Source organism: Nocardia sp. NPDC052112, assembly GCF_040680135.1.
GTDB lineage: Bacteria > Actinomycetota > Actinomycetes > Mycobacteriales > Mycobacteriaceae > Nocardia.
Genome location: NZ_JBFAWD010000004.1, coordinates 59,439 through 174,781, shown reverse-complemented (window position 1 = coordinate 174,781; position 115,343 = coordinate 59,439). Strand labels below are relative to the sequence as shown.

Sequence of the window (115,343 nt, the reverse complement as noted above, 5' to 3'; positions counted from 1 at the left end):
TGCACGGTTTCCCGTCGGCCTCGCACCAGTTCCGCAGGCTTTTCGATGTGCTCGGCGCGCAGTACCGGCTGCTTGCCCCGGACTACCCGGGCTTCGGAAACACGACCGCACCCGCCGATTTCGACTACACCTTCGACCGATTGGCCGATGTGGTCGAGGGCTTCGTCGAGCGGCTCGAACTGCGCGAATTCGCGATGTACGTTTTCGACTTCGGTGCTCCGGTCGGCTTCCGTCTCGCGCTGCGTCACCCCGAATGGGTCAATGGCCTCATAGTCCAGAACGGCAATGCCTACGAGGCGGGACTGTCGGATCTCGCCCGCCATTTCACCGCACTGCCTCCCGAGCAGGATGGCGCGGAAGACACGATTCGCGGCCTGCTCACGCTGGAAGGCACCCGCAGTCAGTACGAGCAGGGCGTCCCCGACCCGGCCGTGCTCAGCCCCGAATCGTGGATCCTCGATCAGTACTTCCTCGACCTGCCCGGCCGCAAGGAGGCGCAGATAGCGCTCTTCTTCGACTACAAGTCGAATGTCGCCGCCTACCCCGAATGGCAGCAGTGGCTGCGCACGTACACCCCGCCTACCCTCATTGTCTGGGGCTCGAACGACCCGTTCTTTCCCGAGCCCGGCGCGCACGCCTACCTTGTCGATCTCCCCGACGCCGAGCTGCACATCTTCGATACGGGCCACTTCGCGCTGGAGACGCATCTGGCCGAGATCGCGCCGCTGATCGACGATTTCCTGGCGGCGCGCACCGCGCGGCAGTGAGCGCCGCGTCTGGCCTCAGCGCCACTGTCTGCCGCGGAATCGCTGCTCAGACCGGGTGAAACACGAAGGCGCCGCCCGCAATTCGCGGACGGCGCCTCGTACAACCAGCGTCAGCCGTAGATCTTCTCCACTTCGGACGCGTACTGCTTCATCACCACGGCCCGCTTCAGCGACATCTTCGGTGTCAGCTCACCGGTCTCCTGCGTCCAGTCCACGGGCAGGATGCGAATCTTCTTGATCGCCTCGGCATGCGAGACCTTCTTATTGGTCTCGGCCACCGCGGCATTGATCTCCGCGACCAGCGCCGGATTCTCGATGACCTGCTCGATCGGGATGTCGACGGGCAGGTTGTTGCGCTCCTTCCAGCCCGGCAGCGCTTCCGGATCGAGGGTGATCAGCGCGCCGACGAAGGGCTGTCCGTCGCCGACCACCATGACCTGGCTGATCAGCGGGTGGGCCCGCAGCGAATCCTCCATCAGCCCCGGGGAGACGTTCTTACCGCCCGCGGTGACGATGATTTCCTTCTTGCGGCCGGTAATGGTGACGTACCCGTCGCCATCGACCGCGCCCAAATCACCGGTCTTGAACCAGCCGTCTGTGAACGCGTCCTCGGTGGCCTCGGGATTGCCCCAGTAACCGTTGAAGACAACGGATCCGCGCAGCAGCAGTTCGCCGTCTTCGGCGATCTTCACCGCATGGCCCTCGATCGGCTTGCCGACGGTGCCGACGCGAATATTGCCGGGTGTGTTCACCGTGATGGCCGCGGTGGTCTCGGTGAGGCCGTAGCCCTCGTAGATGGTGACGCCGACGCCGCGGAAGAAGTGGCCGAGGCGCGCACCGAGCGGTCCGCCGCCGGAGACCGCGGCCTCACACTGACCGCCGAGCGCGACCCGCAGCTTGCTGTAGACGAGCTTGTCGAACAGCCTGTGCTTGAGCTCGAGCACCAGGCCGGGCCCACCGTTGTCGAGGGCCTGGCTGTAGGCGATGGCGGTCTCGGCGGCCGCATCGAAGATCTTGCCCTTGCCGCCGTCGTGCGCCTTCTGCTTGGCGCTGTTGAACACCTTCTCGAATACTCGGGGCACCGCGAGGATGAAGTGCGGGCGGTAGCTGCCGAACTGCTCGACCAGAGTGGACCAGTCGGCGGTGAAGGCGACGATCACCTTGGCGTCGAATGCGGCCAGCGTGACGGCGCGGGCGAAGACGTGCGCCAGCGGCAGGAACATCAGCGTCTTCTTGCCCTCGGCGACGTACCGGCTCAGCGCGATCCGGTCCGACTTCGACTCCGCGTACAGATTCGCATGCGACAGCATGACGCCCTTGGGCCGGCCGGTGGTGCCCGAGGTGTAGATGAGGGTGGCCGGGGACTTGGCATTGACCTCGGCGCGGCGCGCGTGCACGGTCGCGTCGTCGAGGTCGGCGCCGCGCGCGATCAGAGTGTCGACGGCGCCCTTGTCGATCTGCAGGGTCTCCTCGAGATCCGGCAGCGCGTCCGCCTCGATCTCATCGATGACCTTGCGGTGCTTGTCGCTGTCCAACACCAGCAGCTTGGTTGCGGAGTCCTGCAGGATCCACTTGGCCTGTTCGGCGGCCGAGCTGTCGTAGATGGCGACGGTGCAGCCACCGGCGGCCCAGACGGCGAAGTCGAGCAGCACCCACTCGTAGCGGGTCGGGGCCATGATGGCGACCCGATCGCCGAGCTCGAGACCGGAGGCGATGAGGCCCTTGGCCACATCGGTGACCGCTTTGGCGAATTCCGCGGCCTTGATTTCCCGCCAGCCGCCATCGGTGGTGACGTTGAACAGCACCGCGCCGGGCGACTGCTCGGCGTGCCGGAAGACGTTATCGGAATTGTTCGCATCTTCCGGGATGGTGTAGGAAGCCTGGACTTCGAACTCTCGCATCAGTGCCCTTCCACGTGGGTTTACTCGCCAGTAATCTACGACACCTGTGACCGGGACGTCAGCTCGGCCTGCTCGCAGATCTATCCTATGTTGCGCAGTGAGACCGGTTGGACCGCTTCTCGCAGGAAATCGGCCAGTTCGGACAGTGCCGTCGCGGCTGGGCCGACAAGGGCGGCCTGCAGCTGCGCGACGTGCCATAGCCCTTTGCTCTCAGTAAGCCGTGCGGGGACCCCCGCCGCCCGCAGTGCCGTCACGAATTCGACACATTGCGGATGCAGCAGCTCGCTGACGTCGACCTGTACATACGTCGGCGGCAAACCCCGCAGTTCACCGTGCAGCGGTGCGTAACCGGTGTCCTTGCCGTCCCCGGCGCCGAGGTAGGCCGCGGCGCACGCGCGCGACCACGGTCGGTTGATCACCAGATCGCGGAACGTGTCCGGGACCTGATTCGGATCCACCCACGGCGCGATCAGGCCGAGCGCCGCGGGGGTATGGCCGTGTTCGGCGATCAGCCGCTGTGCGGTGGCGAGCGAAAGTCCGCCACCCGCGGAATCACCCGACAGCGCAATCTGTTCGGGGCGGTAGCCGAGATTTCCGATCAGCTCGAGGAAGGCCGATTCGGCGTCCTCGAGTCCGGCGGGAAACGGGTGCTCCGGTGCCAGTCGGTAGTCGAGAACATAGACGGCACAACCGGTTTCGCGGGCCAGCCGGGCGGCCAACGAGCGATGGGTCGCAAGCGATCCGACCGCGTATCCGCCGCCGTGCAGATAGAGCACGGCGCCAGCGTTCAGGTTCGGTCCGGCCGAGCTCACGGTGATCCGTTCGGCGGGTCGGCCGCCGAGCCGGAGTTGGTGCACGGTCGTGCCCGATGGCAGGAACTGTGCGCGCGAACCGATATCGAGCAGCAGCCGCTGCAACTGCCAGGGCAGCCGCGCATTCAGCGTCACCCGAAAGATCGGACTGAGCAGCGTCCGTGCGATGGGCAGCGGAATATTGATGTCACGCATGGGTTTTCCTCGATTCCCCGCGCCGGGGCTCAGGGTAGGAAGGGGCGGTTCGCCACGGCGGCGATGCGCTGATAGCCGGAGGCGGTGACCCGGACGAACAGGTCGAGCAGCTTGGCCTCCCAACCGATCAGCACGCGGCCGTGTCCCTTGCGGACACCCTCGGTGATGGTTTGCGCGGCCATTTCCGGCGTGTGAATGGCCAGCTTCTTGTCGAACAGCGATGCGGCATTCGCGCTGTCGATGCCCTCGGCGTAGGTGGCATTGCGGGCGACGGCGGTCTTGATACCGCCCGGATGCACACAGGTCACCTTGACCGGATGCTTACCGACGAGCATCTCCTGGCGCAGTGATTCGGTGAACCCGCGCACCGCGAATTTGGCTGCGTTATAAGCGCTCTGGCCGGGCACCGCGATGAGGCCGAACAGACTGGACACGTTGACGACGTGGCCATCGCCGGATTCGATCAGCAGCGGCAGGAAGGCCTTGGTGCCATTGACGACGCCCCAGAAGTCGACGTCCATGATGCGCTCGATGTCCTTGAACTCCGAGCGGATCACCTCGCCGTGGTAGGCGATACCCGCGTTGTTGTAGATCTGGTGCACCGTGCCGAAATGCGCCTTCACGGCATCGGCGTACAGCAGCACCGCTTCGCGCTCGACCACATTCAGCCGGTCGGATTTGATCTCGGCCCCGTACGCCTCGCAGCGGCGCACCGTCTCGGCCAGGCCGTCGGTATCGATATCGGACAGCGCCAGTTTGGCGCCGCGCCTGGCCAGATTCTCGGCGAGGGCGCGGCCGATGCCGGAACCCGCTCCGGTGATCACACAAACCTTGTCCTTGAAGTAAGCATCGTTGCTCACTGTGCCACCACTTTCAGATCATCGTTTCGGGAGGTGTCGACGGTTGTCGTGTCATACGCGGAGACGTCGAACTTCTTGGTCAGCCTGCGGAATTCGAAGGTGAAGTCCGGCCACAGCGTGGTGTTGTTGCCGTGCTTGTCCAGGTACCAGCTGGCGCAGCCGCCGGTATTCCACACGCTCTTCACCAGTTTGCTCTGCAGGTCCTTGTTGTAGGCGTCCTGCACCGCGCGCTTCACCTCGACCGTGCGCAGGCTCGAGCGGTCGACGGTGGCCAGGGCATCGGCGATGTAGTTGATCTGCGATTCGATCATGTACACCATCGAGGTGTGGCCGAGGCCGACATTCGGGCCGAGCAGGAAGAACATATTGGGGAAGTTGGCGACGGCCGAACCCTTGTAGCCCTGCTGGCCGATCTCGTCGAATACCTCGGCCAGGGTGCGACCGTCCTTGCCCGAGATGGCGTTATAGGTCGGTGAATCCGTGACGTGGAAGCCGGTCGCGACGATGAGTGCGTCGATTTCGCGCTCGGTGCCGTCCTCGGTGACGATGGAATTCGGGCGCACCTCGGCGATACCGTCGGTGACCACGTCCACGTTCGGGCGGCTCAGCGCCGGGTAGTAGTCGTTGGAGATCAGCATGCGCTTGCAGCCGATCCGGAAGTTCGGCGTGACCTTCTTACGCAGCTCCGGATCGCGGATCTCCCACTGCAGCTTGGCCTTTGCGATCAGTTCGAAGGCCTGCATCAGCGCCGGAACCTTGGCCAGACCGACGACCTGGGTTTCGCGTGCGGCGTAGATGGCGGCCCGGGATAGTCGCTGGAAGCCCGGGACGCGCCGGAAGGCGAAGCGCTCCGGCAGGGTGTACGGGCGGTCCATGCGGGGCAGGAGCCAGGGCGCGGTGCGCTGGTAGACGTCCAGCTGCGCGACTTGTGGGGCGATCGACGGCACGATCTGGATGGCGGAGGCGCCGGTGCCGATGATGGCGACGCGCTTGCCGGTCAGATCGGCGTCGTGATTCCAGCGGGCGGAGTGGCAGATGTCGCCCTCGAAACCGTTGATGCCCTTGATATCCGGGAGTGCGGGCTCGCAGAGCGCGCCGACCGCGGAGACCACGGTGTCGGCGGTGAAACTGCCCTGGGTCGATTCGATATGCCACCGGTTGGTGGCACTGTTCCAGCGGGCCGCGGTCACGTCGCAGTTGAACAGATGCTTGTCGAGCACGTTGTGCTCGCGCGCGACGCCCTGGATGTAGCGCTGGATCTCGCCCTGCTTGGAGAACGAGCGCGACCAGTTCGGGTTCAGTGCGAACGAATACGAGTACAGATGCGACGGCACATCGCAGGCCGCGCCGGGGTAGGTGTTGTCGCGCCAGGTACCGCCGACATCGCTGCCGCGCTCCAATACGAGGTAGTCGTTGCGGCCCTGTTTGCTCAACCGGATCGCCAGGCCCAGACCGGCGAAACCGCTGCCGATGATGATCGTCTTGGCGTGGCGGGCTGGCCGGTCGTCGACAGCTTTGTCTGTAACCTTGCGACTCATGTAATCCAGACTACGGCGCTATTGAGCGCGGGTCAATAGTATTGACCAGCGTTCAGTAAGATGGCTCCGTGAGTAGTCGAGGCACCGGAGAAACTGTCAAGCGCACCCGGCTCAGCCCGGAAGAACGCCGTCTGCAACTGATCACCCTGGGCGCCAAGATGCTCGGTGACCGCGCCATCGAAGACATCTCGATCACCGAAATCGCCGAGGCGGCCGGGATCTCCCGCGGCCTGCTCTTCCACTACTTCCCGACCAAACAGGACTTTCAACTGGCGATAGTCCGCCACGCCAATGCCGAGCTACTGGAGCGCATCGCACCCGACCGCACCCTCGGGGTGTTGGAGATGCTGCGCGATTCGATCGAGCGCTACATCGAGTATGTCGGCGAAAACCGCAATTCGTACGTATCGCTACTGCGCGGACCGGCCAGTGTGAGCGCCGAGGTGCTCCCGCTCGTCGACCAGACCCGCAACGTCATCATCGACATCATCCTGACCGAAGTGCCCGTCGATATTCCGGACATCGACCGCCCACGCCTCATCCTCGCCATGCGCGGCTGGATCGCGTTCGTCGAGGAAACCACTCTCACCTGGCTCCGCCACGAAATAATCACCCGCGAACAGTTGGTCGACCTTTTGGTCGAATCCCTACTGGCCCTTGCGCTTTCGCTCAATCCCGCGCTGGCTGCCGCGCTGCGTGGGTGATCTGCGGTTTCGAGTACTTCTGGAACATCGCGTAAAAACTGTCGTCGACCGGCCACTGTGCCGAATCGAAGGACTAGGCTTGGAGTCGTATGGGTCTGTCGCGGCGGAAGTTGTTGCGGTTCGGTGCCGCTGGGTCGGTTGCGGTGTTGGTAGGGGCGTCCGCGGCGAGCAGTGGGCGGTTCCGGGCGCCGCGGTGGTTGGGGGATCCGTTCACGTTGGGGGTGGCTTCGGGGGATCCGCTGCCGGATGGGGTGGTGTTGTGGACGCGGTTGGCGCCGGATCCGTTGGCACCGGACGGGCTCGGCGGGATGGCGCAGCATCCGGTGACTGTTGACTACGAGGTTGCGCACGACGAGCAATTTCGGGATGTGGTGGCGCGGGGAAGTGCTGTCGCCACGCGCGAACTCGCACATACGGTCCATCCAGAGGTCGGCGGACTAGAGCCGAATCGTTGGTATTTCTACCGATTTCGCGCGGGCTCGGCGATTTCGCCGGTCGGTCGTACCCGAACGGCACCCGCGTCCGGGCAGCCCACCGCGCGAACGCGATTCGCGTTCGCGTCCTGTCAATCGTGGACCTCTGGCTACTACACCGCCTATGCGCATATGAGCGCCGAAGACCTCGATCTCGTTGTGCACCTCGGGGATTACATCTACGAACGCGGCTGGAACCGTGGTCGCGAGGGCATATCGGTGGAGCCCTATCTGGATGCCGAAGCGGTCGACCTACCTGGCTACCGACTGCGTTACGCCCAAGCCAAGGCCGAACAACCGCTGCGCGCCGCGCATGCGGCGTTTCCGTGGCTGGTCACCATGGACGACCACGAAATCGACAACAACTGGTTCGCCGACCATCCCGGCCTCGGCCTCGACATCTACCGCATCCCCGCCCTGTTCCGCCGCCGCAAAGCCGCAGCCTTCCAAGCGATGTACGAACATCAGCCACTGCGCATCGCGGCCCTGCCGTCCGGCCCGACCATGCGCATCCACCGCCGCTACACCTTCGGCGACCTCGCCGACATCACCATGCTCGACACCCGCCAATACCGCACCGGCGGAGCCTGCGGTAACGGCAATATCGGCGACGACTGCCCCGGCCGACTCTCGCCCGACCGCTCGATACTGGGTGCACCGCAGCGAGCTTGGCTGCTCGACGGCCTCACCCGCTCCACCGCCCGCTGGCAGATCCTCGGTAACCAGGTGGCCATGGCCCAATCCGACTACGACCCCGGCCCCGCCACCGATTTCGGCACCGATGCCTGGGACGGCTACGTAGCCGATCGCAACACCGTCCTCGCCACCGCCGCCGACCGCGATATCCACAACCTCGTCGTCATCACCGGCGACCGCCACCACAACTACGCCGCCGACCTCCGCTCCGACTATGTCACCACCGATTCCCCGGTCGTAGCCGCCGAATTCACCGGCACATCGATTACAACCGGCGGTGACGGCACCGATATCAACCCCACCGGCCGCAACCTCCTCACCGCCAACCCGGACATGAAATTCTTCAACTCCCAACGCGGATACGTCCGAGTCGACCTCGACCATTCCCTGTGGCGCACCGACTTCCGCGTGGTTCCGTACGTCCGCCGCCCCGGCGCCCCGATCCAGACCCGCGCGAGTTTCGTTGTCCAGGATCATGTCCCGGGCGTGGTTGCAGCATGGCGCCCCAGCGACCACACCGACCAGGCCGCCGACCCTGGAACTGCAGGTCCGGCACCGCGGTAGCCGTGCGCTTTCGAGCTGTCGCCGTGGCGCTCGTCGACGTCCGCGACGGCCGAGCAGCATGCCCGCGGATCCTTCGCGGGCGGTGCGGGCAACAGCAACGCCGGGCCGAATCACTCTGGGGGAGAGTGGATTCGGCCCGGCGTTGGGGCGAAAACTACGCGGTCGGCTCGAAGGCCTCGGCGACGATTTCGGCCTGCTCCACGGCATGGACCTTCGACGAACCCGAAGAAGGCGCCGACATGGCGCGGCGGGAAATGCGGCGCAACTTCGTAAACCGCTCCGGGAGGAGTTCCGGGAGGTTCAGGCCGAAGAAGGGCCAGGCGCCCTGGTTGGCCGGTTCCTCCTGAACCCAGGCGATATCCGTCGCATTCGGGTAACCAGCCAGTGCCTCGTTGAGGCGGAACTTGGGCAGCGGGTAGAGCTGCTCGATACGGACGATGGCGACGTCTTCGCGCTTCTGCTTGGCCTTTTCGGCGACCAGCTCGTAGTAGAGCTTGCCGCTGGTGAGCAGGACGCGCTCGACCTTGTTGCGGTCGCCGATGCCCTGTTCGTAGGTGGGCTCGTCGAAGACCGAGCGGAACTTCGATTCGGTGAAGTCCTTCAGGTCCGAGACCACGGCCTTGTTGCGCAGCATCGACTTCGGGGTGAAGACGATCAGCGGGCGGCGGATGCCGTCGAGCGCGTGGCGGCGCAGCAGGTGGAAGTAGTTCGCCGGGGTGGACGGCACGGCGACCGTCATCGAACCCTCGGCGCACAGCTGCAGGAAGCGCTCGATGCGACCGGAGGTGTGGTCCGGACCCTGCCCCTCGTGACCGTGCGGCAGCAGCAGCACGACCTCCGAGAGCTGACCCCACTTGGCCTCACCGGAGGAGATGAACTCGTCGATGATGGACTGCGCACCGTTGACGAAGTCACCGAACTGCGCCTCCCACAGCACGAGTGCGTCCGGGTTGCCCAGCGAGTAGCCGTATTCGAAGCCGACGGCGGCGTATTCACTGAGCGCCGAGTCGTGCACCGCGAACCAACCCGGAGTGGTGCTGCCGATGTTGTGCAGCGGGGTGTACTCCTCGGCCGTCTTGCGGTCGATGATCACCGAATGCCGCTGGGTGAAGGTGCCACGACGCGAGTCCTGGCCGGTCAGGCGAACCGCACGACCCTCGTCTATCAGCGTGCCGAAGGCGAGCAGTTCGGCGAAGGCCCAGTCGACCTTGCCCTCGTAGGCCATTTCACGCCGCTTCTCCAGCACCGGCTTGACGCGCGGGTGCACGCTGAAGCCGTCCGGCACATTGAGGAATGCGTCGCCGATGCGCTGCAGCACCGTCTTATCGACGGCGGTCAGGATGGTGGTGGGCACCTGCTGGTCGTCCTCGACCGATTCGCTCGGCTCCGGGACGTACTTCTCCAGCTCGCGAACCTCGTTGAACACCCGCTCCAGCTGCCCCTGGTAGTCACGCAGCGCGTCCTCGGCCTCTTTGAGCGAGATATCGCCACGGCCGATCAGGCTCTCGGTGTATGCCTTGCGCACCGAGCGCTTGGTGTCGATGACGTCGTACATTTCCGGCTGGGTCATCGACGGGTCGTCGCCCTCGTTGTGGCCGCGACGCCGGTAGCAGACCATGTCGATCACGACGTCCTTGCGGAACTTCTGGCGGAAGTCCACCGCCAGCCGCGCCACCCAGTCGCAGGCCTCCGGATCGTCACCGTTCACGTGGAAGATCGGCGCGCCGATGAATTTCGCGATGTCGGTGGAGTATTCGGTGGAGCGGCTGTTCTCCGGAGCGGTGGTGAAGCCGATCTGGTTGTTCACCACGATGTGGATGGTGCCGCCGACGCGGTAACCGCGCAGCCCCGACAGGTTCAGCGTCTCCGCGACCACACCCTGACCCGCGAACGCGGCGTCACCGTGCAGCATCAGCGGCATGACGGAGAAGCCCTCCGGCCCGTCGCCCTTGTCCAAAAGGTCTTGCTTTGCGCGTACCAGGCCCTCGAGCACCGGGTCGACGGCCTCCAGATGCGAGGGGTTGGCGGTCAGCGAGACCTCGATCTCGTTGTCGCCGAACATCTGCAGGTAGGTGCCGCGCGCGCCGAGGTGGTACTTCACATCGCCGGAGCCATGGGTGGCCGCCGGGTTCATATTGCCCTCGAACTCGGTGAAGATCTTCGAGTACGGTTTGCCGACGATATTGGCGAGCACATTGAGACGACCGCGGTGCGGCATACCGATGACGACCTCGTCGAGCGAATGCTCGGCGCACTGGTCGATGGTGGCGTCCATCATCGGGATGACGGCCTCGGCGCCCTCGAGCGAGAAGCGCTTCTGCCCGACGTACTTGGTCTGCAGGAAGGTTTCGAAGGCCTCGGCCGCATTCAACCGGTTCAGGATGTACTTCTGCTGTGCGACAGTCGGCTTGACGTGCTTCTGCTCGACCCGCTCCTGAATCCACTGCAGCTGCTCGGTTTCCAGGATGTGGGTGTACTCCACACCGACGTGGCGGCAGTAGGCATCGCGCAGCACCGAGAGCACATCGCGCAGCTTCATCCGCTCCTGGCCGTGGAAGCCGGCGACATCGAAGGTGCGGTCCAGGTCCCACAGGGTGAGGCCGTGCTGGGTGACATCGAGGTCCGGGTGGCTGCGGAACTTGTCCTTGACCAGCCGCAGCGGATCGGTGTCCGCCATCAGGTGGCCGCGGTTACGGTAGGCGGCGATCATCTCGAGCACGCGGGTGCTCTTGTCGACGCCGCGTTCCTTGACGTCCTTGCGCCAGCGCACCGGCTCGTAGGGCACGCCGAGGCCGTGGAAGATCTCGTCGTAGAACTCGTCGCTGATCAGCAGGTTGTGGATGGTCCGCAGGAAGTCGCCGGATTCCGCGCCCTGGATGATGCGGTGGTCGTAGGTCGAGGTCAGGGTCATCAGTTTGCCGACGCCGAGTTCGTTGATGCGCTCGTCGCTCATGCCCTGGAATTCGGCCGGGTACTCCATCGCGCCGGCGCCGACGATCGCGCCCTGGCCCGGCATCAGCCGCGGCACCGAGTGCACCGTGCCGATGGTGCCCGGGTTGGTCAGCGAGATGGTGACGCCGGTGAAGTCGTCGATGCCGAGCTTGCCGTCGCGGGCGCGGCGCACGATGTCCTCGTAGGCGGTGTGGAACTGCCCGAAGGTCATCGCCTCGCAGCCCTTGATGGCCGCGACGACCAGCGAGCGGTTGCCGTCCTTACCCTGCAGGTCGATGGCGAGGCCGAGGTTGGTGTGCGCGGGGGTGACCGCGTTGGGCTTGCCATCGATCTCGGCGAAGTGCCGGTTCAGATTCGGGAACGACTTGACCGCCTGCACGATCGCATAGCCGAGCAGGTGGGTGAAGGAGATCTTGCCGCCGCGGGTGCGGGCCAGGTGGTTGTTGATGACCAGGCGGTTGTCGATCATCAACTTCGCCGGAATGGCGCGCACGCTGGTCGCGGTCGGGATGGCCAGCGACGCGGACATGTTCTTGACCACGGCGGCAGCCGGGCCACGCAGGACCTTCGCCTCGTCGGTCGCGGTATCGGCGGGCTTCGGCGCGCCGGAGGTGGGCGCGGCATTCGAGGTCGGCGCGGGAGTCGTCTGTGGTGCGCGGGTGGTGGGCTTCGCGGGCGCGGGAGGCGTGGGCGCGGCGGGCGCGGGCGCCGCCGGGGCGGGGGCCGCTGCGGCCGGGGCCGCGTTCACCGGCGCGGGGGCCGGAGCCGGGTTGGCCACCTGCGCGGGCGCGGCGCTGTTACCAGAATCACCCGCGACTTCGGGCGTGTAATCGGCGAGGAACTCGTGCCAACTTTCATCGACGGAAGATGGATCCTGTTTGTACTTTTGATACATCTCATCGACTAGCCACTGGTTCTGTCCGAACTGGGAAGTTGAGCTGCTCACAGCAGGTGTTCGCCTCATTTCGTTCTTCGCGCTGCGACGTTTGTGACGTGCCCGGCACGGGGATCAGCGGATGCGCGCCGATGCGCCCTCTCTGAGGATAGGCCCAGCAGCAAATCAGTGGACCGACTGACCACCGGACAACCCCGATCCCAAAGATGACGACCCGTCCTCACTCGAGAATATTCCCCCGCTTTCGCTGGCCGCCGCCCAGAGCTGGGCATAGCGGCCATCGGCGGCCAGCAGTGCGTCGTGCGATCCGATTTCGGCGATTCGTCCGCGTTCCACGACGGCGATTCGATCGGCTCGCGCGGCGGTGCCCAGCCGGTGCGCGACGACGACGGTGGTCCGGCCGCGAGTCAGCGACCTGCTTGCGACCAGCACCGATGCCTCGGTCTCCGGATCGAGGGTGGCGGTGGCCTCGTCGAGCAGCAAGAGATCCGGGCAAACGAGCTCGGCTCTGGCGAGTGCGATCAGTTGGCGTTGGCCCGCCGAGAGGCCGCGCCCGCGCTCACCGATCGGATGACGCATGCCCCGCGGTAGCGCGGCGATCATATCGGCGGCACCCACCGCGTCGGCGGCCGCCGCGATCTCGGCTTCGGTGGCCGAAGGTTTCCCGAATGCAATGTTGCTGGCGACATCGCCGGTGAAGAGGTGAGCTTCCTGGGGGACGATGCCGAGCCGGGCGCGGTAGTCGGTGAGGCGGTAATCACGGATGTCGATGCCGTCGACCGCGATCGCGCCCGGATCGTCGGTATCACGGGGCAGGTCGTAGAGGCGGGCCAGCAACTTGACGATGGTCGACTTGCCCGCGCCCGTCGGGCCGACCAAGGCCAACGTGGATCCGGCCGGGATCCGCAGCGATACGCCGTCGAGGGCGGGCTGCTCGGTGCCCGGATAGTGGAATCGGATGTCGTCGAGGACGACCTCGCCGCGCAATCCGTGCCCGATCGCGATCGCGTCCGGTGGATCGGCGGCAATCGAGGACGGGGTGCGCAGCAGATCACCGATGCGGCGCAAGCCGACGCGTGCCTGCTGGTAGCCGTCGAAAACCTGGGACAACTGCAGGATCGGGCCGAAGAGCAGTTGCAGGTAGAGCACGAAGGCGATGAGTGTGCCCGCGGTCGTCGTATCGTGGGCGACCTCGCGCGCGCCGAAGTACACGACCGCGGCCAGTGCCAGATCGGCCCATGCGATGACGAAGGCAAAGTACATGGCGATCGCGCGCTGGGCACGCATCCGGCTGGCACGGTAGCGATCGGAGTATTCGGCGAAACGGCGGGCGGCGACCGGCTCGTTCCGGTTGGCTTGAACGGCGCGCAGTCCGGCGACATTCTCCTGGAAATCGGCATTGACGGTCGAGACGTGTTCGCGCGAGACGGTGTACGCGGTCGACGAGACGCGACGGAACAGCGCCGTCCCCACCAGCAGCGGCGGCAATGCGATCAGCACTACCGCGGCCAGCGAGGCATCGATGACCAGCAGTGCCACTGCGATGCCGACCAGGGTGAGTGCGCCGATCAGCGTGGTCGCGACACCGGTTTGCAGGAAGGTCGAGAGGGCGTCCACGTCGGTGGTCATGCGGGTCATGATGCGACCGGACAGTTCGCGCTCGTAGTAGTCCAGGCCGAGCCGTTGCAAATGGGCGTAGCTACGCACGCGCAGCCCGTAGAGGACGCGTTCGCCGGTGCGGGCGGTGAGTACGGTGGTCGCCGCGCCGATCGCGAGCCCGAGCACCACCAAGACCGCACCGAGCCCGCCAGCCCTGGCGAGTGCGGTCGAGTCGTGGTCGCTCACACCGGAATCGATGGCGTAGCGCACGATCGGTGGGAAGGCGACACCGGTGAGGGTGTCCAGCGCGAGCAGGGTGATGACGGTCAGTACCAACCAGCGCACCGGGCGGAGGAGGCGAGTGAGTCGGAATTCGGGATCCGGTTGGCGCAGTTGTTCGTCGTCCAGGCCGGGTTGTTCGGTGGCCGGTGGTAGATGTTCGATGGTGCGGCGCAATTCGGGAGTTTCGCTGAGATCGGCTGCCGCGCCGGAGAATCCGCCCGGGCCGCTGGTGGGGGTTGTGGTGCGGCCGTAACTGGTGGTGGTGCGTCCGAGGCCGCTAGCGGCGGTAAGCACGTGATCGGTGGTGGTGCGCCTTGCGCCGCCAGCGGTGTTGCCACCGCGATTGGTAGTGGGCTTGGGATTGGCAGCGGTGGTGTGTCCGGGGTCGGTGGTGTGTCCGTCACTGCTGGCGGTGGTCTGTGCGAGGTCGTCGGTGTGTCCGGGGCTGGCTGACCGTGGGGTGTCGGCGCTCGGGGTGTCGGCGGTGCCATACGAAACCGGGCCGGGGAGCCGGACCACCCGATCCGCGTGGGCCAGTGTGGATTCCCGATGCGCAAGGATCAGTGTGGTGCGTCCGCCCGCATCGGGCAGTTTGTCGAAGATCGCGGCCTCGGTCACCGCATCGACCGCGGACGTCGCGTCATCGAGTACGAGAATCCGTGGCCGCGCCAATAGCGCTCTGGCCAGAGCGATTCGCTGCCGCTGCCCGCCGGACAGCGTCAATCCGCGTTCGCCGACCACCGTGTCGTACCCGTCCGAGAGTTCGGTGATGAACTCGTCGGCCGCGGCAAGCTTTGCCGCGTAGCGGATTTCCGCATCGGTGGCCTCGGGTCGGCCGAGCGCGATATTCGCGGCAATGGTGGCGCTGAACAGGAACGGGTCGTCGAACACCACCCCGACCGCGCTGCGCAGATCGGATGCGCGCAGGTCGGCGATATCCACGACCTCGTCGGCGGACTCCGCAGTGCCGGATCCGAACAGGCGGATGGTGCCGGAGTCCGGGGCGTAGAAGCGGGGGAGCAGCAGTGACAGTGTCGACTTCCCGGAGCCTGCGGGGCCGATGATGGCGACGGTCTCGCCCGGCCGCACGGTCAGGTCGAGGTTGCGCAGAATGGGCTGAGACGGGTCGAATCCAAAGGTCAGGGCATCGATTTCGATGCCCAAAGGCCCGTCGGGCAGATCGACCGGAGTGGGCGGGTCGGCGATTTCCGGTGCGGCGTCGATGACCTGGTAGACGCGCTCGGCGGCGGCTCTGGTCAACTGGGCCATGATTACCACCGAGGACATGGTGCGGGTGGTGACGGTCATGGTGGTGACGTAGGCGGAGAAGGCGAGAAAGGTGCCGATACCGATCACGCCGTGCAAGGCGAGCAGTCCGCCGACAACGATCACCGCGACCAGCCCGGCTTGCGGAATCGTGGTCACCGCGGGTGCGAAGCGCGCATTGATCGCGGCGGCGCGCATGCGCTCGGCGTAGAGGACGCGTCCGTGCTGCTCGAGCACGCGCACCATCCGGGCTTCCTGCCCGAAGCCCTTGACCACCCGCACACCGGTGACCGTCTCTTCGACATGCTGGGCGACCTCGGCGGCGCGCTGCTGCGCCGACCACGTTGCCGCGTACAGGCGCGGTCGCATCCGGTACACCAGCATTGCGATGGCCGGGACCACCAGCAGTGCCACGACGGCCAGTGGCGGCGACAGCCATACCATGACCGCGGCGGCCAGCAGGAACTCCAGCAATGCCAATCCGGACAGCGGGGTCATCGCCAAGAGGCCCTGCACCAACTGCAGATCCGTGATCGACCGCGACACCACCTGTCCGGTGCGCAGCGCGTCCTGCCCGACACCGTCCAGTCGTTGCAGCGAGGCGAGCAGGCTGACACGCAGCGAGTGCTGCACATCGAGGGAAAGCCGTCCGGCCAGCATGCGGCGTCCGAAGGCCGCCGAGAAACGGCCGAATGCGACGAGGGCGAGCAGGGCGGCGATAGTACCGATGACGGACGTATCGCCGACTCCGGCCGCGTCGACTGCCCGCTTGGTCAGCAGTGGCGCCGAGATCTCGACCACTGCTCCGGCCGCCAACGCGATCGCGATGCCCGTGACCGTTCCCCGGTGGCTCCAGCACTCGGTCCACAGTCTGCGCATCCAACCCATATCGCGCTCGGTCACGTCCGCTGCTCACCCGTCCTGTCGTGCTGATACCGACGGTAATGACGCGCGCCGCACCGGTGTTTGTTCCCTGCGGACGGGACCGGATCAGATATCGCGGGTACGGAGCAACCACCAGGCCCCGCCCGCGGCGGCGGTAGTCCAGAGGATGAGGACCACCAGGGCGGCGGGGGTGGGGGCCAGGAAGTCGCTGTCCTTGAAGGAACCGACGGCGACGGTGCTGACGGTGGCGGAGCCGGGGAGGACGGTGACCATCCCGGCCAAGCCAACGGCCTTGGCGACGACCCAGATCAAGGGTTCGATGATCACCAGCCAGCCGAGCATCGCCACGACCGCGGTGGTGGAGGTGCGCAGCAACAATCCCAGACCGGCGCCGATCAGGGACCAGCAGACCGCGGCGAGCAGGCCGCCGCCGAGAACGGCCAGTAAGCGCAGTCCGAAGTCGAATTTGCCGCGGCCGAACCCGAGCAGGCAGGCGAAGGCGATCAGTTCGACAACGAAGGTTGTCGCCAGCGCGAAGCCCGCGGTGACGAGGAACTTCGCGGCGGCGAGCCGGTCCCGGTCCGAGGTGAACAGGGCGGTGGATGGCATTGTCGCGTAACGGTATTCGGCACCGGCACCGGCCGCGCCGAAGGCACCGGCCACCACGATCGCGGCCGCGAGACCGATATACAGCCCGATGGTCGCCGCGCCCGTGGCCGGATTGGATTTCGGATCGGCGGGTCCGGCGAGCAGTGCGGTCACCGTGCTCGCGACGAGTGCGATCGCGGGTATCAGGGCGGCGAGGATGCGGCTGGCGCGCAGTGTGCTGACCTTGCGGACCTCGGAGTTGACGGCCGGAACGAGGTCCGGTGGCAGAACGGTGATCATCGTGGAATCCCGTTGGGGGTCGGTTGGTGCGGTGCGATCCCGGCGTAGGGGGCGGGCTGTGGCGGGCGGGCCGGTTTGACCAATGCGGCGAGCACTCGGTCGGGGTGGATCTGGTCGGCGGTGATGGTGTCCACGCGCACACCGGCCGCCGTCGCCGCCGCGCGGATCTGCGCTTCGGTCGCCTCGGCGATGGCGAGGCGTCCGTCGGGGCGGATCACCGCATCGGTGAAACCCTGGGCGGCCAACATTGTCGCGAGTGCGATAGGGGTGGATGCGGCGACGACCAGCCGATCGGGATGGCCGCGCCGAAGTCGGGCTGGTGTGCCCTGATACACCACCGAACCCTCGCTCACGACAATGATGCTGTCCGCCATCGCAATTACATTCGCCAGGCTTTCGCTGGACAGCAGGGCCGACCCACCGCGGCGGGCGTGCCGTCGCAGGAAGTCCGCCAGCCACGCGCGTTCGGCGGCGTCGAGATCGGCCAACGGCTCATCCAGAATCAGCAGCTGCGGGTCGCCGAGCAGTGCGGTCGCCAGGGCCAGCCGGGTCTGTGATCCGGCCGACAGCTCGCCCGCCCGCATCCTCGCCGATTCGCCGAGGCCGACCAACTGGATCACCTCGTCGACCCGCGTGTCCTCGACACCCGCGGCCGCCGCATAGACCAGCAGGTGATCACGTGCGCTGCGCGCCGGATGGAACCCACGCGGCTGCAACATACCGCCGACGACAACCGCGGATCCGTTGCGCCGCCGGGAGCCCGGTCCGCCGACGGCGGCGGTTCCGGAGGTCGGCTGGAGCAGTCCGAGCAGGATTCGCAGAATCGTTGTCTTACCCGCGCCCGCCGGACCCACCAGGGCGGCGGTGGTCCCGGACGGCACGGTGAAGCTCACGTTTTCGACCGCGGTCACCAGGTTGTAGCGCTTGGTCAGGCCGCGGACGGCGAAGGCGAGTGGTCGGCCCGCGCTCATCGTGGCGTGGTCGGGGGTTGCGGCTTGGCCGGATCCAGGGCGGGCAGCGGATCGGCGTCGATGACGAGCTGCCGATCGGCGGGCCAGGTCACCGGCGCGGGGCCGAATGCCTTGTGCGCGTTGTTGATCGTGGTCTTACCGAGCGCCCGGTTGCCGACACCGCCGATCACCGCGCCGATACCGGCCGGCACCACCTTGCCCGCCATCAATGCGGCCCGCTTGGTGATGAAGCGGATGATGAATCGCTTGAGCAGCGAATCGTTCATGCTCGACAGGCCCGGAATCTTATTGGCGAACAGCGTGCCCCAGTTCTTCGCCGAATGACCGACCGTCTTCTCGACGATCTCCATCCCGCTCTCACCGAGCACGACCGCAAGCACCAGCGCCCGCCGCGTCTCCTTGTCCTCGGGGGAGATGCCGTGCACGGCCGCGACGGCCAGCGTGAACACCGCGGACGCCTCCATGAAGAAGGTGGTCTCGGCACTGACCGCCGCGAGCGCCGCGATGGTGCCGACGCCCGGCACCGCGGCCGTCGCGCCGACCGCACCGCCGCTGCCGGTGACCGCGAGTAGGTACTGGTGCTCCAGCCGCTCGATGATCTGCGCGGGAGTCTCCGACGGATGCGAACGCCGCAGCCGGTCCACGTACTTGGCGACCGCGGGCGCCTGCAGGCGCGACCCGGTATCGAGTAGCTGGACCACCGTCTTCTCGAACGTGCCTTTGAACACGGCGATATCCTCCTCTTCCGCCCGTACGCAATGACCTTATTGCACCGACCGCCATCAACTCGTCATGACAACGATGTACCCGGTCGGCCTGGTTCCCGATGGGGGATGGCAGCCGGCGGGGTGGGTGTACCCAGTGTCGGTTCGGTCACGCCGGTTCGCGCAGCGCAGGCACTCGTTCGGTGAGCGGCGGCGGTGGCGGCGCAGTACCGTCGCCGAATGGCCTGCCGCCCAGCGCTTCTCGGCCGTGCGGGGTCAGCCAGTCGGTCAGATCCGGCCCCTTGGGCACGATCTGCGTCGGGTTGATATCGGCGTGCACCACGTAGTAGTGCTCTTTGATCTGGCCGAAATCGACGGTGTCGCCGAATCCCGGTGTCTGGTACAGATCGCGTGCATAGGCCCAGAGCACCGGCATTTCGGTCAGCTTGGAGCGGTTGGTCTTGAAATGGCCGTGATAGACCGGATCGAAGCGGACCAGCGTGGTGAACAGCCGCACGTCGGCCTCGGTAATGGTGTCGCCCACCAGGTAGCGCTGGGTGGTGAGGTGTTCGGACAGCAGGTCCAACCGTGCGAAGAGCCGATCGTAGGCCGCCTCGTAGGCGTCCTGCGTTCCGGCGAAGCCACACCGGTAGACGCCGTTGTTGACATCCCGGAAGACCGCCGTGTTCACCTCGTCGATCTCGGCCCGCAACTCCGGCGGATACAGCTGCGGCGCGCCGGGGCGATGGAATGCGGTCCACTCGGTGGCGAAGTCGAGTGTGATCTGCGCGTAGTCATTGGTCACCACCTGCCCGGTGGGGACATCCACGACCGCGGGCACCGTGATGCCGCGCGGATAGTCCGGGAATCGCGCGAGGTAGGCGTCCCGCAACCGGGCAATGTCGAGCACCGGGTCCACCCCACGGGGATCCAGATCGAAGGTCCAGCTGTGCCTGTCGTGCGTCGGTCCGCACAACCCGAGCGAGATGACATCTTCCAGCCCCAGTAGCCTGCGCACGATCAGCGTGCGGTTGGCCCACGGACAGGCCCGCGCCGCGACCAGCCGATAGCGGCCGGGCTCGACCGGATACCCGTCGCGGCCGTCGGCGGTAATGCGTGTGGTGATGTAATTCGTATCTCGCTTGAACTCACCGGCTTCGACGTAGGAGCCATTTTCCGATACCGACTTGGTCACGCGCCTAGTCTGGCAGATCCACGCCTGAGCGATGGCCGTCGGCGGAGCCGGCGGGTGGGTAGGCCCTACTCTTGCCGAATGAGTGATACGAAGGCCACCAGGCTGATCCGGGAAACCACCGACGGTGGCGCCGAGGTCGCGACCCTCAGCCTGGCCAATCCGCCACTGAATCTCTTCGACCGGTCGATGCTCGATGCGCTCATCGAGGATCTCGCCGAACTGTCGGCGAACCCGCCGCGCGCGGTGCTGTTGCGGGCCGAGGGCAAGCTGGTCTCCGGCGGCGTCGACGTGCATGTCTTCGATGGGCTCATCTCACCCACCTCGCCGACTCCGTCGGCTGCCGTCCCCTCAGCCGTCGAGCAGGGCGCCGAACTGTGGCGCACCCTGTTCGCGCAGATCATTCATCCGCTGGAGGCGCTGCCGTGCCCGGTGGTCTTCGCCGCGCACGGTCTCACGCTGACCGCCGCCTTCGAAATGGCCCTGGCCTGCGACATCATCCTGGCCGCGCCGAAGGCGAAATTCGGTCTGGTGGAGACGGTTGTCGGCCTGACACCGTCGATGGGCGGTCCGCAGCGACTGGCCGAGCGCGCCGGTTCGGGCCGTGCCCGCGAATTCGTGATGACCGGTGACCTCTACGACGCCGCGACCATGGCGGAATGGGGCGTGGTCAACGCCATTCACGACGATGTCGAAGCCGCCGCAAGGGAATTGACCAATCGCCTGGCCCAGGGCCCGACCCGGGCGCATGCCGCGACCAAACAGATCATCGAGGCATGGCGCTCCGGCGGTGTGGCGCACGCGGACTCGGTGACACCGGAGGTGTCGGGCGCGCTGTTCGACACCGCGGATCTGCGCGGCGCGGTGCGCAGCTTCCTGGAGGTCGGACCCGGGAAGGCGACTTACGCCGGCCGGTGACAGCCAGGACACGTTCCTCGCCTATGCCAGCGAAAGTGTGACTCGCGTCATATAGTCGCAAGAGCCTGCAGGCTCCAGGCGTGTGCGGAGGACCCATGTCGCAGTTTCTGGTCGAATATCCACTCAACCGTCCGCATGCTTGCGATGCTCCGCTGGCGCGCGGCGCCGATGGGGTGCTGCGCTACGGCAACCTCACCCCGGCGCTCACCGAACTTTTGGATCTGCAGGTGCACGCCTTCTCGACCAGGGAGGCGGTGGTGGAGATCGGCGGCCCCCGGCTGAGTTACCGGGAGCTGTGGCACTCCGCCTCCCGCATCGCGGGCGGCCTGCAGGAACACGGCATCGGCTACGGTGACCGGGTCGCCATCCACATGCCGACGGGCGCGCGCTGGGTACAGGCCTTCCTCGGAGCATTGCTCAGCGGCGCGGTCCCGGTGCTGGTCCACGATGGACTGCCCGCTGCGGTGGCCGAGCGGGTGATCGCCGACAGCAGTACCGATTTCGTGCTCGGCGGCGGTAGCGACGAACTGCCCGACGGCGCCGCCTTCATCGATGACGGTGCGGCCCTGAACGATCTGGCACTGCTCTGCTACACCAGTGGCACCGGGCCCTGCGCGGCCAATGCCACCGTCGCACCCAAGGGCGTCGAGCTGACCAACGAAAATCTGCTCTCGGCAATCCGTTCCGTCGTCGCGGCGCTCGATCTGCCGACCGATGGGCTGCGCAATCTGGTGCTGTTACCGCTGGCGCATGCGAGCGGTTGTGTGGACCAGTTGCTGCCGACCTTCGCGGTCGGCGGCACCGTCGTCCTCGCGCCGGATAGTCGCAGTCTCGCGGAAACCGTTGTCTCCGAACGGATCGATATGGTTTCCGCGACACCGCGCATCTTCGCCCGCCTGCTGCCCGAACTCGCGGCGCTGCGCACCGATGGACTGCGTACCGAGGGCATAGTCCGGCTCAGCAATGCGGGTCATCGGGCCGAACGTGCCGCCGACCCCACCGATCCCGCGGATCTGGCCGCCACCCTGCGGGATATGTTCCCGGCCGCCCGGCAGTGGTCGGTCTGGGGTGCGACCGAAACCAGCGGCATCGGCCTGGTCGTCGACGACGACACCGATACCGCACCCGGTGCGGATCCGGTGCTCGGATTCCCCTTCGGCGGTACCGAATTGGCGCTGTGGGGACCACGCGCGCAGACCGGCCACGGCGAATTGCTGTGTCGCGGACCGAATGTCACCCACCGCTACTGGAACGATCCGGAGACCACCGCGGACCGCTTCACCGGAAATTGGTTCCATACCGGCGATCAGGTCAGCATCGATGCCGATGGTCTGGTGCGACGCGAGCGCGCGCAGGCGGGGTGACTCACTCGAGCAGGCGATCGCGCAGTCGCACGCGCAGGTCCGCGCTGAATCCGATGGCGGTCAGGTAGGTCTCGAAATCGCCGTGGCCTTCGTGCACCGCATCCGTCGCGATGCGCAGGTAGTCCTCGCGGACGCCGAGGATATCGATGGAAAGCTCGTCGCCCGCAGTGAGTTTCGGCGCCATCATGGCGCGCAGGGCGGGAACGGCATCGTTGCTGGCCAGGAAGTCGGCGAGCACATCGGCCTCACCGACCGCGACCGCGCGCAGCAGGGTCGCGATCGCCCAGCCGGTGCGGTCCTTACCGGCCGCGCAGTGCACCAGTACCGCGCCGTCGCCATCGGCGATCGTCTCGGCGATGGCGATGATCGCGGCATTGGCCTCGGGCAGAGCCGGGAAGTAGCGGTAGACCTCGAGCATGTGCGTGAACGCGGAGTTGGTCTGCGCATCGTGCGGCGGCGCCTCGGCCATCCGGGAGTCGAACGGTGTGACATTCAGTCGGACGCCCTCGGGCAGATTGTCGTGGCCGATGTGCTCGATCTCGTGCCGCCCGCGCAGGTCGAAAACATCGGTGACGCCGAGTTCGCGCAGGATCGTGTGTCCGGGCAGATCGAGGCCGCTCAGTTGGGCCGAGCGCAACAGCACGCCAGGGCGGATCCGCGCGCCGTCGACGGTGCGCAGCCCACCGAGATCGCGGAAGTTGAAGGTGCCGGTCAGATAGAACTGGTCGGCGGAGGGCGAGAGAGTCACCGGTCCAGGCTAGCTACGTAGGGGTGTCGGCACGGTGTCGATCGTGGATCGAACACGGAACCGTCGGCTGTCCGGTTTGTGAGGGTGTCGGTGTGTGATCCGCCACAGTATGCCCGGGTGGAGGGTGCTCGGGCCGTAGCCTGGTCAATGGTCTTCTTGCGTGGGGCAAGCGCGAGAGTGGCACCCAGGGAGGCGATTCCGGTGCGCACCGATCGATCGCAGCGTCATTCCGTTTGGGTAACAAAACATTCTTCCAGTCTGGAAATACCCACAGAAGCCGTTCTTAAACCCTGGAAACCCTCTACCATTGATGAATGTTGGACTGGGCATCCAGGAAATTCCCTAGCGGGGGATTCGTGAGAGCCGCCTGTCGTGTTCAGCGAGCCGCGCCGACGAAGGTGCGCGAGTTCTTTCCTCGAGGGAGTCGTCGTTGAGCGTACGTGGAGAAATAGCGGCGGTTCGGCTGCGGCCGACCATCTGCGAGGCCGTCGAGAAGGCGGCCGCCTCGCTCGATTTCACCGGAGTGCGAGCACTTCGGGTGCTCCTGCATGCCGGGGTGAGCGCGTACTGGCCGCTGGTCAAGGCGGCTCCGGCTCGGCAGGCTCGCAGGTACGAGGCGACCGCGCATCAGCTGGCCGAACGGTGGGAAGGACAGACCGAATGCGTCGCCGATCCGAAGGCCACGGCCCTGTTCCGTGAGATGGACTCCGAGGTCGCGACCTTCCTGGACCTCTGCGCAGACCGGTCGGGGTCGCAGTGGTTGGAGCCGGTGGACGCCATCGCGGCCTATGCGGTCTCGGTGCTGCAGGGCACGGTCCTGCGCTGGCTCGCGGATTGCAATGACGAAACAATGCTCGTGGTGCTCGACGACCTGGTTAGCAGCCTGGCCACTCGGGCCGTCGAAGTCTGATCCCCGCAGTACTGGACGTTTGACCAGTTTGGTGGTTGAGTGGGTCGGGTGACCCACACGTCGCCGATTGCCGCACTGCATGCGGCCACGGCCGAGCTGGACCCGCCGCTGGCCGCCCTCGACCTGACCGCGCTGCGTGCCAACGCCGCTGACCTGGTCCGTCGCTCGGGTGGGGTGCCCATCCGGGTGGCGAGTAAATCGGTGCGCTGTCGTGCGGTACTCGAGGAAGTGCTCGGCACCGGGCTCACCGCATCCGGCGGCTTCGCGGGCATCATGTCTTATTCGTTGGCGGAGGCCATCTGGCTGGTCCGCCGCGGTGCCCGGGATGTGCTGCTCGGCTATCCGACCGTCGATCGCGCGGCGCTCGCCGAACTGGCCACCGATGACACCCTGTGCCAATCCATCACGTTGATGGTCGACGATAACGCGCAGCTGGACCTGATCCGCGCCGCGGTCGGCACCGAGTTGGTGCGGCCGCGGATCTGCCTCGATGTGGATGCCTCGCTGCGAATAGGGCCGCTGCACCTCGGGGTTCGGCGCTCGCCGGTGCGCACCCCCGAACAAGCCGCAGTGCTCGCGCGCGAGGCGGTGCACCGTGGGTTCGACGTGGTCGGCGTGATGACCTATGAGGCGCAGATTGCTGGGCTGCCCGACGCCAATATCGCGGTGCGCCTGGTCAAGCGGGCCTCGGCGGCCGAAATCGGCAAGCGGCGCGGGCGAGTTCTGGATGCGGTGCGCTCGGTGGTCGGCAAGTTGGCGATCGTCAATAGCGGTGGTTCCGGATCCGTCGAGGTCAGCGTCACCGATTCGGAGGTCACCGAGGTGACCGCGGGCTCCGGGCTGTATGTGCCGACGCTCTTCGATCACTACCGCGCCTTCACTCCGCGCCCCGCACTGTTCTTCGCCACATCGGTGCTGCGCAAGCCGACCCCGTCCATCGCAACGGTTTTCGCGGGCGGTTACATCGCCTCCGGTCCGACCGGGGCGTCGCGGGTACCGAAACCGATGTGGCCCACCGGATTGAAACTGCTCGGCACCGAGGGGGCGGGTGAGGTGCAGACGCCTCTTTCCGGCGCCACCGAACTGCGGATCGGCGATCGGGTGTGGTTCCGACATGCCAAGGCGGGGGAGCTGTGCGAGCGGTTCGACCACGTCCACGTGGTCGATGGCGACGGCGCCCGGACGACAGTGCCCACTTATCGCGGTGAGGGTAACTGCTTCGGCTGAGTCGCTGTCAATTGCGAATTGCGCAAGAGCGCAAAGCTGATTTACAAGATCGAATTCCAATAAAAGAACCAACCGGTTCGGACTGAATATTTTGGTCACGAACCGATCAAATTCTGAAAGAAATATTCAGCCGAGTCGTAGGAATGTCGCCAGATCCGACAGCTCGTCCGGCGTGCTCGGCAGATATTCGGTGAGCAGTGGGGACCGAATGATTACGGCCTTCCACATGGCCCGGCACAGCGTCGCCTGAACCAGGCTGCGCGACAGCAGGAATCGCATACCGTAGGGTGCGTCGGCGGGGCTGGAGGTGGTCATCGACATGAGCACCACCGCCGCCTCCCGGCTGTGGAAGCGCTCGGCGGTGCCGACCAGCACATCCTCGATCTTGGCCCGCGCCAGCAGCGTTCGGATCAGTCCGACCTGAGCGCTGTAGGGCGCGACCACGAGGATGTCGTGCGGATGGAGCCGCCGCGTCATCGCGCCGGTCGTCCAGGAGACCCCGAGCAGCGCGCGCACCCGGCGGACCACCTCGCGCGCCTCGGCCACCGATTCGGTCGAATCGCCGCTGTGCGCCACCAGCACCGTCTCCACCCCGGGTTCGATGCCCTCCAGCTGCCGTGCGAGCGTGACGGTCTCATTCGAGCGCAACCGGTTGTCGTAGTACAAGCGGGAAATCGGATCACAGACGCGAGGGTGCATCCGCCAGGTGCGGTCCAGGAAGTAGCCGCGGTCGGCGGGCAGGGTGTGGCGGCCCTCGGTGAGCCAGCCCAGCACCGATTCGTCGACCGGTTCCGGATGCGCGCTGCGCGCCGCGGACGGCGCCGGATCGCCGAGCAGCAGCAGATTGCGCGCACTCACCGCGACGGCGACGGTATCGGCGAGCGGAAAGCGGCCCGCATCGGCGATCACCAGCAGCTCGAGGCTGTCACCGTGGACCACCTCGTCATCGGCGAAATCGGCCGGCAAGCCCCCGATCACGCAGCCGTTGACCGCATTGTCCAGGAACCGCGGATAGCGCGTGCCGTCGATCACCGACCACTCCGGCGCCACCGCCTCGGCATCCTTCTTGGCCACCAGTTCCGGTAGCACCCCCATCGCGACGATCATGTCGAGCAGGCTCTCCACCGTCGAATGCGTCTGCGCGACAACACCGATGCGCCACTTGTGCCGCGTGACCAGGCGCTCGATCGCCCTGGCGATGGTGGAGGTCTTGCCGCTGCCCGACGGTCCCTGCACCGCGAGGTAGGAATTGTCGAGATCACGCAGCGCGGCCGTGATGGCCGCCGCATGGTCACCGTGCACATCCGGTAGCCGTTCGGTCCGCCGTAGGCGCGGGGGGCGGTGGGCGAGGATATCGAAGACCGCGCCCACCGGGATCTCCGGTAGTGCCATCAGCAGTTGCTGGGCGGCGAATTCGACCGCGGTCTCGATATTCTCGTCCCAGCCGGGCAGGCCCGGCGCGATCGCGGTGGGCAGCTCGTCGTAGGGTTCGCAGCCGTCCGGCAGCAACTCCTCGAGCCGCACAGTGTCGTCGAAGTTCGCGTCGACCGAGCAGCCGAGCACGGTCGCGGTCGCGGTCGCGCGTCGGCCGACGGCGGTGATCATCCCGGCGGCGACCGGCTGATCGTAAAAGGTGTACACGGTGGTGCCCGGTGTCAGCGCGGTGCCGTTCGGGGCGCCGCCGGCGGTACCGCTACCGCCCCAGCCGATACCGATCCGTCCGGTCAGCGTGAGGTACCTGCGCATGGTCGGCTGATGCGGGCTGCGATGCCATTTGGTGTCCACCGTGCCCCAATCGGCGACCAATACGCCTGGCGCGTCCGCCCATTCGTCGACCGGATGACTGAGCCGATCGGCATGTGCCAACCACAGCGGCTGGTGTTCGCGCCGGTGATAACCCAGTGCGGCCGCCATCAATGCCGCCGGATGGCGTGGCTCGCCCTGTGCCGCCGCGAATTCCGCGAGTGCCGCCTCGATCGATGACGGCCGCGACGGCGGCAGCGGATCCGGCTCCTCCGGGTTCGGCACCAGGCACCACGAGCTGGCCTGATCCAGGAGTACCACATCGGCGGCCGCGCGCCGCTCGGCCACCCGATCCTGCAGCCAGTCGCGCAGCCGCAGTACGGTGACGCAATCTCGTTCTCGGCCCGCGGCATTCGGCAGCAGCCGCCGCAGTCGGCTCAGCCGATAGGAGCGTTCCCCGATCAGCAGGGCAGTGCGCACAATTGGATACAGGTCGACGAGCACACCGGCATGCAGCAGATCCTCGACGGTCTCCGCACCCACCCCGTACCAACCCGTCCACCGCAGCAGCGCCGAGCGCACGCCTGAGGTGTAGTGGTACACGCGCATATCCGGATACATCCGGAGCCGTTGTGCCACGAAGTCGAGCACCTCGCCCAACGCGCGCCGCTGTCCGGCTTCCTCGTCGGCGATGTCGGTTATCGCCCGATACGGTGCGGGAGCCGCACCGAAGGGGGCACGGAAGGCCAACAGGACCGTGCCGTTGCCGCCCACCTCGATGCCGAGCAGTCGACCCGACGGCCCCTCCTCGACAGTGAGTCCGAGATCGCCCGGTGACGGCGGCGGCAGCGCGCCCAATGCGATCGCGTCGACGAGCGTGTGGGTCGGCTGTCCGGAATCCTCGCTGCGCAGCTGGATTTCGGCTTGGCGACGCAATGCGCCGAAGGTGCGCTGCGGCAGGCCGGGCACGGTGGCGGTGCTGCTCGCCAGCCGGTCGATGGTGCTCACTCCGGCCTCACGCAACCTGGCCCGCGCCGTGCGCGGCATACCGGCCACCAGCAGCAGGTCGCGGGCCGCCGAGATCGCGCTGGTGCAGGTGGGGCAGTGACCGCAGGCGAGATAGCGCGGATCGCCCCACTGCACGGGCAGCAGTTCGCTCAGTTTGTCTTCCAGGATCCGCTCCACCCGGCCGCGTCGAGCCAGATACACCGGCAGCAGATCGGTGAGCGCGAAGGTCTCGCTGTCCTTCTCGAGGTACAACCGGACCAGGGGAGCGGGGAGTGCGCCGCTGCTGTCCAAAGCCTCGGCACAGGCAGCGAGTTCGAGTGCCGCGTCGATCCGGTCCGGCGGACCCGCCGCGGTGCCATGCACGGTGTAGCGGACCCGATGTCCGGCCCGCACCAGGAAATCGCTGGTACAGACGAACTTCCCGTCGAAGAAGGTGGCACCGTGGATTACGTGCGCACCGGCCCGCAGCGCAGCGCCGGTCTCGGCATCGGCGGCCTGCAGCGCGGCGATATATCCCTCGGGATCGGCCGCCGGATCGTGTGCGGCGCAATGGATCTCCACCATTCGACTGCCGAACCGAGCACGGAAATCCGTGAGCCTGCGTGTGCGCGCATCGTCGAATCCGCTGCGCGCCGCATGATCCGGCACCCCGTCCGCCGTGCCCGCGATGGTGCCCAGTTCGGTGTCGAGGGCACGCAGCAACTGGAATTCACAGTGCGCCGCGCGCACGAGGTCGACGGCGGAGCAGACGACACGATCACCGAACACGATCAAACGCGGCCTCCTGTGTCTTCGCCGGACACGGACGGCAACACTGTAGCTAAACCGCTTTGACCTTGGTTGACCCTGCCCGGTTCAGGAACGCGGCTTACGTCGTTCCGGTCGCTTGCCGCCGTCCCGATCGCGACGCGGTCCGGCGCGGAACGGGCGTCCGCTCGGCGGGCCGGAATCGAGTTGCAGCTGAATGAGCTGACCGCTGATCCTGGTGCGCCGCAACGCTTCCAGTGTCTCCGAAGACAGGTCGGCGGGTAGTTCGACCAGGCTGTGGTCCGGCCGGATGCTGATATGGCCGAAATCGCTGCGGCGCAGTCCACCCTCATTGGCGATGGCACCGACGATCGCGCCGGGCACCACCCGGTGTCGTTTGCCGACGCTGATCCGGTAGGTCGCCAATTCGGCGCCGGTGGCGCGGTGATGCGATGGACCACGGTCCTCGCCCTCGAACCGGCGGGCGGGCCGATCCCCGCGCGGCATGCGTTCGCGCTGCGGGCGTTCCACCGGCTCCGGCTCGGGCTCCATGAAGAAGTTGTCGCCGTCGTAGCCGCTGACCGCCAACGCCGCCGCGATATCCACCAGCGGAATGTTGTGCTCGCGCTCGTAATCCTCGATGAGCTTGCGGAACAGCGCCAGATTCGTCGAGCTGAGATTCTCGGTGATCGAATCACCGAACTTGGCGACGCGCTGGGTGTTCACATCGTCGACGCTGGGCAACTGCATCTCGGTCAGCGGATGCCGGGTAGCGCGCTCGATCGACTTGAGCAGATGACGTTCGCGCGGTGCAACGAACAGCAGCGCTTGGCCGCTGCGCCCGGCCCGGCCGGTACGGCCGATGCGGTGCACATAGGACTCGGTGTCGTGCGGAATGTCGTAGTTGACCACATGCGAGATGCGATCCACATCGAGTCCGCGCGCTGCGACATCGGTGGCGACCAGAATGTCGAGCGCACCGGACTTCAGCTGGCCGATGGTGCGCTCACGCTGGTTCTGCGCGATATCACCGTTGATGGCCGCGGCGGAGAAACCGCGCGAGCGCAGCTTTTCGGCCAGCTCCTCGGTGGCCTGCTTGGTGCGCACGAAGATGATCATCGCCTCGAACGACTCGACCTCGAGGATTCGGGTGAGTGCGTCGAGCTTGCGCTGATGGGAGACCTGCACCCAGCGCTGGGTGATATTGGTATTGGTCGAGGTCTTCGACTTGACCGTGATCTCGACCGGTTCGCGCAGATACTTCTTGGAGATGCTGCGGATCGCCGAGGGCATGGTCGCGGAGAACAGCGCGACCTGCTTTTCCCGCGGGGTGTCGGCGAGGATGCGCTCGACATCCTCCTGGAACCCCATCTTGAGCATTTCGTCGGCCTCGTCGAGCACCAGATACTGCAGCTGCGACAGGTCGAGCGTGCCCTTCTCCAGATGGTCGATGACCCGGCCCGGCGTGCCGACCACGACGTGCGCGCCGCGGCGCAGGCCGGAGAGTTGGACGCCGTAGGCCTGGCCGCCGTAGATCGGCAGCACATGCAGTCCGGGAATGTGGGTGGCATAGCGGCCGAATGCCTCGGCGACCTGGATCGCGAGTTCGCGCGTCGGTGCCAGCACGAGGGCGCGCGGGAGTTTGCCGGTCGCCTCGATACCCATGAGGATCGGGATGGCGAATGCCGCGGTTTTGCCGGTGCCGGTCTGGGCCAGCCCGACCACATCGGCGCCTTCGAGCAGCGGCGGAATGGTCGCCGCCTGGATGGGCGACGGCGACTCGTAGCCCACATCGGCGATGGCCGCGAGGACGCGGTCATCGATGCCGAGATCGGCGAAGGTCGGGCCGTCGTTGTCCCTGTCGTTGTCGCCAGGAACGCTGTCGACCTGATTGGTACTCATTGACCAGGAGTTTACTGCCTAGCGGTGGTCGCTCTGGCCACCGGGCCAATACGGTGAGACGTATGCAACCCGAAAGCGTGTCCACGCATCACGACCCGCAGTCGTCGGCAGTGGCCGTGGCGGTGGTCCAATTCGCGGCGGGAACCGATCCATCGGCGAATCTCCAAGCGCTGCGCGAGCACGTTCGCGCCGCGTCCGGGCGGGGTGCGAAGGTGGTGGTCGCGCCCGAATACTCGATGTTTGCCGTGACCCGGCTCGATGAGCGGGTCGTGGCCGTCGCCGAACCGCTGACCGGGCCGTTCGTCACCGGCCTCGGTGAAATCGCACGTGAGTTCGGGGTGTACCTGGTCGCCGGAATCGTCGAGCAGGTGGCGCCGGAGTCGGGTCGGATCCGCAATACCCTCGTGGTGCTCGGACCCGACGCGAAACTGGTGACGAAGTACCGCAAGGTGCACCTCTACGACGCGTTCGGATATATCGAATCCGATGTCGTCGAGGCGGGCGCGGTCGAAGCCCCCGCCACTTTCACGGTCGGCGCTGTGATCTTCGGCATGCAGACCTGTTTCGATCTGCGCTTCCCGGAAGGCTGCCGTCGCGTCGCGGCCGCCGGAGCACAGGTGCTGGTGCTGCCCGCGCAGTGGATTCCCGGCCCGGCGAAGGTGGACCAGTGGACGACGCTGCTGCGCGCGCGTGCCATCGAGAACACCGTGTACGTGGCCGCCGCCGATCAATGCGCGCCGCGCGGTGCGGGCGCCTCGATGATCGTCGATCCGACCGGTGTCGTGCTGGCCGAACTCGGCGACGAACCCGGCGTACTCACCGCGGCCGTCGACCTCGATCGTTTGGACGAGGTGCGCACATCTAATCCGAGTTTGATCCTGCGTCGGTTCGCGATCACCGAGCGCCCATCGGATTGACATCCATGCCCGACTGGGGAGCCGGGCACTCCTACCGGCGGCTCGCACTGCCCTCGGTGGGTTCTTGCTTCACAGCCGATCGCTAGAACGGACCCGAGTCTTACATCAGCTCCACCAGCGCTCAGCCTCTCCGCCTGCCCAGCGGCGAGAATAGAACCTGCGTAGTCCAAGTTGCGGTGACCCGGGACACAATGCGGTAGCGTTAATTCGGATGATCTACTCCGATCGGACAGCGGCCGGTCGCGCGCTGGGTTTGGAACTCGGCCACCTGCGTGCGATGCAACCGCTGGTGCTCGGACTACCCCGCGGCGGGGTTCCAGTGGCGGCCGCGGTGTGCGGGGTCATCGGGGGCGATCTCGACATTCTGTTGGTCCGCAAGCTCGGTGTGCCGTGGCAGCCGGAGTTGGCGATGGGTGCGATCGGCGAGGAAGGTATCCGGGTCCTCAATCAGGATGTGTTGTCGCACACCGGGATAACACAGCGGCAGCTCGCCGAGATCGAGGAGGTGGAACGCGCCGAACTCGAGCGCCGCCGCGAGATGTGGCGCGGTGATGCCAAGCCGATCCCGATCTCCGGCCGCACGACGGTGATCGTGGACGACGGCATGGCGACCGGCGCGACGGTGGCCGTCGCCTGCCGGGTCGCTCAGCTGCACCAGCCGACGCGGATCGTGGTCGCGGTGCCGGTGTCGTCCACCGAGGCATTGCGCAGGGTGGCCGCCGAGGCGGATGAGGTGGTCTGCCCATGGGTTCCGCGCGCACTCGGCGGCGTCGGAATGGCATACCGCGACTTCCACCAATTGGAAGACGACGAGGTAACCGCGCTCCTTGTATGAGATGCCCCGTCATCTCGAGATGTTCGGTGCCGCGAAGGGCGCACGAGGTCAGGGGTGGACTTCGATGATCCCCTTGCGGTGGCGCTGGCCGAGTTCGGTGTAGAAGCTCGGATTGAGTTTGACCCAGCCTTCGGCCGGGGTGCCTTCGATGGACTTCTTGACCTCGGCGGGGGCACCGGCCGCGAGTACGCCCGCGGGGATCCTGGCGTGCGGCGGGACCATGGAGTGCGCGGCGATCATTGTGCCCGCCCCGATTTCGGCCAGATCTAGGACCGTGCTGCCATTGCCGACAATGGCCTCCGCGCCGACCGACGCACCGTGGAAGACCACGCTGTGGGCGATGGTCGCGCCGGGGCCGATTTCCATCGGCACATCCGGCGGCACATGCAGGACCGCATTGTCCTGGACATTGGCACGTTCCCGGATGGTGATCGGCGCCAGGTCCGCGCGCAGCACCGCGCCGTACCAGATGGACGCGCCCGCCTCGACGCGCACATCACCGATCAAGGTCGCGGTCGGCGCGATGAACGCCGTCGGATCAACCGTGGGGCGTTTGCCTTCGAATTCGTAGAGTGGCACGGGTTCACGGTATTCGATTGGCCGCGCCTGCGGCGCGAACGTCGCTCGTAAGACTCGCTCGGCTGGGGTAATCCGTGCTTGAACGGCTACTGCTACCAACGCTCGGCCGAGGCGAGGGTGCGTTCGGCCGCGGTGACCATCGGCCGCAGTTGTGCGGTGAACCGCTGCGCGGTGACCGGCACGATATCGACATCGGCCCCGGTGCGCACCGAGTATCTGCCGTCGTCTATCACATCGATCCAGCACAGCGCCCCGAACGGATGCAGCTCGCCGTCGGCTCGTCGCACCGACACCACGATCTGGCCGATACCGTCGCGGGCTTGCCGGAGCAGCTTGCGAATTCGGGTCGGCGTGGTGGGGCCGGCCACCGGCACCGTCACCAGATCCCGACTGTCCTCGTTGACGCGGGCCAGCGGTGCGGTCAATTGCGGTGTGGTGCCGGGCGTATTCTCCGGCAGCACCGAAACCACCCGTGCGGAAAGGTTTTTCACCCGGTCTACGAACAGCCGGATATCGCCGCCGCGATCCGCGCTCGCGCCGGTGCGTTGCGCCGCCACCACCGCGATATCCCCGGCGATCGCACCGAGTACCCGCACCGGACGCGATGCCACGGCGATGCCCGGCTGCGCCGTAACGGGACGGGTCTGCTCGACCAGACCCGTCGTCTCCACCGTGCCGTCGTGCCCATCGTCGACTCCGGTCGACAGCGCTGCCGTTCCGCGCTCCCCGAAGACCTCGATGCGTACGGTGGGGCGGGCCAGTACCCGCAGTGCCCCTTCCAGATCGGCGTCGAGAGTCTGCTCGCACCAACGATTCAGGTCGGGCAGTTGGGCGGTGCGCTCGGCCGTATCGCGAGCCGAGAGGCGGACGGCGAGCGGATACGGGATGCGGTCGCCATCGGTGCGGGCCCAGGCCATGGCGAACTGGTCCGCGGTCAGCGTCCAGTTCACTCCAGTTCGGTCCATTCGCCGACGACCGGCGGTGTCGTCGGATCCATATCGCCGATGAGCTCACCACCGTCATCGGCCGGTTCCAGGAAGGTCAGATCGTCGTCGAAGAAGTGGTAGTCGTCGTACTCGTCCTCGTCGCGGGCCTGAGCACGGGCGGCGGCCGCACTGGTGCTCATGCCGGAGCGGGGGCTGTCACCCGCGACCATGGCACCGCCCATGAGACCGCCCACCGCGCCCGCGCCGACACCGTTGATCGCGTCGCCGCTCGCGTCACGTTTGCGCTCGTCGCGTTTGCGCTCGTCGTCGGTGGTGGAAGTACCGGGGACCGTCGGGGTGACAACCGAGGTGGACGCGGCGGTGGTCACCGGTGCGGCGGCGGTGCCCGGTCGCACCGTCCGATCCGGTGTGGTCGTCGCTGCGGCCGGGGTTGTCGAAGCGGAGGAATCCGCCGTAGGCGCCACGGGTTCGACGGCGGCAGACGTGGTGTCGGCGACAGTGCTCACCGGAGTGACGGTGGTCGGCGCGGTCGCCGGTTGGGTCGTCGCTGCGGCGGGCTCGACGGTGGTGGGTGGTGTGGTCGGTAGCGGCGTGCTCGCCGAAACCGTTGGGGTGGTGACGGTTTGCGCACCGATATCGAGGATGGGTGTCGTGGATATCGGCGCGACAGGTGCGCTGTCGGACGGCTGCGGCACCTCGGCGCCGACCGCATAGGGAAGTGCCGCATCCGGGAAGGCGGGCACACCGGATCCGGTCGAGATGAACGCATTCGTGTAGATGCTGTCCATCGCCTGCACCACATCCAAGCGGGTGCCGTCCGCGGCTTTCTGGGTGGCGGCATTCTCGGTCGCCTTGGTCGGATCCAGCAGTGCACCGGCCAGATCCGTTGTCTCGCCGGATGGTTCGACCACCGCCGCGCGCAGTGCCTCGGCGGCATCACCCGCCTGGCCGAGCCGCTGACCGACCGCGGCCATCACATCCGCGAGTTGCTGTCCGTGCCGCTCGAATTCGCGCACCGCATCGGCGGCGGAATCGGCCGCGGCACCGCGCCAACCATCGGCCATCGCGGCCCGAATCTCGCTGTGCGCCTGCTCGACGGCGGTCGCGAGCCCGGTCGAACTGCCCTGCCACGCCTGCTGTCCGGCTGCCAGGACAACCGGATTCATCAGCTGCACGCCGTCGTGAATTTCCCGATGCGACAGGTTGTCGAAGATTTCGACGGTCTGCGCGTAGTTGGGATCGGTGTAGTTGGGGTCGGCGTACCGGATGGGGGTCTTCTCTCCGGTGTGTGGCATCTTACGCACGTGCGGCTCCCGCCACTTCGACCTGACCGACCGCGGCTGCCAGATCCGTATCGGCCCGGGTGTATGCCGCGGCGGCCGCGCGGAAGGTCTGCGCGAGCGCCCGCGCGGCGTCGGCATATGCGCGCAATCGGGTGATCGCGCCGTCGGCCTTGTCCTCGAAGCCGCGCCGCAGTGCCGCACCGGAATCGAAGCCGCCGAAGCCGGGCAGTGTTGTGGCCCCGCTCAATACGGCGATCTGGGCTTCGACCTCGGCGGCGAGTTGTTCATAACGCTTGGCGCACTGCTCATGTGCCCCCTCGGCGACCACTACCCCATCGATCCAGAGCTGGCCATCGTCGATCGCCTGATTCAGCGCCGTCACATCCGACATCTCGCCGCCCCCTTCCTCGTCGTGCTGCGCGCGCAGCCGTGATCAACTCACCGGTGCGCCAACCCCACGACGACACCCTGCATCCAGTCCGCGATGTCGGCAGCGACCCGCGCGTGCACCGGCTCGTGCAACAGGTCGTGCCCGGCGTCGGCGTACTCACGCAAACTTACCCAATCGTGGCGACGAGTCCAGCCCCTCATCGCATCGATCGGCGCCCGTCGGTCCTCGATACCGTGCACCGCGAGGATGGGCAGATTGCTCGGCAGCGGCGTGCCGGCGGCACCGGGTGCGCCGCCACCGAGAGCTCGTTTCGGTACTCCGGACAGCACCAGCCCGACCAGCTCGCCCGGTGGCAGGCTCGGCCGCAACGGGTATTCGGCCTCCAGTCCGTGCAAGTCATCGGTCGCACTGGACCGATCCGGTACCGCCGCGCCCAGGATGCCCAGGACGGTCACCGCCCCGAGCGAATGGCCCATCAGGACCAGCGGTGTACGCGGTAATTCCGCGCGGACCAGTTCGAGCAGCCGCATCGCATCGGCCACCAATTCCACCAGGGTGCCGGGATTGTCCGGATCGCCCTCACTCAACCCGTGCCCCGAGGTATCCAGCGCCCACACTTCGACTCCCGCGGACTTCGCGGTGCGGGCGAAGCGGTGGTAGTGGCCGCTGTGCTGTCCCATTCCGGGCAAGAGCACCACGACCGCCGTCGGGTTGTCGACCGGCCACCGCCGATAGTGCATCAGGCCGCGCGCGCCATCGAAGAAAGGCATCCATGAATACTGGCAAATTTGCCGAGATGCCGTCGAGTTCCTGACATAACTAGTGCTCGATGCATAACTGACAAGGTGGCTAGACTGCCGGGCGAGGGTCGGGCTGGAGAGTCGAGGTTCGCTTTGAGAAAGCTCTATCTTCCGAACATACGCGTGTGGGCGGCCGCCGCACTCGCGCTGAGCTGCACCGGTGTCGGTGCCTCGGTCGCCATGGCCGAGCCCGAGCCAGGTGCGGTCGCCGCATGCGCGTCGGCCCAGGCCGCGACCGCCGTCCCAGCCGGTCTGCCGGTGCTCGACTGGTCGGAGAATGTGGGCTACGACGCACGGGGCAACCTGTGGGTATCGCGGCTGTACCGCAATGAGGTGCAGCGCTACGACAGCGCGGGCCGGTTGACCGCGACGGTGCCGGTCGAATTACCGGGCGCGATTCGACTCGGGCCCGACGGTCTGCTCTACGTCGTCTTCGGCGATTCGCCGACGAGTGTGGTGCGCCCAGGTGGTGTGGCGCGCTTCGATCCCGACGATCCCAGACCTGCGGTGTTCGTCTCCGGATTCACCATGCCCAATGGCGCCGCCTTCGACGCGCAGGGCAATCTGTACGTCGCCTCCACCCTCGGCGTGATCCGGATTCGTCCGGACGGCAGCGTCGATGCGGACTGGACGGCGCGGGCGAAGTTCACCGGCGCCAATGGCATTGTGGTGCGAGACAATTCGATCTACCTCAGCATGAACGGCAATCCGCTCGGTCGGATCGTGCGCTTCCCGATCGTTGATCCGGGCGAGGTCGCCGTGATTGCCGACTTGACGGTCGCACCCGGAATACCGGATTTCGTAGACGATTTCGTCATCGATGACGCGGGCGTGCTCTACGTGACCACCCTGACCGGCCAGCTGGTTCGCATCGATCCGGGCGCGAATACCGCATGCGCGGTGCTGACCGGCGAACCGATGACATCGGTGGTCGCCGTGCCCGGCCGTGCCGATGAACTCGTCGCCGGTACCGAGAGCGGCACGATCCTGCGGATTCGCTTGCCGCACTGAGCGAATCGGTCACTCCTCGATGAGGTCGGGCGGTGCGGCCTGGCGCCAGGAATCCAGCAGGATGTCGTATAGCTCGTCGATATCCTCCACAGCGGACAGTCGCGCTCGGACCCAGGACGAGGACGCCTCGTGCGGCGGGACCCAGAACTTGTGCGGTTCGGCGGCGATGAGTTCTTCGCGATCGTGTTTGGGGCAGCGGACGGCGAAGGAAGTCTGATCGTCGGGGATGGTGAGGAACATCTTGCCCGCCACGTCGAAGGTGGGGTGGTTCCAGCGTTCCTTCTCCACGGTCTTGGGAAAGGACAACGCGATGCGGCGCACGTCGTCGGCGTCGAGCACGGTTCGGGCCTCCGGTTCGGAAATCGGACTCCTATCGTGCAACATCGCGGCCACGCGCGATCAAGTGACGGCGTCAGTTGTGCGGGACGCGATCGTACGCAGGCGATCCACCAGGACGGGCGGTTCGTGGACGCGGAAGTTCGCGCCGAGCTCGATCAGGCGGTAGGCCAACCAGGTCGGGTCGTCGTCGCGGGTGGCGTCCAGTCGGCAGGAGTTGTCGTCGATGGGTGCGATATCGCCGGGGGAGTCGCCGAGCCGGCCCGCGACCCGGCCGATCGGGGCTTGGATCGTCACGCGGACGCGGAAGGACGGTGTGCCCCAGTCGGTTCGGCGACCCGCCACATAGGCGGCCGGATCCGCGGCGGGCAGCGCGCGCGGGCGGTAGCGGGCACCGGTGGGCTGCGGTCGGTCGATGCGATCGACACGGAAGATACGCCAGTCGTCGCGGTCCACATCGTGGCCGACGAGATACCAGCGGCGCCGTGACGGCACCAGCCCGACCGGTTCGATGTGACGACGGGTTTCGGCACCGGATTCGCTCCGATACGCGAAACGTACCCGCTCCCGGTTGGTTACGGCCGCGGCCAGCGCGGTCAGCACCTCGGGATCGATGGCCGGGGCCTCGTCGGTGTGCGGCACCAGGGCGGTGCCGAGCACCCGCACCCGGCGGCGCAATTTCGCGGGCAGTACCTGTTCCAGCTTGGCGAGCGCGCGTACCGACGCCTCTTCGATACCGGCGATAGCCGATCCGGCGGCCGCGCGCAGCCCGACCGCGATGGCGACCGCCTCTTCGTCATCGACCAGCAGCGGCGGCATCGCGGTACCGGCCACCAGCCGGTAGCCGCCCGCCGCACCCATCGTGGCCTCGACCGGATAGCCGAGTTCACGCAGCCGGTCGACATCGCGACGCACGGTGCGGTCGGTGACACCGAGTCGATCGGCGAGTTCGCTGCCCGGCCATTCCCGTGGTGTCTGCAACAGGGAGAGCAATCGCAGCAGGCGAGCTGGGGTGTCGTTCATGACTTTCAGAATTCCAGATAACTAGGACATGGATAGACCTAGTTGGTTTCTAACGTTGTTGTCGTAGCCGAGAGCAAGGAGTCATACCAGTGAGCGAGATCCGCCCCTTCCGCATCGACATTCCGCAGGCCGATATCGACGATCTGATCGATCGGCTGGCCCGCACCCGCTGGTCGGCGCAGTTGCCGGGCAAGGGCTGGGAGCGCGGTGTTCCGGTCGACTATCTGCAAGAGCTGGCCGAGTACTGGCGCACCGCATACGACTGGCGGGCCCAGGAGGCGGCTTTGAACGAGTTCCCGCAGTACATCACCGAAATCGACGGCCTGGACGTGCATTTCCTGCATGTGCCTTCGCCCGAGCCGGATGCGCTGCCGCTGATCCTGACCCACGGCTGGCCGAATTCGTTCGTCGAATTCACCAAGACCATCGGCCTGCTTGCCGATCCACGCGCGCACGGGCTCGATGCGGCGCAGGCGTTCCATGTCGTCGTTCCGTCGGTGCCCGGTTTCGCCTTCTCCGAGGGGCCGAAGGAGACCGGTATGACCGTGCGTCGGGTGGCCGAGATGTGGGTCGAGCTGATGGACCGGCTCGGTTACCAGCGCTACGGCGCCCAGGGCGGCGATCTCGGAGCCTACGTCACACCCGAGATCGCCCGCATCGCACCGGATCGCGTGGTCGGTGTGCATATCGATGGCGGAATCGGCATGCCGACCGAGGCCGATGTGCCGATCATGACGCCGGACGAACGCGCGGAATGGGATCAGATGCAGGGCTGGATGTCCGGCGGCGTGAACCATCACGTGCTATTGCGCGCCGCGCCACAGACTTTCGCGCACGCCTGGACCGATTCCCCGGTGGGTCTGTTGGCCTGGCTGATGCAGAAATTCAATGAATTCACCCCGCTGGCCGAGCTGGCCGAGGATGTCATGGACCGCGATCATCTGCTGACCAATATCAGCCTGTACTGGTTCACCAATACCGCGGGCACCTCGTCCTGGCCGATGTACAACGGTCTCGGTGACGGCGGATTCGTCTGGCCCACCGGTCAAAAGGCGGTACCGACCGGCGTCTACGCGGGCGGCTCCGCACTCATGCTGCGCCTGGCCGAGCGCGACAACACCATTGCGCATTGGCCCGAGGGAAACACCGGAAACCACTTCGTGCCGATGGAACTGCCGGATATGCATGTCGCCGATATCCGGGCGTTCTTCGGGAAGGTGCGTTAGTTGTTCTGGTGCAAGATCTCGTCCTGCGCGACGGAATCCGCGCGGTTCGGGGCGGCCGGTGCCACGGGCTGCGGCGCCGGGTCCTGAGTCGAGGCGGGCTGTGCCGGTGCGGGTGCCCCTTGCGGTGTACCGGCACCGGCCGGTGCCGGCGGCAGCACCGGACGATCCGGAACGTAGAACATCCCGACCGTCGGCGTCATCACGCAGTGTGCGAACGGGTAGTCGATCATGCCCCACATCGAGGCGATGACGGTGCCCGGACCGCTGGTCACGGTCTTCGACAGCGTCGGCATGTTGTACTCGGTCCGGTCGTCGAGGGTGGTGAGGCCGCTCGCGCCGGTGTTCACATTCAGCCAGGCCACGACGAGCCCGGAGGACAGTGGCGCACCCGAATGTGCGGGCGTCGCGCTGAACCGCAGCGTGCCCGGCAACGGATCTGCGGCGCCATAGGGGTTGGCGCCGTCGGTGGAGCCCGCCGCGATGATCGTGGTGACCGGGCCGACACTGCCGCAGCCGAAGGTGGGTGCGGCGTAGGCGAATGGTGTGAAGGCGGCCGAGACATTGCGCAGCTCGGCGATATCCACCAACTTGGTGAACTGGCTCAGCGCGCCGACGCCCGCCTGTGCGGTCGGATCGGCTCCGGCGTCGGTGGTGAGCTGTTCGAGTCCGGCATCGACAGGGGATGGCTCGGCGACCGCCGTGCCGGTGAGGGCGAGGACCGCACCGATGCCGAGAGATGTCACCGCCGCGGCGGCACGTGCGCTAAATCTGCCGTTCACTCGTTCTCCTCGATACCGAACACCGGGATAGCCCGGCCTCACGTGCTGCAACGTACCAGCTTGTCGCTCACGCCGCCCATGTACTCGCCACCAATCGCGCCGACTGCTGCGGCCCGACCCACGACACATACCCGATCTACCCCTGTGACCCACTCGACAGTGAGAGATTACCGGGGGGTAGGTTTGACTCGGACGTACGAGACACACCGGGAGATGTGTATGAAACTAAGTCTGACGCCCGACGAGGTGAGCTTCCGCGATGAGCTGCGGAACTTCTACCGGACCGAGATTCCCGCCGACATCCGTGACCGCCTCAAGTACGGCCACGAACTGTCCCGCGAGGACGTCGTCACTTCGCAAAAGATCCTCAACGACCACGGCCTGGCCGTGCCGAACTGGCCGGTCGAATGGGGTGGCAAGGACTGGACGCCGATTCAGCGGCACATCTGGCAGGACGAAATGCAGCTGGCCTCGGTGCCCGAGCCGCTGACGTTCAATGCCCAGATGGTCGGTCCGGTGATCGCGCAGTTCGGTTCGCAGGAGATCAAGGAGCGCTTCCTGCCGCCGACGGCAGCGCTGGATATCTGGTGGTGCCAGGGCTTCTCCGAACCCGACGCCGGATCCGATCTGGCCTCGCTGCGCACCACCGCGGTGCGCGACGGTGACTCCTACATCGTCAACGGCCAGAAGATCTGGACCACGCTCGGCCAGTACGCGGACTGGATCTTCTGCCTGGTTCGCACCGATCCGAACGCACCGAAGAAGCAGGCGGGCATCTCCTTCCTGCTGTTCGATGTGAAGTCTCCCGGCGTCACCGTCCGCCCGATCAAGCTCATCGACGGCGGCTACGAGGTCAACGAGGTCTTCTTCGAGAATGTGCGGGTGCCCGCCGATCAGCTGGTCGGCGAGGAGAACCAGGGCTGGACCTACGCCAAATTCCTGCTCGGCAACGAGCGCACCGGCATTACCGGCGTCGGCCGCACCAAGGTCAAGCTCGGTGTCGCCAAGGATTACGCGCGCCAGACCAAGTCGGGTTCGGGCACCCTTCTCGAGGATCCGGTCTTCGCCGCACGCATCGCCGAACTGGAGAACGAACTGCTCGCGTTGGAACTCACCCAGCTGCGGGTGGTCTCCAATTCCTCGGACGGTAGGCCGAATCCGGCCTCGTCGGTGCTCAAGCTGCGCGGTTCCGAACTGCAGCAGGCCGCGACCGAACTACTGCTCGATATCGCGGGCCAGGACGCGCTCCCGGTCGATGCCGCCGACATCGCCTCGCCCGGTTGGGCACAGCGCAGCGGCCCCGGCTATCTGAACTACCGCAAGACCACCATCTACGGAGGCTCCAGCGAGGTGCAGCGCACCATCATCGCCTCCACGATCCTCGGATTGTGAGGCGCAGCCATGGATTTCGAACTCACCGATGAACAGGTCATGCTGCGCGACACGGTCCGCGACCTGCTGGCCCGCAATTACGATCCCGAGACCCGCCTGAAGGTCACCGACACCGAACTCGGCTGGAGCCGCGATGTCTGGAACCAGCTGGCCGAACTCGGCGTGCTCGGCCTGAGCCTCACCGAGGAGGACGGTGGCGTGGGCGCCGGTCCGGTGGAGACCATGGTCGTACTCGAGGAGATCGGGCGGCGGCTCGCACCCGAACCGCTCGTGGACGCGGTCCTGGTGCCCGGCGGTTTGGTCGCGCGGGTCGGTAGTGCCGAACAGCGCCAGCGGATTCTGCCCGAGGTGGCCGGTGGCACCAAATTGCTGGCGTTCGCGCATGCCGAGCCCGGTGTGCGCTGGCCGTCCACCGAACTCGCGACCACCGCTGTGCAGCAGGGCGATTCGTGGGTGCTGACGGGTCTGAAGAATCCGGTTCCACACGGCGACAGCGCCGATGAACTGGTGGTCAGCGCGGTGTTGCCGACCGGCGGTATCGGACTGTTCCTGGTGGATCCCGCCGGGGTGCAGCGTAAGTCGTACCGGACGCTCGACGGTCAGCGTGGCGCACAGGTCGAATTCGACCAGGTCCCCGGCGAATTGCTCGGTGACGATATCGACGCCGCCGAGGCCGTGCAGATCACGATCGGGCACGCCCAGGCCGCCCTGTGTGCGGAGTCCATCGGTGCGATGGCGGAGGCGCTGCGGCTGACGACGGATTATCTGAAGACGCGCAAGCAGTTCGGCGTGACGCTGTCGAAGTTCCAGACACTGACCCAGCGGGCGGCGAATATGTACGTCTCGCTGGAACTGGCGCGCAGCATGAGCCTCTACGCCAACGCGTCGCTGGCCGATGGTGCCAATGATCCGGTGGTCGCGTCGCGGGCGCGGCTGCAGGTCGGTCGCTCGGCGCGGCATGTCGGCCAGGAAGCTATCCAGATGCACGGCGGCATCGGAGTCACCGCGGAATACCCGGTGAGCCACTATGTCGCTCGGCTCACCGCGATCGAGCGCACGCTCGGTGGTGGGCTGGAGCATCTGCGGGTGCTCAGCGCGCAGGTCGGTTCCTACGACCTGCCGGAGCTGTAAGTTCCGGTAGCTCTGAACGGCGGCGCGTGCGAGGCATGCGCCGCCGTTTCGCTATTCGTCGTCGCTCACGCCCGGCGAGGTGGCCGCCGGCACGCGGCGCGTGGTGGCCGGTGGCTCTTCGGGGGGCAGGTCGATGGTGGTCGGACGCGGCTGGGTGGTCGGTGGCAGCTCGATCTCGGTGGTGAAGGCGGGCGGCGGGGCGGCGTTCGGCGTGGAGGTCTGTGGCCCTCGGGTCGCGGATTCCGGCAGGGCGGACGGCGGAACGGTGAAATCGACCGACTTGCGCGGCGGTCCCGGGCGCGCGACCTGCCAGCTCGGCGACGGCGGGATGAATACCTTTGGTGCCGCCGAGGTGCTGGTGCCGTAGCGCACGGCCGGGACGGCGTCGTCGTTGGCGGATTTGATCGGTGGCGGCGCGACGTAGGTGTCGTGCTTGCCGAGTCCGCAGGCGCCGATGAGAACGAGTCCGAGCGAGACCGCGCCTGCGGCGATCACCGGACCGGCGATCTTGGCCCTGCTGCTCTCCATCGGTAACACTCCTCGTCGTTCGAGTGGAGCTCACAATAATCGAGGCCGGTCGCCCCGGCCAGACGAGCACACGCTGGGCATGCGCGGCGCCGACGTGAATAAAACAGTGTTGATTCAGATATCGAATTGATCTCTTCGGCGTGTCGCGGGCACGTGTCGTAGTCGAACCCCGTTCCGAGGCCGTAGCGTGTGACCAAAGTTACGCGTGAGACGCCAGTACCTAGATGAGAGACGCGCGGTGCAAATCGGGCGAAGGCAACACTCTGATCGGCGTCATCGAGGAGTTGATGATGGGAGCTTACTCGACAACTCCGTTGCGAGCCTCCGCCACGGCCGACGAATCGGCGGCCCCGGAAACCTCGCAGCAAGTCGTGTCGAACCCGCCAGTGCGCACCCTGTCCACGATGCTGTCGCGGATAGCTGCCTGGCTGATTTTCATCGGCGGCATCGTCGGAGCGGTACTGGGCATAGCCGGGCTGCACGTCGAAATTACTGTCGCCGGACTGATTCTGGCGTGCACCGCTGGTCTGGTACTGCTGAAGCTACGCGCCGACGGATCGGATCGAACCAGCTGAACCGGACATCGTCGCCGCGTCGCGGCAGCGCAGAAAATCGCGAGCGCGCAGGGCTTTCGGATTCTAGCGTAGTTGGGTATGAGGATCGAGATCACCGCCGATGCCGCGCGGTTCCGGTCGCTGACCGAGCCGTTTCTGCTGCGTGATCCATTGCGGCACACGGTGATCACCACCGGCATCGCCAACCATCTCGCCGGCATGCAGGTCGATGCCGACCGCTCGCGATTCCTGTCCGTCCACGACGACGATGCGACCGTGATCGGTGCCGCTATGCGCGCGGCCGGACGCGGGGTGTATCTCGGTGAGCTGCCCGCGGGGAGTGTTGTGCCCGTAGCCGATGCCATCGCCGAGGTAGCTCCGGACGCGGGCGGAGTCGAGGGCGCGACCCACGATGCCACCGAATTCGCCGAGCACTGGGGCAAACGCCATGGTGTCGGCTATCTGGAGGCGTACTCGACCCGCCTCTATCGGCTCGCGGAGCTGAACTTTCCGAATGCCGCCGGATCAGCCCGCCGCGCCACCGAATCCGACGTCGGGCTGTGCGTCGACTGGGCCGAAGCCATGCGCCTCGAATCCGGTATGCCGCCGCCGAGCCTGACCGCCATTGCCATCCGGAACCGGATCGCGACCGGTCGGTGGTGGCTCTGGGAACGCGACGGCGTGCCCGTCTCCCTTGCCGCACACCAGGTCCCGGTCTTCGGCTGGTCCCGGATCGGTCCCGTGTACACCCCTCCCGGCCACCGCGGCAACGGCTACGCCAGCATCCTCACCGCGCACGTAGCCCGCACCCTGCGCTGGCAAAACCTGAACGTCTGCCTCTTCGCCGATATCGCCAACTCCACCGCGAACCGCATCTACCGCACCATCGGTTTCGAACCGGTCCGTGATTTCGTGCACTACCAATTCACCTCGGCCACAATCAATCCGTGAACGGGCGGGCGCGTGCGGTGATGGGGGTGACCCATTCGAAGGCGGAGGCTTTGGAGCGGGCGCCTTCGGCGGTGCGGGAGCGGTTGGGTTCGTCGAGTTCGGTGAGCAGGGATTCGGTGAGGGTCACCAGGGTGGCCAGGACCGATGGGGTGAACCAGGTGGGGCGGGTGGCGAAGAGGATGTCCTCGGTGGAGGTGTTGCCGCTCGCGCCAGGGGCGAAGGGGCAGCCGCCGAGGCCGCCGAGGGAGCCGTCGACCATGGTGGCTCCGGCCTGAAGGGCGGCGAGCGTGTTGGCGACGCCCATGCCCCAGGTGTCGTGACCGTGGAAGACGATGCGGCGGTGCGGGGTTCGGTCGCGCACGGCCGAGATCAGCTCCGATACCTGGGTCGGATGGGCCTGGCCGAGGGTATCGGCGATGACGATGTCGGAAGCGCCCGCGGTACGCGGATCATTGGCAATGGCCAGCACCCGCTCCGGATCGACGGGACCGTCGAACGGACAGGTGAAGCTGGTGGCGAGGCAGAGTTGGATTTCGCCGCCCGCCGCCCGCGCCAATCGCACGGCGTCCGGCATTGCGGCGACACTGTCCTCCGTGCCGCGGCCGATATTGGCCTTATTGTGTGCATCCGACGCGGAGAAGCAGTACTGGAAGTTGCGCACACCCGCGGCGGCGGCCTTCTCCACATGGCGCGGCGTGGCCACCCAGACCCAGCAGTGCCGCAGCTCTTCGGGGCGTAGCGCGGCAACGAGCTCCATGGTGTTGGCCATCGGCGGCACCAGATCGGGACGGGCCATCGAGCCGATCTCCAGCGCGGGCACGCCAACGGCGAGCAGCTGGCGCACGATATCCACCTTGCGCTCCACCGGCAGTACCTTTCCGGTCAACTGCAACCCGTCGCGCAGTGTCACATCGCGCAGCATTACTCCTCCTCCCGCGCCTCCCGGACCGGCGGCGCCTGACGCACGTGCGGCGGTACGCACATCACACCACCGCAGGGTTTTTCATTGGTGGCCGGAGTCGGATGCACCGTTGGCCGCGCATGTCCGGGCCCACTCAATTCGCGCGCACCGCGCCCCGGCGGTCGACGCCTGCCGTATACCCGTCGCGTCATACCGCCTCCACTCCATCGATACCGGCGCGCATCACGCCTCCAATCCGGCGATATCGGCATCGCTCATGCCGAGCAGTTCCGACAGCACCTCGTGCGTGTGTTCACCCAGGTCCGGGCCGACATTGCGGATCGGAAGGGATTTTTCGCCGATCACCGGCACGATGCCCGGAAAGCCGACCGTCTTCGGTTGCGGCGCACCGACATCCACCGGGAACGGCTGAATCATATTGCGCGCCTGGTACTGCTCGTCGGCGACGATATCGGCGGCGGTGTATATGGGGCCGCACGGGATGGCGGCCGCCTCCAAGAGCTTCAGCGCCTCGTCGCGGGTGTGCCGCACGGTCCATTCGGCGATCGACGTGTCGAGCCGTTCGCGATTGCGCCAGCGCCCGGCATTGTCCTGCAGTTCCGGATCGACGGCCAGATCGGGACGGCCGATCACCTCCATATAGCGCTGGAAGATGGCGTCACCGTTGCCGCCGATAATGATGCTCGCACCGTCGCTGGTCGGGTAGGCATTGCTCGGCGCGATGCCCTCCATCCGCCCGCCGACCCGCTCGCGACTGATGCCGTACGCGAGATAGTCGGGCACCAGCGATTCCATCACCGACAGAATCGCCTCGTTCAGCGCCACATCGATGACGCGTTCGCCGAGCGGAATCGACGTGCCGGTGCGTTCGCGCTGGAACAACGCCATCACCGTGCCGAACGCCGCATAGATCCCCGCGATCGAATCACCGATGGACACACCGACCCGCACCGGCGGCCGATCCGGATCTCCGACTAGTTCGCGCAGCCCGCCGACCGCCTCGGCGACCGCCGCGAAACCGGGCCGCGCGGCCAGCGGCCCGGTCTGCCCATAAGCGGAGATCCGAGTGATCACCAGATCCGGATTGACCTCGTTCAGCACTTCCGGACCCAGGTCCCACTTTTCGAGCATGCCCGGCCGGAAATTCTCCAGCAGCACATCACAGTGCCGGAGCAAATCCAGGACGATGCCCCGGCCCGCCTCGGTGCGCAGATCCAGCGTGATCGACTTCTTGTTCCGGTTGATGGTGCGGTACAGCATCGAGGTATCGCCGCCGTAGAGCCGCCAGTTGCGTAGCTCGTCCCCGGCCTTCGGCCGCTCTACTTTGATCACCTCGGCACCGAAATCGCCGAGGATGCGACCAGCGGTCGGCGCGGCGATGTAGTTGCCGAGTTCCAGGACGCGAACCCCGTCCAGCGGGCTGATACTCATGGCATCAGTCTGTACTATCGTGCCGCCCGGCAACGGCCCGACCTCATACCAGCACCAAGTCCGGTAAAGCGACCGCACGGCCCCTCAACTGCCGCAGCACAATCGGAGCTACTGCGGCAGCCGTGTGATCGCCGTCACGACTCCAGCGGGGAAACCTCCTCGATGATCGAGTAGTGCTCGGCATTGCCGTGGAGCGAGGTGCTCGCGAGGCCGTCGACACCGACCGGGATATCGCCGGCAAGGGTGATCCGGGTCAGCTTGCGGGGCTGGTCGTCGTAGTCGTCGACGGCGTAGTGCTGGGTGGCGCGGTTATCCCAAATGGCGACGTCACCGGGCTGCCAGTTCCAGCGGGTGGTGTTCTCCAGCCGGGTCACCCGGTCCTGGAACAGGCGGAACAGGGCCTGGGATTCGCTGGTGGAGACCCCGACGAAGCGCTTGACGAAGTGTCCGACCAGCAGCGCGCGCTCACCGGTCTCCGGGTGCACCCGCACCACCGGATGCTCGGTCTCGTAGTAGTCGGACTGGAACTCGGCTCGATAGGCGTCGGTATTCGGATTGCTCCGGTCGACGTCGGTGGCGGCGTAGTCGTACAGATTGGTGTGCACGGCCCGCAGATTCTCGGCCAGGCGCTTGAGCGGCTCCGGCAGTGAATCGTAGGCAGCGACGGTGGAGGCCCAGGTGGTCGAGCCGCCGTAGCTCGGCAGCGTAACCGCGCGCAGGATGGAGGCCTTCGGAATCCGGTCGACGAAGGTGACGTCGGTGTGCCAGCTATTGGCCCGGCCGTACTCCGAGTCGATGGCCAGGCTCTTGACACCGTGCGAGGTGACCGTCGGATGCGGGGTGGTCGGGGTGCCGAGCAGTTGCGCGAACTCGTGCTGCCCGTCCTCGGTCAAATGGTCCTGGCCGCGGAAGAAGATGACCTTGTGCTCGAGCAAGGCGCGCCGGATCACCGCGACGGTTGCCGCGTCCACATCGCCGCCGAGCCGGACATTGTCGACCTGGGCGCCGATGCGAGCGCCGATTCTGGTCACGGTGGCGGTTGTCTGGGCGTAGTCGACCGTCATGGGATCACCTTCGCTGGTTGAAATCGGTTGATGCGCTATCGAGCACATCACCCGAATAGCCGCCCCGACCAGGGTTTTCGTCGCAGTGATCGCAACGCTCGGACCCATCGGCGCGAATCGAAGGGCGCCTTTCGATGTCGGCTCTGTGCGCGCGTCCCTGCAACCCCCATGTCTATTCCGCTCGACCCGCCGCAATCTATTCGGGGCAGGACGAGTCGCCCCGAGCCGTTCGCATCGCTGACGACGGCGAGGCGGAGCGGACGGGCCCGGGATCAGCCGACGTGCTCGCGCAGATACGCCAGATCCTCGGCGACCCCCTCGGCGGGCGTCTCCAGAACCACCGGAGCATCCGCGGTCCGGCACACTTGCGCGAGCAACTCCGGATCGATCGTTCCGTCGGCGAAGTTGGCATGGCGGTCCGCGCCCGAATTGAACTCGTCGCGGGAGGAGTTCAGGTGCACCAGGTCGATGCGGCCGGTAATGGCCTTGATCCGCTCGACGACGCCGACCAGATCCTCACCGCCCGCCCAGGCGTGACAGGTGTCCAGGCAGAAGCCCGCGCCGAAATCGCCGACCGCATCCCAGAGTCGGGCGATCGAATCGAAATGCCGGGCCATGGCGTGGTTACCGCCCGCGGTGTTCTCGATCAGGATCGGCACCGCGAAGCCGCCCTTGTCCTGCTGGCGCTCGAACAGTTTGCGCCAGTTATCGATTCCGGTTTCCAGTTCGCTGTCGGAGCGGACATGTCCGCCGTGCACCACCAGACCGAACGCGCCGATATCTGCGGCGGCCTTCGCCTGTTGGGCCACCGCATTGCGCGACGGCATGCGCAGGCGGTTGTTCAGACTGGCCACATTGATCTGATAGGACGAGTGCACCACCACATCGATCGGACTGGCGAGGATCTCCTCGGTCCGCGGATGCGGGGTCGGTTTATCCCAACTCTGCGGGTCGACGACGAACAGTTGGATGACATCGGCGCCGAGTTTTTCACCGAAGCCGATCGGATCGCTGTCGAGCCGGACGTGTGCTCCAATGCGCATGGGGCCGAGCCTAACGAGTGCCACCGACAACGTCTGCGGCACCGCAACGAACGTGTTGCGTCCGGGCCGTGCCAACAGATACATCGGTAGGATCCAGGTGCTCGACCCGATACGGGGGGTGAATCCACTGTGCTGCGAACTGGCGATGTTTTCGCTGGATACACGATCAAACGTGTGCTCGGCCAAGGCGGTATGGGCACTGTGTACCTGGCCCAGCATCCGCGCCTGCCGCGCCTGACCGCGCTGAAACTGTTGAAGCGCGAACTGTATACCGATGCCGAGATCCGGCGCCGCTTCGAGCGGGAGGCGGATCTGGTCGCCCAGCTCGACCATCCGAATATCGTCACCGTCTACGACCGCGGCGCCGAGGATCAGCAGCTGTGGATTTCGATGCAATTCGTGCCGGGCGCGGATGCGTCCTGCGCGGATGTCAACGTGCTCGCGCCGGGCCGCGCGGTGCAGATCATCGCCGATACGGCGGCCGCCCTGGATTTCGCGCACGGCAACGGCGTGCTGCACCGCGATGTGAAACCGGCCAATATCCTGCTGGCCAAGGCGCCGATCGGACAGCCGGAACGGGTGCTGCTCACCGATTTCGGCATCGCGGGCATGCGCGACGGCGAATCCACACCGAGTTCGGCCGGAACCATCACCGCCACGCTGGCCTACGCCGCACCGGAACAACTGACCGGGTCGCCGGACTACCTGGCCGACCAGTATTCACTGGCCTGCTCGCTGTTCTGGATGCTGACCGGTGCCGCACCCTTCCACGGGCCCAATCCGATGGCGGTCATCAACGGTCACCTGTACGGCGCGATACCGCAGCTGTGTCGGTATCGGCCGGATGTCCCACCGGGTTTGGATGCGGTGCTGGCACGCGCGATGGCCAAACGGCCCGCGGACCGCTTTGCCAGCTGCACCGAATTCGCGCTGGCCGCCCGTCGGGCGCTGCTGTCTTCGGCGTCGCAGCCGCATTGCGGTCAGCCGGGACCCAACCGACCGCCGACGGAATCGCCTCGCGCCGCGGTTGCGCCCCGAAACCCGGTGTCCACCAATACTTCCGAGCCGATCGGCAGCGGGGGCACCGCACGTCCGACCCAGCCGACCAACCGCGGCGTCCCCGAGCCGCCGAGAACATCCCAGCCGCGCCTGCCGCTGCCGCCACGCCGGTCACCGCGACCCGGCACTATCGCCCTGCCGGATATCCCACGTCGCCCCGGCAGAACACCGCCCGGACCCGCGCCGCGCCCGCCGCCGTAGCCGGAAACAGTCGAATGTCGCCTGCGATGCGTATAAGTCGACGATAACCAAGGCTTAAGCGAATCCTGCTAAGGTTTCGATGTTTTCCGTGGTCAGGAGGTCCTGATCGCGCATTCTTATGCTGTACGCCTGTGCATCGGTGGGTCCCGGTGCGCGGCGGGAAGTGGAGCAGACATGCTGGCCAGCGGTGACGTATTCGCCGGTTATGTCATCGATCGGCAACTGGGTCGCGGTGGCATGGGTTCGGTGTACCTGGCGAAACATCCGCGCCTGCCACGGATGACGGCGCTGAAGCTGCTGAATCGGGAGATGTTCTTCGACAAGGAGGTGCGGGCGCGGTTCGAGCGGGAGGCGGATCTGGTCGCCCAGCTCGATCACCCGAATATCGTCACCGTCTACGACCGCGGCCTCGAGGACGAGCAGCTGTGGATCTCGATGCAGTACATCGATGGCATCGATGCCGCGTCGGTCGATCCCAAGTCGCTGCCGCCGGAGCGGGCGGTCCAGATCATCAAGGAGACCGCCGACGCGCTCGACTACGCGCACGGCATGGGCGTCCTGCACCGGGATGTGAAGCCCGCCAATATCTTGCTGGCCCGCTCCAGCGGCGGGCGCGGTGAGCGGGTCTACCTGACCGACTTCGGTATCGCGCGGCTGCGCGACGATACCGGCCACCTCACCCAAACCGGCACCTTCACCGCGACCTTGGCCTATGCCTCGCCGGAACAGCTCACCGGCGCTTCGCTCGATCACGGAGCGGACCAGTATTCGCTGGCGTGCTCGCTGTTCTGGTTGTTCACCGGGTCCGGTCCGTTCGCCGCGACCAATCCGGCGGCGGTGATCCAGGGACATCTGCAGGGCACGCCCCCGGCATTGAGCAGCGTCCGTCCCGGCCTGCCATACCAGCTGGACACGGTCTTGGCGAAGGCCATGTCCAAGCGGCCCGATGACCGGTTCGCCTCCTGCTCGGAGTTCGCGCAGGCGGCCAAGCAGGCATTCGCCAATCCGAGTGCCCCGGCCATGCCGGTGGTGGGCGGTCCGCACCCGGGTACCGGACCAGCGATTCCGGTGACAGGTGCGCCACGGCCGATCACCGGGCAGCCGATGCCCGTGACCGGTGCGCCGCATCCGCAGACCGCCGGACAGTATCCGCAGACCGCCGGACAGTACCCGCAGACGGCCGGACAGTATCCGCAGACGGCCGGACAGTATCCGCAGACCAGCGCACCGCACACGATGCAGCCGCAGCCGTTGGCGTCGACGACGGTCAATCCCGCCGGGCAGGGCACCCCGCGTCCGCAGCCGGTGCAGACCGCACCGACCCAACAGCATCCGCATCCGAGCAATCCTTACAACCAGCAACCGCTCGGATTCTCGACCCCGCCCCGGCCGCCGATGAGCACCCCGCGACCGCCGCAGCGCAAATCGAATGTCGGGCTGATCGTCGCGCTGTGTGTCGGTCTGGTGATCCTTTTGGTGATCGTGATCGCGATCATCGGCGTGGTATCGAGGGGCGGTTCGTCGAGTTCCGGCGGCGGCACGACGACTTCGTCGAGTTCGTCCAATGGTGGCAGCGGCACGGTGGACGCGACCGCGGCCGCCATCAGCAAGGAATTCCCGCGCATGGTGCCCGCCAGCGAATCCGATTCGGTCGGCTACAACGGCGCGAAATGCAATGCCCACAAGACCGGCGACCTGACCCTGCCCACCCCTGGCACGCCGGACTTCGGCGCCTGGGCCGCACAGTGGGATTGCTACGGCGGCGGTGACAACGACGACCCGTTCTACACGATCTACGTCTACAAGAACGCCTCCGACGTGCAGAAGGCACTGAGCAACCTGCCATCCGACGCCACCAAGTCGACCGACAGCAACGGTGGAAAGACCTACACCAACTACAAATTCGTCAACGACGGGCCGAAGATCGTCACCGCGTTCACCGGCGACAGCAAGCGCGCCCAATTCCTCATGTACGCAGACGGTTTGGCGGGCGCTCAGGACAAGGTCCTGCGCTGGTGGCGCTCGGCCCCACTGAACTGATATCCGAACCGGGCGCGAAAATGGCTCGCGCCCGGTTCGGCTCGGTCCGTACAGTGCTACGCATGTTCGGCCACACCATCGCTCTGGAGTCCGCGGTCGCGGGCGCGATGGCGGCTGCCCTGGCAGCGTCCGCAGCGGTGGCTGCGGCGCACTTCGACGGCGCCCGAAGCTGACCTTCCCCGGGATGTCCCGGGACCTCTGACGGGGAAGGTGGCCCGTCGCAGAGAGGTCCCACGGCGAATCGGATCGTCGGAAATCATTACTGGTCAGGGAAAGTCATGTCCAAGAAGACATATGTGCGGACCAAGCCGCATCTCAATATCGGCACCATGGGTCATGTCGATCACGGCAAGACCACGTTGACCGCCGCCATCACCAAGGTGCTCGCCGAGCGCGGTGGCGGTAGCTTCGTACCGTTCGAGCGGATCGATCGAGCGCCGGAGGAGGCGTTGCGCGGGATCACCATCAATATCGCGCACGTCGAATACGAAACCGCTACTCGGCATTACGCGCATATCGATATGCCGGGGCACGCCGATTTCGTGAAGAACATGATCACCGGTGCGTCCCAGCTCGACGGGGCGATTCTGGTGGTCTCGGCGCAGGACGGTGTCATGCCGCAGACCGCCGAACATGTGCTGCTCGCGCGTCAGGTGGGGGTGGAGCACATCGTGGTCGCGCTCAACAAGGCCGATGCCGGTGATCCGGAACTGCTCGATCTGATCGAACTCGAGGTGCGCGAGCTGCTCAGCGCCCAGGGCTACCCGGGTGCGGAGCTGCCGGTCGTGCGGGTTTCGGGTCTGCGTGCGCTGGAAGGGGATTCGCGATGGACGGCCGCATTGCTCGACCTGCTCGACGCCGTGGACACCCATGTGCCCACGCCCGTGCGTTACACCGACGCGCCGTTCCTGCTGCCGGTGGAGAACGTCCTGACCATTACCGGTCGGGGCACCGTCATCACCGGTGCGGTGGAACGTGGCCGGATTCGCCTCGGCGATCGGGTGCAGCTCTACGGCGGCGCGGAGCTGACCTCCGTTGTCACCGGAGTGGAAACCTTCGGCCGGACTATGGAGTTCGCGGAAGCGGGCGACAATGTCGCGTTGCTGCTGCGTGGCGTGCAGCGCGGTCAGGTGCGGCGCGGGCAGGTCGCGGCGGAGCCGGGCAGCATCGCGGTGCACTCCCGGTTCACCGCGCGCGTATACCTGCTCGGCACGGCCGAGGGCGGTCGGCGCACACCGATCGCCACCGGCTACCGCCCGCAGTTCTACGTGCGCACCGGTGACGTCGTCGGCAACGTGACACTGCCCGCCGACCAGGCCGTCGCCCGCCCCGGCGAAACCATCGACCTGACAGTCGAATTGGGTCGTCCCGTCCCGCTGGAGCCGGACCTCGGCTTCGCGATCCGCGAGGGCGGCCGGACCGTCGGCGCGGGCACCGTCCTGACCGTCGGCTAGTTCCAACGGGTTGGGGCATGCGCGAGCGTCGCGGATGCCCCAACCCGCCGACCGTGCACCGTGTCGTCAGCCGCCGGTGCAGCCCCCTCCGCCGAACTCCGTGTACACGTTGCGCTCCCGAGGCCGATTGCGCTCGTTATCGCGACGGATCCGCTGCAGGTCACGAACCACAGTCGCGCGACGCGCACCGGTTTCGCCGGCCGCAGACCAGGCCCCCTGATCCCTGCGCCGCCGCAGCAGCCGATCGAGAATTCCTCGAATACCCATGGTTACCAACCCCTCCTGTGCTATTCGATGGTATCGAGGGGGTCTGACATTTCGGCTGGCGGTGACCACGCCATCCGGGTGCAGGGGCCGGTATACCACGTAAGTGGATGTTCACCGGGCCGCGCCGAATCAGCGATAGCGCGCCGTTGCGCTCATCCACAGCGCGGTCGGATTCAACCGTTCCGGGTAGCGGTCCAGTGCCGCGTCGAAAAAGCCGATCGCTGTTTCGTTTCGGGCCAATAGATCGCACAACTCGGCGCACCGCGAAGCGTGCTATCGACCCGACTGAGTCGACTGTGCGATGCCGGCGTCGTGCGGAGACGCCAGTACAGCGACCGCCCCGTGCGCGAGGAGTACCTGCGCACCGAGTCCGGCCGCGACCTGGCCCCCGTCCTTCTCGCGTTGAAGCAGTGGGGTGATCGCTGGTGCCGCGATGGCGCGCAGACCGTCGAGTTCACACACAGCTGCGGTGAGAAGCTGTGCACGGAGACCGTCTGCTCGGCCGGCCGAGCGTCGGTCAAATTTGCGGACCTGACAATTACCGGCGGCACGCACCCGCCGACGGTGCGCGGTTCGCGATAACCGTGCCCGCAGCTGTTTGTTGCGACAGTGGCTGTTACCTTGCCTGCCCATGCTCGTCGTAGTACTGTCCAGACAAGTGTCCATCACTTGTGTGGACGGATATCCCAGGAGGATTTTCATGACCCTGGTCAAGCCGCTGCGGGTTTCCGGAGGCGATCACGAGCACGGGCATCTCGATGAATTCCGCGTCGACCCGCTGGCCTTGATGCGGCGGGTGCGTGCGGAATGCGGGGATGTCGGGGCATTCGAGCTGGCGGGGCGGCAGGTGATCCTGCTGTCCGGTGCCGAGGCCAATGAGTTCTTCTTCCGGTCCGGCGACGAGGATCTCGATCAGGCCGCCGCATATCCGTTCATGAAGCCGATTTTCGGCGAGGGCGTGGTGTTCGACGCGAGTCCGGAGCGGCGCAAGGAAATGCTGCACAACCAGGCGCTGCGCGCGGAACAAATGCGCGGACATGCGGCGACCATCGGATGCGAGGTCGAGCGCATGCTGGCGAATTGGGGCGATGAGGGCCAGATCGACCTGCTCGACTTCTTCGCCGAGTTGACCATCTACACCTCCTCGGCCTGCCTGATCGGCAAGCGATTCCGCGATGAACTCGACGAACGCTTCGCGCACCTCTACCACGATCTGGAGCGCGGTACCGACGCGCTGGCCTACGTGGATCCGTACGCGCCGATCGAGAGTTTCCGCCGCCGCGACGCCGCCCGCGCGGAACTGGTCGAATTGGTGCAGGGCATCATGGACGGCCGCGCCGTGAATCCGCCCGCGAACAAGGAAGATCGGGACATGCTCGACATCCTGATCTCGATCAAAGACGAGCAGGGCAGGCCGCGATTCAGCGCGAGCGAAATCACCGGGATGTTCATCTCGATGATGTTCGCCGGCCATCACACCACGTCGGGCACCGCGGCCTGGACGGTCATCGAATTGCTCAGGCATCCCGTGGAATTGCGCCGGGTCGTGGATGAACTAGACGAGCTCTACGCCGACGGTTCCGACATCAGTTTCGGTGCGCTGCGCCGGATTCCGAATCTGGAGGCGGTGGTCAAGGAGACACTGCGGCTGCATCCACCGCTGATCATTCTGATGCGAGTGGCCCAGGGGGAATTCGAGGTGTGCGGACATCGCATCGCGTCGGGCGATCTGGTCGCGGCGACTCCGGCCATCTCCAACCGGATTCCGGAGGACTTCCCGAATCCGGATCTGTTCGACCCGAACCGCTACATCGATCCGAATCAGGCAGATATCGTCAATCGCTGGACCTGGATCCCGTTCGGGGCGGGCAGGCATCGCTGTGTCGGGGCCGCCTTCGCGCTCATGCAGCTCAAGGCGATCTTCTCGATACTGCTGCGGGATTGGGAATTCGAGATGGCACAGCCATCCGACAGCTACCGTAATGACCACAGCAAGATGGTGGTGCAGCTACAACAGCCGTGCGCGGTCCGGTACCGCAGGCGGCGAAAGGTCTAGGCAAACGCCCAGTTACAAGCAGGTGAGCGGGAAGATTCTGCGCCCCATAGACTTCCGAATTCGCTTGTAGGGTGAAGGCATGATCACGCTCAAAAAGGAAGATGGTGCCGCTGATCTCAACGGCATCACCAAACTGACGGTCGGGGTGAGCTGGGACCCGTCGGGGGGCACCAGCGGCGGAGCGGTCGGGTTGTTGCGCCGCAAACGCGGTGTGGATCTGGATCTGATCGCCATCCTCATGCAGGGCTCCGAGCCGGTGCGGTTCGCCGGACTCGACTCCCTCGACCCGCTCGGCAACGGTTCGGTCCAGCACACCGGCGACGAACAGACCGGCGCTGCCTCCGGTGACGACGAATCGGTGCACGTTACCTTCGCGAATGTGCCCGAGGCCATCGACGCGATCATTTTCGTGGCCGCGGCATTCAAGAAGGGCAGCTCTTTCGAGAAGGCCAACAACATCAGTTTCAAGGTCTACGACGCGACCGGCGGCAGCGCCCAGCAGGTGGCCGATATCTGGCCGTCGCTGCTCGGCACGGATAACGCCAATGCGGTGGCCAAGGCGTTCCGCAACGGTGGGAGCTGGCAGCTCGAGGTGCTCAACCGCAAGGGCAAGATCAAGCAGGGCGATAAGCAGGCCCTGCTGCGCTTCGCGATGGCGTAAGAGCAAGCGAAAGCCGGAGCTCGTACGAGCTCCGGCTCCTAGTGCTAAAGAACCGATTCGACGGCGGATACGACGGCCGCATCATCGGGTGTGGTGCGCGGCCGGAACCGGCCGACCACCGCACCTTCGCGATCGATCAGGAATTTCTCGAAGTTCCACTGGATATCACCGGCCGCGCCCTCGGCATCCGCGGTCTGCACCAGTGCCTGGTAGAGCGGATGCCGGTCGTCGCCGTTGACGTCGGTCTTCGCCAGCAGCGGAAAGTCGACGCCATAGGTGGTCGAGCAGAATTCCGCGATTTCCTCGGCGGTACCCGGCTCCTGGCCCATGAACTGGTTACACGGCACCCCGACCACGCTGAAGCCGCGGTCGCCGTACGTCTTCTGCAGTTCGACGAGTCCGGTGTACTGCGGTGTCAGTCCACACTTGGAAGCCACGTTGACCAGCAGTACCGCTTTATCTCCGACCAGTTCGCCCAGTGTTGCCGGGTCGCCGGAGAGGGTACGTAGTGGAATGTTGCGGATATTCATTCGTATCGCACCTGCCAGTTCTTGATTCCGTTGATCCACCCCGATCGCAACCGTACCGGATCGGCGACCTGGCTGATCTCGGGCATCACATCGGCGATCGCATTGAACATCAGGTCGATCTCCAGTCGCGCCAGATTCGCCCCGACGCAATAATGCGCGCCGGTGCCGCCGAACCCGACGTGCGGATTCGGATCGCGCAATATATCGAAGGTGAAAGGATTTTCGAACGCGTCCTCGTCGAAGTTGGCCGAACTGTAGAAGATTCCCAGCCGCTGACCCCGCTTGATCTGCTGTCCACCGAGCTCGGTGTCCTGGGCCGCGGTGCGCTGGAAGGCATTCACCGGGGTCGCCCAGCGGACGATCTCATCGGGTGCGGTGCGCGGCCGCTGTTCCCGGTACAGCTGCCACTGCTCCGGATGGTCCACGAAGGCCTTCATGCCGTGGGTGATGGCATTGCGAGTGGTCTCGTTGCCCGCTATCGCGAGCAGGATGACGAAGAATCCGAATTCGTCCGAACCGAGTGCCTCGCCGTCGACATCGGCGTGCACCAATTGGCTGACGATATCGTCGACCGGACAGGCGCGCCGCTGTTCGGCCATATTCCAGGCGTAGCCGAGGATTTCGGTGAAGGCGGCGGTGGCGTCGCCGTATTCCGGATCGTCGTAGTTCAGTGTCTGATTGGACCATTCGAATAGCTTGTGGCGGTCCTCGTTCGGCACACCGAGCAGTTCCGCGATCGCCTGCAGCGGCAGTTCGCAAGCGACCTGCTGGACGAAATCGCCGCCGCCGGTGCGCTTGGCCTCGTGCACGACGCGCGCCGCGCGTTCGGTGAGCGCGGCGCGCAGGCCCTCCACCGCACGCGGGGTGAATCCCTTGGAGACGATCCGGCGGGTCTTGGCATGCTTCGGCGCATCCATATTGATCAGCATCGCACCGGTGAGTTCGATCTGCTCCGGCGTGACATCGTCGGGCAACCGGATGATGGCGCCCTTCTGCGCGGAGGAGTAGATCTCCGGGCTGCGCGAAATCTCCTTCACATCCTCGTGTTTGCTGACCGCCCAGTACCCGCCGTCGCGGAATCCGCCCGAGGTGGCATCCGGCTGCGCGCACCACCACACCGGTGCGGTACGGCGCAGCGTCGCGAATTCCTCGACCGGCATGCGGTTTTCCCACAACGCCGGATCGGTGAAATCGAATCCGGCCGGGAACGCGGGCGCTGCCATGGCTACCTCCTGGGGTGAAAAGTGTTCAGCGCAACCTGAGTCGGCGCATGAGTCGTAGGGTCGTCAGCGTTGTCTTCAGCTGCTTCTCGTAGGGCAGGCCCGCGCGGGCGGCCATTACCTGGCGCTTCTGCACGCCGATATTCACCGTGTCGGTGTATTTGAGCAGGCCCTGGTCGCCGTGCCTGGTGCCGACGCCGGATTGTTTGACACCGCCGGACGGCGTGCCCTTGGCGGCGTAGGTGGTCACGAAGCCGTCGTTGATATTGATATTCCCGGCCTCCAGCCGGGCGCCGATTCGATTGGCGCGGGCCAGATCTCGGCTCCAGACGCTGGCATTCAGGCCATAGGTGGTGTCGTTGGCGAGCCGAATGGCCTCCTGCTCGTCGGTGAACCGGTAGACGCTCACCACCGGACCGAAGGTTTCCGCGGTCGCGTGCGTCATGTCGGGGGTGACATCGGTGAGCACGGTGGGTTCATAGAAGGCCGGGCCGATATCCGGTCGTGCCTTGCCGCCGGTCAGTACCGTCGCGCCCTTCGCACGGGCGTCCTCGACATGCGCCGCGACCCGCTCCAGATGCTGCACCGAGACCAGCGAGCCGAATTCCGGTGTGAAGTCGTAGGCGGCGCCGATTCCGCCATTCAATTCGTCTGCCGCCGTAGCCAATCGGCGCACGAACTCGTCATACAACTTGTCCTGCACATAGATCCGCTCGATATGCATGCAGGCTTGGCCCGAATTCGCGAAGACCGCGAATACCGCACCGGGAATCACCTCGTCGAGATTCGCGTCGTCCAATACGATCATCGGGTTCTTGCCGCCGAGTTCGAGGCTGCAGCCGATCAGATTGCGGCCCGCGCCTGCGCCGACCACCCGCCCGGTCGCGGTCGAGCCGGTGAACATGACGAAGTCGGCATTGTCGATCAAGGCCGGACCCACCTCGGGGCCTTCGCCGCAGACGACCTGGAACAGCCCCTTCGGCAGCCCCGCCCGATACAGCAGCTCCACCCCGAACAGCGCGCACAGCGCGGTCTTGTTATCGGGCTTGAGTACGACGCCATTGCCCGCCATCAGCGCGGGCATCGAATCCGAGAGTGCGATGGCGAATGGGAAGTTCCACGGTGCGATGACCGCGACAACGCCTTTGGGGCGGTGCTCCTCGGTCGAGGTGGTGATGAGCGGCACCGGGCCGCCGCGTCGTTTGGGCTTCAGTACTCGGCGTGCGGTCTTGAGGTAGTGGCTGATGACCATCGGGACATCGCAGGATTCCTCGAAGGCCATGCGGCGGGTCTTACCGCAGCCGATCTGGATCAGATCGGCGATGGTTTCGTATTCGGCGAGGATCAGGTCGTGCGCGCGTTCGAAGACCTCGAGTCGACGCCGCAGCGGCCAGGCGGCCCACTCCTGCTGGGCCGCCCTGGCGCTCGCATAGGCGGTCGTGACGTCTTCAGGGGTCGACTGCGGCAGTTCGCCGACCACGGCGCCGGTGTACACCTCGACCATCGAATACGGATCGGCGGTACCGGAAGCCGCGACCATTGCGGTCAGCCTGCCGATCAACGCTTCGGTGATCCGGTCGGGCAGTGCAGGTGCGGAATCCTTCTTGGCTTCGGTTGTATTCATCGGACCTTCTCCGTGCTGACGGCAGATGCCATCGAATTAGAACACGTTCTCATCATGGCTGTCAGGGGCTTGATGGGGATGACCTGGTCGAATGCATGTCCAGACCTGCTCAATCCGCCTGATGATCCGGTGCGCGACCCGCCGCGAACTCTCGCGCCCAGCGGTAATCGGGTTTACCGCTCGGGGCACGCGTGACGACCTCGGCGACCCAGATCTGCTTCGGCACCTTGTACCCCGCGAGATGTTTGCGCACATGACGCTCCAGCGCGGCGAAATCCACCGGTCCGGCACCCACGACGGATACCACCGCCGCCACCTGTTGCCCCCAGCGCTCGTGCGGGACCCCGATCACCACCGCGTCGTAGATGGCCTCGTGGGCCTTCACCACGCTCTCGACCTCTTCGACGAAGACCTTCTCACCGCCGGTATTGACGACCATATTGCCGCGGCCGATCAGGGTCACCGTGCCGTCCGGCTCGACCCTGGCGCGATCGTCGGTCACCACGATGCGGGCACCGTCGACCGTCTTGAACAGCCGCTCGGTCTTTTCCGGGTCCTTGTAATAGCCGATCGGCACCGAGCCCGTCTTGGCGAGCCAGCCCTCGGCGCCGGGTTCGACCTGCCGTCCCGCATCATCGACCACGATTGCGCCGCGCCCGCTCTGCACCCGCGGACCACGGCCGGGATTGTCGTCCTTCTGCGCGAAACCGATACCGCCGAAACCGGTTTCGGAGGAGCCGATGGAATCGGTGACCACTGTCGACGGAAATAGTTCCAGCAACGCATTTTTCACGGGTTGCGACAGCAGCGCGGCGCCCGAACCGATAGCGACCAGCGAGGATGCGTCCACCGGGGCGGCGCGGTAGGCATCGATCAGCGGACGCGCCATGGCGTCGCCGGTGATCACCATGATCTGCGGGCGACGCTGTTCGACCACCTGCCACACCCGCTGCGCATCGAACCTGGGCTCGAAGATCACGGCATTGCCGGACCACAGAGCGGTGAAGGACGGCATCATCGCGGCGGCATGGATGAGCGGCGGGAGGATGAACCAGGTGCCCGGTTCACCCTGCGCGCCGACACGGGACTGTTGATATTCGTCGGCAACCGGTTCGTTCGTATAGAAGTCGATGCCGCCGCCGAGGACGCGCCACATATCCTCTTGCCGCCACATGACGCCCTTGGGGCGGCCGGTGGTGCCGCCGGTGTACATCATGAACAGGTCGTCGGGGGTGCGTTCGACGGCGCGTCGGATAGGCGAGCCCGAGAGCAGGGCCTGCTCGTACGATGCGGACAGCTCTGCCGGGGTCGTGGTGTCGGTGGGAATGGGGGTGGGTGACCGGTCGTCGACGATCAGCAGGTGGACCGACGGTGCATCGGTCAGTGCTTCCAGCGCCGCATCCACGTATTTCTCATGGCACACCAGCACTTCCAGGTCGGCATTGTCGTAGAGGTAGCCGAGCTCTTCGACCCCGTAGCGGTAGTTGATATTGATCGGGACGGCGCGCGCCTTGAAACAGGCGATCAGGGTGGTCATGGTCTCGATGCCGTTGTGCATCTGAAAACCCACGTGCGTACCGGGGCCGACGTCGATCGAGCCGAGATAATCGGCCAGGCGATTCGCGCGGGCGTCGAGTTCGGCGAAGGTGAGTGCGAGATCGCCCTCGATCAGCGCGGTGCGCTGTGGCATCGCGTCGACCGCATGCTCGAAGAGGTCGGCGAAATTGTGGGACATGGCAATTCACTCTCAGCGAATGACGGTGAGCGGCAGCGGAATGCCGCGGTCGGTGAAGGTGAAGGCGGCACCGGTGCTTATCCGAGTGATGGCCACCTCGATCGCCTCCTTGAACGGGGTGGCGGCGAGCGCTATTTCGGCGGTCCAGCCGTGCTCGTCGGAGCTGGCCGAGCGCACCTCGAACCGCGGATTCACGCCGCGCACCATGGCTTCCAACGGGGCGAGATGGTCGGGATCGATCATCGACGGCCAAGTGCGGTCGGTCTCGGCGTCACTGTGCCGCGGCACCCGCAGTCGCACCGCATCGTCGGTGGCGGACACCTCGATGCCGGTGTACAGCAACGGATTCCATGCTGGATGCAGCTGCAGTACCTCGGCCAGGGCGGCGGGATCGTCATCTAGTTCCAGCGCGGCGCGAATCCGCTCGGAGGTGAGTCCGGCGATGCCGGTGAATTGTTTGCGGCCGATATCCGTTGCGGTGGCGGCGGATCGGGCGCGCACGGCGGTCATGAAGCCGATGGTGAGTAGATGTTGTTGTAGGCAGACCTCATCGGCAATGCGCATCAGCGCCGATTTGGAGAAGTCGGTGAAGCGCAGATCGCTGAGCAGCGGGCCCGCGTAGTCGCTTCGGCCCGGATCGTCCTTGTCGATCGGGGTCAATTCCAGTAGCGCGGCTCGGGAGTCGGCCACCGTCGCGGCGTTCGGCGGAGTGGGCGGCGGGATGTGCGCCGGGTCGATGATGACGGTCCACGCGCAGACCGGCTTTCGGTCCGCCGGATGACGCGGCGGCCGATGGATCGGCCGGACCTGGGCATGCGGATTGGTGGCGAGGGCGGTCGCGTCGAAGGTCGGATCCTCGATGTCGTGGCACATGGCCACCACGAACTCCTCGCCGAGCGGCTCCACATCCGCCAATGCGCCACAGTGGTCCAGCCAGAACTCACCGTGATCACGATCGTCGACGCGGAACCGGAAGTCCATGAACTGCGGGGGCGCACCGATATCGAGTTGCAGACCCTTGAAGATCGTCGCCACGTCATCGCCGTCGATATCGAGCGCGTGGCGCATGCGGCGGGTATAGACCGGACTGGCCAGCTGCCACTCTTCGATAGCGATCGCCGTCATGCCCTCGCGGCCGAATGCCCCGATGGAGTGCGCCATTCCGGACCGGTCGATCAGATGACCGCACAGCAGCAGTTCGGGCACCAGCGTCGCCAGCTGGGCCCGCGACAACCGATCGAAGTTCGAGATCACCACAGTGGAACCGGTGCTTCGCCGATCCGATACCAACCCGGCAGTGACTTTCCGGAGACCGACCGTTGAATGCGCTTCTGCATGCCCGCCGTCAACGCATTGTTCTGGATCATTTCCACGAACAACTGCGAGACATTGCCGAAGTCGAAAAAGTCACGCTGCCAGGACCATTGGTAGTTGCCGCCGTAGCGGAACCAGCTGCCGCCGATGCCCTCCGGACTGTAGTTGCGGCCGTCGGGCCGCTTGTTATCGCTGACCTGCTTCCAGAAGCCGATGACATCGCCGCTGCGCTCATCGATGACGAACTGTTGGTACGGATAGGACCAGCCCTCCAGCCCCGCCATCTCCTGACCGAGTGCGAGCTCTCGGATCTCGGCCCGCCCGACCGCCATGAATTCCTGGGTCGGGCCGTAATTCCAGCCGTAGGTGGCATCCTCGGTGTACATCTCGGCGAGCGGTTTCCAATCGCCCTTCTCCTCGCAGCGCTGGTTCTCCAGAACCCAGCGCCGGACCATCTCGTCGAGTTCGGCGCGGTCGAAATCTGGCATTACCGTATTCCTTTCGCAGGTTCGTCCGCGCGGATCGACAGCGCTTGGGTGGGGCAGTAGCGCACCGCGCGTTCGATATCGGCGCGGGCTTCGGGACCCGGTGTCGGGTCCAGGATTTCGACCTTGCCGCGCTTGGGCACGGTGAAGGCCGAGGGCGCTTCGTCCTGACAGACGGCGTGCCCCTGACACAGATCAAGATCGGCGATGATCCTCACGGTCGGCTCCTGTCCTAGGCATTCGGTAACGGGCGCAGCGGGGCCTCGGGCTGGACCTCGACCAGCACGAGATGCGCGCCGCGCGGCGCGGAGACCACGGCGATAACCGCGGCGGCCAGATCGCTGGCCCGCAGCATGTACGGGTGGCGGGCGAAGCCCCAGGTCTTCCAGTCCTCCAACATCGGCCCGACCACCTCGGGCGTGGAGTTCATGCCCATGCCGGTCAGCGTCGGACCCGGCCGCACCAGCGAGGCGCGAACTCCGCTGCCCTCCAGTTCCATTCGCATCTGTTGCACCATTGCCTCGAGCCCGGCCTTGGCCGCGCTGTAGGCGCCGGTGCGCGGGCGTGGTTCCTCGGCGCAGTCGGAGCTGATCAAGACGAAATCGCCACGCTGCCTTCGGATCATGCCCGGCAGCACCCGGTGCACCAGCCGGTGCGCGCCGACCAGATGCACCTGCACCTGCTGCAGGAACCGCTCCGGTGTCATCTCGTGTACCAGCGAGAATTCGATATCGCCTGCGCCGGAGACCAGGATTTCGGTGGGACCGAGGGTATCTTCGGCCGCGACGACGAAATCGTCGATGGATGCCGCGTCGGTGACGTCGAGCTGGTGGGCGAAGGCTTCGCCGCCATTGGCACGGATCTTGGCCGCCAGCGCTTCGCACTGATCGACCCGGCGTGCCCCGACCGCGACGGGGTGCCCGAGTTCGGCGAGCGCCTCGGCCGTCGCGGCGCCGATACCAGAGGATGCTCCGGCCACGATCGCCGGTCGGCGCACCGGATTCGGTTCGAACCGTGGCACTATTTCGCCTCCACGATGATGGGCAGGTTCGCGAACCCGCGGACATTGGTCGAGTGCACGCGCTTGATTCCGGCGTCGACGACGTCGTAAGAGCGCACGCGCGCGGTGAATTCGCGCAGGGCGACGCCCGCCTCGAGGCGGGCGAGGTGCGCGCCGAGGCAGAAATGCACGCCCGCACCGAAACTGGCGAGTCCGGCCTTATCGGTGCGGCCGATGCGGTAGCTGTCGCCGTCGGCGAAGACCTCCGGATCCCGATTGGCCGAACCGATCAGCAGCAGCACCTTCGAACCCTTCGGGATAGTGCGGCCGTGCTGGTCGATATCCACCGCAGCACAGCGCGCGACCAGCTGGCTGGAGGTGTCGTAGCGCAGGGTCTCCTCGACCCAATCGGTGACCAGCTCGGGTTCCGCGACGACCTTGGCGTATTCGCTCGGATTGCGCGCACTCCAATACAGCGCGTTGCCGAGCAGTTTGGTGGTGGTCTCGTTGCCGGCCACCACCATCAGGAACATGAAGCCGATGATCTCCTCGTCGGACAGGGTGTCGCCGTCGATTTCGGCGTCCAGCAGCGCCGAGGTGAGATCCGCTGTCGGGGAACGCCTTCGCGCGGCGACCAAATCGGCGTAATAGGTGATGAGCTTGATCGATGCCTGCGCCGCGGCCATCGGGACATCCAGGACGCCGTCCTCGCGGTGTACCACCAGATCGGCCAGTCTGCGGATCTCCGCGCGGTCGGCCTCGGGCACACCCATCAGTTCGGAGATGACATCCATCGGGAGTTTGCCCGCGACCTCATCGATCCAGTCGAACTCACCGTTCGCGAGTGCCGGTTCGAGGTAGGAGAGCGTCAGCTCCCTGATCCGGGCTTCCATCTCGGCCACCCGCTTGGGTGTGAAGCCCTTGTAGACGAGTCGGCGCATGCGCATATGCCGCGGATCGTCCATGGCCAGGAACGACATCACCCGGCTGGCGTGCGGTCCCCATGCCGCCGGGTCCAGCGAGACCCCGTTGGCGCTGGACAGACGGACACTGTCGCGGAAGGCCGCGGTCACATCCGCGTGCCGGGACAATGCCCAGAAATCTAAATCCGCGTTGTGGTAGAGCGGCGCCTCGGTGCGCAGCCGCTCGTAGGTGGGGTACGGGTCCTCGTGGAACGCGTAGTCGTAGGGGTCGAAGGTCAGGGGCTCCAGTGAGGCGGCCGTCATTGCGATAACCCGGTATTCGAGAACCAGTTCTTATCGACGACCGGTGTTGCACCATCGATGAGAGACACATAGCTGGACATGTGTCTGGACGGTACCATCGTCGTGTCGGAAACGACAGAGTTTTTCCTGAAAAATATGGTGCCCCTGGCCATGGCTCGCGGCTTGCGCCGTCTAGTGGCAGGTAGCTCTCATTGCGGGCGATCGCGGCGGTTCGGAAGCGTCGTTCTGAAACGAGTTCTTGCGCCGTATCGCACGCCGAGACTATATTCCATACACCTGTCCAGACAACATCGGAGAATGTATGAACGCGGCATCGCGCAGCGATTCGACGAGCGGTGGTGATCGGGCGACGGTCGGGCACGGCATCCTGTCCGCCGACAGTTCGCGCCTGCTGATCGGCGGCAAACTGGTCACCGGCGGCGACGGCGTCTTCGCGACGGTCAACCCGGCGACCGAGGCGGTCATCGGTCAGGCCGCGAATGCGAACGGCGCGGATATGGACGCGGCCATCGCGGCGGCGCGCACCGCATTCGACGACACCGACTGGTCGCGCGATCACGCCTTCCGCGCCCGCTGCCTCGAACAGCTGCGCGCCGCATTGCAGGCCGATCTCGATGAACTCCGCGCGATCACCGTCGCCGAGGCGGGCGCGCCGACCATGCTGACCAGAGGGCCGCAATTGGAAGGCCCGGTCGCGGATCTTTCGTACTCGGCATCGCTGGCCGAAACCTACAGCTGGGAAACCGATCTCGGCACCGCGACGCCCATGGGCATTGCGAGCCATCGGGTACTGCGGCGTGAGGCGATCGGCGTGGTGGGGGCCATTACGCCGTGGAACTTCCCACACCAGATCAATTTCGCCAAGCTGGGTCCTGCGCTCGCGGCCGGAAATACGGTGGTACTCAAACCGGCGCCGGATACCCCGTGGTGCGCGGCGGCCGTCGGCGCGATCATTGCCGAGCAGACCGATATTCCCGCCGGCGTCGTCAATATCGTGACCTCCGCCGATCACGGCCTCGGCGCGCAGCTCACCACCGATCCCCGGGTCGATATGATCAGCTTCACCGGTTCAACACAGACCGGCAGATCGGTAATGACCGGCGCGGCAACGACTTTGAAGAAGACCTTCCTCGAACTCGGCGGCAAATCGGCATTCATCGTGCTCGACGACGCGAATATCGCGGGGGCCTGTTCGGTGGCGGCGTTTTCGGTGGCCGTGCACGCGGGGCAGGGCTGTGCCCTCACGACCCGACTGTTGGTACCGCGCGCGGTATACGACGAAGCGATCCAGGCCGCGGCGGCCACCCTGTCGGGCATTGTGCCGGGCGATCCGACCGATGCGCGCACCGTCTGCGGGCCACTGATCTCCGAACGCCAGCGGGCCAGGGTGGAGCGGTATCTGGAGATCGCGCGTGCCGAGGGCGGCCGGATCGTGGTCGGCGGCGGCCGACCGGCGGACCGCGAGCGCGGGTACTTCATCGAACCGACCTTGATCGCGGACGTGCCCAATACCGCGACGGTCGCCCGCGAGGAAATCTTCGGACCCGTGCTCGTGGTGATTCCGCACGACGGCGACGATGATGCGATCCGGATCGCCAACGACTCACCGTACGGACTCTCCGGCTCGGTATGGGGTACCGACCCGGACCGAATTCGCCACGTCACCAATGGCGTTCGCACCGGCACGATCGGCGTCAACGGTGGCATCTGGTACTCGGCCGACGCACCGTTCGGCGGCTATAAACAATCCGGCATCGGCCGGGAAATGGGCGTCGCCGGATTCGAGGAGTACCTGGAAACCAAGCTCGTCGCGACCGCCGGATAGACCACAACGGAGGCCCGCAGCGATCGCTGGCGGGTCGCTCGAAAAGATCAGAGGAGCTGATTTCATGACTCGATTCCCGGGCAAGACCGCCATTGTCACCGGCGCCGCCCAAGGCATCGGCGCGACCTACGCCAAAGCGCTGGCGCGCGAAGGCGCCAATGTCGTTGTCGCGGACCTGAATGCCGAACTCGGCAAGGCCGTCGCGGCCGAGATCACCGCGGGCGGCGGCAGCGCCGTCTTCGGCGAGGTCGATGTGGCCGATCCGGAGTCGGCCACCGCACTCGCCGAATTGACCGTCCGCGAATTCGGTGGGATCGATCATCTGGTGAACAATGCCGCAATCTACGGCGAGATGAAACTCAACCTGCTGCTCAGCGTGCCTTGGGATTACTACAAGAAATTCATGAGCGTGAATATGGACGGCGCGCTGAATATGACCCGCGCGGTGTGGCAGCACATGGTCGAGGCGGGCGGCGGATCGATCGTCAACCAGTCCTCCACCGCCGCATGGACATACTCCAGCTTCTACGGCCTGGCCAAGGTCGGCATCAACGGCCTGACCCAGCAACTCGCCTTCGAACTCGGCGGTTCCAAGATCCGCATCAATGCCATCGCGCCCGGACCCATCGATACCGAAGCCACCAAAAACGTGACACCCAGTGTCATTGTCGACGATATGGTGAAACGGCTGCCGCTCAAGCGTATGGGTACACCGGATGATCTGGTCGGTGCCTGCCTGTATCTGCTCTCGGACGAGGCGAGCTGGGTCACCGGGCAGATCTTCAATGTCGACGGTGGACAAGTGTTCCGATCATGAGTGAGCCAACGATCGGCACAACCGGCGAATTGCCCGTCGGGTTCATCGGTTTGGGCAATATGGGCGCACCGATGGCCAAGCGCCTGCTGTCCTGGCCCGGCGGACTCACCGTCTGCGATATGCGTCCCGACGCGGTCGCGCCGTTGACCGAAGCCGGTGCGGCATCGGCGGTTTCGGCCGCGGAGGTCGCCGAGAAGGCGGCTGTCGTTTCGGTGACCGTGCTGGACGACGAGCAGGTGCGGGCCGTGGTCACCGGACCGGACGGGCTGTTGCGGACGGCCGCTGCGGGAACCGTTATCGCGGTGCACTCCACCATCAGCGACCGGACCGCCGAAGCGCTGGCGGGCGAATGTGCCGAGCACGGTGTCGAATTGGTGGACGCGCCGATCAGCGGTGGTGCGGTGGGCGCCACGCGCGGCAAGCTCGCGGTCATGGTCGGCGGCAGTGCTACGGCATTCGAGCGGGTGCGCGGCCCCTTCGGCTGCTTCGCCGATCTGGTCGTGCACGCCGGACCGGTCGGCGCGGGTACCCGAATGAAGTTGGCGCGCAACCTCTTGCACTTCATCGCGTTCACCGCCGCCACCGAGGCGCAGCGACTGGCCGAGGCCGCGGATCTGGATATCACCGTGCTGGGCAATGTCGTCCGGCACTCGGACGCGGTCACCGGTGGCCCCGGCGCCATCATGCTGCGCGACCGCACGGCACCGATCGAACCGAATGATTTCTGGTTGCCGATCCTGAGCCACGTGCGTGATCTCGGCGAAAAGGATCTGAGCCTGGCACTGGATCTCGGCGCGCGACTGGGCGTCGAACTGCCGCTGGCGGAATTGGCTCTCGACCGCCTCGGGCCTGGGCTCGGTGTGCCAAGCGAAAGGGAAACCAATGAGTGAAGCATCGCGTAGCGATTCGATGGGGGGTGGTGGGCGTGCGAACGGATCCGCCGATTCCGTGCGGCAGCGTGGGCTCGCCAAGATGGCCGAGGTCTACGGCACCGAATTCCAGAACTATCCGGGTGACCATTTCGCCATGACGGCCGACCATCTCTTCGCCGAAATCTGGTCGCGTCCCGGCCTCACCATCCGGGACCGCCGACTGATCCTGCTCGGTGCGCTCGCCGCGCAGGGGCTGATGGATACGGCGGGTATCCAGATCGGCGCCGCCCTGCGCAACGAGGAGTTGACCGAGGCGCAACTGCACGAAATCGCGCTGTTCCTCTGCTATTACGTCGGCTGGCCGAACGGCACCAAACTCGACATCCTGGTGGGAACTATTGTCGCCCAACAGAAAAAGGCGGCACGCAAGCAGTCCGAACCGGTGGGGGAGTCCGAATCGTCTGTGTCGTCCGAGGACGCGAGTAAGTAAGGAACGCGAAATATGTCTGATGCCGCAAAGATTCGGCCGCTGCGTGCCGACGCGATCGCCGCATGGGATTTCGAGGCCGATGTCGTCGTCGCCGGATACGGCATCGCCGGTGTCTGTGCCGCCATCGAGGCCGCGCGCGCCGGTGCCGAGGTGCTGATCCTGGAACGCACCGGCGGCTGGGGCGGTGCGGCGGCCATGGCGGGCGGATTCATCTACCTGGGTGGTGGCACGCCCTTGCAGCAGGCCCTCGGCTTCGAGGACACGCCGGAGAATATGGAGACATTCCTCCAGGCCGCGCTGGGGCCGGGACAGGATAGGGCCAAGATCGCGGACTACTGCCAGAACAGCGTCGAGCACTACAACTGGCTGGTTTCCTGCGGTGTGCCGTTCAAGGAGGAGTTCTGGGGGGAGCCCGGCTGGGAGCCGCCGCACGACGAGGGGCTGATGTATTCCGGCGGCGAGAATGCCGCGCCGTTCAATGCGATCGCGAAACCCGCTCCGCGCGGCCATGTTCCGCAAATGGCGGATAAGAAGATCGGTGCCAGGAGCGGTGGCTACATGTTGATGAAGCCGCTCGCCGACACCGCCGAAAGTCTCGGTGTCCGTGTGGAATACGACATCAGGATTCGGCGGCTGGTGATCGACGAGACCGATCGGGTGGTCGGCGTCATCGCGACGCGCTTCGGCAAGGAGGTCGCGATTCGCGCCGAACGCGGGGTCGTACTCGCCACCGGCAGTTTCGCCTACCACCAGCAGATGATCGAGGGCTATGCGCCGCGGCTGATCGGGCGGCCCGCCGCGGCCATCGAGGAGCACGACGGCATCGGCATCCTGGTCGCGCAGGCGCTCGGCGCGGAGCTGGCACATATGGACGCCACCGAGGTGGCCTTCTTCGGAGATCCACAGCTGTTGGCGCGCGGCATCCTGGTCAACGGGCGCGGGCAGCGCTATATCCCGGAGGACACCTATCCGGGGCGGATCGGGCAGGCGACGCTGATCCAACAGGAGAATCAGGCATTCCTGATCATCGATGAGGAGTCGCTCGAGGCGGCGCTGGCCACGGTGACGTCCACACCGTTCTTCCGGCAGCCGCCGACCTGGGCGGCCGAGACGGTCGCGGAGTTGGAATCCGATATGGGTCTGCCGGAGCGCGCGTTGCAGGGCACCATCGACTGCTACAACCTGCACGCCGCCGATGGCCGGGATCCATTGCTCGGCAAGAAGCCGGAGTGGGTCAAGCCGATCGGCACCCCGCTCGCGGCCTTCGACATGCGGGGATTCACCGCGGGTTTCACCCTCGGCGGATTGCGTACCGATTTGGATTCGCGGGTGCTGCACGTCTCCGGCGAACCGATTCCCGGCCTGTTCGCCGCGGGTCGCTGCACCTCCGGGCTCTGTGCCGGTGGCTATGTCAGCGGTGCGTCCCTCGGTGACGGTAGTTTCTATGGCCGACGCGCCGGTCGCGCCGCCGCAAAGTAGGATCCAGACACATGTCCGAAGGCGAGTCCATCATCCTCGAGGCGACCCGGCGTCGCCTCACCGAGAAACAGGCCGACACGGTCGACAAGCTGACCAAGGCCGCGGTGGAAGTGCTTGCGCGCGAAGGCTTCGCGGGGATGACCATCCGCATGGTCGCCGCGGCGGCCGGCGTCGGCACCGCCACGGCGTATACCTATTTCTCCTCCAAGGAACACCTCGTCGCCGAGATCTTCTGGCGTCGCCTGTTCGCCAGTTCGGCTCCGGTCAGCGATGACCCGGATCCCACCGTCCGGGTCATCGCCGAACTCCGTAATATCGCCATGCTGGTCGCCGACGAACAGGAACTCTCGGGTGCGGTGACCAGCGCCCTGCTCGGCCGCGATCCCGATGTGGCCCACCTGCGGGCGCGGATCGGGATGGAAATCCGCAAACGATTGGTGCGCGCCCTCGGCCCCGACGCCGACCAGGACGTGGTCGAATCCCTGGAACTCGTCTACGCGGGCGCGCTCGTTCGTGCGGGTATGGGCTATGCCTCGTACTCCGAAATCGCCGACCGAATCGAGAAATCGGCGCTGCTCATCCTGAGGTAGGAAACTTACCCAAGAGGTAATCGACTCCATTATCGGCGCCCGCAATGATGGTGAGGCACCTGATGATTGGAGAAACCGATGCCCTACTTCGACTCCCACGACGGCACCATCCTGCACTACCAGGACTGGGGTTCCGGACAGCCGGTGCTGTTCCTGGCCGGTGGCTGGTTGAGCAGCACTTCGTGGGAACTGCAGATGTTGCCGCTGTCCAAGCAGGGGCTGCGGTGCCTGTCCTACGACCGGCGTGGGCACGGCAAGTCCGACTGGGTCGGGCACGGATACGACTACGACACGCTGGCCGCGGATCTGGCCGCATTCCTCGAGCATCTCGATCTGCGCGAGGTCACCGTGGTCGCGCATTCGATGGCGGGCGGTGAGATCGTCCGGTATCTGAGCCGCTACGGCAGCGATCGGATCAGCCGGGTCGCGCTGGTCTCGGTGACCATGCCGTACTTCGCGCAGGCCGAGGACAATCCGAACGGCGTGCCGAAGGCCGTCTTCGATGCGGTGGGCGCGGCCCGCGCCGCCGACCGGCCGCTCTGGATGGAGCAGAACGCCCAGGCCTTCTTCGCGACCCATCTCGGCAACCAGGTGTCCTCGTCGCGGATCGCGTGGATGGTCCAGAAGTGCATGGACTGCTCACTGCTGGCGGCGGATGAGGTCATGAACACGATCTACAACGCCGACTTCCGTGACGAGTTGCGCGCACTCACCGTGCCCACACTGGTCATCCACGGAGATGCCGATGCCTCGGCCCCCATCGACCTCTGCGGGCGGGTGCTCGAGGACCTGATTCCCGGCAGTACCTACAAGGAGTACCCGGCCACCGGACACGGCATCATGATCTCGCACGCCGCGCAGCTCAATGCCGACATCCTCGACTTCATCAAAGCGTGAGTTCAGTGCGGTAGCGGCGGATTCTTGTCAGACCCCGCCGCTACCATCCGCCCATGGCGTTCGCACTCCCCATTACGGTCTCGCCCGAGGACATCGATGGCAACGGGCATATGAATATGGCCGTCTATCTGCAGTATGCGGAACGCGCGCGCTGGGCCTGTCTGCGACAGGGCGGCTTGACCCAGGAGAAGCTGCAGGCCGCCGGGGTCGGCCCGATCGCGCTGCAGGCGACGCTTACTTTCAAACAAGAACTGTTCGTCGGCGACGAGGTCACGGTCACTTGCGATTTCGTATGGGACGGCAAGACCCACCAGACCAGGCAGGAGATCCGTAAGTCGGATGGCACGGTCTCCGCGGAGATCGTCGGCGTCGGCGGTCTGCTCGATCTGACCGAACGGCGGTTGGTGCCGGACGGGGCGCGCTATTTCCGCGACCTGGCGCAGGATCCGACGCTCTTCGGTCTGGGTCGGTCGGAGTAGTTCTAAGGGTTCATTGAGACCTCGAGAGTTGGGGGAGGTCCCTGATGGCGCGGGCACGCGATACCCGACAGACTGGATTGCATGACTTCGCACGCCCTAGGTGCCGACCTCGAGAATTCGGCCGCCGCCACTACTGTGGCGGCTCGCGCCATCGACCTGGTGAAGGTCTACGGCCACGGAGATACGCAGGTCAGGGCACTGGATGGGGTATCAGCCGAATTCGTGAAGGGGGAGTTCACCGCGATCATGGGGCCCTCCGGATCGGGCAAATCGACCCTGATGCACTGCCTGGCGGGCCTGGACAGTGCCAGCTCCGGAACCGTGCGGATCGGCGAGACCGATCTCGCCGGGCTTTCCGATAAGCAGATGACCCGGCTGCGGCGCGATCGCGTCGGCTTCGTCTTCCAGGCATTCAACCTGGTGCCGACGCTGACCGCGCAGGAGAACATCACACTGCCGCTGGATATCGCGGGTCGCAAGCCCGACCAGGACTGGCTGGATACGGTCATCAAGCGGCTCGGGCTCGGCGACCGACTCACCCACCGGCCGAGCGAACTGTCCGGCGGGCAGCAGCAGCGCGTGGCGTGCGCGCGGGCGCTGGCCGGTAAGCCGGAGATCATCTTCGGTGACGAGCCGACCGGCAATCTGGACTCGCGTGCCTCGGAGGAGGTGCTCTCGATCCTGCGCGCGGCGGTGGACGAATTCGGGCAGACGGTCGTCATCGTCACCCATGAGCCGCACGCGGCGGGATATGCCGACCGGGTGGTGTTCCTCGCGGACGGTCGCATTGTCGACGAGTTGCGTGATCCGACCGCCGAATCGGTGCTCGACAAGATGAAGTCGCTGGAGCAGGCGTAGTGAGCGCGCGTCAGCGAGTGAACCAAAGACACAGCGCGCCTTCGCACACGACGGAGCCGAGCGTCAGCGAGGTGCGGTCGTGAGCAGCAAACCGATGCGCAAGGTGGTCTTGCGCAATCTCGCCGCGCACAAGGTGCGCTTGGCATTGACCCTGCTATCGGTGGTACTCGGAACCGCGTTCATCGCGGGCTCATTCGTCTTCACCGATACGCTGCAGCGGACCTTCGACGGGATCTTCGCCAATCAGGCCAAGGGCGTCGATGTGCGGGTGAGTCCGCAAAAGCAACAGGCACAGGGCATTCCGCTCAGCGTGGTCGATCAGATCTCGAAGATGGACGGGGTGCGTGCGGTCGCGCCGAGCGTGAACGGTCCGCTGGTGCTGCTGCATCCGGACGGTAAGAAGGCCGTACAGACCGGCGGCGCACCGACTTTCGGTCAGTCCTATATTCCGCCGGACCGGGCGGTCGCCGAGCCGGACAAGTTCGTTCAGGGCGTCCCGCCCGCGCACGAGGGCGAAATCGCGCTCAATACCGGCGGTGCCGACCGCGCGGGTCTGCATGTCGGTGACAAGACCAAGGTGCTGATTCCCTCTCACGGCAGTCCGATCGACGTCACCCTCACCGGAATCTACGAAGTCCCCTCGGACACCGGCGGTTTAATCGGTGTGCTGTTCGACGATGCGCAGGCGCGCCAGCTGTTCACCGACGGCTCGCATGTCGCCTATGTCGATGTCGCGGCCGCCGCCGGTACACCCGGCGACGAACTGCGCGACAGGATCGCGAACGTCTACGTGGATTACAAGGTGCAGAACGGCGATCAGGTGCGCGCCGATCTGAAGAAGGAAGTCTCCAACGCGCTCAACTTCATCAATTACTTCCTGCTTGCCTTCGGTGCGATCGCGCTGATCGTCGGCACCTTCATCATCTACAACACCTTCTCGATGATCGTGGCACAGCGGTTGCGTGAGCTGGCGCTGTTGCGCGCGGTCGGTGCGAGCCGACAACAGGTCGGCCGATCCGTGGTGGCGGAGGCGCTGGTCATCGGATTGATCGGCAGCGCAATCGGTCTGGCGGGCGGCGTCGGTCTGGCCTTCGGGCTTTCGGCACTGCTCAATGCGTTCGATCTCGGCCTGCCGACCGGATCGCTGACGGTGCTGCCGCGCACGGTGATCGTCGGACTGCTGGTCGGGCTGTTGGTGACCGTCGTCAGCGCCTATGCGCCCGCACGTCGCGCCGCCAAGATCCCGCCGGTAGAGGCCATGCGCGAGGAGTTCGCCTCGAGCGGTGAGTCGCTGCGGTTGCGGACCGGGTTCGGTATTGCGCTGGCCGTCGCGGGTGTGGTGCTCGTGGTACTCGGTGCGCAGAGGACCGGTGGCCATGCCGCTTTGACGGTCGGGATCGGCGCCCTCGGTCTGATCTTCGCGGTACTGCTCGCCGCGCCCGCGTTATCGCGGCCGGTGGTGGGTGCTCTCGGGGTGCTGCTGCGGCCGTTCGGCTCGATCGGCCGGATGTCGCGCAACAATGCCGCGCGCAACCCACGGCGCACTGCCGCAACGGCTTTCGCGCTCACCCTCGGTCTGATGCTGGTGACCGCGATCGGCATGCTCGGCGCATCGGCGAAGGCCAGTGTGAGTGTGCTCGTCGACAAGGGGGTGAAGGCCGACTACGTGCTGGCCGGACCGCAGATGATCGGTGTGCCGCTCGGCGCGGGTGATGCCGTGCGCAAATCGGTGCCCGGAGTGGCCGATGTGGTCGGCTTGCGCGGTGTCGCGTTCAAGATCGGCGACGAGCAGGTCGGCGGCACCGAATTCGACGGCTCGCTCGGCAGTGTCATCAACTACGACATGATCAAGGGCACCAGCACGCTGGGTGATCACGATGTCATGGTGTCGCAGGACGAGGCCGATAAGCGCGGCTGGAAGGTCGGCGATCAGGTCAGTGTGACGAGCCTGGGGTTCAAGAAGATTCCGGTCGAGGTGGTCGGCATCTACAAGAAGACACCGCTACTCGGACCGCTGGTGGTGTCGCCGGTCATGTACGAAGAGGTGATGCCGGTCAACTTCCGGACCAACCTGTTCATGTTCGTCAAGGCGAAGCCGGGTGCGGATCTGACCCAGATGCGTACCGATCTGGAGAATGCGACCGAGCAGTTCGTCGTGGTCCAGGTGCAGGACCGGGAGGAGTTCAAGGGCGCGCAGGGCAAGCAGATCAATACGCTGCTCGCCATCCTGTACGGACTGCTCGCGCTCGCGGTGGTGATCGCCATCCTCGGCATCGTCAATACCCTGGCGCTGTCGGTGGTGGAGCGGCGCCGGGAGATCGGCATGTTGCGCGCCGTCGGCATGCAACGGTCGCAGGTGCGCCGGACCATCTATCTGGAATCCATGCTGATAGCGGTATTCGGTGCGATCGTCGGGATGCTGCTCGGCCTCGGCCTCGGTGTCGGCTTCCTGCGGACCCTGCGTGAGTTCGGCATCGATGAGATTGCGATCCCGTGGAACCAACTGGTGCTGGTGCTGATCAGCTCGGCCGTGGTCGGTGTGCTCGCCGCGCTGTGGCCGGGCATCAGGGCCGCCCGCACACCACCACTGGCCGCGATCGCGGATCTGTAGGTCTATCTACGGAAATAACGGGGGCATACCACTCCGCCGTCGGCGCTCTGGAGGCGTCGCTCGGCGCAGTGGTGCCGAATTCGATGCCGAAGTCCATGGCCAAGCGTTCGATGATCCAACGCGGTGCGCCGCTTGGGCGGGACTGCCGCGGCGGCCGCGCGGGTTCCGAGGGTACTTCCGCAGATGGCTCGGGTGGAATCGCTATCGCCGGAGTGGTTGACCGCGAACGGGATTCCGTTGCGGAAGATGTGCTCCGGTGTGCCACCGACCTCTTCGGCGGCGAGCGTGGCGAATACTCCGATGGCCAGGACCTCCGGGCCGGTCCAGTCGAGGCCCGCCGTATCCTCCGGTGCGGGCATCCGGCCGCCTCCGCATGCGGCCAGTTCGATGGCGGCGGCGAGTGCGGCCGAGGTCTCGTCGTGGTTATCGTGCCGCTCGAGTGTGGTGCGGGCCGGCTCGAGTGCGGTACCGAGATCGATGCCACGGGGCAGACCCGCGACGATAGCGGCCATGTGCCCGCAGGTAGACAGCCACTCGGATTGCCGGGGGTCAGTGCCGCTGCGACACAGCTGAATTCGAAGATCCACCCGATGGTTCTACGGCGGTCATGTCTGCGCGGCGCGGCGCGCGCGGCCCGCTGAACAGCCGAAACTGGTTGTAGGCCAGGGAGTATCGGTCGGTTCGGCGATCCGAGGTCGTGCCGGTCGGCTACTCAGGTGAGGTATAAGCCAGGGTCACGTTCAGGGTGCCGGTGCGAGCTGACCGCTGTCCCCGACTACGTCACCACGGTGCAGCATGCGGATCGTCTCCAGCTAGTCGAGATCGTCGAGCGGCCGGTCGGCGATGTGTCTCTCCGGTCACAGTGTGCTGAGTTCGGCTAACGACTAATGCTACGGTAAACGGAGGTTGTTGCTCCGCTTAACGTCAGATGGCGGTCCGGGGTTGGATGGGTAAGGAGGCCGCTGGCAATGGTGGCAGTGGGTCTCGGTGGTCCGAACGTGGATTTTTCACCCGCGTTGGGCGGCATCGCCGAGAAGACGAGGGCGGCGGTGCACGGCCGCGGCGGCGAGGCGGTTCGACAGCTCGCCCTGATCACCGTGCTCTATCTGGCCTATCGGGTCGGGCGGATGTTCACCGCCGACGACACCGTGCACGCATTAGACAATGCCAGGGCCATGCTCGGCTTCGAGGACAAGCTCGGGTTGCCGGAGGAGACCACGGTGCAGGCGGTATTCCTGCATCGGGATTTTCTCGCGGTACCGGCCAATTTCTATTACGCCACCGCACATTTCACGGTGGCGGTCGGGGTGCTGTTGTGGCTGTGGGCTTTCCGGCCGGAGCACTACCGCTGGACCCGCAACCTGATGGTGGCGTTGACGGGAGCCGCGCTGGTGGTGCATGTGCTGATACCGCTCGCGCCGCCGCGCATGCTGCCCGAGGCCGGATTCGTCGACCTCGCCGCCCTGCACGGCCAATCCGTCTACGGCGCACCGGATTCCGGCGGGCTTTCGAACCAGTTCGCGGCCATGCCCTCGCTCCACGTGGGTTGGGCCTTGCTGCTGGCCTTCGCCGTGGTCGCGGCGACCCGTAGTTCCTGGCGCTGGCTGGCGCTGGCGCATCCGGTGCTGACCACGGTTGTCGTGGTCGGCACCGGCAATCACTACTGGCTCGACGCGATCGTCGCGGTGATGCTGCTCGGGCTGGCGGCGCTGCTGCATCCGCTGGTGGTGCCCGCCTCGGCCACGGCGTGGGGTGCGATGGGGCCGGTCGCGCCGCAGCTGGTGGCGACACGCTGATTCAGCTGGTTCCGGCGTTTCGGTTGGCCCAGGCTTGGATATCGCCGCGGTCCAGGGCCAAGGCGAGCAGGTCCGGGAACTTGTCGGGGCTACACGCGAAGGCCGGTACGCCGAGCGCGGCGAGCGCGGCGGCGTTGTCGTGGTCGAAGGCGGGCGCGCCGTCGTCGGAGAGGGCGAGCAGGACGACCACCTGGACGCCGGATTCCCGCATGGCATTCACTCTGCGCAGCATCTCTTCGCGGATACCGCCCTCATAGAGATCGGAGATGAGAACGAACAGGGTGTCGGCGGGGCGGGTGACGAGGGATTGGGAGTAGGCGATGGCCCGGTTGATATCCGTCCCACCGCCGAGCTGCGTGCCGAAGAGGACCTCGACCGGATCAGCGAGTTGTTCGGTCAGGTCGACGACCTCGGTATCGAAAACGACCAGGGAGGTTCTCAGCGAGCGCATGGAGGCCAGGACCGCGCCGAAGACCGAGGCGTAGACCACGCTGGCGGCCATCGAGCCGGATTGATCGATGGCGAGGACGACATCGCGGCGCACCGCCTGCGCCTTGCGGCCGTAACCGACCAGGCGTTCGGGCACGACGGTCCGATGTTCCGGAAGGTAGTTGGCGAGATTCTTGCGGATGGTGCGATCCCAGTCGATATCGCGCAGCCGAGGTCGGGTGACGCGGGCGGCGCGGTTCAGCGCGCCGGAGACCGCGGCGACGGTGTGCGCGGCAATGCGCTTTTCGATTTCGCGGACCACCTTCTCGACCACCATTCGCGCGGTCGCCTTGGTGGTTTCGGGCATGACCCGATTCAGGCTCAGCAGGGTGCCGACGAGGTGCACATCGGGTTCCACCGCTTCCAGCAGTTCCGGTTCCAGCAGAAGTTGGGTGAGGTTGAGGCGATCGACGGCGTCGCGCTGCATGACCTCGACCACGGTGGACGGGAAGTAGGTGCGGATATCGCCGAGCCAGCGGGCCACCTTCGGCGCGGAGCCGCCGAGTCCGGCGGAGCGTTTGCCGGAGGTCTGGTCGTCGGTGTTGTAGACCGCGCCCAAGGCTCGATCCATGGCCTCGTCGTCCGCGGAACCCAAGCTGCCGAGGGGTTGTTCGGCGGCGGTGCCGAGTATCAGACGCCAACGCCTGGCCTGGGTGTCATCGATCGCGTTCATCCGGTTGCTCCGGGGAGGTAGGGGACGGCAGGATGCCGCCACATCGTGGTTCGAGTGCGGTGTTGCCGGAGTGCTTGCGGCCGCTCGTGGGCTGCATTTCCGGCATCCGTGCGCAGGGCGATCGGTCTCGCCGCGGCATCGAAGCCCGTCCCGTCGCCGAAGTCCGTTTCGGCGAGCTGAACTGGTGTGGGTCGCGCGGGCTCATACCGGCACCCCCAAGATGTCCGCGACCGTACGCATGGCGACGAGCCCTCGTTCGACATCGAACGTCATGTCCGCGCCGGTACTCGATGTTCCGGAGCCGCCGTCGCGCACCGCCTGGCCGATGGCACGGCGCTCCCCGGATTCGAATGCGCCGAAGGTGCGGCGCAGCAGCGGCAGGATTTCGACGAACATGTCATCGCCGAGGCTTCGCAGCCAATCGCCGATGAGCCGCAACAGCTCTCGGTCGTGGACCAGCAGCAGCCCGCGACCACCGAGGAAGCCGTCGATCCAGGCGGCCTTGGCGGCGGCGGTATTGCCGATCGAGAGTGCGGCGGAAAGCCGACGCGCGGAATCGGATTCGTCGATGCGTCCGGCATCCGCGAGCAATCGGACCGCGCGGCCGACGAGCGCGCCGTGCACGTCGTCGCGGTCGCCGAGGCGGTGCAGGGCGGCGAGCCATTCGCCGGTGGCCCAGTCGTTGTCGCGGGTGTGGATGGCAGTGTGCGCGGCATCGAGTTGGGTGCGCAGTTGTTCGGCGGCATCGGTATCGAGGCCGGTGACCGCGCTCGGCAGGCCGGCGCAGATCCGCACGAGCAGGCCGTCGGCGACGTGGGTGAGTGCCTTGGTATCGGTGCCGCGGACGTCGCCGTAGCGCAGCGTGCGGGTCAGGCCGGGGAGGGCGGCGAGCAGGTGCGTTATGTCGTGGTCCACCGCCGCGGCCGATTCCAAGCGGGTGATCAGACCGTTGGTGGCGTCGCCTAGGTCGGCGAGCAGCGCGACCTCGAGTGCGGCGGTGAGATCGCCGACGGTGCTGCCCGCACGGCCCGCGGCGTCGAGGATTTTGGCCGCCGCCGCGGTGCGGATGGTGGTGCCCCAGCGGGAGGCCTCGATGATCGACACGGCGAATTCCGGTCGCCAGCGCAGGGTCCAGGATTCGCGGAAGGTGCCCGTGCTGCGGATATCGCCGGTTGTCGGTGTGCCCCAGTCGATTCCGAGTACTCGCAGCCGGTGCAGCAGTCGAGAGCGCTCGACTTCGCGCTCCTTGCGCAGGTCGAGATCGAGGTTGCGGGACAGGGCTTCCTGCTTGAGCCGCAAGGTGCGGATCCGGGCCCGCAGATCGGCGGCCAGCGGGACTGTCGGTGTGCCGTCGGGTACGGCACCGAGCGTCTCGCCCACCACCAGTTCGGACGCGACGAGCCGCAGCATCGTCTCATCGCCCGCGCACATCACCGACCGCACCGCTTCGGTGACCTCCGACAGCCCGGCCAGCGGTCGACCCCGCAGCGCTGCGAGGGTGTCGGCGAGCCGGACGGATTCGATGATGTGCGCGCTGGAGATCGGCAGATCGTGCGCGCGCAATACCCCCGCCACCTTGGTCAGCCAGCGCGCGATCGGCTGCTCGGTCTCGGTGAACAGGTGGTGGTACCAGCCCGGTGAGGTGATTCCGGCACCATATCCGGAGGTCGTCGCCAGCCGGGAATGCGTCCACGGTACCCAGGTCACCGTCGCCTTCACCTTCCCAAGCCCCTTGAGCAACTTGGTATCCGCCGTCGCCGGACCCAACTTCCCCGTCAACGCAGGTGCGTGCCACGCTCCACACACCACCGCAAGCCGCTGCGCCCCCTCCTTCATCGCTTTGCGCATCGTCTGCCGCATGTACGCCTCACGCCGCAAGGTGTGCGCGTCGATGCCGATGGGTTCACGTTCGGCGTCTTCGCGCCCGACCGCTTCGTCGACGGTGTCGCCGGTCGGCGAGTTGTCGCTGGCCGACCCTTGTGCGGCACGGCCCGCTGCGGCGTCGGATACCGGGCGGTCCGTACGGCGTGGGTCGCTTACCGACCCTTCGCGAGCGCCGCCGGCTTCGACCTCGACGGTGTCGCCGGTCGGCGAATTGACGTCGGCCGACTCATCATGTGTGACGGGGCAGGGTTCGCCATCGGGCCCGTGTGTCTCGACGCCAGCGTGGCCTGCGGCTGAGCGATCACCCGGCGGGATGTCGTGCGCGGGCCTGTACCCAGGCAAAGGATCTTCGGTTGCGGCCGTGGTAATTCCGGGTGTGAACATGCCGCGTTCAGCGGCTTCGCGCAGTGCACCCATCGCCTCGGTGATCGCCTCGAAGGTGTCGGTGTCGGCGGCGGATTCGACCACTGCGTCCCACCAACGTTCGGCATCGTCGTAGCCAGCGGCGGCGGCCAACTCGGCGAGCGGGTCGATGCGATCGTCCGGTGCGTCCTCGGTGGCCAGGACATTGGTCGCGGGCAGGTCGCAGAACCGTACCGGAACCGCGTGCTCCGCCGCATATTGCAACGCCTGCCATTCCGGTGAGAACACCGCGTACGGCCAGAACGCGGCCTTGGCGGGGTGGTCCGGCAGGTAGGCCAGCAGCGCGACGGGAGGTGACATTCCCTCGGCCGCAACGTATCCGACCATGGGGTCGGCATCGGCCGGGCCCTCGATCAGAATGGCGTCCGGGCGGAACTGCTCCAGTGCGGTGCGCAGGGATCTGGCCGAACCTGGGCCGTGGTGGCGGATGCCGAACACACGGGTCACCGGACCGCCCGGGGCGGCGCGTTGTTGGACGTCATCGGCGGCGTTTGTCTTGCTCATCGTGTCACCCCCGGTTGCCTATGCGGTGTCGTCGGGTCGGTCGGTGGCGCCGCGCCCTCATCCGGTGACCTCGCGGCAGGCGCGGTAGAAGTCGGACCACTCGGGACGTTCACGCACCACGGCTTCCAGATACTCGGTCCAGATGACGGTGTCGCCCACCGGATCCTTGATGACCGAGCCGAGTACCGCGCCGGCGATATCGGACGCGCGTAAGGTGCCGTCGCCGAAATGCGCAGACAGGGCAATGCCATTGGTGATCACCGAGATTGCCTCGGCGGTGGAGAGCGTGCCCGAGGGGGTCTTCAGTTTGGTGCGCCCGTCGGCGGTTATACCGGAGCGCAGCTCGCGGAAGACCCGCACGACCCGGCGCACCTCCTCGGCCGCGGTCGGCACCGTCGGAAGTTCGAGTGCGGAACCGAGCTGTTCGACGCGGCGGGTCACGATGGCGACCTCCTCGTCCTCACTGGCGGGCAGCGGCAGCACAACGGTATTGAAACGGCGGCGCAATGCGGAGGACAGATCGTTGACGCCACGGTCGCGGTCATTAGCCGTGGCAATGACGTTGAAGCCCTTGGTGGCCTGCACTTCCATCCCGAGTTCCGGTACCGGCAGCGTCTTTTCGGACAGCACGGTGATCAGCGCGTCCTGCACATCGGACGGAATGCGGGTGAGTTCTTCGATCCGGGCGATGGCACCGCGACGCATGGCGGTCATGACCGGCGACGGCACCAGCGCACCTTCGCTCGGCCCCTCCGCGAGCAGCCGCGCATAGTTCCAGCCGTAGCGGATCGCCTCTTCGGCAGTGCCCGACGTGCCCTGTACGAGCAGGGTCGACGCACCGCTGATCGCGGCCGAAAGATGTTCCGATACCCAGGTTTTCGCGGTACCGGGCACGCCGAGCAGCAGCAGCGCCCGATCGGTCGCCAGCGTCGCCACCGCCACCTCCATCAGGCGGCGCGGTCCGACGTACTTGGGGCTGATCACCGTGCCGTCGTCGAGGGTGCCACCGAGCAGATAGGTGACCACCGCCCACGGCGACAGTTGCCAGGACGGCGGCCGCGGCCGATCGTCGATCGCGGCCAGTGTCCGCAGTTCCTCGGCGTAGGCCTGTTCGGCATGGGGACGCAACAGCTCCGGCATCGCATCGGTAGTGGTCACTGCAACTCCTCGAGCATCATCGAGCGGTGGTTGAGGTCATGGGCGAGCCGATCGAAGGCGCGCTCCCAATCGGGATCGGCGCAGCGGCGCGCGACCGAGGTGGCCGCCCGCGCCGCGGTGACGGGCAGATGCACGGCCGCCGCGGACAGCAGCGACCGATGTGCGCTCGGGCCGGTGCCATGCGCTTCGGGGCGTTTGGCCGCGGCACGCGCACGTTCGAACAACAACAGAATCAGGTGTTGCGCAAGGGCTTCCGGCCACGGATGACCCATAGCGGGCAGCAACGCTTCGAGTTCCGAGAGCCACGCGCCGTCCAACTGCAGCAGATGCCGGGTGCGATCGGGCAGCGGCAGCAGTGCGAACAGTTCGCGTCGCCGCAGCATGGCCAGATCGGTCGGCACCCCGCTATCGAACAGCGCCCGCGCCCAGGCCGGATTATGTTGTGCCAGTGCGGCATCCACCCAGCCGTCGAACAGCGGCTGCCGGAACCGGTCACTGATCTTGGCCAGGGTGACCTTATCCGGTGCGCCGAGTTCGGACTCCCAGTGCGGCAACGGTGTCGCCGCGACGAGTTGCCGCAGTCGGCCCGCACGCAGATCCGGTACGCCGTCCCAGCGGTAGGTGAATTCCACGGTGCGGTCGGTTATCCCGTCCCTGCGGTCGGCATCGTCGAGTTCCTCCGGAACGCGGACTACCAGATTCGAATGCAGCAGCAGATGTTCGACCGTGACCCATGCGCTCGCGCGTCGAGTCATGCGCTGTGTGAATGCCGAATCCGGCAGCAGGGGTAGCAATCCGGCCGCGACTCGCCGGACATCCGAGCGCCGATCGTCCAATGCGGCCTCGAGCAACGGTTCGTCGTCGGCCGAAATCCCGTCGGCGAGTACGGCCAGTAGCTCCGCCTTCAGCGGACCGGATTCCTTCGGCCAGGATGCGGTCAATACTGCACGTGCCGCCTCGGCGTCTCGGTGGCGCAGGTGGGTGAGCCATTCGCGGCGTTCGGACGGTTGGCCGAATTGCCAGCTCTGCTCCGTCGACGCAGTGGCAGGTCCTTGGCGCGCCAGGTCGCGCCAGTCCGGGTGCTGCTCGGCCAGCCAGCGGCCGCGGGTTCCGGCCAGGCGCACCAGTGGCTCGCGCAGTTCGGCGTGCGCCTTCGCCTGCTCGAGCAGCAGCGCGCACAGTGCGTCCGGGGCGCGATAGTCGAACGGCGCCGCGGCCGCGAACCATTCCGGGAGGAAGGCGGATCGGTCCCGCAGCATGCGGGCGAGGCGGGATGCCGAGGCTCCGGGCAGGAGTCGCCGCGCGTCATCCGCGGCGGGTTCGGGCTTGGTCGCCGTGCTGACGGATACGCCGCCGCTCGCGAAAGCGCCACGCAGCGCCGCGGATTCGAGAAGCAACAGTGCCGGATCGGTGCGCAATCGGGTCGCGGCGGCCGCGACCGGAGCCTCGAGCCGCGCGGGATCGGCTGCCCTGCGGGCCGTGCCGAGCAGCGCCACCGAGGTCAGTTCTTCCGACACCGGCGCGGCAGGCGCATTCGACGCGGTGCCGAACTCCGCGCTACCGACATCGATGACCGCGCCCGCGATGAATACCGAGATCGGCACCAATCCGGCCACACCCCATTCGGCGGCCAGTGTCACCGGATGCCCACCGGACACTCCGAGCAGTCGCCACGGTTGCTCGGCGGCCGCAACCGGCAGCGCCGTACCGTCGGATTCGGTAATGTACCAGCCATTTCCGGTCCACACCGGCACGACATCGGTGAGCAGCACCGGTCGGAATCGCAGCCACGGATCGCCCCCGAGTGCCGCGGCATACTCGGCCAATGCGTTGGCGATCGTCCCGTCGGCACCCGGCAGCGTGGTGAACGGTTCGGCCGGACCGTGCCGTTCACCCCAGAGCGCGCGCAACGGCGCGCCGCCGGGGTAGAAGTGCAGATCCGCTTCGGCCATCATCCCGGGCAGCGGCACCTCCGCCGAGAAATTCGGCGCACCGAAGGAGTGCTCCAGCAGCAGTGCCCAGCGTCGAGTCTGCCTGCCGTACAACCACGTTCGGCGCGTGTACAGCCGCTCCTCCTCGCTGGTCCGGATGCCGAGTACCTGCCACCGATCCCGGATCGCCGGTTCGGTGCGCACGGATTCGGCGGATGTCGGATAGCCGATATGAGTGCGGACGCTGGCCCGCAACTCCGGTGCCAATTCGTCGAGGCGGCGGTGCGCGGCGATCAGCAGATGCAGCCTCGCGTATTCGGCCAGTACGACATCGGGCCAGTCCGACCTGGTCACCACGGTGGTCGGTAGTTGGCGCAATGCGGCAGCGACACCAGGGGCCTGCGCGTCGACCATGCGGGCCGCGATCGCCTCGAAGGCACGAAACGAACGATCGGTCTGGGCCAACCCGGTGCGCACTTGATCGCCGAGCCAGATATCCAATTCCGCCAGACCCGCCGTCACTCGGACCCGCCGCTGTTCGGCGGTCGCCGGATCGGCCGTGCGGACCCGCGGATCGGTGGCGGGCTTCGCCGCGCGGACCGCGCGGACATCGATCCATTCCGCCGCGAAGTCCGCGATCTCGGACGTCTCGGTGATCGCACCGCTCGACCAGGTGAGCAAGAGCGACAGCGCGTGCTTGCACGGAAACTTGCGGCTGGGACATGAACACTTGTATGCCGGACCGGCCAGATCAACGATCGTCTGATACGGCTCGGCGCCGCTGCCCTGACACCGGCCCCACAGCGCGGCGTCCGCCTGCCCGGTGCCGCGCCAGCGCCCGGCGAGCTTGCGCGCGGCGGAGAGCGAGCTCGCATCGGGTGCGAGCGCGCTTACCTGCTCCTCGGTCCACGGCGCGGTCATGGTGATGGCTCCCGCCTGGCTCATCCGGCGGCTCCGGATCGACTGTATGTCATGTCTTCCCCCGTTACTCGGTTGCCGAATTTCTACCGCAGCCCACCGACAAGTTGGGTGGTGAGCGGGTATTTTTCTGGAATACGCTGCGCGGACGACGGTTTCGGCAGAAAAAGCGCCTTGCGCTGGTTGTCCGATTCTGGCATTCTGTCCTGTTCGGCTCCGACCGAGCCACCCAAATCGGGTGACACACCATCGAGCTGCCCGCCGGGGTTGGCGAGGGGTGGACATCGAGCGGGGCCCAGCCTGTTCGATGGCCATACCATCCCCGCGGGCAGATTCGCATTTTCCCTTCCGGTCACGTGGAATGGCGCCGCGGTGGGCGAATCCGACGCCATCGGGTAGCGTTTCGCTGAGCTTTCAACAGTGATCCCCATGCGGGGTTGGAGGACGTGCCGCGGTTCGGTGGTGTAGGGGGTTACGCATGCGTACGGATCCCGGAACCGATACTGCGCCGGTGCCACGCCTCACCGAAGTGGTGTCCCGGCGCCTCGCGGCGGATCCCGCGGTCACCCCCGATGTCGGGCATACCGTGCTCCGCGCCCTCGGCGGCGGCGAGTCCGACGATCTGACAACCGAATTCGACGGCACCGGCGTTTTTCTGCGTGCGATCCGGGTCCGCGGCTTCCGCGGCATCGGACCCGAGGCGACGCTGCAACTGCCGCCGGGTCCCGGTCTGACATTGGTGGTGGGCCGCAACGGAAGTGGCAAGTCGAGCTTCGCCGAGGCCGCCGAACTGGTGCTCACCGGCAGTAATCGCCGCTGGGACGGCCGCTCGGCGGCATGGCGCGAGGGTTGGCGGAATCTGCACGATGGCGGTTCGGCGCGCATCGAACTCGAATTGCTTACCGCCGGGGCAGATCCCGAGTTGACCATTGCCAAAGAGTGGTCACCGCAGGCGGATCTGGGCCAGGCGCACTGGACCGAACAGAGGTCAGGCACTGCGCCGGCGGATTTCGACGGCAACCGCTGGGCCGGTTTGCTGGAGCTGTATCGCCCCTTCCTGTCCTACAGCGAACTCGGCGCACTTGTCGACGGCAAACCGAGCGATCTGTTCGACGCACTGCACCGACTGCTCGGCCTCGACGAGTTGACCATGGCGCAGGAGCGGATTCGCACCCGCCGACTGGAACTCGAACGCGCCGCACGGGATTCGCGCCAGGAACGCATCGAACTGGTGACCGCGCTCGGTGCGGTGGCCGACGACCGCGCGGCGCGGATGGCGGCGCTGCTGCGCCCTGACCGCCCCGATCTCACCGCCATCGGTCGCGAAATTCTCGGTACGGCGGAGAATCCGGTGGGGCCGGATGGGTTGCGGGCAATCGTGCGGCTGGTCCTGCCGTCGGGCGCCGAGGTGGAAGCCATTGCCGCGCGCCTGGAAGAGTGCCGTGCGGTGCTTGCTCGCGATTCGACCGCGAATGCCGAGTCCGACCTGCGCGTATTGGAATTGCTGCGGCGGGCGCGCGATCATGTCGGGGCCAGTGGGGAATGTGCGTGTCCGGTCTGTGGGCGCGGGGAACTGGACGCGACGTGGTTGCGTGGCGCGGAAGCCGCCATCGCCGAACTGACGTCCCGAGTCGACGCGCTCGCGACGGCACGTGCCGCGCTGCGGCAGGCCGTCCGCGACGCCCGCGCGCTCCCGGAACATATCCCGCCGGAATTGGATTTCGATCCACGCAATCCGCCCACTGTCGACACCACCGCGGTGCGGCGCGCCTGGACGGACTGGGCGGCGCTGACCGGTGCCGATAACTCCCCTGACCTGCCCGATCGGCTGCGCGGCGCGCATACGCGTCTGGTCGACGAACTCGAGTTGCTACAGCAGGGCACACGTAAGGAACTGAACCGCCTCGACGAGGTGTGGTCGCCCCTGGTGCCGCGCATCAGCGCCTGGCTCGAGGGGGCACGCGCGGTTGGCGCGAACGGCAGCGAACTGCGCACCCTCAAGCGTGCCGAGGATTGGCTCAAATCCGCGACGGCCGGATTGCGCGGGGAGCGGATGGCGCCGCTGGAGACCACGGCGCGCTGGGTCTGGCGCACATTGCGTCAGCAGAGCAATGTCGAACTGGGCGCGATTCGATTGCAGGGCAATGCCGGAACCGCACGGCGCGTGCTGCTCGATGTCACCGTCGACGAGGTGGACGGCGCCGCGCTCGGTGTGATGAGTCAGGGCGAGCTGCACGCCCTCGGACTTTCGCTGTTCCTGCCGCGAGCGACGGTGGAGGACAGTCCTTTTCGCTTCGTCATGATCGATGACCCGGTGCAGGCCATGGATCCGGCGAAGGTGGACGGACTGGCCAGGGTACTCGAGGTGATGGCGTGGACGCGTCAGGTGATCGTCTTCACCCATGACGAGCGGCTGGCCGAGGCAGTGCGCCGTATGCAACTGGACGCCAGCGTGCTGGAGGTGCAGCGTCGCGAGCGATCGCTAGTGGAAGTGCGGGTATCCAGCGACCCCATCCGGCGCTACCTCGACGACGCCCGCTCACTCGTCCGCACCCCCCAACTCCCCTCGGCGATCGCCGACGAACTGGTGGCCACCTGTTGCCGCTCGGCCGTGGAAGCGGCCAGCCTGGCCAGAGCCCGTCGCAATCTGCTCGCCGACGGCATGGACCACCGCGAGGTCGAACGCCATATCGAAGGCGCACAAACGACCCGCGCAATGGTCGCACTGGCTGTCATGGGTATCGAAGGCCGAGTAGACGATCTCAACAAACACCTTGCCCGCGAAGGCAGATGGGTCGTCGACGCCCTACGCGACGCCACCGCAGGCGCCCACGTCCCGATCGACCGCAGTATGCGCGACCTGATCGCCGACACCGAAAAATTCGTCGGCTGGCTACGCCGATGAATGAATGCTGCGCACCGATGGCCGGGAGGCGGCGATGAGCGGGGTGCTCGGCGACTCAGGTAGGCCGGGCAACTCGGGTGTGCCGGGTGGCTCGGGTGGGCTGGGTGATTCGGGTGTGCTGGGTGATTCGGGTGTGCCGAGTGACTCGGGTGTGCTGGGTGGCTCGGGTGTGCTGGGTGGCTCGGGTGGGCCAGGTGATTCGGGTGGGCTGGGCAACTCGGGTAGGCCGGGCAACTCGGGTGTGCTGGGTGATTCGGGTGTGCCGGGTGATTCGGGTGTGCCGGGTGGCTCGGGTGGGCTGGGTGGCTCGGGTGTGCCGGGCAACTCGGGTGTGCTGGGTGGCTCGGGTGGGCTGGGTGGCTCGGGTGTGCCGGGCAACTCGGGTGGGCCAGGTGATATGGCCGGGCCGGGTGATTCGGGTGATTCGGGTGATTCGGGTGATTCGGGTGATTCGGGTGTGCCGGGTGGCTCGGGTGTGCTGGGCAACTCGGGTAGGCCGGGCAACTCGGGTAGGCCGGGCAACTCGGGTAGGCCGGGCAACTCGGGTGGGCCGGGTGGCTCGGGTGGGCTGGGCAACTCGGGTAGGCCGGGCAACTCGGGTGTGCCGGGTGATTCGGGTGTGCCGGGTGGCTCGGGTGTGCCGGGTGATTCGGGTAGGCCGAGCGGCACGGCTTGGCAAGGGCGCACAACTCGACGGAAGGGTGGGGCTCGGCAACGCAAGGTGGGCGAGCGAGGGCAGCGGAGCGGTGCGCGTAAACCGGGTGCAGGGAAAGCGCATCCGCCACGGCCGACGGTGGCCGAGCGGTTCGATGCGGTCGATCGGCTGCTCGACGGGTCGGTGACCGACGCCGATGGGCTGTGGTCGCGGGCGACGGTGTGGATATTGCGGCTCGCGCTCGAGCAGTCCGTCGATGAGTTGTGGTCGAAGGTGGCACCGGAATTGGCGCGCTGCCCGATGCGCGCACAACTGCTCGCCCTGCGTGTATTCGCGGGCGACGACACTGCCGCACAGGTCGCAACGGTATGGGCGGCCCTGTCCCGCGCCGCGCACCACCACGATTACGAACTCGCCCCGAGCGTCACCGAACTACGCCGCTGGCGTGAACAAACCGCGGCAATCGCCACCACGCTCGCCGCAGCCGTCACCCGCTGACCGCGCATCGCTATCGCTGCGGTGGCGCACAAGTGGCGTGCACAGCGGGCCCGGATCGATATGGCTGTGGGTCGTGGAAAGTCGAGACGCACACCCACCGGCATACCGCAGTGCTCATCGAAGCTGTTGCGCCGCAGCGCATCAGCGATGCGCGGTATCAGGACATACCGAACAGTTCCATGATGCTGGTCAGTAGTGAAAGGCTGGTCGCGCCAAGGGCGGAACCAGTACCCAAGATGTTCAACACATTCAGCAGTCCCACGTCGGGCTCCTCGATCGATGTCGACACTTCCCCACCTCCACACCGTAATTCGTAACCCCCAACCCGCCAGATCGCCCACGTCACCCCACCTTGACACAACACGCCGAAATCCCTTCGCCCCCTGCCCACCCCGAGCGATGGATCAAGATCAGGTGGAATCTATGGCGGCATCGCCCGAGAGACCCCGCCGTAGATTCCACCTGATCTTGATCAAGGAGCGCTGCGGGCGATGGCCGGTGCGCGTGGTGGTTTGTGTGGCGAGGAGGATTTGGAGTTATGGATGAGGCGCAGGCGTGCCCGTGTAGGCGGGGGGAGGCATTCGGGGGGTGCTGTGGTCCGGTGCTCGCGGGGGAGCGGTCCGCGGCCACGGCGGAGGCGCTGATGCGTGCGCGCTATACCGCATTCGCGGTCGGCGATATCGAATATCTTTTGCGGTCCTGGCATCCGCGCACCCGACCGAAGACGCTCGAATTGGATCCGGACCAGCGCTGGCTGTTTCTGGAGATCGTGCGCACCGAGCGCGGCGGGCCGTTCGACGACACCGGCACCGTGGAATTCATCGCCCACTACACCTGCGGGGGAGACCCCCGCATCCCGCGCGCCGCGGGGCCGCGCAGCGCGGCCGGCGGTCGACGCGGATCGCTGCACGAGGTCAGCACATTCACCCGCGTGGACGGGGCCTGGGTCTACCTCGACGGCGTCATCGAACCGTGACAGGTAGCGTGCCACCCATGCCACGTGTCGCGATCGAATACTGCACGCAATGCCGCTGGTTGCTGCGCGCGAGCTGGATGGCCCAGGAATTGCTGAGCACCTTCGCCACCGAACTCGGTGAGGTAGCGCTGATCCCCGGCACGGGTGGCGTCTTCCGCATCACCATCGACGGCGAGCAGATCTGGGAGCGCAAGGCGGACGGCGGATTTCCGGATATCGCGATACTCAAGCAGCGCGTGCGCGATCGCGTCGCACCGGAGCGTGATCTCGGCCACGTCGACAAGCGGGACCGATCGTCCGATGGAACGTGATTTCGACCACGCCGGATTCAGGCGCAGCAGCCGCCACCGCAGCACCCACCACCGGTGGGACGCGGCGCGGGCGCGGGCGACGCGGTACCGCCGCCACCCCGGCTGACCGTGCCGAATGTGGTGAGCAGCTTGACCGTGTCGTCGTGGCCGTTCGGGCAGGCCGCCGGATTCGACGCCTCCGCCATCGGACGGTTGACCTCGAAAGTGTCGCCACAGCTGCGGCACCGGAAGCTATAACTCGGCATCGGGCCAGCGTAGCGCCACGGGTGAGAGGTGCGTCCGCCCTATCCCACCATCCAACTGGACGTACTCTCGAATGAGAGATCGCTAGGTGCTTGGACCCGGCCGGAGCAAACTCGCAGCGCACTGCCCGGGTCGTAGGCAGGAGGTGCGGAAGGGCATGAGCGAGCGTAGCGAGCGAATCGTTGGCGCAGCCACGCGAGTGGGCACGACGGAGCTGAGCGCCAGCGAGGTGCGGCCATGACCACTCAGTTCGAGGTAGAACCGGGCTCCGAGGTCGGCGACACCGAGCCGGTCGCGCAAACGACCTGGGGCCGCGTGAGTGGACGCTGGGACGGACCGGTCGCGGTGTGGCGCAGCATCCCGTACGCATCCGCACCGTCGGGTCCGAACCGTTTCCGGCCGCCACTGCCGCCGCAGCCATGGGACGGCATCCGCGAGTGCACGACCTTCGGCGATATCGCCCCGCAGACCATGGGCAATATGGTTCCGGTCGACTCCGAGCTACGGATGGGGGAGGACTGCCTGTGGCTCAATGTGTGGTCACCGCGCAGTTCGGCCGATACCGGTGCGCCGCGGCCGGTGCTGGTCTGGTTGCACGGCGGCGCCTACTGCCTCGGCACCGCGGCCCAGGCGATCTACGACGGTCGCAAGCTGGCCGAAGCCGGTGACGTGGTGGTGGTGACGGTCAACTACCGCCTCGGTGCGCTCGGCTTCCTCGATTTGTCCTCGCTCTCCGACGATTTCACGCCGAATCTCGGTTTGCACGACCAGATCGCCGCACTGCGGTGGGTCCGCGACAATATCGCCGCATTCGGCGGCGATCCGGACAATGTGACCCTGTTCGGTGAATCTTCCGGCGCCGGTTGCGTGACCGCGCTGCTGACCGCACCGCCCGCAGCCGGACTGTTCCACCAGGCGATCGCGCAAAGTCCGCCCGCGACAACGGTTTTCGGCCAGGCACGCGCGGCCGCTGTGGCCCAACGCTTTCTGGAACTGATCGAACTGCCGTATTCGCGTGCGAGCGAATTGCTGGAATGCCCGATCGAGCGGATCGTGACCGCCGCGGGAGTTCTGCTGGACGAGATTCCGTTGAAGGAGCCGGGCCGACTGGCCGCCGCGCCTGTCGTCGACGGCGATTTGGTCCCGACCTATCCGATCGACCGCTTCCAACAGGGCCGCTCGCATCGGGTGCCGCTGATCATCGGCACCAATAAGGACGAGGCGTCGCTATTTCGCGTCTTCCGCTCGCCGATCATGCCGGTGACCCCGGATGCGGTGAACATCATGCTGCGCGACGTGGCCGCCAACCATCCGGATATGTCGCCCGAGCGCATCGCCGAAATCACCTCGGCTTATCCGGATCTCGCGAAAACCCGTGGCGCACTTGCCATGTCCACCGACGCGGCCTTCCGCATGCCGGCTCACTGGGTGGCCGACGGCCACGCCCAGCACTCGCCGACCTGGATGTACCGCTTCGACCAGGCCACTCCGATGCTGAAGGCGGCCCGCGTCGGCGCCGGTCACGCCACCGAATTACCTTATGTCTTCGGCAATTTCGGCACCCTGAACCACGACCCCACCTTCTGGCTCGGCGGCCGCAAGGTAGCCATGGAAGTCTCAGGTCGCATGCAACGGCGCTGGCTCGCCTTCGCCACCCACGGCGTCCCGGCTGCCATCGACGGCTCCAAACACTGGCCCCCCTATCGCCCCGGCACCCGCACCACGCTGCTCATCGACAATATCGACCGTGCAGTCGACGACCCGGACCGCGACTTGCACATCGCCTGGGGCGAACAAGCGGTCGGCTTCAGCTGAGGCCGCCGCGAACGGCATCATCGGCAGTGCACGGCCGCTTGTGTCCATATCTTGTGTGGCGGCACTGTCGGAGTGCTAGCGGATCAGGGTCGACCGAATCGCCGCGCGGTCGACCCAGCACACGCCGAATACCAAGCGCGCCTACGTATTACACGTCCGTGGAGAAGCGGATACCGCCGTCCGGGATATCGACGCCGGGCCAGACACGGGCGCCGCGTAGTAGTTCGCAGCGGGCGCCGACATTCGCGCCGTCGCCGATGACGGCGTCACGGACGAGGGCGCGCGGACCGATGCGCGCGCCGAAGCCGATGATCGAGCGTTCCACGGTGGCCCCGGCTTCGATGCGGGCACCGTCGAAGAGCACCGCGCCGTCGAGGCGTGCGCCCGCACCTACTTCGGCACCGCGACCGACCACGGTGCCGCCGATGAGCAAGGCACCGGGGGCGACACCGGCACCCTCGTGGACCAGGGATTCACCGCGCTGACCCGGCAGGGCCGGGGACGGGGCGATACCGCGGACCAGATCGGCCGAGCCACGGACGAAGTCCTCCGGGGTACCCATATCGCGCCAGTAGGACGAGTCGACGTGACCCTGCACACGGGCGCCCTCGGCGAGCAGCGCCGGGAACACCTCGCGCTCCACCGACACCGGCCGCCCGGCCGGGATCTTCTCGATGTATTCGCGCCGGAAGACATAGCAACCGGCATTGATCTGATCGGTCGGCGGATCCTGTGTCTTCTCCAGGAACGCGGTGACCCGCCCCTCCTCGTCGGTCGGCACACAGCCGAATGCGCGCGGGTCGCTCACCCGAACCAGATGCAGGGTCACATCCGCATTCGTGGCCTCGTGGGTATCCAGGATCGCACCGAGATCGGTGCCGCCCAGCACATCGCCGTTGAACACCATGATGTTGTCGGCGCGCAGCCTGGGCAGCACATTGCGGATGCCGCCGCCGGTGCCGAGCGGTTCGGTCTCGGTGACGTACTCGAGCTCCAGGCCGAGGTCGGCGCCGTCACCGAAGTGTTCCTCGAAGACCTCCGCCTTGAACGAGGTGCCGAGCACGACGTGGGTGATTCCGGCGTCCGCGATCCGGGCGAGCAGGTGCGTCAGGAACGGCAGTCCGGCCGTCGGCAGCATCGGCTTGGGCGCCGACAGGGTGAGCGGACGTAACCGCGTGCCCTGGCCGCCGACCAGAATCACGGCGTCGGTGCCTGCATTTGCTGCCATCATGCTCCCTGTTCACAGTGGATCGTGCCCGGTGGTGCGCCCGGTAGGGTACCGATTCCGGACACCGCCGAGTTCCGCGTCTACGGACAGACACCAGTCTCAGTACCCAGCGACACGGTTCCGGCACCGTTGCGTGCCGAACTCGTGACGTTAGCTCTGGGCTTCCCGCGCCTGTTGACGCAGCGCAGATCGAACCGCAATTCGGGAACGGATCGCAAGTCCGGCCCGCAACGCCAACCGCAACGGCGCCTGCCACCAGTGCGGATGCCGATCGGCTTGGAAGCGGTAGGCGCTCGCGTGGTGGGCGGGGAGCATCACCTCGGGATGGCGTCCGGCCGCATGGCCCTTGGCGTGGGTGACCTCGGCGTCGGGCACGAAGACGTTGTGCCAACCGGCCTTGCCCATCCGGTCGCCGAAGTCCACATCCTCCATGTACATGAAGTAGCGCGAGTCGAAGCCATCGATCGAATCGAAGGCAGCGCGCCGCACCAGCAGGCATGAACCCGACAGCCAGCCGACGGCCCGCTCGGAGATCTGCTCGTTGTCCTGGCGGTACCGCAGGGTCCACGGATTCGACGGCCATATCGTGCCGAGAATCGCGTGTCCGGCACCGTCGAGCAGGCCGGGCACCGAGCGCGCGGACGGGTAGACGCTGCCGTCGGGCTCGCGCACCATCGGCCCGAGCGCGCCCGCCCGCGGCCAGCGCTTCGCGGCGGCGAGCAGTTTGTCGATGGAATCGGTGCCCCAGCGAATATCCGGATTGGCGATGACGATGAATTCGACGCTCGGATCGATCTCCGCGACCGCGCGGTTGATCGCCCCGCCGTATCCGATATTTCCGCCGGTCCGCAGCAGCCGCACATGCGCGTTCGCCTCCGCGGCCAGCTCCGGCGCACCGTCCACCGACCCGTTGTCGGCCAGGATCACCTGCGGTTTTTCGCTGGTGGCAGCCGCCAGGGTGGTGATGAAGTGGTCGAGGTGTTCGCCGGGTGAATAAGTCACCGTGACGACGACAAGGCCGCCGGGGGCCGGGGATCCGGAATCACTCACGACTGCGCCTCGCTGATGCTCGGTTCCGTCGTGCGCGATTGCACGTTGTGTTGATGGTTCGCTCGCTGTCGCTCCCTCACGGCCATGCAGCCTACTGTGACAACCTCGACAGCGCGTCCCCGAGTGCGACCTTCCACGGCCGCAGTGGCGTCAGTCCGGCATCGGCCCAGGAACGGTTGGACAGCACCGAATATGCCGGGCGCCGTGCGGGTCTCGGAAACGCGGTCGAGTCACACGGGCGCACCCGAGTCGGATCCGCGCCGACTCCGGCGAATATCGCCCGCGCGAATTCGAACCAGCTGACCTGGCCGGAGTTCGTGGCGTGCAGCACCCGCGGCGCATCCGGCCGCCCCGCCAATTCCAGGAGTCCGGCGGCGAGATCGGCGGCGTAGGTTGGTGAGCCGAGTTGGTCGTCGACCACATCGAGGGTGTCGCGTTCGCGTTCCAGCCGCAGCATGGTGGCGACGAAATCGCTTCCGCGCCCGGTGTATACCCACGCCGTGCGGACCACATGTGCGTGCGGCGTGGTTGCCAGCACGGCCTGCTCGCCTGCCGATTTCGATCGGCCGTAGACGGTGGCGGGCTCGGTCGGGTCATCGGTGTCGTACGGCTTGTCGTGGTTGCCCGCGAACACGTAATCGGTCGAAATATGAATCAATCGGGCGTCCACCCTGGCACAGGCGGCCGCGAGTACGGCCGGTCCGCTCGCATTGACCGCGAAGGCGGCTTCGGGATCGGATTCGGCCTGGTCGACGGCGGTGTAAGCGGCGCAGTTCAGCACGACATCACCCGGTGCGAGGGCGGCGCGCACCGCGGCCGCGTCTGTGATGTCCAATTCGTCGCGACCGAAGGCGTGGGCGTCGGGTGCGCGGCGCAACAGTTCGCGTCCCAACTGCCCACCCGCTCCGGTCACGACGAGGCGCGCGGCTACGGTCGATGAGGGCGATATCGCGGTCACGGGCACGAGTCTGGCACGCCGTGGCACCTGCGGTTGAGGTCCGCCGCGGTAGCCGTTGGTTAGCCTTGTGGCAACGAGACGGGGGCTACCGGAGGCGGGGCGGTCGAGTCAGCGACGCGTCGGCTTCGACGAAACCGGCGCTGCGCAGTCGGAACATCTGCTGGGAGCGCTCGGGCAAGCACAGCATGGTCCTTGGCAGGATGCTCGGGTTCGGCGAGAGGATGCAGTGGTGCCGCAGAAGGTGAGGGCGACAGCGTCGTCGCGACTGTCCGGGGCCGGGGGCGGCTTCGGTCCGATTCGTGCGTTCGTCGCGGTCGGAGCGGTGCTGGTCCTGCTCATCACCGGATTCGCCTGGCACAGCGTGGACTCGCTGATCTCGAGTATCGAACGCATCGGCGGCCTCGGCCTCGGCGGTGGCAGCGACGGCGCCGTCGACATCCTGCTGGTCGGTGTGGACAGCCGCACCGATGCGCACGGAAATCCGCTCAGCAGCAACGAGCGCGCCACGTTGCACGCGGGCAACGAGGTCGGCACCAATACTGACACCATCGTGCTGGTTCGCGTGCCGAACGACGGCCGCTCCGCCACCGCCATTTCCATTCCCCGCGATTCCTATGTCGACATTCCGGGCGTCGGCACGGGCAAGATCAACTCGGCCTATGGCTCGACCAAGGAGACCCAGCGGGCCAAGCTGATCAACCAGGGCGTTTCGGAGGCCGACGCGGATAAACAGTCCACCCAGGCGGGGCGGCAGGCGCTGATCAAGACCGTGGCCAATCTCACAGGCATTACCGTCGACCACTACGCCGAGGTCAGTTTGCTCGGCTTCGTGCTGCTGACCGAAGCGGTCGGCGGGGTCGACGTATGCCTGAACAATCCCGTGGACGAATGGATGTCCGGCGCCGACTTCCGGGCGGGTCGCCAGAAGCTCGACGGCCCACAGGCTTTGAGCTTCGTGCGTCAGCGTCACGATCTGCCGCGTGGCGATCTGGACCGGATCGTGCGCCAGCAGGTCTTCATGGCGCAACTGGTCGGCCAGGTGCTCAGCGCCAAGACACTGAGCAATCCGGGCAAGTTGCAGAATCTCAGTGATGCGGTCGGGCGCACCGTCGTACTGGACGACGATTGGGACGTGCTCGCGTTTCTGCGCCAGCTGAAGGATCTTTCGGGCGGTCAGGTCAGTTTCGAGACGATTCCGGTCGCCGATCTCAACGACACGACGAGCGACGGCGAATCGGTCGTGCGGGTGGATCCGAAGGCGGTCAAGTCGTATGTGGCGTCGCTGGTCGAGGGCAAGTCGGCCGATCACGCCGAGCCGACGAACGATCCGACATCGGTGAGCGTCAGCGTGTTCAATGCGAGCGGGATCGGCGGGCTGGCGGGTCAGGTGGCACGGGCGTTGACGGCCAAAGGATTCCAGGAGGGATTGGTCGGCAACTACACCGGGCCGAGCGTCACCAGCAGTCGAGTCCTCGCGATGGATACCGCTGATCCGAAGGCCAAAGCAGTCGCGAAGGCGCTGGGCGGGCTGACGGTCATCGCGGACAGCACGTTGTCCCCGGATTCGGTCAGCGTCGTGCTGGCAAGCGACTATTCTGGTCCGGGCTCGCCCGCGGGCAGCATGTTCGACTTCTCCGGAACGTCGAGCACCGCAACGCCCGTACCGCCGGCCCCACCGATCGACGCAGGCCAGAACGGACCGAAATGCGTGAATTGACCATGCGTGAATTGACCCATGCGTGACCGAGACCATGTGCTGACCCTCACCGAGGCGGTGCTGGATCCGATCCTCGAGCGCGACCCTGCTGGTCCGCGCATCACCTACTACGACGACGCCACCGGCGCTCGGATCGAACTGTCCGGGCTGACGCTGGCGAACTGGGCAGCCAAGACCGCCAATTTGATCCGCGACGAATTCGGACTGAGCCCGGGGGCGCGCATCGCGGTGCTGCTGCCCGCGCACTGGCAGACCGCCGCGGTGCTGTTGGGCTGCTGGTGGGCCGGGACCGAGGTGGTGCTCGGTCCCGACCCGGATGCTGATCTGGCGCTGGCGACCGCCGAGCGGTTGGCCGAGACCGACGGCATTCCAGAGGTCGCCGCGCTCTCGCTGGATGCCTTCGGGATGCCGGTGCGCGATCTGCCGATCGGCATCACCGATTTCGCCACCTCCGTGCGGGTGCACGGCGACCACTTCATGCCGCGCGGAGCCGGGGTGGCGCTGGATGGGATGCCGGTCTCCGAGGTGCTCGCCGAGGCTCGGAAATCCGCTGTGCTACAGGGGTTTTCCGAGGGCGACCGGGTGTTGTCGAGCGCTTCCTGGGATACCCCGGCCGAACTGATCGACGGATTCGTCGCGGTGCTGGTCGCCGGGGCCGCACTGGTGCAGGTGGTCAATCCGGATCCGGCACTGCGCGAGCAGCGCATCGAATCCGAGCGGGTCACCGCGCAGCGCGGCTGAACTCCTACCCTGGTATCGGTCGGCGTCCGACCAGGGGACGTTCCGCCGGCACCGGGGAGTGCGTACGGTGGGATTGTCGCGCAACGATGGGGTTGGTGAGCAGATGAAGCCGCAATATTGGTTCCGGTGGTTATCGGTGCAGGGTGCGCCGCGGTTGGCCCTGCGCGCCCAGGCACGGCGCGGTGATCCGTTCGCCCAGCTGATAGGCGGACCGGACGGTCTTGCCGATCCCTATCCACTGATCGAGCGACTGCGCGGACGGGGACGGCTGCAGCGCACCTCGATCGCGTGGGCGAGCTTCGACTACGATCTTTGTCGAACCGTCCTGCGGGACAACCGATTCGGTGTACGTACCGCCGATACCTTCAATATTCCGAAGCCGGTGCAGTTGCTCGCCAAGCGGCTTCCCACACCGCCGAATCCGGTTGAGCCGCCGTCCATGCTGGTCATCGATCCGCCGGAACATACGCGGATGCGCAAGCGGGTCGCCTCGGCCTTCACTCCGCGCGCGATCGGTCGCTTGCGTGAACGGGTCGAGACGGTCACCGAGGAACTGCTCGGTGCGCTGCCCTCGGGCGGTTCGGCCGATCTGATCGAGTCGTATGCCGCGCAGGTGCCGATCGCCATCATCTCGGAAATGCTCGGCTTCCCGGAAAAGGACCGAAATTTATTCCTGAACTGGGGCGATCAGGCGACGCCGTTACTCGATATCGGGATCTCCTGGCGGGCGTACCGGCGCGCGCTCGGTGCGATGGAAGTGATGAACGACTACCTCGACACCCATATCGCGCGACTGCGTCGCGAACCGGGCGATGACATCCTCAGCAGTCTGGTCACCGCGGGCGAACTCGACGATTTCGCCTTGAAGGCGACCGCGAGCCTGTTGATGGGCGCGGGTTTCGAGACCACGGTCAACCTGATAGGCAATGGTGTCGCCCAGTTGGTCAACCATCCCGAACAATTGGATCGGTTGCGCGCCGAACCCGACCTCTGGCCGAATGCGATCGAAGAGGTGCTGCGCATCGATCCGCCCGTGCAGACGACCGCGCGTATCGCATCGACCGAGTTGGAACTCGAGGGTGTGCCGATGCACAAGGGCAGCACCGTGGTGCTGTCGCTGGCAGGTGCGAACCGTGACCCCGCGGTCTTCGCCGATCCCGATGCGTTCGATGTCGGTCGCTCGAATGCCAAGGAGCACTTGACATTCAGTAGCGGCATCCACGTCTGCCTCGGGGCGAGCCTGGCCCGCATGGAAGGCACTTACGCGCTGCAGTCCTTGTTCGAGCGGTTCCCGAACCTGCAACTCGATGGGACACCACAGCGCCGGCAACTGTTCACGCTGCACGGATACGAGCGGATGCCGGTTCGGCTCGGTCGCCGGGCCAGCAGCCCGGCTCCCGAGCCGACGACAGTCTGAGGGCCATCGCTACATGCCGTGCCGACGGTCTCCCATCAGGGCCGTAGACAGTTGCGCTTCGGTTTCGGCCGAGAACGGTTCGCGGTAGGCGGCAACGGCTCGGCGGGTCTGCTCTGCGACCAAATCGGCGTTGATCTGGGCCGCGGCGGCCGCGCCTGCCGCGGCGGCCGCGCCGACCTGGGCCGTCAGGTCGGTGATATTGCCTGCGGCCCAGACACCGGGCACGTCGGTGCGGCCGGTGGTGTCGGTGGGGATGTATTCGCCGACACCGGCGGGATGTTCGGTCGGCCGCAGTCCGAGTGCCGCGAGGAAGTTCGCGCGGGCGACCATCCGCGAGCCGACCGTCGCGACCTCGCGGGGGACCACGGTGCCGTCGCTCAATCGCACTCCCGCGAGGCGGTCGTCGACGATCTCCAGCGCGGTCACCTCGCCATCCACCATGCGAATACCTCGGGCGTGCAACTCCTCGGACTGTTCGGCGGTCGGTGGCGTGGTGTGCGAGAAGTAGGTGACATCGTCGGAGAGCTGACGGAACAGCAGCGCTTGGTGCACCGCCATCGGGCCGGTCCCGAGTACACCGATGGCCTGGTCACGGACCTCCCAGCCGTGGCAGTACGGGCAGTGGATCACATCGCGGCCCCAACGCTGCCGCAGTCCCGCGATCTCGGGTAGCTCATCGACCAGCCCGGTGGTCACCAATAGCCGGCGAGCTCGCACGGACCGGTCACCCAGCCGCACCACGAACCCGTCGGCATCGCGCACGGCGGCGGTGACCTCCCCGTGCACCACTGTTCCGCCGTAGCCGCGGACCTCGGCCCGACCGCGTTCCAGCAACTCGCCCGGCGGCGTTCCGTCCCTGGCGAGCAGTCCGTGCACGCCCTCGGCCGGGCCATTGCGCGGTTGGCCCGCATCGACCACAACCACCGACCGTCGCATCCGGGCCAGCATCAGCGCGCCGCTCAATCCGGCCGCGCCACCGCCGATCACCACCACGTCATAGCCGTCTTGCAGCTGAACAGTCACCATGACCACCTCCTGTGGACGACCATGCCGGCTGGTAGGTAATACTGGCAAAGTAATTTGCCGATATGGCAAGCTGGCGGTTATGGACGACGATCTCGGCCGAGCCCTCGACGCGGTCGGGCCTCGGTTACGCACGCTGCGCCGTCAGCGCGAAACCACACTGTCCGATCTCTCGACGGAAACCGGTATCTCCGTGAGCACGCTGTCGCGTCTGGAATCCGGTGCCCGCCGCCCAACCCTGGAACTGCTACTGCCGCTGGCCAAGGCACACGGCGTCACCCTCGACGAACTCGTCGACGCCCCACCCACCGGCGATCCGCGCATCCACTTGCGCCCCGTCGACCGCCACGGCATGACCTACTTGCCCCTGACTCGCCGACCAGGCGGCATCCAGGCTTACAAGATCGTCATTCCGCCCGAAGGGCGCCGCAGAGAACCCGACCCGCAGACCCACGAGGGCTACGAATGGCTCTATGTCCTCAACGGACGCCTACGCCTCATCCTCGGCGAACACGACCTCATCCTCCCCCCTGGCGAGGCCGCCGAATTCGACACCCGCGTCCCACACTGGTTCGGCGCCGCCGACGCCGAACCGGTCGAATTCCTCAGCCTTTTCGGCAAACAGGGCGAACGCGCCCACCTCCGCGCAGCCCCCAAAACACCCGTCACTAGGCCGCGCCGCTGTGGCATGCCTCGTGAACCCACTACGCCCGCGGCGGTGGGCTCGATTTTCCGAAGTGCCACTGCGCACGGACAGAACGTCGCGAGGACTCGGTCGACGGCTCCGGACTTTGCGGCGAAGATCGAACAAGTGCTGCGATACGGAAGGTGAGTCATGACTCGTTCTGCCGGAACCGATTCCGGGCGGCGCGCGCTGCTCGGCATTGCGCTGCTGACCACGGTGGTCGCCTGCACGAAGGGGCCCGTTGGCGAGATCGCCGCGGCGTCGGTATCCGATTCGGCGGCGCGACCGGACTCGGCGGCGTACTTCTCCGAACTGGAACGGCGATTCGATGCTCGACTGGGGATCTTCGCCGTCGATACCGGAACCGAAACTACGCTCGCGTATCGGGCGGATGAGCGCTTCGCGTTCTGCTCGACGTTCAAGGCACTTGCCGCGGCCGCGGTGCTGTCGCGAAATCCGCTGTCGTATTTGGATACTCGGGTGTACTTCACGCGCGAAGACATTCGATCCATCTCGCCGATCACCCAGGACCGGGTCGAGTCCGGGATGACAATCGGCGAACTGTGCGACGCGGCGGTCCGCTACAGCGACGGCACTGCGGGCAATCTGCTACTCGACAAGATCGGCGGAACGGCCGGATTCACCGACTACCTACACGGCCTCGGCGACCGGATCGGCCGGATGGACAACTACGAGCCCGAGCTCAATAGCGTTGTCCCGGGCGATGATTCCGACACCACCACGCCCCGTGCGATCGCCGCCGATTTCCGGACGCTGATCCTGGGCTCGGCGCTCCCGGATGACAAGCGGGCACTGCTGACGGATTGGCTCGAGCGCAATGTCACCGGTGCGAAACGCATCAAATCCGCCACCCCCGAACGCTGGACCGTCGCCAACAAGACCGGCACCGGCAACTACGGTCGCGCCAACGACATCGCCATCGTGACCCCACCCGGGCGCCCGCCGCTACTGCTGGCGATCATGTCGGACCGTCCAAGCGGCTATGACGCCCAACCCAGCGAAGACCTGATAGCCGAGGCGGCCCGACATATCTTCACCGCCCTGAACTGATTGTCCGCCGAACGCGGCACCGGTGCCGGAGTGACCAAAAGTGTGCACATCCGTGCCCGCAGTGTCAGATCACTCCGGGCGCGGCTTCCAGAAGTAACGGGTTTTGGGGCGGCCCGCGCGGCCGTAGTCGGATTTGCGGTCGACAAGGCCGTCCTCGGCGAGTTTCTCCAGGTAGCGCCATGCCGTAATGCGTGAAACACCGACCTTGCTTGCTGCGTCGGCGGCGGTCAGTCCGCCGGGGGCGTCGCGGACTGTGCGGGAGATTTCGTCCAATGTCTGGGGTGCAACACCTTTGGGGGCGGTGGCGCGTTGGTCGGAGGTGCGTAGGGCGCTGAGGGCGCGGTCGATGTCGTGTTGGGAGATGGCTGTTTCGCCCGCGGGCAGGGCGGTGCGGAATTCACGGTAGCGTTCGAGTTTGTCGCGGAAAGCGGCGAAGGTGAACGGTTTCAGGAGATATAGGACGACACCGTAGGAGACCGCGGTGCGCACCATGGCCAGGTCGCGGGCCGAGGTGATGGCGATGACATCGGGGCGGGGCGCGAGGCCGGTCAGGGCGGCGGCCACGTCAAGGCCGCTGGCATCGGGCAGTCCGATATCCATGAGTACCAGGTCGATCGGCGCACTCTCGGCGGCAGCATCGGCGGCGGCGCGCATGGCCTCGCGGCCGGTGTGCGCGACCGCGACTGCGGTGAACCCCGGAATCCGTTCGACGTAGGCACGGTGCGCCTCGGCGATCAAGGGCTCGTCCTCGACGATCAACACTCGGATCATCGTGCATCCTTTCGGGGGATCGTCACGGTCACGGCACTTTCCGGATCTCGTTCGGTGCCGATCACGCCGCCGTGGCGGTCGACCAGTCGATGGACCAGCGCCAGCCCGAGGCCATGATGGTCGGCCTTGGTGGAGTAGCCGCGCTCGGCGGCGCGGGCGAAGGTTTCGGCCGACATTCCGGGTCCGCTGTCGGCGACGCGGACCTGCAGTGCCGAACCGTTCGCCGAGCGCACCGAATCGAATGCCGCGGCCGATTCGACGGCGAGCGCCGGATCGGCTGCCAGCGCCGGATCGACCGACGAATCCTGTTGACGCACTGTCACTTCCACCCAGCCGACGGCACCGTCGGCGGCCGCGTCGATGGCGTTGTCGATCAGATTGCCGACCAGCGTAACGGTCTCCTGCGCCGATAGCGGCGCGGTGGAATCGAGCGCCGTATCCTCGGTGATCGTCAGCTCGATGCCGCGCTCGGCCGCCTGGTTCACTTTACCGAGCAGCAGTGCCGCCAGCGCCGGATCGCCGACCGAGGTGAGCAGCCGATCGATAAGGGCTTGGGACAGTTGCAGTTCCGCGGTCGCGAATTCCACCGCCTCCCGATAGCGTCCCAACTCCACCATGGTGATCACGGTGTGCAGCCGGTTGGCCGATTCGTGCGCCTGCGCCCGCAACGATTCCGCGAAACCGCGCACCGAATCGAGTTCGCCCATCACGGTGCGCAATTCGGTGTGGTCACGAATGGTGATCACGGTGCCGATCGGCCGCCGCTCCCAGGTGACCACATCCTGATTGACCAGCAGGATCCGATCCTTGGTCACATGCATCTCGTCGCGAACCACCCCCCAACTCATCCGCTGCATCGAGATCGGCAGATCCGAACGCACGACGGGCCCATCGGGCAGATCGAGCAACCTGCGCGCCTCGTCGTTGACCACCTCCGCACCCACACCGTTCGGCCCGAACACAACCAGCCCCTCGTGGATCGAATGCAATACCGCATCGTGCTGTTCGTACAGTGTGCGCAGCTCATCGGGCGCGAGACCGTGCGTCTGCCGGCGAATCCGGCGACTCAGCAGGAACGACCCGGCCGCCGCGACCGCCAGGCCCGCCGCGGCCACGCCGAGAATCAACGGCAATTGCGTACCGACCTGATCGCCGATTCGCGCCCTGGTCACACCCGCCGACACCAATGCGATGATGTGCCCGTCGTCGTAGACCGGTGTGACCGCCCGAATGGAGGGACCGAGCGTTCCGGTATACGTCTCGGTGAACGTCTCCCCGGCGAGCGCCCGATCGATATTGCCGCTGAACGGTTGGCCGATGAGCGCGGGCGTGGTGTGGGTGTAGCGGGTCCGATCCGGCGCCATTACCACGATGAAGTCCATCCCGGTGGCCTTGCGGGTCTGTTCGGTGACCGGTTGCAAGAGGGCGGTGGGGTCGGGAGTGCGCAGGGCCGCGACGGTCGACGGCGCGTCCGCCACCGTCACCGCGACAGCGGTGACCTCGCGTGTGGTGGTGACATCGCTGTCATGCCTGGCATCCAGCACCGCGAGCACCGCCCCGATTCCGATGACCAGCCCGAGCACCACGAGCTGGAGCACGAAGACCTGACCGGCCAGCGATAGCCGACCGCGTCCCCCGTGTTTCTCACCGCGCAACACTTTCTTTCCCTCGAGCCATTGAACGTAATGCACCAAAGCGTGACCGCCGTCACCCTCAGCCGCCAACATTGTGCACGTGAGGGCGTGAGCCACCTCACGCCGGTACCACTTGAAGGGGACTTCACCCACCATGAGCGATAGCAGCGACCGAACAATCGACCTCGCCGATACACCACAGCGACAGGTGTCACGCGACCGTACCCACTGGCTGTATCTGGCCGTTATCGTCGCTGTCATCGCGGGAATTCTGGTCGGCTGGCTGGCACCCGAGTTCGGTCAGGACGTCGGCCCGCTCGGCACCATGTTCGTCAATCTGATCAAGATGATGATCGCGCCGGTCATCTTCTGCACGATTGTGCTCGGTATCGGCTCGGTGCGCTCGGCCGCCAGTGTCGGCAAGGTCGGCGGGCTCGCACTCGGCTACTTCCTGGTCATGTCGACGGTCGCGCTCGGCATCGGTCTGGTCGTCGGCAATCTGCTCGAGCCGGGGTCGGGCATGAATATCGCCAAGACCGCCAAGCAGGGCGCGAAGCTGGCCGATCAGGCGCATGCCGCCGGCGGCACCTGGGACTTCATCCAGAGCATCATTCCGACCACGCTGGTGTCCTCGCTGACGACCGGCAGTGTGCTGCAGGCACTGTTCGTCGCGCTCCTCGTCGGATTCGCGCTGCAGGCCATGGGTAGGACGGGTGAGCCGATCCTGCGCGGTGTCGCATCGCTGCAGAAGCTGGTGTTCCGGGTGCTGTCGATGATCCTGTGGCTGGCCCCGATCGGTGCGTTCGGCGCGATCGCGAATGTGGTCGGCAAGACCGGACTCGATGCGGTCAAGCAGCTCGCACTGCTGATGGTCGCGTTCTACCTGACCTGTCTGGTTTTCATCTTCGGTGTGCTCGGTGTGCTGCTGTGGGCGGTATCCCGGGTGTCGGTGTTCAAGCTGGTCCGCTACCTGGCTCGGGAGTATCTGCTGATCGTCGGCACCTCCTCCTCGGAGTCCGCACTGCCGCGACTGATCGCCAAGATGGAGCATCTCGGCGTCGAACGCACCACCGTCGGTGTTGTTGTGCCTACCGGATATTCGTTCAACCTGGACGGCACCGCCATCTACCTGACCATGGCGTCGCTGTTCATCGCCGACGCGATGGGCAAACCGCTCAATATCGGGGAACAGGTCGGCCTGCTGTTGTTCATGATCGTCGCGTCCAAGGGGGCGGCCGGTGTTACCGGCGCGGGTCTGGCAACGCTGGCGGGCGGATTGCAGAGCCATCGTCCCGAACTGCTCGACGGCGTCGGCCTCATCGTCGGCATCGACCGCTTCATGTCGGAAGCCCGTGCGCTGACCAATTTCTCGGGCAATGCCATCGCCACGGTACTGGTCGGCACCTGGACCAAGACCGTCGATGTGGACCGGGTCCGCTCGGTCCTCGATCGCGAACTGCCCTTCGACGAGCGGACCATGGTCGACGACGACCACGGCCCGCGGTCGCAGCAGGACGACGCCAAGGATCTGGTTCCGGCCTAGCTGTAGCTCCCCGGATATTTTGCCGGTCGTCGGGCGCGTCGATCGTTTCGTCGCGGGCCGGCGGCCGGCATCTGGGCTAAGTCTTGGGCGTACCCGACGAGTTACCCATGTACTAATGGAATCAGTGGCGGCGCGAACGATATCCGTTGTCGGCCAGCCGGATCCAAGTGATCAGGCGTTGACGGCGGCGCGCTCCTGGCGGTCGGCGACACTCCGCTCGCGGATCAGCAGGACACCGGTCAGGATGACCAACGCGGCGGTCAGCCCGTGGATGCCGAACGCCGCTGCGGTGGACCCACCCCAGCTGAGCACGGTGAGCATGTCGCCGATCGGGACCAGTGCGATGACCAGGTTGGCAATGCCGAGGGCATAACGCTGCTCGGTGGCGAGCAGTACCAGGATGAGAAGTCCGGAGGCGGTATCGCGGACACCCTTGAGATTCATGAACGCGACTGCATCACCGGTCGGCCATTCCGGCAGGCCGAATCCGGTGGCGATGGTTTCCGGAGTGACCAGGTAGCTGATACCGATGTAGAGGATGAAGGCGGCGCCGATGAGGGAAAGGACGGTGGCGATGCGCGAGATGGTCATGGTGTGCTCCTCGGTGCGGTGCTCGAACCGCTGCTCTATTTTCTAGCGTTGCTAGGTATGTGAGCAACAATAACGGAGCCTTGTTAGGTTGTCTAGCGCTGCTAGAATTTTCCCTATGACGACCCAGAACCGCAAAGAACGCGAACGCGCCGAACGGCACCAGCGCATCATCGACACCGCACGCGAGCTCGCCGAAACCTCGGGCTGGGAGGCGGTGACCGTGCGCCGCCTCGCCGAGAAGATCGAATACAGCCAGCCGGTGCTCTACAGCCACTTCGCCGGCAAGACGGCGATCGTCACGGCCGTCGCCGAAGAAGGCATCGTCGATCTCACCGCACAGCTGCGCGAGCGGCGCGCCCACGCGAGGACTCCGCTCGAGGCGCTCGAGGCCATGGTGCGCGGCTACCTGGACTTCGCGACCGAGAATCCGGCCCGCTACGACGCGATGTTCGTCCTCAAGACCGAACTCACCTTCGGCAACGACGCACCACAGGCGCTGCGCGACGCATTCGTCGAGATCCAGAGCGCGTACGCACCGTTCGCGGGCGATTTCGATTTACAGGCGGGCACCGAGGTGGTCTGGAGCACCCTGCACGGGATCGCCACCCTGGATCGCAGCGGTCGCCTGGTCGACGATCTGCGTGAGGAGCGCATCCGGGTGCTGCTCAGCCAATGGACACGTCAAGGGAGTGGCGAGGTGATCGACACCTCGCGCGGCTGACGGCACAGCCCGGTGCGGCCGGGCAGAATCGAGGTATGTCCGATGTCGTCGTGGTCGGTTCCGGTCCCAACGGTCTTGCCGCGGCGGTGATTCTGGCCCGCGCCGGCCTCACCGTCGAGGTGCACGAGGCGCAGGCCACTGCGGGCGGTGGGAGCCGCACCGCCGAGTCGACGCTGCCTGGATATCGGCACGATTGCTGCGCCGGTGCGCATCCGATGGCATTGGCGTCGCCGTTCTTTCGCGCGTTCGATCTGGCCGCACACGGTGTCGAACTGCTCGCACCCGAGGTGTCCTACGCGCATCCGCTCGACGGCGGTACGGCCGGTGTGGCTTGGCGTGATCTGGACCGCACCGCCGTGGGTCTCGGCCGCGACGGCGCCGCATGGCGTGCGCTCTTCGAGCCGATGGTCCGGCATTGGCGGCAGGTCGTGGATTTCGCGATGTCAGATCTGCGCCGCCCGCCCGCCGACCTACTGATCGGACTGCGCTTCGGTCTGCGGGTGCTCGAGCAGGGCTCACCCCTGTGGAACCTGCGATTTCGCGAACAGGTGGCACCGGCATTGCTGACCGGCGTTGCCACCCACGCGATCACACCGCCGCGTGCCATCCCCGCAGCTGGCGCGGGCATGCTGCTCGCGACACTCGCGCACGCCGGCGGCTGGGTGCTGCCACGCGGCGGGAGTCAGGCCATTCCGGATGCGCTGATCACCGAACTCGAACGTCTCGGCGGCAAGCTCGTCACCGGACATCGCGTCGACTCGCTCGACGAATTCGGTGGCGCGCATGCGATTGTGCTGGATACCGCACCCGCCGAACTGCTGCGCATGGCGGGGAACCGGCTGCCGGATCATTACGCAAAGGGGTTGCGCCGCTTCCACTACGGCGGCGCGGCCTGCAAGGTCGACTTCGCGCTGTCCGGGCCGGTGCCGTGGCAGGCGCCGGGGTGTGAACTCGCCGGAACACTGCATCTTGTCGGTACCCGTGCTGAGGCGATGGCCGTCGAAAAGACCGTCGCCGCAGGGCGACATGCGGATCGTCCGTATGTTCTCGCCATCCAGCCGGGCGTAGTCGATCCGACGCGGGCACCGGCGGGCGGTCATACGCTCTATACCTACGGCCATGTCCCGAACGGTTCCACCCGCGATATCAGCGCCGCCGTCATCGCCCAGGTGGAACGCTTCGCGCCGGGCTTCACCGACTTGATTCTGGCCAAGAATGTCGTCACCGGCGCCGAAATGCCAACGCACAATGCCAACTACATCGGCGGCGATATCTCTGCGGGCGCGATGACCCTGCGCCAGTTCGCCTTCCGCCCGGTCCCGCGCTGGAATCCTTACGCCACCCCACTGCCCGGCGTTTACCTCTGCTCCGCGTCGACCCCACCGGGTCCGGGTGTGCACGGCATGGCGGGCATGCACGCCGCGCGGCATGTGCTGCGCACGGAATTCGGAATCCACACCGACCCGAGAGATCTGCTGCGCGCGTCGAATCCCTGATCAGGGCATCGCGGAATCAGCCTGCGGCGTCCGGTACAGGTCGGGTTCCAGATACATCACCCGCGCCGCGGGCACGGCCGCCCGCACCCTGGCCTCCGCATCATCGATGGCCGTGGCGATTTCGGCGATATCCAGATCGGGCACGATCGAGATCTTGGCCGCGACCAGGATCTCCTCCGGCCCGAGATACTGCGTCTTGAGGTGGATCACCCGGTCGATGCGCTTGCCGTCGACCAGGTTGGCGCGGATCGCCTTGTCCTCCTCCGGCGTCGCACCCTCACCGATGAGCAGGCTCTGCATCTCCACGATCAGGATCAGCGCGATAACGCCGAGCAGGGCGCCGATGGCCAGGGTGCCGATACCATCCCAGACCGGATCATCGGTAAGCATGGTCAGCCCGACCGCCGCGAAAGCGAAGACCAGACCGACCAGCGCGCCGGTATCCTCCAACAGCACCACCGGCAGTTCCGGACTGCGCGAATTGCGGATGAACCGCCACCAGCTCGAATTGCCCTTGAGTGGGATGGATTCCCGCATCGCGGTGGTGAAGCTGTAACCCTCCAGGCAGATCGCGATGAACAGGATGACGATCGCGACGATCGGATTGCTCAGCTCTTCCGGATGCTCGATCTTGTGGATGCCCTCGTAGATGGCATAGATCGAGCCCAGCGTGAACAGCACCAGCGCCACGATGAACGAATAGAAGTAGCGATTGCGCCCGTACCCGAACGGGTGCAGTTCATCGGCGTCCTGTGCGGCCCGGCGCTGACCGAGCAGCAGCAGCCCCTGGTTGGCGGTGTCCGCGACCGAGTGCACCGCCTCGGCCAGCATTGATCCCGAACCGGTGATGAACGCGCCGACGAACTTCGCCGCCGCGATCCCCGCATTCGCCGACAATGCGGCGAGAATCGCCTTCTTGCCACCACCAGCCGACATCTAGTCAGATCCTCCTGTGTTCGATTTGCCGCGCCTGCGGCGCGGCGTGTGCTCTGTCTTCGGCCGCGCGGGCGCGAACTCCTCGCTCGTAAGACTCGCTCTGTTGTGGCCCTGTCAGGAGGCCGTCGAACGAACAGCCTAAGGCAGCGCGAGCAGACTGGGCGGACAGGTCAATTCCCGCCACCGACGGACGCGCAGAACAACTGGGCGTCACCGTCGACAGCCTGGGCGCGAATCTCGGTGTCGGTCGCCGATATCCATGCCGCCGCACCGCGTTCCAGTACCAGCTCGCTCACCCCTTGCAACAGCCGCACGGTCCCCGCCGTGCACAGCACGATTCCCGGCCCCGCGGAGGTCAGCGGAACCTGCCCGGATCCGGCGGTCAGGTCGAACCGCCGCAGCGCGAACTCCGGCGCGGGCGTCCGATAACGCACCGACCCGTCGCCCGCAGGTTCCGGCAGCACCACCGGCAGATCGATCGGCTCGAAATCCAACACCCGCAGCAACTCCGGCACATCGACATGCTTGGGCGTGAGACCGCCGCGCAGCACATTGTCGGAATTGGCCATGATCTCGACACCCAGCCCGCGCAGATAGGCGTGCAGATTGCCCGCCGCCAGGAACAGACCCTGTCCCGGTTCCAGCGTCAACCGATTGAGCAGCAGCGCGGCCAGTACACCGGCATCGCCCGGATATGCCTCGGCGAGTTCGAGAGCGGTGCGCGCCTCGGCGGTGAATTCCCGAGTGCCCTTCACCGAGAGATAGCGCACGCACCCGTCGAGCACCTGGGGCAGCAGTGTGCCGAGGACATTCTGCGGCAGTGTGATCCAGGTCGTGAACAGCGTCCGCAGTCCGGCCGAATCGGGTTGGGCGGCAAGCAGATCCGCATATGAGCGCAGTCCCGGCACATCCAGTGCGCGCAGCAGCTCGACCGTACGCCGTGGCTCCCGGAATCCGGCCAGCGCCTCGAAGCGGTCCAGTGCCACAACCAGTTCCGGCTTGTGGTTCTCGTCGCGATAGTTGCGCATCGGCGAATCCAGCGGCACCCGCGCGAGGTTCTCCCGCTCGAATCCGGCCCGCGCCTGCGCCGAACTCGGATGCGCCTGCAGCGATAGCGGTTCCTCGGCGGCCAGGATCTTCAACAGGAACGGTAGCCGCCCATCGAATTCCGTTGCGGCGGTACCGAGTTCGCGCTCCGGGTCATCGGCGACCAATTCCAGCAGTGAGCGGGTGCTGTTCTCCAAGCGGACGTACGCCGGATCGGCGGGATGTGCGCCGAACCACAGCTCCGCCTCGGGATGCGCGGAAGGGACCGGTCGGCCGCACAACTGAGCGAGTGCGGTGCGTGAACCCCAGGCATAGGAACGCAGCGCACCAACAAGTTCGTGCACTAGTAGTGTCCCCCGTCGAGCTGTTCCGTGGACTGTGTCGCACTGCTACGCGAGCCGATCAATCGCAGATAGGCGGCGGCCATCTCCAACCGCAGCGCGAGCACCGCGAGTTGTTCGAGCTCGCTGGCATGGGCGATGGTGCCGGGCATCGGCGCGCCCGAATCATCCACTCGGGCGGGTGCGGGCGCGGCGGGATCGGTGAGCGAGGTGTGCAGCAGTTCGACATCCGCGCTCACCAGATCGGCGTCGACCAGACCCGATCCGGCGCTGCCGAAGACGGCGAGGCGGCGGCGCGCCGCAGCCTGATCCAGATCCGCGCTGAGCACGAATACTCGGATGCGCTCCACCGGTGCCGGTCCGTCGAGTTCCTCGTCGTGGAACAGCGGATCGAAGTTCGGCGCGGATTCGCCTGCGGCCTCGACCATTCGAGGGTTGGCGGCAACGGCCTCGGCAAGATCCACCGCGGTGGCCACCTTGCCCGCCGACTGCAGAAGCACCTCGGCGCCGTGCTCGGCGAGCTCGCTGGCGGCGGGGGAGTCCCCGGCCAGCACGATGGCGCGCTGCTGCATGCGCGCGGCAAGCGTCTTGGCCGGATTGTGGAATACCTCATTGTGCGGGCCATCGCGCAATGCCTCGGCATCGAGTACATCGGCCAGTTCGGTCAGATCGGGGACGACCGCACCGGAGCGGTTCGGATCGACGATGCGCAGCACCGCGATGCAGGCCGCGAGGAAACGCAGCAGCCGATTGTGGTCCAGAACCGGAATTCGCGGCTCCAGCAGTGATGTTCGCCCGGCCGCGGCGGCCCGCAGCGGACCTTCGTGTGGAGCCGCGACCACAACTTCGGCGCCCCGGCGCTGCGCCCGGTCGACCGCATCGATCAGCCGGGGATCGCCTGCGTCGTCACCCGCGACGAGCACCACGTCCAGCGGGCCGACCCACGGCGGGAGGGCAGCGACCGGAACCACGGGTAGGCCCGCACGGTCGCCGAGTGCGGCGACGATCAGACTCGCGGCGCGCGCGGCCCGGCCCGCGCCGGAGACCAACACCACGCTGCGTGGTCGCAGATCCGTGAGGCGCGCGAGCGCGTCCTCACCGACCGCTGCCGCGGTGGCGCGTACCTGCGCGCCACCGGATGCCGCGGAGCGCAGGGCGCCGCCGACATCGGCCGCCTCGAGCGAAGCGGCATCGTCGAGGTCGAGCACCGGTGTTCCAGCGATCATCGGGCGTCCCACCTCCCCTCATCGCGCTGTGTGCGGTCCCGCCCTGCTCCCACCTGGGCTGTCGATTCGGAGCGATCGACACGGGTGCCCAGGTCGGGCGAATCCAACGTCTGTAATTCCACTATCCCAGTCAGGAGCGGACGATGCTCAGAATCTCGGTATCGGGCTGAGCCGTCTGCTTCCTCCGTCGCCGAATCGTGGATGTGCGATTCCATCCGCCCTGGTTTCACTATCCCAGTCAGGAGCGGACGATGCTCAGAATCTCGGTATCGGGCTGAGCCGTCTGCTTCCTCCGTCGCCGAATCGTGGATGTGCGATTCCATC

General features: G+C 66.4%; 97 protein-coding genes and 1 pseudogene (1 of these 98 only partly in view). 45 read left to right on the top strand and 53 right to left on the bottom strand.

Annotation, left to right across the window (positions count from 1 at the left end):
* On the top strand, positions 1–767 hold the 3' portion of the coding sequence (locus AB0L58_RS09180; protein ID WP_364383637.1) for an alpha/beta hydrolase. The gene continues 109 nt to the left of window position 1, outside the view; only the last 767 of its 876 coding nucleotides appear in the window; its start codon lies beyond the left edge, outside the window; the stop codon is at positions 765–767.
* Between the two features lie 110 nt (positions 768–877).
* Here the strand turns inward: AB0L58_RS09180 and AB0L58_RS09175 are convergent, their stop codons facing one another.
* The 4 genes from AB0L58_RS09175 to AB0L58_RS09160 form a co-directional block, all read right to left on the bottom strand.
* Positions 878–2,668, bottom strand: a complete 1,791-nt coding sequence (locus tag AB0L58_RS09175) for a long-chain fatty acid--CoA ligase (protein ID WP_364383634.1) — start codon at positions 2,666–2,668, stop codon at positions 878–880.
* Between the two features lie 80 nt (positions 2,669–2,748).
* Positions 2,749–3,675 (bottom strand): alpha/beta hydrolase, encoded by a 927-nt coding sequence (locus AB0L58_RS09170; RefSeq protein ID WP_364383631.1) that lies wholly within the window; start codon positions 3,673–3,675, stop codon positions 2,749–2,751.
* A gap of 29 nt (positions 3,676–3,704) precedes the next feature.
* Positions 3,705–4,535: an SDR family NAD(P)-dependent oxidoreductase gene (locus AB0L58_RS09165; protein WP_364383628.1), complete on the bottom strand. Its 831-nt coding sequence runs from the start codon at positions 4,533–4,535 to the stop codon at positions 3,705–3,707.
* Complete coding sequence (locus AB0L58_RS09160) at positions 4,532–6,073, bottom strand: NAD(P)/FAD-dependent oxidoreductase (protein ID WP_364383625.1); 1,542 nt, start codon at positions 6,071–6,073, stop codon at positions 4,532–4,534. The genes AB0L58_RS09165 and AB0L58_RS09160 overlap by 4 nt, the downstream gene beginning before the upstream one ends.
* A 68-nt stretch (positions 6,074–6,141) precedes the next feature.
* Between AB0L58_RS09160 and AB0L58_RS09155 the strand changes: the two genes are divergently transcribed.
* Positions 6,142–6,777, top strand: a complete 636-nt coding sequence (locus AB0L58_RS09155) for a TetR/AcrR family transcriptional regulator (RefSeq protein ID WP_364383622.1) — start codon at positions 6,142–6,144, stop codon at positions 6,775–6,777.
* An 89-nt stretch (positions 6,778–6,866) separates the two neighbouring features.
* Positions 6,867–8,510 carry an alkaline phosphatase D family protein gene (locus AB0L58_RS09150; protein ID WP_364383619.1) on the top strand — a complete coding sequence of 548 codons (1,644 nt, stop codon included), beginning with the start codon at positions 6,867–6,869 and terminating at the stop codon, positions 8,508–8,510.
* Positions 8,511–8,664: 154 nt separating this feature from the next.
* Here the strand turns inward: AB0L58_RS09150 and AB0L58_RS09145 are convergent, their stop codons facing one another.
* The 6 genes from AB0L58_RS09145 to AB0L58_RS09120 all read right to left on the bottom strand — a co-directional run bounded on the left by AB0L58_RS09145 (position 8,665) and on the right by AB0L58_RS09120 (position 20,147).
* Complete coding sequence (locus AB0L58_RS09145) at positions 8,665–12,426, bottom strand: multifunctional oxoglutarate decarboxylase/oxoglutarate dehydrogenase thiamine pyrophosphate-binding subunit/dihydrolipoyllysine-residue succinyltransferase subunit (protein ID WP_364383616.1); 3,762 nt, start codon at positions 12,424–12,426, stop codon at positions 8,665–8,667.
* Positions 12,427–12,522: 96 nt separating this feature from the next.
* Positions 12,523–16,392, bottom strand: a complete 3,870-nt coding sequence (locus tag AB0L58_RS09140) for an ABC transporter ATP-binding protein (protein WP_364384509.1) — start codon at positions 16,390–16,392, stop codon at positions 12,523–12,525.
* A 102-nt stretch (positions 16,393–16,494) separates the two neighbouring features.
* Positions 16,495–17,277, bottom strand: a complete 783-nt coding sequence (locus AB0L58_RS09135) for an ABC transporter permease (protein WP_364383613.1) — start codon at positions 17,275–17,277, stop codon at positions 16,495–16,497.
* Positions 17,274–18,248, bottom strand: coding sequence for an ATP-binding cassette domain-containing protein (locus AB0L58_RS09130; protein ID WP_364383610.1), 975 nt, complete (start codon positions 18,246–18,248; stop codon positions 17,274–17,276). The genes AB0L58_RS09135 and AB0L58_RS09130 overlap by 4 nt, the downstream gene beginning before the upstream one ends.
* Positions 18,245–18,976 carry a hypothetical protein gene (locus AB0L58_RS09125; RefSeq protein WP_364383607.1) on the bottom strand — a complete coding sequence of 244 codons (732 nt, stop codon included), beginning with the start codon at positions 18,974–18,976 and terminating at the stop codon, positions 18,245–18,247. Before AB0L58_RS09125 ends, AB0L58_RS09130 begins: the two co-directional genes overlap by 4 nt.
* Positions 18,977–19,121: 145 nt before the next feature.
* Positions 19,122–20,147 carry a glutathione S-transferase C-terminal domain-containing protein gene (locus AB0L58_RS09120; protein ID WP_364383604.1) on the bottom strand — a complete coding sequence of 342 codons (1,026 nt, stop codon included), beginning with the start codon at positions 20,145–20,147 and terminating at the stop codon, positions 19,122–19,124.
* Between the two features lie 78 nt (positions 20,148–20,225).
* On the opposite strand from AB0L58_RS09120, the gene AB0L58_RS09115 reads away from it, so the two are divergent.
* Together AB0L58_RS09115 and AB0L58_RS09110 are read left to right on the top strand one after the other, a co-directional pair.
* Complete coding sequence (locus tag AB0L58_RS09115) at positions 20,226–21,062, top strand: enoyl-CoA hydratase/isomerase family protein (protein WP_364383601.1); 837 nt, start codon at positions 20,226–20,228, stop codon at positions 21,060–21,062.
* 95 nt (positions 21,063–21,157) lie between these two features.
* Positions 21,158–22,426, top strand: a complete 1,269-nt coding sequence (locus AB0L58_RS09110) for a long-chain fatty acid--CoA ligase (protein WP_364383598.1) — start codon at positions 21,158–21,160, stop codon at positions 22,424–22,426.
* A 1-nt stretch (position 22,427) separates the two neighbouring features.
* On the opposite strand, the gene AB0L58_RS09105 is transcribed toward AB0L58_RS09110, so the two are convergent.
* The gene (locus tag AB0L58_RS09105) at positions 22,428–23,174 is read right to left on the bottom strand and encodes a tyrosine-protein phosphatase (RefSeq protein ID WP_364383595.1); all 747 of its coding nucleotides are present in this window, start codon (positions 23,172–23,174) and stop codon (positions 22,428–22,430) included.
* Between the two features lie 430 nt (positions 23,175–23,604).
* Between AB0L58_RS09105 and AB0L58_RS09100 the strand changes: the two genes are divergently transcribed.
* Positions 23,605–24,084, top strand: coding sequence for a TetR family transcriptional regulator (locus AB0L58_RS09100; protein ID WP_364383592.1), 480 nt, complete (start codon positions 23,605–23,607; stop codon positions 24,082–24,084).
* Positions 24,085–24,132: 48 nt separating this feature from the next.
* Positions 24,133–25,311: an amino acid deaminase/aldolase gene (locus AB0L58_RS09095; RefSeq protein WP_364383589.1), complete on the top strand. Its 1,179-nt coding sequence runs from the start codon at positions 24,133–24,135 to the stop codon at positions 25,309–25,311.
* 126 nt (positions 25,312–25,437) lie between these two features.
* On the opposite strand, the gene AB0L58_RS09090 is transcribed toward AB0L58_RS09095, so the two are convergent.
* Together AB0L58_RS09090 and AB0L58_RS09085 are read right to left on the bottom strand one after the other, a co-directional pair.
* Positions 25,438–28,830, bottom strand: coding sequence for an AAA domain-containing protein (locus AB0L58_RS09090; protein WP_364384506.1), 3,393 nt, complete (start codon positions 28,828–28,830; stop codon positions 25,438–25,440).
* An 87-nt stretch (positions 28,831–28,917) separates the two neighbouring features.
* Positions 28,918–30,711, bottom strand: coding sequence for a DEAD/DEAH box helicase (locus AB0L58_RS09085; RefSeq protein WP_364383586.1), 1,794 nt, complete (start codon positions 30,709–30,711; stop codon positions 28,918–28,920).
* A 62-nt stretch (positions 30,712–30,773) separates the two neighbouring features.
* Between AB0L58_RS09085 and AB0L58_RS09080 the strand changes: the two genes are divergently transcribed.
* Both AB0L58_RS09080 and AB0L58_RS09075 read left to right on the top strand, forming a co-directional pair.
* Positions 30,774–31,628 (top strand): carbon-nitrogen hydrolase family protein, encoded by an 855-nt coding sequence (locus AB0L58_RS09080; protein ID WP_364383583.1) that lies wholly within the window; start codon positions 30,774–30,776, stop codon positions 31,626–31,628.
* A 211-nt stretch (positions 31,629–31,839) separates the two neighbouring features.
* On the top strand, positions 31,840–32,463 hold the full coding sequence (locus AB0L58_RS09075; protein WP_364383580.1) for a phosphoribosyltransferase family protein: 624 nt from the start codon (positions 31,840–31,842) through the stop codon (positions 32,461–32,463).
* A gap of 48 nt (positions 32,464–32,511) precedes the next feature.
* On the opposite strand, the gene AB0L58_RS09070 is transcribed toward AB0L58_RS09075, so the two are convergent.
* From AB0L58_RS09070 to AB0L58_RS09050, 5 genes are all read right to left on the bottom strand, one after another.
* The gene (locus AB0L58_RS09070) at positions 32,512–33,042 is read right to left on the bottom strand and encodes a gamma carbonic anhydrase family protein (protein ID WP_364383577.1); all 531 of its coding nucleotides are present in this window, start codon (positions 33,040–33,042) and stop codon (positions 32,512–32,514) included.
* 92 nt (positions 33,043–33,134) lie between these two features.
* Positions 33,135–34,007, bottom strand: coding sequence for an ESX secretion-associated protein EspG (locus AB0L58_RS09065; protein ID WP_364383574.1), 873 nt, complete (start codon positions 34,005–34,007; stop codon positions 33,135–33,137).
* Positions 33,989–35,284, bottom strand: coding sequence for a hypothetical protein (locus AB0L58_RS09060; RefSeq protein WP_364383571.1), 1,296 nt, complete (start codon positions 35,282–35,284; stop codon positions 33,989–33,991). Before AB0L58_RS09060 ends, AB0L58_RS09065 begins: the two co-directional genes overlap by 19 nt.
* A 1-nt stretch (position 35,285) precedes the next feature.
* Positions 35,286–35,663 (bottom strand): hypothetical protein, encoded by a 378-nt coding sequence (locus AB0L58_RS09055; protein WP_364383568.1) that lies wholly within the window; start codon positions 35,661–35,663, stop codon positions 35,286–35,288.
* Between the two features lie 47 nt (positions 35,664–35,710).
* On the bottom strand, positions 35,711–36,433 hold the full coding sequence (locus AB0L58_RS09050; RefSeq protein ID WP_364383565.1) for an alpha/beta fold hydrolase: 723 nt from the start codon (positions 36,431–36,433) through the stop codon (positions 35,711–35,713).
* Positions 36,434–36,556: 123 nt separating this feature from the next.
* Between AB0L58_RS09050 and AB0L58_RS09045 the strand changes: the two genes are divergently transcribed.
* The gene (locus AB0L58_RS09045; RefSeq protein ID WP_364383562.1) at positions 36,557–37,474 is read left to right on the top strand and encodes a hypothetical protein; all 918 of its coding nucleotides are present in this window, start codon (positions 36,557–36,559) and stop codon (positions 37,472–37,474) included.
* 9 nt (positions 37,475–37,483) lie between these two features.
* Here AB0L58_RS09045 and AB0L58_RS09040 read toward each other — a convergent pair whose 3' ends face one another.
* Both AB0L58_RS09040 and AB0L58_RS09035 read right to left on the bottom strand, forming a co-directional pair.
* Complete coding sequence (locus AB0L58_RS09040) at positions 37,484–37,858, bottom strand: MmcQ/YjbR family DNA-binding protein (RefSeq protein WP_364383559.1); 375 nt, start codon at positions 37,856–37,858, stop codon at positions 37,484–37,486.
* A gap of 15 nt (positions 37,859–37,873) precedes the next feature.
* The gene (locus AB0L58_RS09035; RefSeq protein ID WP_364383556.1) at positions 37,874–38,833 is read right to left on the bottom strand and encodes a YafY family protein; all 960 of its coding nucleotides are present in this window, start codon (positions 38,831–38,833) and stop codon (positions 37,874–37,876) included.
* 89 nt (positions 38,834–38,922) lie between these two features.
* Between AB0L58_RS09035 and AB0L58_RS09030 the strand changes: the two genes are divergently transcribed.
* Positions 38,923–40,059 carry an epoxide hydrolase gene (locus tag AB0L58_RS09030; RefSeq protein ID WP_364383553.1) on the top strand — a complete coding sequence of 379 codons (1,137 nt, stop codon included), beginning with the start codon at positions 38,923–38,925 and terminating at the stop codon, positions 40,057–40,059.
* Here AB0L58_RS09030 and AB0L58_RS09025 read toward each other — a convergent pair.
* Entirely contained in the window at positions 40,056–40,838 is a 783-nt protein-coding gene (locus AB0L58_RS09025) for a hypothetical protein (protein ID WP_364383550.1), read from the bottom strand. The genes AB0L58_RS09030 and AB0L58_RS09025 overlap by 4 nt on opposite strands.
* 219 nt (positions 40,839–41,057) lie before the next feature.
* Between AB0L58_RS09025 and AB0L58_RS09020 the strand changes: the two genes are divergently transcribed.
* Both AB0L58_RS09020 and AB0L58_RS09015 read left to right on the top strand, forming a co-directional pair.
* Positions 41,058–42,230, top strand: a complete 1,173-nt coding sequence (locus tag AB0L58_RS09020; RefSeq protein WP_364383547.1) for an acyl-CoA dehydrogenase family protein — start codon at positions 41,058–41,060, stop codon at positions 42,228–42,230.
* Between the two features lie 9 nt (positions 42,231–42,239).
* Positions 42,240–43,361, top strand: coding sequence for an acyl-CoA dehydrogenase family protein (locus tag AB0L58_RS09015; protein WP_364383544.1), 1,122 nt, complete (start codon positions 42,240–42,242; stop codon positions 43,359–43,361).
* A 51-nt stretch (positions 43,362–43,412) separates the two neighbouring features.
* Here the strand turns inward: AB0L58_RS09015 and AB0L58_RS09010 are convergent, their stop codons facing one another.
* A complete protein-coding gene (locus AB0L58_RS09010; protein WP_364383541.1) occupies positions 43,413–43,889 on the bottom strand; it encodes a hypothetical protein in 477 nt (158 codons plus the stop codon).
* 224 nt (positions 43,890–44,113) lie between these two features.
* Between AB0L58_RS09010 and AB0L58_RS09005 the strand changes: the two genes are divergently transcribed.
* Complete coding sequence (locus tag AB0L58_RS09005) at positions 44,114–44,464, top strand: hypothetical protein (protein ID WP_364383538.1); 351 nt, start codon at positions 44,114–44,116, stop codon at positions 44,462–44,464.
* A gap of 78 nt (positions 44,465–44,542) precedes the next feature.
* Complete coding sequence (locus AB0L58_RS09000) at positions 44,543–45,394, top strand: GNAT family N-acetyltransferase (RefSeq protein WP_364383535.1); 852 nt, start codon at positions 44,543–44,545, stop codon at positions 45,392–45,394.
* Here AB0L58_RS09000 and AB0L58_RS08995 read toward each other — a convergent pair.
* The 4 genes from AB0L58_RS08995 to AB0L58_RS08980 form a co-directional block, all read right to left on the bottom strand.
* Positions 45,384–46,316 (bottom strand): hydroxymethylglutaryl-CoA lyase, encoded by a 933-nt coding sequence (locus tag AB0L58_RS08995; RefSeq protein ID WP_364383532.1) that lies wholly within the window; start codon positions 46,314–46,316, stop codon positions 45,384–45,386. The genes AB0L58_RS09000 and AB0L58_RS08995 overlap by 11 nt on opposite strands.
* Before the next feature lie 222 nt (positions 46,317–46,538).
* Positions 46,539–47,747, bottom strand: a complete 1,209-nt coding sequence (locus AB0L58_RS08990; protein ID WP_364383529.1) for a CaiB/BaiF CoA-transferase family protein — start codon at positions 47,745–47,747, stop codon at positions 46,539–46,541.
* Positions 47,748–47,881: 134 nt separating this feature from the next.
* A complete protein-coding gene (locus AB0L58_RS08985; RefSeq protein ID WP_364383526.1) occupies positions 47,882–48,811 on the bottom strand; it encodes a TauD/TfdA family dioxygenase in 930 nt (309 codons plus the stop codon).
* A gap of 272 nt (positions 48,812–49,083) precedes the next feature.
* Positions 49,084–49,854: a deoxyribonuclease IV gene (locus tag AB0L58_RS08980; protein ID WP_364383523.1), complete on the bottom strand. Its 771-nt coding sequence runs from the start codon at positions 49,852–49,854 to the stop codon at positions 49,084–49,086.
* 129 nt (positions 49,855–49,983) lie between these two features.
* Between AB0L58_RS08980 and AB0L58_RS08975 the strand changes: the two genes are divergently transcribed.
* The 3 genes from AB0L58_RS08975 to tuf all read left to right on the top strand — a co-directional run bounded on the left by AB0L58_RS08975 (position 49,984) and on the right by tuf (position 54,608).
* The gene (locus AB0L58_RS08975) at positions 49,984–51,114 is read left to right on the top strand and encodes a serine/threonine-protein kinase (RefSeq protein WP_364383520.1); all 1,131 of its coding nucleotides are present in this window, start codon (positions 49,984–49,986) and stop codon (positions 51,112–51,114) included.
* 174 nt (positions 51,115–51,288) lie between these two features.
* A complete protein-coding gene (locus tag AB0L58_RS08970) occupies positions 51,289–53,154 on the top strand; it encodes a protein kinase (protein ID WP_364383517.1) in 1,866 nt (621 codons plus the stop codon).
* 278 nt (positions 53,155–53,432) lie between these two features.
* Positions 53,433–54,608, top strand: coding sequence for an elongation factor Tu (gene tuf / locus AB0L58_RS08965; protein ID WP_364383514.1), 1,176 nt, complete (start codon positions 53,433–53,435; stop codon positions 54,606–54,608).
* Between the two features lie 396 nt (positions 54,609–55,004).
* Here the strand turns inward: tuf and AB0L58_RS08960 are convergent, their stop codons facing one another.
* A complete protein-coding gene (locus tag AB0L58_RS08960; RefSeq protein WP_364383512.1) occupies positions 55,005–55,127 on the bottom strand; it encodes a hypothetical protein in 123 nt (40 codons plus the stop codon).
* Between the two features lie 18 nt (positions 55,128–55,145).
* Here AB0L58_RS08960 and AB0L58_RS08955 point away from each other — a divergent pair, with 18 nt between their 5' ends.
* The 3 genes from AB0L58_RS08955 (at position 55,146) to AB0L58_RS08945 (ending at position 57,592) form a co-directional block, all read left to right on the top strand.
* On the top strand, positions 55,146–55,457 hold the full coding sequence (locus AB0L58_RS08955) for a helix-turn-helix domain-containing protein (RefSeq protein ID WP_364383509.1): 312 nt from the start codon (positions 55,146–55,148) through the stop codon (positions 55,455–55,457).
* A 118-nt stretch (positions 55,458–55,575) separates the two neighbouring features.
* Positions 55,576–56,931, top strand: a complete 1,356-nt coding sequence (locus AB0L58_RS08950; protein ID WP_364383507.1) for a cytochrome P450 — start codon at positions 55,576–55,578, stop codon at positions 56,929–56,931.
* Positions 56,932–57,010: 79 nt separating this feature from the next.
* Positions 57,011–57,592 carry a TerD family protein gene (locus AB0L58_RS08945; protein WP_040694994.1) on the top strand — a complete coding sequence of 194 codons (582 nt, stop codon included), beginning with the start codon at positions 57,011–57,013 and terminating at the stop codon, positions 57,590–57,592.
* Positions 57,593–57,636: 44 nt separating this feature from the next.
* Here AB0L58_RS08945 and AB0L58_RS08940 read toward each other — a convergent pair whose 3' ends face one another.
* The 9 genes from AB0L58_RS08940 to AB0L58_RS08900 all read right to left on the bottom strand — a co-directional run bounded on the left by AB0L58_RS08940 (position 57,637) and on the right by AB0L58_RS08900 (position 66,726).
* Positions 57,637–58,122: a glutathione peroxidase gene (locus AB0L58_RS08940; protein WP_364383502.1), complete on the bottom strand. Its 486-nt coding sequence runs from the start codon at positions 58,120–58,122 to the stop codon at positions 57,637–57,639.
* On the bottom strand, positions 58,119–59,345 hold the full coding sequence (locus AB0L58_RS08935) for a cytochrome P450 (RefSeq protein ID WP_364383499.1): 1,227 nt from the start codon (positions 59,343–59,345) through the stop codon (positions 58,119–58,121). Before AB0L58_RS08935 ends, AB0L58_RS08940 begins: the two co-directional genes overlap by 4 nt.
* Before the next feature lie 25 nt (positions 59,346–59,370).
* Positions 59,371–60,966, bottom strand: coding sequence for a succinic semialdehyde dehydrogenase (locus AB0L58_RS08930; RefSeq protein WP_364383496.1), 1,596 nt, complete (start codon positions 60,964–60,966; stop codon positions 59,371–59,373).
* Between the two features lie 109 nt (positions 60,967–61,075).
* Positions 61,076–62,701, bottom strand: a complete 1,626-nt coding sequence (locus tag AB0L58_RS08925; RefSeq protein WP_364383493.1) for an acyl-CoA synthetase — start codon at positions 62,699–62,701, stop codon at positions 61,076–61,078.
* Positions 62,702–62,713: 12 nt separating this feature from the next.
* Positions 62,714–63,958: a hypothetical protein gene (locus AB0L58_RS08920; protein WP_364383490.1), complete on the bottom strand. Its 1,245-nt coding sequence runs from the start codon at positions 63,956–63,958 to the stop codon at positions 62,714–62,716.
* Complete coding sequence (locus AB0L58_RS08915) at positions 63,952–64,503, bottom strand: nuclear transport factor 2 family protein (protein WP_364383487.1); 552 nt, start codon at positions 64,501–64,503, stop codon at positions 63,952–63,954. The genes AB0L58_RS08920 and AB0L58_RS08915 overlap by 7 nt, the downstream gene beginning before the upstream one ends.
* Positions 64,503–64,718 (bottom strand): ferredoxin, encoded by a 216-nt coding sequence (locus AB0L58_RS08910; RefSeq protein ID WP_364383484.1) that lies wholly within the window; start codon positions 64,716–64,718, stop codon positions 64,503–64,505. The genes AB0L58_RS08915 and AB0L58_RS08910 overlap by 1 nt, the downstream gene beginning before the upstream one ends.
* 14 nt (positions 64,719–64,732) lie before the next feature.
* A complete protein-coding gene (locus AB0L58_RS08905; RefSeq protein ID WP_364383482.1) occupies positions 64,733–65,521 on the bottom strand; it encodes an SDR family oxidoreductase in 789 nt (262 codons plus the stop codon).
* Positions 65,521–66,726, bottom strand: coding sequence for a cytochrome P450 (locus AB0L58_RS08900; protein ID WP_364383479.1), 1,206 nt, complete (start codon positions 66,724–66,726; stop codon positions 65,521–65,523). The genes AB0L58_RS08905 and AB0L58_RS08900 overlap by 1 nt, the downstream gene beginning before the upstream one ends.
* Positions 66,727–67,027: 301 nt before the next feature.
* Here AB0L58_RS08900 and AB0L58_RS08895 point away from each other — a divergent pair, with 301 nt between their 5' ends.
* From AB0L58_RS08895 to AB0L58_RS08850, 10 genes are all read left to right on the top strand, one after another.
* Complete coding sequence (locus AB0L58_RS08895; protein ID WP_364383476.1) at positions 67,028–68,551, top strand: aldehyde dehydrogenase; 1,524 nt, start codon at positions 67,028–67,030, stop codon at positions 68,549–68,551.
* A gap of 64 nt (positions 68,552–68,615) precedes the next feature.
* Positions 68,616–69,368 carry an SDR family oxidoreductase gene (locus AB0L58_RS08890; RefSeq protein WP_364383473.1) on the top strand — a complete coding sequence of 251 codons (753 nt, stop codon included), beginning with the start codon at positions 68,616–68,618 and terminating at the stop codon, positions 69,366–69,368.
* Between the two features lie 11 nt (positions 69,369–69,379).
* Positions 69,380–70,258: an NAD(P)-dependent oxidoreductase gene (locus tag AB0L58_RS08885; RefSeq protein WP_364384503.1), complete on the top strand. Its 879-nt coding sequence runs from the start codon at positions 69,380–69,382 to the stop codon at positions 70,256–70,258.
* A 19-nt stretch (positions 70,259–70,277) separates the two neighbouring features.
* A complete protein-coding gene (locus AB0L58_RS08880; RefSeq protein ID WP_364384499.1) occupies positions 70,278–70,730 on the top strand; it encodes a carboxymuconolactone decarboxylase family protein in 453 nt (150 codons plus the stop codon).
* Between the two features lie 12 nt (positions 70,731–70,742).
* Positions 70,743–72,209 (top strand): FAD-dependent oxidoreductase, encoded by a 1,467-nt coding sequence (locus AB0L58_RS08875; RefSeq protein WP_364383471.1) that lies wholly within the window; start codon positions 70,743–70,745, stop codon positions 72,207–72,209.
* A gap of 11 nt (positions 72,210–72,220) precedes the next feature.
* A complete protein-coding gene (locus AB0L58_RS08870) occupies positions 72,221–72,799 on the top strand; it encodes a TetR family transcriptional regulator (RefSeq protein WP_364383468.1) in 579 nt (192 codons plus the stop codon).
* Between the two features lie 78 nt (positions 72,800–72,877).
* Positions 72,878–73,696, top strand: a complete 819-nt coding sequence (locus AB0L58_RS08865) for an alpha/beta hydrolase (RefSeq protein WP_364383465.1) — start codon at positions 72,878–72,880, stop codon at positions 73,694–73,696.
* 53 nt (positions 73,697–73,749) lie between these two features.
* On the top strand, positions 73,750–74,175 hold the full coding sequence (locus AB0L58_RS08860; protein ID WP_364383462.1) for an acyl-CoA thioesterase: 426 nt from the start codon (positions 73,750–73,752) through the stop codon (positions 74,173–74,175).
* An 81-nt stretch (positions 74,176–74,256) separates the two neighbouring features.
* Positions 74,257–75,033 (top strand): ABC transporter ATP-binding protein, encoded by a 777-nt coding sequence (locus AB0L58_RS08855; protein ID WP_364383460.1) that lies wholly within the window; start codon positions 74,257–74,259, stop codon positions 75,031–75,033.
* 94 nt (positions 75,034–75,127) lie between these two features.
* Positions 75,128–77,644, top strand: a complete 2,517-nt coding sequence (locus AB0L58_RS08850) for an FtsX-like permease family protein (protein ID WP_364384496.1) — start codon at positions 75,128–75,130, stop codon at positions 77,642–77,644.
* A 2-nt stretch (positions 77,645–77,646) separates the two neighbouring features.
* On the opposite strand, the gene AB0L58_RS08845 is transcribed toward AB0L58_RS08850, so the two are convergent.
* Positions 77,647–78,231, bottom strand: a complete 585-nt coding sequence (locus AB0L58_RS08845) for an ADP-ribosylglycohydrolase family protein (RefSeq protein WP_364383457.1) — start codon at positions 78,229–78,231, stop codon at positions 77,647–77,649.
* Between the two features lie 381 nt (positions 78,232–78,612).
* On the opposite strand from AB0L58_RS08845, the gene AB0L58_RS08840 reads away from it, so the two are divergent.
* Positions 78,613–79,440 carry a phosphatase PAP2 family protein gene (locus AB0L58_RS08840; RefSeq protein WP_364383454.1) on the top strand — a complete coding sequence of 276 codons (828 nt, stop codon included), beginning with the start codon at positions 78,613–78,615 and terminating at the stop codon, positions 79,438–79,440.
* Between the two features lies 1 nt (position 79,441).
* On the opposite strand, the gene AB0L58_RS08835 is transcribed toward AB0L58_RS08840, so the two are convergent.
* The 4 genes from AB0L58_RS08835 to AB0L58_RS08820 all read right to left on the bottom strand — a co-directional run bounded on the left by AB0L58_RS08835 (position 79,442) and on the right by AB0L58_RS08820 (position 87,447).
* Entirely contained in the window at positions 79,442–80,602 is a 1,161-nt protein-coding gene (locus tag AB0L58_RS08835) for a VWA domain-containing protein (protein WP_364383451.1), read from the bottom strand.
* 201 nt (positions 80,603–80,803) lie between these two features.
* Positions 80,804–83,413: a DUF5682 family protein gene (locus AB0L58_RS08830; RefSeq protein WP_364383448.1), complete on the bottom strand. Its 2,610-nt coding sequence runs from the start codon at positions 83,411–83,413 to the stop codon at positions 80,804–80,806.
* Positions 83,414–83,470: 57 nt separating this feature from the next.
* Positions 83,471–84,553: an AAA family ATPase gene (locus AB0L58_RS08825; protein ID WP_364384493.1), complete on the bottom strand. Its 1,083-nt coding sequence runs from the start codon at positions 84,551–84,553 to the stop codon at positions 83,471–83,473.
* 14 nt (positions 84,554–84,567) lie between these two features.
* A complete protein-coding gene (locus tag AB0L58_RS08820; RefSeq protein ID WP_364383445.1) occupies positions 84,568–87,447 on the bottom strand; it encodes an SWIM zinc finger family protein in 2,880 nt (959 codons plus the stop codon).
* A 451-nt stretch (positions 87,448–87,898) separates the two neighbouring features.
* On the opposite strand from AB0L58_RS08820, the gene AB0L58_RS08815 reads away from it, so the two are divergent.
* Both AB0L58_RS08815 and AB0L58_RS08810 read left to right on the top strand, forming a co-directional pair.
* Positions 87,899–90,325 (top strand): AAA family ATPase, encoded by a 2,427-nt coding sequence (locus AB0L58_RS08815; RefSeq protein WP_364383442.1) that lies wholly within the window; start codon positions 87,899–87,901, stop codon positions 90,323–90,325.
* Between the two features lie 4 nt (positions 90,326–90,329).
* Positions 90,330–91,478 (top strand): hypothetical protein, encoded by a 1,149-nt coding sequence (locus tag AB0L58_RS08810; protein ID WP_364383439.1) that lies wholly within the window; start codon positions 90,330–90,332, stop codon positions 91,476–91,478.
* A 157-nt stretch (positions 91,479–91,635) separates the two neighbouring features.
* On the opposite strand, the gene AB0L58_RS08805 is transcribed toward AB0L58_RS08810, so the two are convergent.
* Entirely contained in the window at positions 91,636–91,767 is a 132-nt protein-coding gene (locus AB0L58_RS08805) for a hypothetical protein (RefSeq protein WP_364383436.1), read from the bottom strand.
* A gap of 249 nt (positions 91,768–92,016) precedes the next feature.
* Here AB0L58_RS08805 and AB0L58_RS08800 point away from each other — a divergent pair, with 249 nt between their 5' ends.
* Both AB0L58_RS08800 and AB0L58_RS08795 read left to right on the top strand, forming a co-directional pair.
* Positions 92,017–92,454, top strand: coding sequence for a YchJ family metal-binding protein (locus AB0L58_RS08800; protein WP_364383434.1), 438 nt, complete (start codon positions 92,017–92,019; stop codon positions 92,452–92,454).
* Between the two features lie 17 nt (positions 92,455–92,471).
* Positions 92,472–92,765 (top strand): SelT/SelW/SelH family protein, encoded by a 294-nt coding sequence (locus AB0L58_RS08795; RefSeq protein WP_364383431.1) that lies wholly within the window; start codon positions 92,472–92,474, stop codon positions 92,763–92,765.
* A gap of 17 nt (positions 92,766–92,782) precedes the next feature.
* Here the strand turns inward: AB0L58_RS08795 and AB0L58_RS08790 are convergent, their stop codons facing one another.
* Positions 92,783–93,010: a zinc ribbon domain-containing protein gene (locus AB0L58_RS08790; RefSeq protein WP_364383428.1), complete on the bottom strand. Its 228-nt coding sequence runs from the start codon at positions 93,008–93,010 to the stop codon at positions 92,783–92,785.
* A 235-nt stretch (positions 93,011–93,245) separates the two neighbouring features.
* On the opposite strand from AB0L58_RS08790, the gene AB0L58_RS08785 reads away from it, so the two are divergent.
* The gene (locus AB0L58_RS08785) at positions 93,246–94,823 is read left to right on the top strand and encodes a carboxylesterase/lipase family protein (protein WP_364383425.1); all 1,578 of its coding nucleotides are present in this window, start codon (positions 93,246–93,248) and stop codon (positions 94,821–94,823) included.
* Positions 94,824–94,971: 148 nt separating this feature from the next.
* On the opposite strand, the gene AB0L58_RS08780 is transcribed toward AB0L58_RS08785, so the two are convergent.
* From AB0L58_RS08780 to rfbD, 3 genes are all read right to left on the bottom strand, one after another.
* Positions 94,972–96,051: an NDP-sugar synthase gene (locus AB0L58_RS08780; protein ID WP_364383422.1), complete on the bottom strand. Its 1,080-nt coding sequence runs from the start codon at positions 96,049–96,051 to the stop codon at positions 94,972–94,974.
* 150 nt (positions 96,052–96,201) lie between these two features.
* Positions 96,202–97,101 carry a glycosyltransferase family 2 protein gene (locus AB0L58_RS08775; RefSeq protein WP_364383419.1) on the bottom strand — a complete coding sequence of 300 codons (900 nt, stop codon included), beginning with the start codon at positions 97,099–97,101 and terminating at the stop codon, positions 96,202–96,204.
* A 91-nt stretch (positions 97,102–97,192) separates the two neighbouring features.
* Complete coding sequence (rfbD, locus tag AB0L58_RS08770) at positions 97,193–98,059, bottom strand: dTDP-4-dehydrorhamnose reductase (protein ID WP_364383416.1); 867 nt, start codon at positions 98,057–98,059, stop codon at positions 97,193–97,195.
* Positions 98,060–98,324: 265 nt separating this feature from the next.
* Between rfbD and AB0L58_RS08765 the strand changes: the two genes are divergently transcribed.
* From AB0L58_RS08765 to AB0L58_RS08755, 3 genes are all read left to right on the top strand, one after another.
* Positions 98,325–99,776 (top strand): LCP family protein, encoded by a 1,452-nt coding sequence (locus tag AB0L58_RS08765; RefSeq protein WP_364384490.1) that lies wholly within the window; start codon positions 98,325–98,327, stop codon positions 99,774–99,776.
* Between the two features lie 18 nt (positions 99,777–99,794).
* Positions 99,795–100,517, top strand: coding sequence for a TIGR03089 family protein (locus AB0L58_RS08760; RefSeq protein ID WP_364383413.1), 723 nt, complete (start codon positions 99,795–99,797; stop codon positions 100,515–100,517).
* A gap of 103 nt (positions 100,518–100,620) precedes the next feature.
* The gene (locus AB0L58_RS08755) at positions 100,621–101,934 is read left to right on the top strand and encodes a cytochrome P450 (RefSeq protein ID WP_364383410.1); all 1,314 of its coding nucleotides are present in this window, start codon (positions 100,621–100,623) and stop codon (positions 101,932–101,934) included.
* Between the two features lie 9 nt (positions 101,935–101,943).
* On the opposite strand, the gene AB0L58_RS08750 is transcribed toward AB0L58_RS08755, so the two are convergent.
* On the bottom strand, positions 101,944–102,960 hold the full coding sequence (locus tag AB0L58_RS08750) for an NAD(P)/FAD-dependent oxidoreductase (protein WP_364383407.1): 1,017 nt from the start codon (positions 102,958–102,960) through the stop codon (positions 101,944–101,946).
* A 79-nt stretch (positions 102,961–103,039) separates the two neighbouring features.
* On the opposite strand from AB0L58_RS08750, the pseudogene AB0L58_RS08745 reads away from it, so the two are divergent.
* Together AB0L58_RS08745 and bla are read left to right on the top strand one after the other, a co-directional pair.
* Positions 103,040–103,606: pseudogene (locus tag AB0L58_RS08745) on the top strand (XRE family transcriptional regulator); the annotation flags it as partial.
* 186 nt (positions 103,607–103,792) lie between these two features.
* Complete coding sequence (gene bla, locus AB0L58_RS08740; RefSeq protein WP_364383404.1) at positions 103,793–104,713, top strand: class A beta-lactamase; 921 nt, start codon at positions 103,793–103,795, stop codon at positions 104,711–104,713.
* A gap of 69 nt (positions 104,714–104,782) precedes the next feature.
* On the opposite strand, the gene AB0L58_RS08735 is transcribed toward bla, so the two are convergent.
* Both AB0L58_RS08735 and AB0L58_RS08730 read right to left on the bottom strand, forming a co-directional pair.
* Positions 104,783–105,484 carry a response regulator gene (locus AB0L58_RS08735; protein ID WP_364383401.1) on the bottom strand — a complete coding sequence of 234 codons (702 nt, stop codon included), beginning with the start codon at positions 105,482–105,484 and terminating at the stop codon, positions 104,783–104,785.
* Positions 105,481–107,142 (bottom strand): sensor histidine kinase, encoded by a 1,662-nt coding sequence (locus AB0L58_RS08730; RefSeq protein WP_364383398.1) that lies wholly within the window; start codon positions 107,140–107,142, stop codon positions 105,481–105,483. Before AB0L58_RS08730 ends, AB0L58_RS08735 begins: the two co-directional genes overlap by 4 nt.
* Before the next feature lie 130 nt (positions 107,143–107,272).
* On the opposite strand from AB0L58_RS08730, the gene AB0L58_RS08725 reads away from it, so the two are divergent.
* The gene (locus AB0L58_RS08725; protein ID WP_364383395.1) at positions 107,273–108,661 is read left to right on the top strand and encodes a cation:dicarboxylase symporter family transporter; all 1,389 of its coding nucleotides are present in this window, start codon (positions 107,273–107,275) and stop codon (positions 108,659–108,661) included.
* Positions 108,662–108,832: 171 nt separating this feature from the next.
* Here the strand turns inward: AB0L58_RS08725 and AB0L58_RS08720 are convergent, their stop codons facing one another.
* Complete coding sequence (locus AB0L58_RS08720; protein WP_364383392.1) at positions 108,833–109,252, bottom strand: DUF4267 domain-containing protein; 420 nt, start codon at positions 109,250–109,252, stop codon at positions 108,833–108,835.
* A gap of 115 nt (positions 109,253–109,367) precedes the next feature.
* Between AB0L58_RS08720 and AB0L58_RS08715 the strand changes: the two genes are divergently transcribed.
* On the top strand, positions 109,368–109,973 hold the full coding sequence (locus AB0L58_RS08715; RefSeq protein WP_364383389.1) for a TetR/AcrR family transcriptional regulator: 606 nt from the start codon (positions 109,368–109,370) through the stop codon (positions 109,971–109,973).
* 35 nt (positions 109,974–110,008) lie between these two features.
* Positions 110,009–111,469, top strand: a complete 1,461-nt coding sequence (locus AB0L58_RS08710; RefSeq protein WP_364383387.1) for an NAD(P)/FAD-dependent oxidoreductase — start codon at positions 110,009–110,011, stop codon at positions 111,467–111,469.
* Here AB0L58_RS08710 and AB0L58_RS08705 read toward each other — a convergent pair whose 3' ends face one another.
* From AB0L58_RS08705 to AB0L58_RS08695, 3 genes are all read right to left on the bottom strand, one after another.
* The gene (locus AB0L58_RS08705; RefSeq protein WP_364383384.1) at positions 111,470–112,405 is read right to left on the bottom strand and encodes a cation diffusion facilitator family transporter; all 936 of its coding nucleotides are present in this window, start codon (positions 112,403–112,405) and stop codon (positions 111,470–111,472) included.
* A 170-nt stretch (positions 112,406–112,575) separates the two neighbouring features.
* Positions 112,576–113,796: a mannose-6-phosphate isomerase, class I gene (manA, locus tag AB0L58_RS08700; protein ID WP_364383381.1), complete on the bottom strand. Its 1,221-nt coding sequence runs from the start codon at positions 113,794–113,796 to the stop codon at positions 112,576–112,578.
* On the bottom strand, positions 113,796–115,019 hold the full coding sequence (locus tag AB0L58_RS08695; RefSeq protein WP_364383378.1) for a tobH protein: 1,224 nt from the start codon (positions 115,017–115,019) through the stop codon (positions 113,796–113,798). The genes manA and AB0L58_RS08695 overlap by 1 nt, the downstream gene beginning before the upstream one ends.
* Between the last annotated feature and the right edge of the window lie 324 nt (positions 115,020–115,343).

Excerpts from the sequence above, each read along its gene's own strand:
- AB0L58_RS09175 (WP_364383634.1), bottom strand. The coding sequence starts at position 2,668 with ATGCGAGAGTTCGAAGTCCAGGCTTCCTACACCATCCCGGAAGATGCG.
- AB0L58_RS09170 (WP_364383631.1), bottom strand. The coding sequence starts at position 3,675 with ATGCGTGACATCAATATTCCGCTGCCCATCGCACGGACGCTGCTCAGT.
- AB0L58_RS09160 (WP_364383625.1), bottom strand. The coding sequence starts at position 6,073 with ATGAGTCGCAAGGTTACAGACAAAGCTGTCGACGACCGGCCAGCCCGC.
- AB0L58_RS09150 (WP_364383619.1), top strand. The coding sequence starts at position 6,867 with ATGGGTCTGTCGCGGCGGAAGTTGTTGCGGTTCGGTGCCGCTGGGTCG.
- AB0L58_RS09145 (WP_364383616.1), bottom strand. The coding sequence starts at position 12,426 with ATGAGGCGAACACCTGCTGTGAGCAGCTCAACTTCCCAGTTCGGACAG.
- AB0L58_RS09140 (WP_364384509.1), bottom strand. The coding sequence starts at position 16,392 with ATGGGTTGGATGCGCAGACTGTGGACCGAGTGCTGGAGCCACCGGGGA.
- AB0L58_RS09135 (WP_364383613.1), bottom strand. The coding sequence starts at position 17,277 with ATGATCACCGTTCTGCCACCGGACCTCGTTCCGGCCGTCAACTCCGAG.
- AB0L58_RS09130 (WP_364383610.1), bottom strand. The coding sequence starts at position 18,248 with ATGAGCGCGGGCCGACCACTCGCCTTCGCCGTCCGCGGCCTGACCAAG.
- AB0L58_RS09115 (WP_364383601.1), top strand. The coding sequence starts at position 20,226 with ATGAGTGATACGAAGGCCACCAGGCTGATCCGGGAAACCACCGACGGT.
- AB0L58_RS09110 (WP_364383598.1), top strand. The coding sequence starts at position 21,158 with ATGTCGCAGTTTCTGGTCGAATATCCACTCAACCGTCCGCATGCTTGC.
- AB0L58_RS09085 (WP_364383586.1), bottom strand. The coding sequence starts at position 30,711 with ATGAGTACCAATCAGGTCGACAGCGTTCCTGGCGACAACGACAGGGAC.
- AB0L58_RS09080 (WP_364383583.1), top strand. The coding sequence starts at position 30,774 with ATGCAACCCGAAAGCGTGTCCACGCATCACGACCCGCAGTCGTCGGCA.
- AB0L58_RS09075 (WP_364383580.1), top strand. The coding sequence starts at position 31,840 with ATGATCTACTCCGATCGGACAGCGGCCGGTCGCGCGCTGGGTTTGGAA.
- AB0L58_RS09065 (WP_364383574.1), bottom strand. The coding sequence starts at position 34,007 with ATGGACCGAACTGGAGTGAACTGGACGCTGACCGCGGACCAGTTCGCC.
- AB0L58_RS09060 (WP_364383571.1), bottom strand. The coding sequence starts at position 35,284 with ATGCCACACACCGGAGAGAAGACCCCCATCCGGTACGCCGACCCCAAC.
- AB0L58_RS09055 (WP_364383568.1), bottom strand. The coding sequence starts at position 35,663 with ATGTCGGATGTGACGGCGCTGAATCAGGCGATCGACGATGGCCAGCTC.
- AB0L58_RS09050 (WP_364383565.1), bottom strand. The coding sequence starts at position 36,433 with ATGCCTTTCTTCGATGGCGCGCGCGGCCTGATGCACTATCGGCGGTGG.
- AB0L58_RS09040 (WP_364383559.1), bottom strand. The coding sequence starts at position 37,858 with ATGTTGCACGATAGGAGTCCGATTTCCGAACCGGAGGCCCGAACCGTG.
- AB0L58_RS09035 (WP_364383556.1), bottom strand. The coding sequence starts at position 38,833 with ATGAACGACACCCCAGCTCGCCTGCTGCGATTGCTCTCCCTGTTGCAG.
- AB0L58_RS09020 (WP_364383547.1), top strand. The coding sequence starts at position 41,058 with ATGAAACTAAGTCTGACGCCCGACGAGGTGAGCTTCCGCGATGAGCTG.
- AB0L58_RS09015 (WP_364383544.1), top strand. The coding sequence starts at position 42,240 with ATGGATTTCGAACTCACCGATGAACAGGTCATGCTGCGCGACACGGTC.
- AB0L58_RS09010 (WP_364383541.1), bottom strand. The coding sequence starts at position 43,889 with ATGGAGAGCAGCAGGGCCAAGATCGCCGGTCCGGTGATCGCCGCAGGC.
- AB0L58_RS09005 (WP_364383538.1), top strand. The coding sequence starts at position 44,114 with ATGAGAGACGCGCGGTGCAAATCGGGCGAAGGCAACACTCTGATCGGC.
- AB0L58_RS09000 (WP_364383535.1), top strand. The coding sequence starts at position 44,543 with ATGAGGATCGAGATCACCGCCGATGCCGCGCGGTTCCGGTCGCTGACC.
- AB0L58_RS08995 (WP_364383532.1), bottom strand. The coding sequence starts at position 46,316 with ATGCTGCGCGATGTGACACTGCGCGACGGGTTGCAGTTGACCGGAAAG.
- AB0L58_RS08990 (WP_364383529.1), bottom strand. The coding sequence starts at position 47,747 with ATGAGTATCAGCCCGCTGGACGGGGTTCGCGTCCTGGAACTCGGCAAC.
- AB0L58_RS08985 (WP_364383526.1), bottom strand. The coding sequence starts at position 48,811 with ATGACGGTCGACTACGCCCAGACAACCGCCACCGTGACCAGAATCGGC.
- AB0L58_RS08980 (WP_364383523.1), bottom strand. The coding sequence starts at position 49,854 with ATGCGCATTGGAGCACACGTCCGGCTCGACAGCGATCCGATCGGCTTC.
- AB0L58_RS08970 (WP_364383517.1), top strand. The coding sequence starts at position 51,289 with ATGCTGGCCAGCGGTGACGTATTCGCCGGTTATGTCATCGATCGGCAA.
- tuf (WP_364383514.1), top strand. The coding sequence starts at position 53,433 with ATGTCCAAGAAGACATATGTGCGGACCAAGCCGCATCTCAATATCGGC.
- AB0L58_RS08950 (WP_364383507.1), top strand. The coding sequence starts at position 55,576 with ATGACCCTGGTCAAGCCGCTGCGGGTTTCCGGAGGCGATCACGAGCAC.
- AB0L58_RS08945 (WP_040694994.1), top strand. The coding sequence starts at position 57,011 with ATGATCACGCTCAAAAAGGAAGATGGTGCCGCTGATCTCAACGGCATC.
- AB0L58_RS08940 (WP_364383502.1), bottom strand. The coding sequence starts at position 58,122 with ATGAATATCCGCAACATTCCACTACGTACCCTCTCCGGCGACCCGGCA.
- AB0L58_RS08935 (WP_364383499.1), bottom strand. The coding sequence starts at position 59,345 with ATGGCAGCGCCCGCGTTCCCGGCCGGATTCGATTTCACCGATCCGGCG.
- AB0L58_RS08930 (WP_364383496.1), bottom strand. The coding sequence starts at position 60,966 with ATGAATACAACCGAAGCCAAGAAGGATTCCGCACCTGCACTGCCCGAC.
- AB0L58_RS08925 (WP_364383493.1), bottom strand. The coding sequence starts at position 62,701 with ATGTCCCACAATTTCGCCGACCTCTTCGAGCATGCGGTCGACGCGATG.
- AB0L58_RS08915 (WP_364383487.1), bottom strand. The coding sequence starts at position 64,503 with ATGCCAGATTTCGACCGCGCCGAACTCGACGAGATGGTCCGGCGCTGG.
- AB0L58_RS08900 (WP_364383479.1), bottom strand. The coding sequence starts at position 66,726 with ATGACGGCCGCCTCACTGGAGCCCCTGACCTTCGACCCCTACGACTAC.
- AB0L58_RS08895 (WP_364383476.1), top strand. The coding sequence starts at position 67,028 with ATGAACGCGGCATCGCGCAGCGATTCGACGAGCGGTGGTGATCGGGCG.
- AB0L58_RS08890 (WP_364383473.1), top strand. The coding sequence starts at position 68,616 with ATGACTCGATTCCCGGGCAAGACCGCCATTGTCACCGGCGCCGCCCAA.
- AB0L58_RS08880 (WP_364384499.1), top strand. The coding sequence starts at position 70,278 with ATGGGGGGTGGTGGGCGTGCGAACGGATCCGCCGATTCCGTGCGGCAG.
- AB0L58_RS08875 (WP_364383471.1), top strand. The coding sequence starts at position 70,743 with ATGTCTGATGCCGCAAAGATTCGGCCGCTGCGTGCCGACGCGATCGCC.
- AB0L58_RS08870 (WP_364383468.1), top strand. The coding sequence starts at position 72,221 with ATGTCCGAAGGCGAGTCCATCATCCTCGAGGCGACCCGGCGTCGCCTC.
- AB0L58_RS08865 (WP_364383465.1), top strand. The coding sequence starts at position 72,878 with ATGCCCTACTTCGACTCCCACGACGGCACCATCCTGCACTACCAGGAC.
- AB0L58_RS08860 (WP_364383462.1), top strand. The coding sequence starts at position 73,750 with ATGGCGTTCGCACTCCCCATTACGGTCTCGCCCGAGGACATCGATGGC.
- AB0L58_RS08855 (WP_364383460.1), top strand. The coding sequence starts at position 74,257 with ATGACTTCGCACGCCCTAGGTGCCGACCTCGAGAATTCGGCCGCCGCC.
- AB0L58_RS08850 (WP_364384496.1), top strand. The coding sequence starts at position 75,128 with ATGCGCAAGGTGGTCTTGCGCAATCTCGCCGCGCACAAGGTGCGCTTG.
- AB0L58_RS08840 (WP_364383454.1), top strand. The coding sequence starts at position 78,613 with ATGGTGGCAGTGGGTCTCGGTGGTCCGAACGTGGATTTTTCACCCGCG.
- AB0L58_RS08835 (WP_364383451.1), bottom strand. The coding sequence starts at position 80,602 with ATGAACGCGATCGATGACACCCAGGCCAGGCGTTGGCGTCTGATACTC.
- AB0L58_RS08830 (WP_364383448.1), bottom strand. The coding sequence starts at position 83,413 with ATGAGCAAGACAAACGCCGCCGATGACGTCCAACAACGCGCCGCCCCG.
- AB0L58_RS08825 (WP_364384493.1), bottom strand. The coding sequence starts at position 84,553 with ATGCCGGAGCTGTTGCGTCCCCATGCCGAACAGGCCTACGCCGAGGAA.
- AB0L58_RS08820 (WP_364383445.1), bottom strand. The coding sequence starts at position 87,447 with ATGAGCCAGGCGGGAGCCATCACCATGACCGCGCCGTGGACCGAGGAG.
- AB0L58_RS08815 (WP_364383442.1), top strand. The coding sequence starts at position 87,899 with ATGCGTACGGATCCCGGAACCGATACTGCGCCGGTGCCACGCCTCACC.
- AB0L58_RS08810 (WP_364383439.1), top strand. The coding sequence starts at position 90,330 with ATGCTGCGCACCGATGGCCGGGAGGCGGCGATGAGCGGGGTGCTCGGC.
- AB0L58_RS08800 (WP_364383434.1), top strand. The coding sequence starts at position 92,017 with ATGGATGAGGCGCAGGCGTGCCCGTGTAGGCGGGGGGAGGCATTCGGG.
- AB0L58_RS08795 (WP_364383431.1), top strand. The coding sequence starts at position 92,472 with ATGCCACGTGTCGCGATCGAATACTGCACGCAATGCCGCTGGTTGCTG.
- AB0L58_RS08790 (WP_364383428.1), bottom strand. The coding sequence starts at position 93,010 with ATGCCGAGTTATAGCTTCCGGTGCCGCAGCTGTGGCGACACTTTCGAG.
- AB0L58_RS08785 (WP_364383425.1), top strand. The coding sequence starts at position 93,246 with ATGACCACTCAGTTCGAGGTAGAACCGGGCTCCGAGGTCGGCGACACC.
- AB0L58_RS08780 (WP_364383422.1), bottom strand. The coding sequence starts at position 96,051 with ATGGCAGCAAATGCAGGCACCGACGCCGTGATTCTGGTCGGCGGCCAG.
- AB0L58_RS08760 (WP_364383413.1), top strand. The coding sequence starts at position 99,795 with ATGCGTGACCGAGACCATGTGCTGACCCTCACCGAGGCGGTGCTGGAT.
- AB0L58_RS08755 (WP_364383410.1), top strand. The coding sequence starts at position 100,621 with ATGAAGCCGCAATATTGGTTCCGGTGGTTATCGGTGCAGGGTGCGCCG.
- AB0L58_RS08750 (WP_364383407.1), bottom strand. The coding sequence starts at position 102,960 with ATGGTGACTGTTCAGCTGCAAGACGGCTATGACGTGGTGGTGATCGGC.
- bla (WP_364383404.1), top strand. The coding sequence starts at position 103,793 with ATGACTCGTTCTGCCGGAACCGATTCCGGGCGGCGCGCGCTGCTCGGC.
- AB0L58_RS08735 (WP_364383401.1), bottom strand. The coding sequence starts at position 105,484 with ATGATCCGAGTGTTGATCGTCGAGGACGAGCCCTTGATCGCCGAGGCG.
- AB0L58_RS08725 (WP_364383395.1), top strand. The coding sequence starts at position 107,273 with ATGAGCGATAGCAGCGACCGAACAATCGACCTCGCCGATACACCACAG.
- AB0L58_RS08720 (WP_364383392.1), bottom strand. The coding sequence starts at position 109,252 with ATGACCATCTCGCGCATCGCCACCGTCCTTTCCCTCATCGGCGCCGCC.
- AB0L58_RS08715 (WP_364383389.1), top strand. The coding sequence starts at position 109,368 with ATGACGACCCAGAACCGCAAAGAACGCGAACGCGCCGAACGGCACCAG.
- AB0L58_RS08710 (WP_364383387.1), top strand. The coding sequence starts at position 110,009 with ATGTCCGATGTCGTCGTGGTCGGTTCCGGTCCCAACGGTCTTGCCGCG.
- AB0L58_RS08705 (WP_364383384.1), bottom strand. The coding sequence starts at position 112,405 with ATGTCGGCTGGTGGTGGCAAGAAGGCGATTCTCGCCGCATTGTCGGCG.
- AB0L58_RS08695 (WP_364383378.1), bottom strand. The coding sequence starts at position 115,019 with ATGATCGCTGGAACACCGGTGCTCGACCTCGACGATGCCGCTTCGCTC.